At 70.6% G+C, this 97641-nt stretch carries 78 protein-coding genes, 1 tRNA gene and 1 riboswitch; of the genes, 38 read left to right on the top strand and 41 right to left on the bottom strand.

Annotation, left to right across the window (positions count from 1 at the left end; genetic code table 11):
* Positions 1–424 (top strand): tetratricopeptide repeat protein (locus ACZ6SD_RS06025; RefSeq protein ID WP_465315796.1); only part of this gene is annotated, 424 nt, incomplete at its 5' end.
* 301 nt (positions 425–725) lie between these two features.
* Here ACZ6SD_RS06025 and rlmB read toward each other — a convergent pair.
* The 6 genes from rlmB to ACZ6SD_RS05995 all read right to left on the bottom strand — a co-directional run bounded on the left by rlmB (position 726) and on the right by ACZ6SD_RS05995 (position 5689).
* Positions 726–1679, bottom strand: a complete 954-nt coding sequence (rlmB, locus tag ACZ6SD_RS06020) for a 23S rRNA (guanosine(2251)-2'-O)-methyltransferase RlmB (RefSeq protein ID WP_465315795.1) — start codon at positions 1677–1679, stop codon at positions 726–728.
* Position 1680: 1 nt separating this feature from the next.
* Positions 1681–3072 (bottom strand): cysteine--tRNA ligase, encoded by a 1392-nt coding sequence (gene cysS / locus ACZ6SD_RS06015; protein ID WP_465315794.1) that lies wholly within the window; start codon positions 3070–3072, stop codon positions 1681–1683.
* A gap of 109 nt (positions 3073–3181) precedes the next feature.
* The gene (locus ACZ6SD_RS06010; RefSeq protein WP_465315793.1) at positions 3182–3874 is read right to left on the bottom strand and encodes an HAD family hydrolase; all 693 of its coding nucleotides are present in this window, start codon (positions 3872–3874) and stop codon (positions 3182–3184) included.
* 65 nt (positions 3875–3939) lie between these two features.
* Positions 3940–4407 (bottom strand): 2-C-methyl-D-erythritol 2,4-cyclodiphosphate synthase, encoded by a 468-nt coding sequence (ispF, locus tag ACZ6SD_RS06005; RefSeq protein WP_465315792.1) that lies wholly within the window; start codon positions 4405–4407, stop codon positions 3940–3942.
* Positions 4404–5093: a 2-C-methyl-D-erythritol 4-phosphate cytidylyltransferase gene (gene ispD, locus ACZ6SD_RS06000; RefSeq protein ID WP_465315791.1), complete on the bottom strand. Its 690-nt coding sequence runs from the start codon at positions 5091–5093 to the stop codon at positions 4404–4406. Before ispD ends, ispF begins: the two co-directional genes overlap by 4 nt.
* A gap of 104 nt (positions 5094–5197) precedes the next feature.
* Complete coding sequence (locus ACZ6SD_RS05995; protein ID WP_018682461.1) at positions 5198–5689, bottom strand: CarD family transcriptional regulator; 492 nt, start codon at positions 5687–5689, stop codon at positions 5198–5200.
* A 319-nt stretch (positions 5690–6008) separates the two neighbouring features.
* Between ACZ6SD_RS05995 and ACZ6SD_RS05990 the strand changes: the two genes are divergently transcribed.
* On the top strand, positions 6009–6728 hold the full coding sequence (locus ACZ6SD_RS05990) for a hypothetical protein (RefSeq protein WP_465315790.1): 720 nt from the start codon (positions 6009–6011) through the stop codon (positions 6726–6728).
* Positions 6729–6789: 61 nt separating this feature from the next.
* Positions 6790–8163, top strand: a complete 1374-nt coding sequence (radA, locus tag ACZ6SD_RS05985) for a DNA repair protein RadA (RefSeq protein WP_465315789.1) — start codon at positions 6790–6792, stop codon at positions 8161–8163.
* Positions 8164–8497: 334 nt separating this feature from the next.
* Here the strand turns inward: radA and ACZ6SD_RS05980 are convergent, their stop codons facing one another.
* The 13 genes from ACZ6SD_RS05980 to ACZ6SD_RS05920 all read right to left on the bottom strand — a co-directional run bounded on the left by ACZ6SD_RS05980 (position 8498) and on the right by ACZ6SD_RS05920 (position 23141).
* On the bottom strand, positions 8498–8962 hold the full coding sequence (locus ACZ6SD_RS05980) for a hypothetical protein (RefSeq protein WP_465315788.1): 465 nt from the start codon (positions 8960–8962) through the stop codon (positions 8498–8500).
* A 112-nt stretch (positions 8963–9074) separates the two neighbouring features.
* Complete coding sequence (locus tag ACZ6SD_RS05975; RefSeq protein WP_465315787.1) at positions 9075–10688, bottom strand: VWA domain-containing protein; 1614 nt, start codon at positions 10686–10688, stop codon at positions 9075–9077.
* Positions 10685–11878 carry a toxic anion resistance protein gene (locus ACZ6SD_RS05970; protein WP_465315786.1) on the bottom strand — a complete coding sequence of 398 codons (1194 nt, stop codon included), beginning with the start codon at positions 11876–11878 and terminating at the stop codon, positions 10685–10687. The genes ACZ6SD_RS05975 and ACZ6SD_RS05970 overlap by 4 nt, the downstream gene beginning before the upstream one ends.
* A complete protein-coding gene (locus ACZ6SD_RS05965) occupies positions 11875–12963 on the bottom strand; it encodes a hypothetical protein (protein ID WP_465315785.1) in 1089 nt (362 codons plus the stop codon). The genes ACZ6SD_RS05970 and ACZ6SD_RS05965 overlap by 4 nt, the downstream gene beginning before the upstream one ends.
* Before the next feature lie 100 nt (positions 12964–13063).
* Positions 13064–14605, bottom strand: coding sequence for a polyamine aminopropyltransferase (locus ACZ6SD_RS05960; RefSeq protein ID WP_465315784.1), 1542 nt, complete (start codon positions 14603–14605; stop codon positions 13064–13066).
* A gap of 11 nt (positions 14606–14616) precedes the next feature.
* The gene (locus ACZ6SD_RS05955; RefSeq protein WP_091457499.1) at positions 14617–15039 is read right to left on the bottom strand and encodes a DUF350 domain-containing protein; all 423 of its coding nucleotides are present in this window, start codon (positions 15037–15039) and stop codon (positions 14617–14619) included.
* A 5-nt stretch (positions 15040–15044) separates the two neighbouring features.
* Positions 15045–15728 carry a hypothetical protein gene (locus ACZ6SD_RS05950; protein WP_465315783.1) on the bottom strand — a complete coding sequence of 228 codons (684 nt, stop codon included), beginning with the start codon at positions 15726–15728 and terminating at the stop codon, positions 15045–15047.
* On the bottom strand, positions 15725–16210 hold the full coding sequence (locus tag ACZ6SD_RS05945; RefSeq protein ID WP_465315782.1) for a DUF4247 domain-containing protein: 486 nt from the start codon (positions 16208–16210) through the stop codon (positions 15725–15727). The genes ACZ6SD_RS05950 and ACZ6SD_RS05945 overlap by 4 nt, the downstream gene beginning before the upstream one ends.
* Complete coding sequence (locus tag ACZ6SD_RS05940) at positions 16207–16812, bottom strand: DUF4178 domain-containing protein (protein WP_465315781.1); 606 nt, start codon at positions 16810–16812, stop codon at positions 16207–16209. The genes ACZ6SD_RS05945 and ACZ6SD_RS05940 overlap by 4 nt, the downstream gene beginning before the upstream one ends.
* A gap of 87 nt (positions 16813–16899) precedes the next feature.
* Positions 16900–17481 carry a DUF3558 domain-containing protein gene (locus tag ACZ6SD_RS05935; RefSeq protein ID WP_465315780.1) on the bottom strand — a complete coding sequence of 194 codons (582 nt, stop codon included), beginning with the start codon at positions 17479–17481 and terminating at the stop codon, positions 16900–16902.
* 142 nt (positions 17482–17623) lie between these two features.
* On the bottom strand, positions 17624–20152 hold the full coding sequence (gene otsB, locus ACZ6SD_RS05930) for a trehalose-phosphatase (RefSeq protein ID WP_465315779.1): 2529 nt from the start codon (positions 20150–20152) through the stop codon (positions 17624–17626).
* Positions 20153–20199: 47 nt separating this feature from the next.
* A complete protein-coding gene (locus tag ACZ6SD_RS05925; RefSeq protein WP_465315778.1) occupies positions 20200–21645 on the bottom strand; it encodes an alpha,alpha-trehalose-phosphate synthase (UDP-forming) in 1446 nt (481 codons plus the stop codon).
* Positions 21646–21767: 122 nt separating this feature from the next.
* Positions 21768–23141, bottom strand: coding sequence for a threonine/serine exporter family protein (locus ACZ6SD_RS05920; protein ID WP_465315890.1), 1374 nt, complete (start codon positions 23139–23141; stop codon positions 21768–21770).
* A 165-nt stretch (positions 23142–23306) separates the two neighbouring features.
* Between ACZ6SD_RS05920 and ACZ6SD_RS05915 the strand changes: the two genes are divergently transcribed.
* The 3 genes from ACZ6SD_RS05915 to ACZ6SD_RS05905 all read left to right on the top strand — a co-directional run bounded on the left by ACZ6SD_RS05915 (position 23307) and on the right by ACZ6SD_RS05905 (position 26162).
* Positions 23307–23382: transfer RNA gene (locus ACZ6SD_RS05915), tRNA-Thr, on the top strand.
* Positions 23383–23651: 269 nt separating this feature from the next.
* Positions 23652–24395 carry a PP2C family protein-serine/threonine phosphatase gene (locus tag ACZ6SD_RS05910; RefSeq protein WP_465315777.1) on the top strand — a complete coding sequence of 248 codons (744 nt, stop codon included), beginning with the start codon at positions 23652–23654 and terminating at the stop codon, positions 24393–24395.
* 426 nt (positions 24396–24821) lie between these two features.
* A complete protein-coding gene (locus ACZ6SD_RS05905; RefSeq protein WP_465315776.1) occupies positions 24822–26162 on the top strand; it encodes a salicylate synthase in 1341 nt (446 codons plus the stop codon).
* Here ACZ6SD_RS05905 and ACZ6SD_RS05900 read toward each other — a convergent pair.
* The 6 genes from ACZ6SD_RS05900 to ACZ6SD_RS05875 are packed head-to-tail and all read right to left on the bottom strand — an operon-like array spanning position 26150 to position 32236.
* Complete coding sequence (locus ACZ6SD_RS05900) at positions 26150–26746, bottom strand: DinB family protein (RefSeq protein ID WP_465315775.1); 597 nt, start codon at positions 26744–26746, stop codon at positions 26150–26152. The two genes, ACZ6SD_RS05905 and ACZ6SD_RS05900, sit on opposite strands and share 13 nt — an antisense overlap.
* 13 nt (positions 26747–26759) lie before the next feature.
* On the bottom strand, positions 26760–28319 hold the full coding sequence (locus tag ACZ6SD_RS05895; protein WP_465315774.1) for a (2,3-dihydroxybenzoyl)adenylate synthase: 1560 nt from the start codon (positions 28317–28319) through the stop codon (positions 26760–26762).
* Entirely contained in the window at positions 28306–29340 is a 1035-nt protein-coding gene (locus tag ACZ6SD_RS05890) for an ABC transporter substrate-binding protein (protein WP_465315773.1), read from the bottom strand. Before ACZ6SD_RS05890 ends, ACZ6SD_RS05895 begins: the two co-directional genes overlap by 14 nt.
* On the bottom strand, positions 29337–30194 hold the full coding sequence (locus ACZ6SD_RS05885) for an ABC transporter ATP-binding protein (protein ID WP_465315772.1): 858 nt from the start codon (positions 30192–30194) through the stop codon (positions 29337–29339). Before ACZ6SD_RS05885 ends, ACZ6SD_RS05890 begins: the two co-directional genes overlap by 4 nt.
* The gene (locus tag ACZ6SD_RS05880; RefSeq protein WP_465315771.1) at positions 30195–31217 is read right to left on the bottom strand and encodes a FecCD family ABC transporter permease; all 1023 of its coding nucleotides are present in this window, start codon (positions 31215–31217) and stop codon (positions 30195–30197) included.
* Complete coding sequence (locus tag ACZ6SD_RS05875; RefSeq protein ID WP_465315770.1) at positions 31217–32236, bottom strand: FecCD family ABC transporter permease; 1020 nt, start codon at positions 32234–32236, stop codon at positions 31217–31219. Before ACZ6SD_RS05875 ends, ACZ6SD_RS05880 begins: the two co-directional genes overlap by 1 nt.
* A 57-nt stretch (positions 32237–32293) precedes the next feature.
* On the opposite strand from ACZ6SD_RS05875, the gene ACZ6SD_RS05870 reads away from it, so the two are divergent.
* Positions 32294–33241 carry a methionyl-tRNA formyltransferase gene (locus tag ACZ6SD_RS05870; RefSeq protein WP_465315769.1) on the top strand — a complete coding sequence of 316 codons (948 nt, stop codon included), beginning with the start codon at positions 32294–32296 and terminating at the stop codon, positions 33239–33241.
* A gap of 72 nt (positions 33242–33313) precedes the next feature.
* Here the strand turns inward: ACZ6SD_RS05870 and ACZ6SD_RS05865 are convergent, their stop codons facing one another.
* Together ACZ6SD_RS05865 and ACZ6SD_RS05860 are read right to left on the bottom strand one after the other, a co-directional pair.
* The gene (locus ACZ6SD_RS05865; protein ID WP_465315768.1) at positions 33314–33631 is read right to left on the bottom strand and encodes a hypothetical protein; all 318 of its coding nucleotides are present in this window, start codon (positions 33629–33631) and stop codon (positions 33314–33316) included.
* Between the two features lie 194 nt (positions 33632–33825).
* Positions 33826–34035, bottom strand: a complete 210-nt coding sequence (locus tag ACZ6SD_RS05860; protein ID WP_465315767.1) for a hypothetical protein — start codon at positions 34033–34035, stop codon at positions 33826–33828.
* Positions 34036–34177: 142 nt separating this feature from the next.
* On the opposite strand from ACZ6SD_RS05860, the gene ACZ6SD_RS05855 reads away from it, so the two are divergent.
* The 3 genes from ACZ6SD_RS05855 to ACZ6SD_RS05845 are packed head-to-tail and all read left to right on the top strand — an operon-like array spanning position 34178 to position 35417.
* Complete coding sequence (locus ACZ6SD_RS05855; RefSeq protein ID WP_465315766.1) at positions 34178–35011, top strand: helix-turn-helix domain-containing protein; 834 nt, start codon at positions 34178–34180, stop codon at positions 35009–35011.
* Entirely contained in the window at positions 35011–35193 is a 183-nt protein-coding gene (locus ACZ6SD_RS05850) for a DUF397 domain-containing protein (protein ID WP_465315889.1), read from the top strand. Before ACZ6SD_RS05855 ends, ACZ6SD_RS05850 begins: the two co-directional genes overlap by 1 nt.
* A 41-nt stretch (positions 35194–35234) precedes the next feature.
* Positions 35235–35417, top strand: coding sequence for a DUF397 domain-containing protein (locus ACZ6SD_RS05845; RefSeq protein WP_465315888.1), 183 nt, complete (start codon positions 35235–35237; stop codon positions 35415–35417).
* A gap of 66 nt (positions 35418–35483) precedes the next feature.
* Here ACZ6SD_RS05845 and ACZ6SD_RS05840 read toward each other — a convergent pair whose 3' ends face one another.
* From ACZ6SD_RS05840 to entS, 3 genes are all read right to left on the bottom strand, one after another.
* Positions 35484–35810, bottom strand: a complete 327-nt coding sequence (locus ACZ6SD_RS05840; RefSeq protein ID WP_465315765.1) for a hypothetical protein — start codon at positions 35808–35810, stop codon at positions 35484–35486.
* A gap of 11 nt (positions 35811–35821) precedes the next feature.
* Positions 35822–37702, bottom strand: a complete 1881-nt coding sequence (locus ACZ6SD_RS05835) for a hypothetical protein (protein WP_465315764.1) — start codon at positions 37700–37702, stop codon at positions 35822–35824.
* A 225-nt stretch (positions 37703–37927) separates the two neighbouring features.
* On the bottom strand, positions 37928–39178 hold the full coding sequence (gene entS, locus ACZ6SD_RS05830) for an enterobactin transporter EntS (protein WP_465315763.1): 1251 nt from the start codon (positions 39176–39178) through the stop codon (positions 37928–37930).
* Between the two features lie 107 nt (positions 39179–39285).
* On the opposite strand from entS, the gene ACZ6SD_RS05825 reads away from it, so the two are divergent.
* The 16 genes from ACZ6SD_RS05825 (at position 39286) to ACZ6SD_RS05750 (ending at position 74269) form a co-directional block, all read left to right on the top strand.
* Complete coding sequence (locus ACZ6SD_RS05825) at positions 39286–49737, top strand: amino acid adenylation domain-containing protein (RefSeq protein ID WP_465315762.1); 10452 nt, start codon at positions 39286–39288, stop codon at positions 49735–49737.
* Entirely contained in the window at positions 49730–55846 is a 6117-nt protein-coding gene (locus ACZ6SD_RS05820; protein WP_465315761.1) for an amino acid adenylation domain-containing protein, read from the top strand. Before ACZ6SD_RS05825 ends, ACZ6SD_RS05820 begins: the two co-directional genes overlap by 8 nt.
* A gap of 11 nt (positions 55847–55857) precedes the next feature.
* Entirely contained in the window at positions 55858–56091 is a 234-nt protein-coding gene (locus tag ACZ6SD_RS05815) for an MbtH family protein (protein ID WP_465315760.1), read from the top strand.
* A gap of 8 nt (positions 56092–56099) precedes the next feature.
* Complete coding sequence (locus tag ACZ6SD_RS05810) at positions 56100–57410, top strand: lysine N(6)-hydroxylase/L-ornithine N(5)-oxygenase family protein (protein WP_465315759.1); 1311 nt, start codon at positions 56100–56102, stop codon at positions 57408–57410.
* Between the two features lie 67 nt (positions 57411–57477).
* On the top strand, positions 57478–58242 hold the full coding sequence (locus ACZ6SD_RS05805; RefSeq protein ID WP_465315758.1) for a siderophore-interacting protein: 765 nt from the start codon (positions 57478–57480) through the stop codon (positions 58240–58242).
* Complete coding sequence (locus tag ACZ6SD_RS05800) at positions 58239–61388, top strand: non-ribosomal peptide synthetase (protein WP_465315757.1); 3150 nt, start codon at positions 58239–58241, stop codon at positions 61386–61388. Before ACZ6SD_RS05805 ends, ACZ6SD_RS05800 begins: the two co-directional genes overlap by 4 nt.
* Positions 61385–62341, top strand: a complete 957-nt coding sequence (locus tag ACZ6SD_RS05795) for an alpha/beta fold hydrolase (protein ID WP_465315756.1) — start codon at positions 61385–61387, stop codon at positions 62339–62341. The genes ACZ6SD_RS05800 and ACZ6SD_RS05795 overlap by 4 nt, the downstream gene beginning before the upstream one ends.
* 31 nt (positions 62342–62372) lie before the next feature.
* Positions 62373–63155: a PIG-L family deacetylase gene (locus ACZ6SD_RS05790; RefSeq protein WP_465315755.1), complete on the top strand. Its 783-nt coding sequence runs from the start codon at positions 62373–62375 to the stop codon at positions 63153–63155.
* A 67-nt stretch (positions 63156–63222) separates the two neighbouring features.
* Complete coding sequence (locus tag ACZ6SD_RS05785) at positions 63223–63753, top strand: hypothetical protein (protein ID WP_465315754.1); 531 nt, start codon at positions 63223–63225, stop codon at positions 63751–63753.
* 175 nt (positions 63754–63928) lie between these two features.
* Positions 63929–64447 carry a diaminobutyrate acetyltransferase gene (gene ectA / locus ACZ6SD_RS05780; RefSeq protein WP_465315753.1) on the top strand — a complete coding sequence of 173 codons (519 nt, stop codon included), beginning with the start codon at positions 63929–63931 and terminating at the stop codon, positions 64445–64447.
* A gap of 55 nt (positions 64448–64502) precedes the next feature.
* Positions 64503–65762: a diaminobutyrate--2-oxoglutarate transaminase gene (gene ectB, locus ACZ6SD_RS05775; RefSeq protein ID WP_465315752.1), complete on the top strand. Its 1260-nt coding sequence runs from the start codon at positions 64503–64505 to the stop codon at positions 65760–65762.
* Positions 65759–66178: an ectoine synthase gene (locus ACZ6SD_RS05770; RefSeq protein WP_465315751.1), complete on the top strand. Its 420-nt coding sequence runs from the start codon at positions 65759–65761 to the stop codon at positions 66176–66178. The genes ectB and ACZ6SD_RS05770 overlap by 4 nt, the downstream gene beginning before the upstream one ends.
* Positions 66175–67068 carry an ectoine hydroxylase gene (gene thpD / locus ACZ6SD_RS05765; protein ID WP_465315750.1) on the top strand — a complete coding sequence of 298 codons (894 nt, stop codon included), beginning with the start codon at positions 66175–66177 and terminating at the stop codon, positions 67066–67068. Before ACZ6SD_RS05770 ends, thpD begins: the two co-directional genes overlap by 4 nt.
* Positions 67069–67543: 475 nt before the next feature.
* Complete coding sequence (locus tag ACZ6SD_RS05760) at positions 67544–69409, top strand: multicopper oxidase family protein (RefSeq protein ID WP_465315749.1); 1866 nt, start codon at positions 67544–67546, stop codon at positions 69407–69409.
* Positions 69410–69454: 45 nt separating this feature from the next.
* Complete coding sequence (locus ACZ6SD_RS05755) at positions 69455–71251, top strand: AAA family ATPase (RefSeq protein ID WP_465315748.1); 1797 nt, start codon at positions 69455–69457, stop codon at positions 71249–71251.
* Positions 71252–71605: 354 nt separating this feature from the next.
* Positions 71606–74269, top strand: coding sequence for an AfsR/SARP family transcriptional regulator (locus tag ACZ6SD_RS05750; RefSeq protein WP_465315747.1), 2664 nt, complete (start codon positions 71606–71608; stop codon positions 74267–74269).
* A 526-nt stretch (positions 74270–74795) separates the two neighbouring features.
* Here ACZ6SD_RS05750 and ACZ6SD_RS05745 read toward each other — a convergent pair.
* The gene (locus ACZ6SD_RS05745; protein ID WP_465315746.1) at positions 74796–75584 is read right to left on the bottom strand and encodes an SGNH/GDSL hydrolase family protein; all 789 of its coding nucleotides are present in this window, start codon (positions 75582–75584) and stop codon (positions 74796–74798) included.
* Positions 75585–75774: 190 nt separating this feature from the next.
* On the opposite strand from ACZ6SD_RS05745, the gene ACZ6SD_RS05740 reads away from it, so the two are divergent.
* Positions 75775–76419, top strand: coding sequence for a DUF3159 domain-containing protein (locus ACZ6SD_RS05740; protein ID WP_465315745.1), 645 nt, complete (start codon positions 75775–75777; stop codon positions 76417–76419).
* On the opposite strand, the gene ACZ6SD_RS05735 is transcribed toward ACZ6SD_RS05740, so the two are convergent.
* Entirely contained in the window at positions 76384–77295 is a 912-nt protein-coding gene (locus ACZ6SD_RS05735) for an N-acetylglucosamine kinase (protein WP_465315744.1), read from the bottom strand. The genes ACZ6SD_RS05740 and ACZ6SD_RS05735 overlap by 36 nt on opposite strands.
* A 206-nt stretch (positions 77296–77501) precedes the next feature.
* Complete coding sequence (locus ACZ6SD_RS05730) at positions 77502–78542, bottom strand: SIS domain-containing protein (RefSeq protein WP_465315743.1); 1041 nt, start codon at positions 78540–78542, stop codon at positions 77502–77504.
* A gap of 135 nt (positions 78543–78677) precedes the next feature.
* Here ACZ6SD_RS05730 and ACZ6SD_RS05725 point away from each other — a divergent pair, with 135 nt between their 5' ends.
* The 3 genes from ACZ6SD_RS05725 (at position 78678) to ACZ6SD_RS05715 (ending at position 82294) form a co-directional block, all read left to right on the top strand.
* Positions 78678–79430, top strand: a complete 753-nt coding sequence (locus tag ACZ6SD_RS05725) for a GntR family transcriptional regulator (protein WP_465315742.1) — start codon at positions 78678–78680, stop codon at positions 79428–79430.
* Positions 79427–80929, top strand: coding sequence for an MFS transporter (locus ACZ6SD_RS05720; protein WP_465315741.1), 1503 nt, complete (start codon positions 79427–79429; stop codon positions 80927–80929). The genes ACZ6SD_RS05725 and ACZ6SD_RS05720 overlap by 4 nt, the downstream gene beginning before the upstream one ends.
* Before the next feature lie 357 nt (positions 80930–81286).
* A complete protein-coding gene (locus ACZ6SD_RS05715; RefSeq protein ID WP_465315740.1) occupies positions 81287–82294 on the top strand; it encodes a hypothetical protein in 1008 nt (335 codons plus the stop codon).
* Positions 82295–82708: 414 nt separating this feature from the next.
* Here the strand turns inward: ACZ6SD_RS05715 and ACZ6SD_RS05710 are convergent, their stop codons facing one another.
* The gene (locus tag ACZ6SD_RS05710; RefSeq protein ID WP_465315739.1) at positions 82709–83659 is read right to left on the bottom strand and encodes a threonine ammonia-lyase; all 951 of its coding nucleotides are present in this window, start codon (positions 83657–83659) and stop codon (positions 82709–82711) included.
* A gap of 129 nt (positions 83660–83788) precedes the next feature.
* Here ACZ6SD_RS05710 and ACZ6SD_RS05705 point away from each other — a divergent pair, with 129 nt between their 5' ends.
* A complete protein-coding gene (locus ACZ6SD_RS05705; RefSeq protein WP_465315738.1) occupies positions 83789–84502 on the top strand; it encodes a hypothetical protein in 714 nt (237 codons plus the stop codon).
* Between the two features lie 11 nt (positions 84503–84513).
* On the opposite strand, the gene thiE is transcribed toward ACZ6SD_RS05705, so the two are convergent.
* On the bottom strand, positions 84514–85170 hold the full coding sequence (thiE, locus tag ACZ6SD_RS05700) for a thiamine phosphate synthase (protein WP_465315737.1): 657 nt from the start codon (positions 85168–85170) through the stop codon (positions 84514–84516).
* 32 nt (positions 85171–85202) lie between these two features.
* A riboswitch (TPP riboswitch) is annotated at positions 85203–85311 on the top strand.
* A 5-nt stretch (positions 85312–85316) separates the two neighbouring features.
* Between thiE and thiO the strand changes: the two genes are divergently transcribed.
* The 4 genes from thiO to ACZ6SD_RS05680 all read left to right on the top strand — a co-directional run bounded on the left by thiO (position 85317) and on the right by ACZ6SD_RS05680 (position 88368).
* Entirely contained in the window at positions 85317–86447 is a 1131-nt protein-coding gene (gene thiO / locus ACZ6SD_RS05695; protein WP_465315887.1) for a glycine oxidase ThiO, read from the top strand.
* Positions 86444–86644 carry a sulfur carrier protein ThiS gene (thiS, locus tag ACZ6SD_RS05690; RefSeq protein WP_465315736.1) on the top strand — a complete coding sequence of 67 codons (201 nt, stop codon included), beginning with the start codon at positions 86444–86446 and terminating at the stop codon, positions 86642–86644. The genes thiO and thiS overlap by 4 nt, the downstream gene beginning before the upstream one ends.
* 3 nt (positions 86645–86647) lie before the next feature.
* A complete protein-coding gene (thiG, locus tag ACZ6SD_RS05685; RefSeq protein WP_465315735.1) occupies positions 86648–87403 on the top strand; it encodes a thiazole synthase in 756 nt (251 codons plus the stop codon).
* 494 nt (positions 87404–87897) lie between these two features.
* Positions 87898–88368 (top strand): MarR family winged helix-turn-helix transcriptional regulator, encoded by a 471-nt coding sequence (locus tag ACZ6SD_RS05680; RefSeq protein WP_465315734.1) that lies wholly within the window; start codon positions 87898–87900, stop codon positions 88366–88368.
* A 64-nt stretch (positions 88369–88432) separates the two neighbouring features.
* Here the strand turns inward: ACZ6SD_RS05680 and ACZ6SD_RS05675 are convergent, their stop codons facing one another.
* The 3 genes from ACZ6SD_RS05675 to thiC form a co-directional block, all read right to left on the bottom strand.
* Positions 88433–89161, bottom strand: coding sequence for a hypothetical protein (locus ACZ6SD_RS05675; RefSeq protein ID WP_465315733.1), 729 nt, complete (start codon positions 89159–89161; stop codon positions 88433–88435).
* A gap of 1249 nt (positions 89162–90410) precedes the next feature.
* Positions 90411–91274 carry a bifunctional hydroxymethylpyrimidine kinase/phosphomethylpyrimidine kinase gene (gene thiD, locus ACZ6SD_RS05670; RefSeq protein WP_465315732.1) on the bottom strand — a complete coding sequence of 288 codons (864 nt, stop codon included), beginning with the start codon at positions 91272–91274 and terminating at the stop codon, positions 90411–90413.
* The gene (gene thiC / locus ACZ6SD_RS05665) at positions 91271–92923 is read right to left on the bottom strand and encodes a phosphomethylpyrimidine synthase ThiC (RefSeq protein WP_465315731.1); all 1653 of its coding nucleotides are present in this window, start codon (positions 92921–92923) and stop codon (positions 91271–91273) included. Before thiC ends, thiD begins: the two co-directional genes overlap by 4 nt.
* A 187-nt stretch (positions 92924–93110) precedes the next feature.
* On the opposite strand from thiC, the gene ACZ6SD_RS05660 reads away from it, so the two are divergent.
* Positions 93111–93755 carry a hypothetical protein gene (locus ACZ6SD_RS05660; RefSeq protein ID WP_465315730.1) on the top strand — a complete coding sequence of 215 codons (645 nt, stop codon included), beginning with the start codon at positions 93111–93113 and terminating at the stop codon, positions 93753–93755.
* Here ACZ6SD_RS05660 and ACZ6SD_RS05655 read toward each other — a convergent pair.
* Complete coding sequence (locus tag ACZ6SD_RS05655; RefSeq protein WP_465315729.1) at positions 93752–94351, bottom strand: LysE family translocator; 600 nt, start codon at positions 94349–94351, stop codon at positions 93752–93754. The two genes, ACZ6SD_RS05660 and ACZ6SD_RS05655, sit on opposite strands and share 4 nt — an antisense overlap.
* A 1004-nt stretch (positions 94352–95355) precedes the next feature.
* Positions 95356–95928 (bottom strand): peptide deformylase, encoded by a 573-nt coding sequence (locus ACZ6SD_RS05650; protein ID WP_465315728.1) that lies wholly within the window; start codon positions 95926–95928, stop codon positions 95356–95358.
* 147 nt (positions 95929–96075) lie between these two features.
* Between ACZ6SD_RS05650 and ACZ6SD_RS05645 the strand changes: the two genes are divergently transcribed.
* Positions 96076–96405 (top strand): DUF3263 domain-containing protein, encoded by a 330-nt coding sequence (locus ACZ6SD_RS05645; RefSeq protein WP_465315727.1) that lies wholly within the window; start codon positions 96076–96078, stop codon positions 96403–96405.
* Complete coding sequence (locus tag ACZ6SD_RS05640) at positions 96402–97100, top strand: LytR C-terminal domain-containing protein (protein WP_465315726.1); 699 nt, start codon at positions 96402–96404, stop codon at positions 97098–97100. Before ACZ6SD_RS05645 ends, ACZ6SD_RS05640 begins: the two co-directional genes overlap by 4 nt.
* Positions 97101–97404: 304 nt before the next feature.
* Here ACZ6SD_RS05640 and ACZ6SD_RS05635 read toward each other — a convergent pair.
* On the bottom strand, positions 97405–97641 hold a 237-nt coding region (locus ACZ6SD_RS05635), incomplete at its 5' end, for a hypothetical protein (protein WP_465315725.1).

Here is a 97641-nt window from a genome sequence, read left to right as displayed (position 1 = left end):
GGCCCGGTGGCGGGGTGCAGCGGGTGATCCTGCCGGGGCGGTGACTGCATTGGAGGCGTTGCTCGCCGACATGGTGCGGGTGTTGGGCCCCGATCACCCCCACACCCTCACCACCCGCCACAACCTGGCCCGGTGGTGGGGTGAGGCGGGTGATCCTGTCGCGGCGGTGTCCGCGTTGGAGGCGTTGCTCGCCGATCGGTTGCGGGTGTTGGGCCCCGACCACCCCCACACCCTCACCACCCGTGGCAACCTAGCCGATTGGCGGGGTGCAGCGGGTGATCCTGCCGGGGCGGTGACTGCGTTGGAGGCGTTGCTCGCCGACATGGTGCGGGTGTTGGGCCCCGACCACCCCCACACCCTCATCACCCGTAGCAACCTGGCCTATCGGGATGCGCGGGTCGAGGACCATGACACCGCTCCTTGACACCGGCACGACCGTCGGCGTGGACGAGTCCTCCCGGTCGCCTGCGCGGCGCGGCGTATACCGGGCTGGCACATAAGCCGTGCCGTGCGCCCGCGCGGCAGATCCGGCTTCCTGCCAACCGCACCCAACGCTGCCAGGTGCTCGATGGGGTGGAGTGGTTTCTTCGGGGGAGAAGGAAGATCGCTAAGCTGGCTGCGCGCGTGTGAGGCCGTAGGCTTCCCACCCGTCTTTCACACGGCGATCTTCCTTCGTAGGGGCCCCGAAGAAACCACTCCACCCCATCGAGCCAACCCGCGAAGACTCAGACGCGCCCAGCAGCCCGCCGCCGCCGAGCGACCTCGGCCAGCACAACCCCAGCCGCCACCGAAGCGTTCAGCGACTCCACCCCAGCCGCCATCGGAATCGACACCGTGGCATCGCAGGCTTCCTTCACCAGCCGGGACAGCCCGCGCCCCTCGGACCCGACCACGACCACCAACGGCGACGTCGCCAACTCCAACTCGTCCAGCTCCACCGTCCCGTCCGCGTCCAAGCCGACGATCATCAGCCCCTGCGACGCCAGCGCGCGCAGCTCCCGAGTCAGGTTCGTCGCCACCGCCACCGGCAGCTTCGCCGCTGTCCCCGCGCTGGTCCGCCAAGCGACGGCCGTGATCCCCGCGCTCCGCCGCTGCGGCAGCAGCACCCCGTTGGCCCCGAACGCCGCGGCCGACCGGATCACCGCCCCAAGGTTGCGCGGATCGGTCACCCCATCGAGCGCAACGATCAGCGGAGGCTCACCCGTGCCGACCGCCGCGTCAAGCAAGTCGTCCGGGTGGGCGTACTCATAGGGGGGAACCTGCAAGGCCAAGCCCTGGTGCATCGCGGCGTGAGTCAGCCGGTCCAGCTCCGGGCGGGACACCTCCAGCACGGAGATCCCCCGGTCGGCCGCAAGCTGCACCGCCTCGGCGACGCGGTCGTCCGCGTCGATGCCGATGGCCACGTAAAGCGCCGTCGATGGGACGCCAGCGCGGAGGCATTCCACGACCGGGTTGCGGCCAGCGACCAACTCGTTGACGGGCTTGTCCTTGCTGCCCTGGGTGCGCTTGGCGGCCGCGTTCGCTTTGCGGTAAGCCTTGTGGCCGGGGCGTTCCTCGGCTTTGGGGGTGGGGCCCTTGCCTTCCAGCGCCTTGCGTCGCTGCCCACCGGAGCCGACTACGGCGCCCTTCTTGGTGCCCGGCTTGCGCATCGCGCCCTGGCGCCTGGAGTTCCCTGCCACGTCAGCTGTCCTTCAGTGTCCACAATGGACCGCCGGGGGTGTCCTCGACGGTGACGCCCGCGGTCAGCAGGCGGTCTCGAATCGCGTCGGCCAACGCGAAGTTTCGGTCGGCTCTGGCCCGCTGGCGTTCCTCCAGCAGGTCTTCGACGAGCGCGTCCAGCGCCTGCCGCAGCCCGGTGTCGGCGGCGGAGGTGTCCGACCACTGGGGCGAAAGCGGGTCCAGGCCGAGCACACCGGTCATGCCGCGCACCGCCGCCGCCGCCGCGCGCGCCGTTTCCTCGTCGCCCGCGTCGAGGGCGGTGTTACCGAGGCGGACCGCGTTGTGCACTGCGGCGAGCGCGGCGGGGGTGGCCAGGTCGTCGTCCATGGCGGCGGCGAACTCGGGGCCGGGGGCGCCAGGGGCGACCACGCCGGTCCGCTGCGCGACCTTGCGCAGGAAGTACTCGATGCGCTGGTACGCGCGCACCGACTCGTCCAGGGCGGCCTCGGAGTACTCGATCATCGACCGGTAGTGCGGGCCGACGAGGTAGTACCGCAGCTCTTGCGCGCGGACCCGGTTCAGCATCTCCGGGATCGACACCACGTTGCCCAGCGACTTCGACATCTTCTCGCCGCTCATGGTGACCCACGCGTTGTGCATCCAGTACCGGGCGAACCCGTCGCCCGCGGCTCGGGACTGCGCCTGCTCGTTCTCGTGGTGCGGGAAAACGAGGTCGACGCCGCCGCCGTGGATGTCGAACTCGGGGCCAAGATAGGCGCGCGCCATCGCCGAGCACTCCAGGTGCCAGCCGGGCCGCCCCGGGCCCCAGGGCGTCGGCCACGACGGCTCGCCCGGTTTCGCCGCTTTCCACAGGGTGAAGTCGCGCGGGTCGCGCTTGCCCTCGGCGGACGCCTCGCCCTGCTGCACCTCGTCCAGCTTCATCCGCGACAGCTCGCCGTACGCGGGATAAGAGGCGACGGAGAAGTAGACGTCGCCACCGGAGGCGTAGGCGTGGCCAGCGTCGATCAGCCGCTGCATAAGTTCGACCATCTGGGTGATATGCCCGGTCGCCCTCGGTCCAACGGACGGCGGCAAGCAGCCCAGCGTGTCGTAGGCCGAGTCGAACGCGCGCTCGTGCGTCGCCGCCCACTCCCACCACGGCCTGCCCGCCTGGGCGGCCTTGAAGAGGATCTTGTCGTCGATGTCGGTGACGTTGCGGACGAGCCGGACATCGGCGCCGCCATGGGCCAGCCACCGGCGCACGACGTCGAAGTTGAGCCCGCTGCGCACGTGCCCGATGTGCGGAACGCCCTGCACAGTGGCGCCGCAGACGTAGATCGAGGCGACCCCGGGCGTGAGCGCGCTGAACTCACGCAGACTGCGGCTTGCGCTGTCGAAAATGTGCAGGGACACCTGGATCTCCTGGTGGGAGCATTGCAATTCTTGGGGGAAATGGTACGGGCAACGCGAGGGTCACTCGTGCCAGGTTTGACTTGACAGGCCAGACGGCCCGTTCTTGGCGCTAGTCCGCGATGCCGTGCGCGCGCAACGCGCCGAGCAGCGCGTCGGGGCGATTCGCGGTCGCCTGCGGCTCCACCCGCTCGAATCGACAGCCCGCCTCGACGGCCGCGCCGTCCGCCGCGGCGCTGTCGCCGATCATCAGCACCTCGGTCGGCGCGACGCCGATGCGCTCGCACGCCAGCCGGAAAATCTTCGGGTCCGGCTTCACCAGGCCCTCGGCGTAGGAGAGGACGAACTCGTCCACGAGCGCGTCGAAGCCGTGCCGGGCGAACGTCGGCCGCAGGTCCCAGGCGATGTTGCTGAGCACCGCGACCGGGATGCCCTTGGCCTTGAGCAGGCGCAGCGCGTCACCGGCGTCCGGGTAGGGGCGCCACGCCTCGGGAGTGAGCATGAGGTCGTAGAGGCGCACGGCCATGCCCTCGGCCAGCCCGAACTCCGGGTGCGCCAGCGACGCCTCGTAGGCGGCGCGGTGCACCTGCGGGTCGAGGTCGCGGCGGTGCCACGCCTCGTGCAGGTCGGCGGGCAGGTGCGCGGGCACGCCCACCGGCACGGTCAGCAGCGCCAGGATCTCCGCGTACCGGTCCGCGTCGAGCGGTGTGCCGTCGCGCTGGGCCAAGCCATCGACAAGTCGGGCACTCGGTTCCAGGCGGAACAGGGTGCCCGAGAAGTCCAGCAGGACGCCGCGGATGGCCACGCCCTCAACGGTAAAGGGAGACCCCATGCCGCCCGCCACCCGGTTGGCTGTGATCAACGCCACCCCTACCGGGTGGGGAGCAGCAGCGCGGTCGCGATCGCGGCGATGCCCTCGCCGCGGCCGGTGAGTCCCAACCCGTCCGTGGTGGTCCCCGATACCGACACCGGGCCGCCTACCGCCGCAGACAGCGCTGTCTGCGCCTCTTCGCGGCGCTTACCGATCTTCGGTTCGTTGCCGATCACCTGCACGGCGGCGTTGCCGACGCGGTAACCCTCGGCCTCGATCAACCGGCGGACTTCGGCGAGCAAGACCGCGCCGTGCGCGCCTGCCCAGCGCGGGTCGCCGGTGCCGAACACCGCGCCTAGGTCGCCGAGACCGGCGGCCGAGAGCAGCGCGTCGCACAGCGCGTGCGCGGCGACGTCGCCATCGGAGTGACCGGCGCAGCCGTCGACCCCGTCCCAGCGCAGGCCCGCGATCCAGCAGTCCCGCCCAGCCTCGATCGGGTGCACATCGGTGCCGATGCCGACTCTCACGGGTTCCTCTTCGCGCACAGGACGGCCTCGGCGATCGCGAGGTCGAACGGGGTTGTGATCTTCATCGCACAGGGGTGGCCCGGGACCGTCGCCACCGGCACGCCGAGCTTCTCGACCAGGCCAGCGTCGTCGGTCGCCGAGTCGCCCGCGGCGGCATAAGCCCTGGTCAGGACATCGACATCGAATCCCTGCGGGGTTTGCACCACCCGCAGCGCGGCCCGGTCGGGCGTCGCGGTCACCGTGCCCGCGCCGTCGACCTGTTTGACCGTGTCGGCCATCGGCAGCACCGGGATGACCGCTGGCGCGCCCGCCGCGACGGCGGCGACCACGGCCCGGATGACCTCCGGCGGCGTGAACGCGCGCGCCGCGTCGTGCACCAGCACGACCCGGGCGTCGGGCACGACGGTGAGCGCGTGCCGCAGGGCGCGGCGCACGGAGTCGGTGCGGTCAGCGCCGCCGGGGACGACCTCGGCGGCGAGACCGGCCTCGGCCAGCAGGTTCGAGGTGGCCGCGACCTCGGCGGGCGGGGCCGCGACCACGACATGCCGCACGCAGCCCGCGTCGAGCAGGCCGCGCACGGCATGGGTGAGCAACGGTGTGCCGTGGACCGGGACCAGAGCCTTGGGCGTGCCGAGGCCAAGGCGGACGCCTTGACCGGCGGCGGGCACGAGCGCGACCGCGGTCACGGGCGGCTCGCCTGCTCAGGGACCCTGTCCAGGTTCGTCCCACGGGGTGTCATGCAAGTCACAATCGGGCCAGGTTCCGGGGGAGGCCCGGTCGGGACGTGCGGTCAGACGGTTGCGGTTGCCAGGACCTCGTCGAGCAGGACCTCGGCCTTGTCCTCATCGGTGCCCTCGGCCAGCGCCAGCTCGCTGACCAGTATCTGCCGGGCCTTGGCCAGCATCCGCTTCTCGCCAGCGGACAGGCCGCGATCCTTCTCCCGCCGCCAGAGGTCTCGCACCACTTCGGCAACCTTGTTCACATCGCCAGAGGCGAGCTTCTCCAGGTTCGCCTTGTACCGACGCGACCAGTTGGTCGGCTCCTCGGTGTGCGGCGCCCGCAGGACATCGAACACGCGGTTGAGACCCTCTTGGCCCACGACATCCCGCACGCCGACGATCTCGGCGTTGTCTGCGGGGACGCGAACCGTGAGGTCACCCTGCGCGACCTTGAGGACGAGGTACTTCTTCTCCTCGCCCTTGATCACGCGGGTCTCGATCGCTTCGATGAGTGCGGCACCGTGGTGCGGGTAGACGACGGTCTCTCCGACCTTGAAAACCATGTGTCCTCTGCCCCTTTCGCTGGCTCCATCTTAACACGGGTCGCCTAGTCGAGGAGACTGACCTGCGAACCGTCTGCGCAGGTCAGCGGCCACATCAGGAGGCGGACGGGGGTTGACAAGAGCGCTTTTCGCGTACTCAGCCCCTATTGCCCCCAGGCCCGCGGCCACGGTTGGAGATCACCTCCGCATCCACAATGGACGTGATTCGGCCAAGCCCGCCCGAGGTGATATGCCCGACCACACGCGGGCCCGATGCATTGCGCGGGCTAGGCTTCCCAGCCGAGAAGGTGAAATGTCCGCAGCAGACGCAGGAGCGCTCGTGAGCCGTGCACAGCAGAACTCGACCGGTCGGCTGCGCCTCGCCCCGGCCGCGTTGGGACTCGGTCTTGCCGCAGTCCTCGGTGCCGTCGGGTGCTCGGCCGGTCAGATCACGCAGACCGACTCGCAGCTTCCGTCGGTGAACGGGTCGCTCGCGCAGGTCGGCCAGATCGCGGTCCGCGACGCCAAGCTCGCTTACCCGCACGGCGGCAGCTACCCGCAGGGCGCCGACGCGCCGGTCATCCTGACTCTGGTCAACGTCGGCGGCGAGGCCGACTCCCTGGTCGAGCTGAGCAGCCCCGCCGCGGCCGACGTCGAGGTCTCCGGCGACACCGCGCTGCCCGGCGGCGCCGTCCTGGTCGTCGGCACCCCCGGCGAAGAGGCCAAGGTCGCCGAGACGGCGCACGCCCAGTCGAGCCAGCCCGGGTCGTCGTCGCACGCTGAGCCTTCACACGGCGAGTCGTCCGAGTCCGCGCACGCGCCCACCTCGTCGGCGGTTCCCACCTCGTCCGCCGCGGCCACCACGACCGCTCCGGCGACCACGACCGGGACCCAGCTCGGCAAGCTGAAGATCGTGCTCAAGCGCCTCAACGCCAAGCTCGTGCCCGGCCAGACCATCCCGGTCACCCTGGTCTTCGCCAAGGCTGGCCCGGTCACCTTCGACCTGCCCATCGCCGCGCCCAACGGCCCCCGCGAGGAACAGCCCAAGACCGAGCACTGACACGCGCGGCGCGACCGACTGGATTGACTGGATTGTCGGTGCCCGCCCGTACGGTGATCGCGTGGCAACCAAGACTCCGAAGCCGGGCTACCGCTGCGCCGAGTGCGGCCACGGCGTCGCCAAGTGGTTCGGCCGCTGCCCCGAGTGCCAGGCGTGGGGCACGCTGGAGGAAGTCGGCGTCCCGCGCGCCGCGCTGACCAAGGTCGCGGCGGGCCTGCCGAGTTCCCCGGCGCGCCCCATCGCCGAGGTCGACATCGAGGCGGCCAAGGCCCGGCGCACCGGCGTCCCCGAGCTCGACCGCGTCCTCGGCGGCGGCTTGGTGCCCGGGGCGGTCGTGCTGCTGGCGGGCGAGCCCGGGGTGGGCAAGTCGACGCTGCTGCTGGAGGCCGCCTACCGCTGGGCGGCCCGGGACGGCGAGTACGGGCCGACGCTGTATGTGACCGGCGAGGAGTCGGCCGGGCAGGTCCGGCTGCGGGCCGAGCGCACCGGCAACGTGCACGGATCGATGTTCCTGGCCGCGGAGAGTGACGTGTCCGCGCTGATGGGGCATGTCGACGCGGTGCAGCCGGGGATGCTGGTTGTCGACTCGGTGCAGACCATGTCCTCGCCCGCGGTTGACGGCGCGCCCGGTGGGGTGACGCAGGTGCGGGCGGTGACCGCGGCGCTGGTGGCGCTGGCGAAGGAGCGGGCCCTGCCGGTGCTGCTCGTCGGGCACGTCACCAAGGACGGGTCCATCGCCGGTCCGCGCGTGCTGGAGCACCTGGTCGACGTCGTCCTGCACTTCGAGGGCGACCGGCACTCGTCGTTGCGGATGCTGCGCGGCGTGAAGAACCGCTTCGGGCCCGCCGACGAGGTGGGCTGCTTCGAGCTGGTCGAGAGCGGGATCGTCGGGGTGCCTGATCCGTCTGGGTTGTTCCTCAACAAGCGGGACGTGGGGGTGCCGGGGACAGCGGTCACTGTCGCGGTGGAGGGGAAACGGCCGCTGTTGGGCGAGGTGCAGGCGCTGGTGTCTAAGTCGCCGCTGGGGACGCCTCGGCGGGCTGTGTCTGGGCTTGATTCGGCTCGGGTGGCGATGGTGCTGGCTGTGTTGGAGCGGCGGGGTGGGGTTCGGCTGGGGGACGCGGATGTGTTCGCGGCGACTGTGGGCGGGATGAAGATTCCTGAGCCTGCCGCTGATTTGGCTATCGCGCTTTCGGTGGCTACGGCTGCGCGGGATGTGGCGTTGCCGCCGGATTTGGTGGTGTTGGGGGAGGTGGGGCTGGCGGGGGAGGTTCGGCGGGTTAGTGGGGTGAAGGCTCGGTTGGCTGAGGCTATGCGGTTGGGGTTCACCAAGGCGTTGATTCCGCCGGATTCGGGTGATGTGCCTGCGGGGTTGCAGGTTCGGGTGGTTCCTGATTTGGGTTCTGCTATGGGGAATCTGCAAGTTCTGCGGTGAGGGGTTGTGTGGGTTGCTCGATGGGGTGGAGTGGTTTCTTCGGGGCCCCTACGAAGGAAGATCGCCGTGTGAAAGACGGGTGGGAAGCCTTCGGCCTCACACGTGCGGAGCCAGCTTAGCGATCTTCCTTCTCCCCCGAAGAAACCACTCCACCCCATCGAGCACCTGGCAGCGTTGGTGCCGGTTGGCAGATGCTCGGGTTCGCTGTCTCCGGCCCCTTTAGGTGCCTGGCAGGGGTCGGGTGCGCTGTCTCCGCGCGCGTCGAGTGCCTAGCGGTGTTGGGGTGTGGTTGGTAGGAGGAGGGTGGGGTGTTGTTCCGCTGCCGAGGGTTGTTTTAGTCCTGGGTGCGGTCGCGGAGGTAGCGGGTGTGGTCGGTTTGTTTGCGGATGTCGTTGGCGAAGAAGTGGGTTGCTACTGACTCGGCGTCGGTGGTTAAGAGGTTTAGTTGGGTGGTTAGTTCTGTGTTCGCTTTTTTGGCTACGGCGAAACGCCAGGGGAGGTTTAGGTAGGTTTCTACGGCCAAAGGCACGTCTACGCGGACTAGGCGGGTGACGTTGTGGGTGGTGTCGGGGTCGGCCGCTAGGTCGGTGGGGCGGGTGAGGAGGCCGCCGAGAATGTCTGCTATGTGTTCTATTTGGGTTAGGGCGCCGTCGGGCATTCTGGGGGATTCCGCGCGGACTTTGGCTACTAGGGCGTCTAGGTCCGCGCGGAGGTGGGAGGCTTCGGCGTGGGGGTCGGTGGCCAGGTGGATTTTGTCTGGTGGGGTGGCTAACGCGCCGACCAGGTAGAGGCCCGCCACTACTAGGAGCCAGTAGTCGCCTGCTAGGCCGACTAGGTGTAAGAGGACGCCGGTTAGACCTAAGACGCAAGCGACTAGGTTCTTGGTTGAGCCTAGGTAGCGGATTACCCGTTTACTGGTAGCCACGGATCTCCCGGAAGACCGGGCCGAGGTCGCCGCCTCGGGCGTCGAAGACTTTGCCGCCGGTTGTGGTGGCCAGGCTGTCCATTTCGGACTGGTTGCCCTCGCCGAATAGGACGGTGAAGACCGGGACTCCCTTCAATTCCGGGGAGCGGGTGGCGTGGGTGCGCTGGAAGTCGTCGTAGTCGCTGCCGCTGGTGTTGTCGCCGTCGGTCATCAGGACGATGGAGGTGAAGCGGTCGTCCAAGGGGGAGCGGGCCAGCAGGTCGTAGGCGCGGGTGAGGCTGTCGTAGATCGCGGTGCCGCCGCTGGCTTCCAGGCTCTGCGCGGTATTTCTGATTCGGTCGAGTTCCGGCTGTTGACCGGTTTCCGGGACGGTGAACACCACCGGGGCCCTTGGGGCGGTGTCGAACGGGATCAGGGTGACCTCTTCGCGGCCGTGGAACTTGCGGTACTTGCCCACCAAGTCGCCGCCAGCGCCGGTGAGGCCGACCAAGGCGGCGCGCAGCGACTCGATTCGGTCGCCCGACATGGAGCCGGAGGTGTCGAGGACGTAGATGGTGCGCGACGGGCGGCGGATCTGGTCGAAGTAGGCCGACAGCAACGCGTCGAACGCCTCCTGCGTCGCCGGGAACGGCAACTCCACCAACGACTGCGCGCCGAACTCGGGGGCCAAGGCGACCCCGGGGACCGCGGGCCTGCGCTTGGTCGCCGCCATGATCTCGCGCTGCGCGTCGGGAGTCCGCAGATGCTCGCTGAGCCGCTGGTGGTCCTGGCGGGCGGCGTCACCCGCGCTGGTGAGCAGGGTGAGCGGGTAGTCAGCCGTCACCACCCCGTCCGTGGGGTAGATCAGGGTCAGCGGCTCGGGGAGCAGGCCGCCCGCGTTCAGCGACAGCAGCACCGACTCGTAGTTGATCAGACCGTCGATCTTCTGGCCGGGGTCCGCTCCGGTCGCGCGGCGCTGGTACGCCTCCGACAGCCAGCCGGACGAGCCAGCGCTCATCGCCTGCGCGGCGAAGAACTTCGTCAGCTCTGGGGTCGCCGCGGTGATCTGCTCCGCGGTGATCGCCGCGCCCGAGCTAGCCAGCGCCGACGCCACGCCGACCAGAGCGGAGAAGCCGGAATTGGACGCGGACGGGTCGGTCATGCCGTAGCTGAACGACTTTGCCCCCGCCGCGGCAGCGATGTCGGCCCAGGCGACCGGCTTGCCCGTCCAGCCCAGCGCGTCGGCCTTCGACTTGGCCAGGCCGAGCACCACCGGGGACTGCATGATCTTCGCCTGGTCGCCCAGCCTGCGGCTCGCCTCGGGCAACGCTTGCAGATAGCGGTTGGCGGAGAACCAGACCGCGTCGTAGGCGGCGTCCGCGGCGCCGGAGGCCAGGGTCTGCGCGCCCTCGATGGTCCCGGTGAAGGTGAACTCGACCCGCACGCCGGTGGCCGCGGCCGCGCGGTCGAGGACCGGCTGGAGGTCGGCCAACTCGCTGCCCGCGAGCACGCGCAGCTTGCCCGGCTCGGCCGGGCTCACCTTCGGCTCGTCGCTGGAGCAGCCAGCCAGCAGGCTCGCGCCCAGCGCCAGCGCCGTGACGCCCGCGATGAACCTGGTCATGCTTCCCCCGCTTCGGTGATGCGCACTGGTGTGGTTCCTGCCGTTTCCGCGGTGTGGGAGCGGCGCAGGTGGTCCTCCGCGCGACGCAGTTCCCCGCTCAGCGCGGCGACGGTGGTCGCCATGCTGTGCGTCGCGCTTACCCGGAACTGGTCTATAGCGTCCAGCGCTTGGTAAATCTGGTCGAACGACTCGCGGATAGTGGCGACGCCAACGGCCGGGTCGGTGCTCGCGCGCCGGATCTCTTGGCTTTGCAGCGCTAAGAGGTCGCTGTTAGTGCGCATCAGGCCCTCTGTGGTGCCGCGCAACGCGTCGACCTCGTCGAGCACGTCCCGTTGGTTGGCCAACGCGCCGCTCACCACCAGCGCTATCCGCAGCGCGGTAACAGTGGTCGACGCGGCTCGTTCGACACCGCGGATCAGCTCGTCGTTGTTGCGCCGCACCAAGTCCAGCGCGAGGTAGCCCTGCGCGCACACCGCGAGCTGGGTAAGCACGTCCTGGTGTCGCTGCCGGATCGGGTGCAGCACATCGGACCGCAGCGCGGTGGCGCGAGCCGGGTCGGCGTAGTCGAGGACGTCCGCCTGCCGTTCGACGGCGGTGTCCAGCGCCTCGGCGAACGCGGCCGACTCCGACAGCCGCGTCATGGTCTCCCACATCCGCGCCCGCTCGCCCTTGATCGCCGCGTTGTCCCGGCGGAGCTGGTCCTGGCGGGTGCGCAGGTCCACCACGAGCAGGTTCACCGGCGTCTGCGCGGCCTGGTAGCGGTCGAGCAGCCGCTTGGCCTGGTTGCCCATCGGGATCAGGCCGAGCAGCTTGCGTGGGGTCGTGGGCAGGCCGCGCGGGTCGAGGTCGGTGACCGTGCGCCGCAGGTCGGCCAGGCTCGTGGTGACCCCCTGCTCGGGGCCGGGCCGGGTGCCCTGGGCGCCCGCGAGGGCGGCGGCCGACCGGTCGAGCAGGCTCGCGGCGATCGTCGCGGCCACCCGCATGTCGGCCTCGCCGACGGCCAGCAGCTCGTCCACCTTCTCGGCGAAGCCGGGGGAGCGCGGGTCGAGCGCGGCGAGGTCGTCGGCGAACCGGTCCGCCCGCTCGGCGGCGGCCTGCCGGGCGGGCTCGTCCACCGGGATCAGGCCAGCCGCCCGCTCAACCGGAACCGGCTCGACGGGATCGGGAGGGGTTAACGCGAGATCGCTCACCGGTACTGCTTTCCGATGGCGTCGAGCATTCGCTCCAGCGTCTCGTAGCTCGGCGGCTCCACGACGTCGACCAGGTCGGCGGGGGCGGCCAGCTTGCGGTCGGCGACCAGCGTCTGGAACGGCCGGGGGTCGCTGGTGCGGAAGCCGAACTCGGCGGCCAGCCGGACCAGCTCCGGGTCGCTGGTCAGGAGCCTGCCGACCTGGTCGCCCTGGCCCTTGAGCGGGACCAGCGTGTGCTTGGACAGCACTGTCGGCGCCGGGTAAAGCAGGCGCATGTCCGGCCGGATGGAGCCGTCGCCGCGAAGCTGCCGGTCGAGGAACTGCGACTCGTAGATCATGACCAGCGGCGTCTTGCCCATACCGGCGGCCAGGTAGTCCTCGAACGGGCCCTCGCTGCTGTTCTGCGTGTAGCCTTGGTCCAGGAACAGCTTGCCGATCGACGGGAGAACCTGGGCTTCCGCGTCCCCGGTGCTCACTACCGAGTTCCCGTTGGCCACATAGGACACCGCGGCCAGGTACATCGCCGCCGAGTTGGAGTTACGCGGATCGGTAGTGGTAACCAGGACGTTCTTACGCGCGGGATAGGCGGTATTGCCGGGAAGCTGGTCCCACCGCGTGCCCTTGTTGGCGAGGTCGAGGTAAGCGGCGAGGTCGAGCACCTGGTAGTCGCCGGGGCCCTTCTTGACCGCCCCTCGCGCGGCCAAGAGGTCGGCGATAGGCGCGAACGTCGCGACAGCCATCGGCGAGAAGAACGGTGTGTAGACGGTGGTGATGTTCCGGTCGCGCTGGATGCGCTGCGCCGCGGGCGAGGACGACGGGAACGCGAAGTCGTACGGGGCGAGGTCGACCGAGGTCGCGATCTGCCGCGACCCGGCCGAATCGGCCTCGACGCGCAGCCCGTGCTTGCCGAACGCGGCGATCACCCGCGCGTCGGCGAAGAACGCCGCCTTCTCCGACCCGATCACCCCGCGCACCGTGGTCGCGCCCGCCGTGTCCGGCTCGTCGTCCCCCGACCCGACGACGATCGCCACCACCACGGCCGCCAACAGCACGACAGCCAGACCGATGCTGACCTGACGTTTCATCCAACCCCCTCCGAGCGCGGGCCGATCATGACCGCCGAACGCTGCCTTGGACGCGCTCGTCACCCGATCGTGAGGTGAACGCTGGGTGAATGCTTGGCAATCAGTAGTTGGTCCACTCTTCGCTGGCGAAGCCGAGGATCACCGGGTTCATCAGGGTCGACGCGGGCAGGTCGGCGGGCCTGCGGCGGTCCGGGGGGAACGTGGCCGCCACGGTCAGGCTCGCCTGGTCGAGTGAGCGCAGCGGCATCCCGGCTGGCAGCGTGAGCGCCGGGGCGCCGCCGCGCGCGCCGAGGTGGAACCCCCACTCGCCGAACGCGGGGACCGAGACCTGGTAAGCCACGCTGTGCACGCCCGCCGCGCGCAGAGTCGTCTCCACGCACCAGAACGCCTTCGGCGCGAAGAACGGCGAGCCCGCCTGCACGACCATCCGGCCGTGGTCGGCCATGGCCCGGTCGACCAGGCCGTAGAACTCCACCGAGTACAGCTTCGCGGTGGCCGTGGAGTCCGCGTCGGGCATGTCGACCAGCACCACGTCGTACCGGTCGGTGTTGGACCGCAGCCAGCCGAAGGCGTCCTCGGTCCGGACCGCCACCCGGGGGTCGTCGAACGCGTGCCGGTTCAGCTCGGACAGCCGGGGATCGGCGCGGGCCAGGGCGACCACGGCCGGGTCCAGCTCGACCAGGGTCACGCTCTTGACATCCGGATAGCGCAGCACCTCGCGCAGCGCCAGGCCGTCGCCGCCGCCGAGCACCAGGACGTTGTCCCGCTTCGGCCCGGCCATCGCCGGGTGGACCATGGCCTCGTGGTAGCGGTACTCGTCCACCGAGCTGAACTGGAGGTCGCCGTTGAGGAACAGCCGCACATCCCGGTTCCCGGTGAGCGACACCGCCTCGGTCACCACGATGTCCTGGTAAGGGGTGCGCTCGGCGTGCACTACCGGGTCCGCGTAGAGCGCCTGACGGGCCGTCACCTCGAAGTCCTCGGCCAACAGGTAAGCGCCGGTAAGAACCCCGCCCACCGCCACCGCCGCCAGGATCAGCGCCGCCTTCGTCCGGCGCCCCAGCTCCGCGCGGAACACGGTCAGCACCAATCCGAGCCCGGCCAGCGCGTTGACGATGCCGACCACCAGCGCGCCCTCGATCTGCCCGAACACCGGCAGCAGCACGAACGGGAACGCCAGCCCGCCCAGCAGCGCGCCCACGTAGTCCGCGGCGAACAGGTCGGCCACCGCCGACCCCGCGTCCTGGCGGCGGATGCGCTGCAACAGCACCATCAGCAGCGGGATCTCCGCGCCGATCAGCGCGCCCAGCACCAGCGCCATCACGATCAGCGCGGGCGTGTACAGGCTCAGCCACGCGAACGCCGCGTACAGCAGCAGCACGCTCAACCCACCCAGCAGCGCCAGCACCAGTTCGACGGCGGCGAACGACACCGCCGCCCGACGCTGCAACGGCTTCGCCGCGAGGGCGCCCATGCCCATCGCGAACACCATCAGCGACACCACGATCGACGCCTGCCCGACCGTGTCGCCGATCAGATAGCTGCCCAGCGCGACCAGGGCTAGCTCGTAGACCAGCCCGCAGGCGGCGCACACGAACACCGTGGCGAGCAGCGCGACGCGCGCCGCCCGCCTGCGCGGCACCTCGGTGACAGTCAGGAGATCGCCGCCGCGATGATCACGCTGACCACCACGTGCGCGGTCGCCGAGACCCACACCCCGGGGTGCCGCTCGGTGGTGGCCAGGACCTCGCCGAGCTTGCCGGGCGTGGCCGCGTCGATCACCACGAACGACAGGCTCATCAGCGCGAGCCCGAGGATGCCGTAGATGCCGGTGTTCACCAGGCCCACGGCGAGGTTGTCGTCGCTGATGACGATCGCCGTGGTCAGGATGACGCCGATGCCGAACAGCCCCGAGCACAGCAGCACCGCGGCGTTGCGGTTGTGCTCGACCCAGATCAGGTCGCGCAGCTTGCCGGGGGTGGCGACGTCGACCAGGACGAAGCCGAGAGCCATCAGGACCAAGCCGACCGCGCCGTAGGCGAGCGTGCCGATGAGTCCGTTGAGCAGGTCGGACACGGTGTCTACCTTTCTTGCCCGCGCTTGCGGCTGATGAGGAAACCGATGACGACGCCGATCAGGGCGATTGAGCCGAAGGCGGCGACGAAGGCGAGCGCGGTCTGCCGGTTGCTGGTGAAGTCCGACCCCGGCCGCCCGATCGGGGTCGCGGGCGCGGCGGCGGCGGTCGGCTCTGGCAGCGGGGCCACGACGCCCTTCTCGGCCAGCAGCAGCGGCAGCGCCAGCGCGCCGTACCCGGTGGTGGCCGCGGGCTCGTTGAGCATCGACGCCGTCGACACGCCCATCCGGTCCAGGTCGGCCGTGGTCGGCCGGTTGGACCGCAGATCGGTAGAACTGTCCACGTACAGGTAAGCGCTGTCTTCCGACACGCTGTCAGCGGAGGTGTAGTCGACCGAGCCGCGCAGGATCATGTACCGCTCGCAGGTCTCGGCGTTGACGCCCGCGCCCCGGCTCGACCCCTCGGTCAGCGGCTTCCCAGTCGTGCTGGTGCCCTTGTGCAACTCCCAGCCGTAGCAGATGCCGTGCGCCGCCTCGGCCGCCGCGAGCCGCTTCGCCAAGTCCGCGCTGTCCACCGCCGAGATCGACTCGACGGTGGTGTCGTTGTCCGAAGCGGTGAACCAGTCGTTGTCGATGCCGATGAGCACGACGAACACCGCGATCACCAGGGTCCAGATGACGCCCTTCTTCACTTGCCCGCCCCCGGTCCCCGGCCGCGGAACGACTCACCGTGCCCGGACGTCCAGCCCCAGTGGCCGCCCACCGACGAGTGGTGCGAACGGTAGGCGCGGTCGATGTCGTCCACCCGGATCACGCTGCCGGTCCCTTGTGGACGGATGAGGACCATGTCGTCGTTGTAGCGCAGGTAGATCCCGGACGCGTCGGCGTACTGCGACACCGGCTTCCACTGCCCCACGATGTTCGCCGACACCGCGCTCGGCGCGTTCTTGCTCGTGTAGGCGCGCTCCTCGCCGACGTCCATCGACGCGGCCCTGGTGTAGGTCCGCTCGACGTAGCCGCGCACGGACGTGCCCCGGGCGATCATGGCGATGGCCACGACAGCGGCGATCACGCCGAAGATCCCCGCCGTCCAGAACCAGAACCGGGGCTTCTTGTGCGCCGGGACGATCTCCGGCTTGGGTTCTTCCGGCTTGGGCTGTTCCGGGGTGCTCATTCGGTGCTCGCCGGGTAGATGCGGACGTCGTAAGTGGACAGCGAGACGCCGGTGGAGACCTCCCAGCCCGCGTCGCCGTAGGCCTCGAAGGACAGCAGCGTGCCGTCACCGGACTCGTAGTCGTGGTAGCGGACAGTGCCCTCGGCGGTCAGCCCGGTCGTCGCCTCACTGCGGTAGACAGCCCTACCGGACTCGTCCGACCGGTACTGCTTTCCCTGGTAAGACAGGGACTTCGGGCCTGGCTCCAAGTCTTCCGACTGCTCAGTCCAGGCGACCAGCACCAGATCGGGGTCCTCCTCGACCGACAGCCACACCCGCTCGCCGTCCGCCTTCTCCAGCAGGTGCTCCGACCACGTCCACCCGCCCTCGTCGAGCCGCAGACTTCCCCGCACGGCGTACGATTCCCCGCGCAGCTCAACCAGATCACCCGCTTTGAGAGCGCGCGGGTCTCCATAGACGGCGTGATGGTCGTTGTCGGCGAACGGGTCTACCGGCGCCTGCTTAGGTGAAACCTTGTTCTTGTTCCGCAACACCACGGCGGTCACCAGCGCCCCGACCGCGACGGCGACCACCACGATCAGGACGACGACGAGCCCATCCACTCCAGACCCCCTACGACACGGTGACTCAGCGGCTCACACGGTAGGGGATAGCGCAGCGTGTTCGAGGCTGAACCGGACATTCGGGCCTCAGCGCCCGTTCTTGATCGTTTCGATGGCGAGGGCGGCCAACTTCTTGGCGTCGTCACACGCCTTGGGGTCGCTTGCCGTGGCCTGTTGGACGGTGAAGCTGACAGTGTCGGAGACACCGACAGCGAGGGAGCAAATGCCATTGGCCTCGTAGCCCGGCTCGCCGTGGACCACCGCGGGATAGTCGCCGACCGTGGTCGGCTCGAAGATCTCCTGGTTGCCCTTGTCTCGGCTCTGGTAGTACCGGGACAGCCCGGACTTCCGGAAGGACAGTCGGAACGCGCCGTCGTCCTTGTGGTTCCACACGCACCCGATGGCGGGTTCCATCTCTCCGTTGCCCACACCCAGGCCGGCCTCTTGCTCGGCGGTGAGCACCGAGCACGGGGCATCGATAAACCGCCCGACGTCGAGCGGATCGGCGACCCGGGGTGCGCCGTGCATCCGGTCTTCGCTCGTCGTTGGCGAAGTGTTCGTCCGCGGACCGGAATCCGCGACGGGCGGAGAGACAGGTGGCTGGTTGGAGCACGCGGTGAGCGTCAGGGCGGCGAGGCAGAGCAGGGCGGCGCGGGCGCGAGTGGGCATGGCCGGATCATGGCGCGCGGCGGCGGGTGGCGTGGCCCGGTCGCGGAAAGTGTTGTCGGTATTACCGATCGCGGTAGAGGCAGTACGCATAAGAGCGTGCCGACCGCCCCGGCGGTCGGCACGCTCTTGAGTGGTTATCCGGTTACGCGGACAGCAGTTGGGCGCAGCGGATCAGGCCCAGGTGCGAGTACGCCTGCGGGTGGTTGCCCAGCGAGCGTTCCGCGATCGGGTCGTACTCCTCGGGCAGCAGGCCGGTGGGGCCCGCCGCGTCGACGATCTGGGCGAACAGGTCTTCCGCTTCGGTGCGCCTGCCGGTGAGCAGGTAGGCCTCGATCATCCAGGCCGCGCAGAGGTGGAAGCCGCCCTCGTCGCCGGGGAGGCCGTCGTCGCGGTGGTAGCGGTAGACCGTGGAGCCGCTGCGCAGTTCCGCCTCGGTCGCGGTGACCGTGCTCTGGAACCGCTCGTCGGTGGGGTCGATGAGGCCGACCATGCCGATCAGCAGGGTCGCCGCGTCCAGGTCGGTGCCGTCGTAGGCGGTGGTGAACGACTTGATCTCGTCGTTCCAGCCGTTGGTCAGCACGTCCTCGGCGATCTGGTCGCGCAGCGGGACCCAGCCGGGCTCGATCTCGCGGCCGTAGGTCTCCGCGAGCTTGATCGCCCGGTCGATCGTCAGCCAGCACATGACCTTGGAGTACACGTGGTGGCGCGGGCGGTGCCGCTCCTCCCAGATGCCGTGGTCGGGCTCGTGCCAGCGCCGGGTGACCGCCTCGGACATGGCGCACACCATCCGCCAGTCGTCGTCGGACAGGCCGCCCTTGGCCTCGGACAGGGCCGCGACGAGGTCGACGACCGGGCCGAACACGTCGAGTTGGACCTGCTGGTTGGCGAGGTTGCCGACCCGCACCGGGCGGGAGCCCGCGTAGCCGGGGAGGGTGTCGATGACCGCCTCCGGGCCGAGCGTGGTGCCCGCGATCGTGTACAGCGGGTGCAGCCGCTCCGGGCCGGGGACGGTCGCCAGCACCCCGTGCACCCAGCGCAGGAACGCCTCCGCCTCGGCCGTGGACCCCAGCGACACCAGCGCCTTCGCCGTCATCGACGCGTCGCGCAGCCAGCAGTACCGGTAGTCCCAGTTGCGGATGCCGCCGATCTCCTCCGGCAGCGACGTGGTGGCCGCGGCCATGATCGCGCCGGTCTCGCTGTGGCACAGCCCGCGCAGCACCAGCGCGGAGCGGGCGACCAGGTCCTTCTCCACCGGCGGCAGCACCAGCGTGTCCAGCCACTCCGACCAGTACGACCCGGCCCGTGCCTTGCGGTCGGCCTCGGGCTCGGCGGCCGGGTCGAGGTCGTTGGTGCCGCAGCGCAGCTCGAACACCACCGGCTCGTCGGCGGTCGGCTGGACCACGGCGCGGGCGGAGTCGAACATGCCGTCGGAGGTGATCTCCCACCGCACGCCGGGGGCGCGCAGCGCGATCGGGTCGGAGGTGCCCAGCACCCGCAGCCCGTCCTCGGTGGCCTCCAGCCGCACCTGCACCTGCCCGAACTCCGGGCGCGGGGCGAACTCCACGACCGCGGCCGAGGTGCCGGACACGATCCGGGTCAGGTCGGTGCGGTGCGCGGCGGCGCCGTGGTCGAGGAAGTCGGTGACCAGCAGGCCCGCCCAGCGGGTCTCCACGGTCATGGTGCCCGGCAGGTACCGCTGGCCCAGCGGCAGGCCGCCGCGCTCGGGCGAGATCGAGAAGTGGCCAGCGGTGGGGCCGCCGAGCAGGTCGGCGAACACCGCGGCCGAGTCCGGCTCCGGGTGGCACAGCCAGGTCAGCCGGGCATCCGGGGTGACCAGCGCCACCGAGCGCTCGTTGGCCAGCATCGACAGGCGCTCGATAGGCGGGGCCTGTTCGCCATAGAGCCAGTTGCGGCGCTCTTCGAGCAGGAACGCCAGCATCAACGCGACCGACACCGGGTCGGGGATGTGGTAGGCGGCCAGCGTCTCGCCGTCGCCCACCTTGACCCCCAGGTCGGGGCCGGACAGCCGGGCGAACGCCTTCTCGTCGGTCACGTCGTCGCCGACGAAGATCGCCGCGGTGGCGCCGACCTGGTGGCGCAGGACGTCGAGCGCGTGGCCCTTGTCGGTCTGCACGACGGCCAGTTCCACGACGGCCTTGCCCTCGGTGACCTGCACGCCTTCCCACGTGCACGGCCCGGAGCGCACCCGGACCAGCACTGCTTCGGCGACGTCGGTCTCGGCCCGCCGCACGTGCACGGCGATGCTCGCTGGCTTGACTTCGAGGTGCACCCCGGGGGCGCCCTCGATCAGCTTCTCCAGCTCGGCCTCGATCCGGCGGTGCAGCTCCCGAGCCTGCGCGTCGAGGGCGTGCACGAAGCCGACGTCGAACTCCGAACCGTGGCTGCCGACGAGATGCACCTCCGACGGCAGCCGCGACAGGGTGGCCAGGTCGCGCAGAGCCCGACCCGAGATCACCGCCGTCGTCGTCTCGTGCAAACCTGCCAGCGAGCGCAGAGCGCCCACCGACTCGGTGTGCGGGCGGGCGTTTTCTGGGTCTTCGACGATCGGGGCTAGCGTCCCGTCGTAGTCGCAAGCGACCAGCAACCGCGGTGTTCGCGCGATCTGCACGATGGCGCGGCGCAGGTCTGCGGGGAGGGCCTCGGCGGTCAACGCCTTCTCCTTGGGACTCTGGCGTGGGTGGGGCAGGGCTGACTGCTCTAGTGAGCGTGCTCAGGGTCCAGTGCGTCAAGGAATGAGCGAGCCCACCGGTCGACGTCGTGGGTCAGCACTTGTCGCCGCAGCGCGCGCATCCTACGGCGGCCTTCTGCTGGATCGATCGTGAGGGCCGCATGCATGGCGTTCTTGACTCCGTCAAGGTCATGCGGGTTCACCAGGAAAGCGCTTGTCAGCTCCGCGGCGGCCCCCGCGAACTCCGACAGCACCAGGGTGCCGCCGAGGTCGTGGCGGCAGGCCACGTATTCCTTGCAGACCAGGTTCATGCCGTCGCGGACCGCGGTCACCAGCATGACGTCGGCCGCGGAGAAGAACGCCGCCAGCTCCGCCCGGTTGACCGACTGGTGCAGGTAGTGCACGACCGGCCGCCCGACCCGGCCGAACTCGCCGTTGATGCGGCTCACGACCTGCTCGATCTCGCCGCGCATCCGCTGGTAGTGCTCGACCCGCTCCCGGCTGGGGGTGGCGAGCTGCACCATGGTGACCTCTTCCGGGTCCACCCGGCCCTCGCTGAGCAGCTCTTGCAGCGCGTAGAGCCGCACGTCGATGCCCTTGGTGTAGTCCAGCCGGTCCACGCCCAAGATGATTTTCTTGGGGTTGCCCAGGTCTTCCCGGATTTGCTGGGTACGCGCGATCGTCTCGCGTTTGCGGGCCAGCGCGTCCAGCCCGGCCGAGTCGATCGAGATGGGGAACGCGCCAACCCGCACCGCCCGGTCGCCGAGCTGGATGACGCCGGGCCGGGTGCGCACGCCGACCGCGCCCCGGGTGGGTTCCAGCCCGAGCAGCCTGCGCGCCAGCCAAAGGAAGTTCTGCGCGCCGCCGGGCCGGTGGAAGCCGACCAGGTCGGCGCCGAGCAGGCCGCGCACGATCTCCGCGCGCCAGGGAAGCTGCATGAACAGCTCGGTCGGCGGGAACGGGATGTGCAGGAAGAAGCCGATCCGCAGGTCGGGCCGCTGCTCACGCAGGATCGCCGGGGCCAGTTGGAGCTGGTAGTCCTGAATCCACACCGTCGCGCCGGGGGCGGCGACCTTCGCGCACGCGTCGGCGAAGCGGTGGTTCACCTTGACGTAGCTGTCCCACCAGCCTCGGTCGAACACCGGCGGGGCGACGACGTCGTGGTAGAGCGGCCAGAGGGTCGCGTTGGAGAAGCCCTCGTAGTAGTCGCGCACCTCGTCCTGGGTGAGGGACACCGGGTGCAGCCGCAGGCCGTCCTCGGTGAACTCGTCGAGGTCGACGTCGGGCACGCCGGGCCAGCCGACCCACGCGCCGCTGTGGCTGCGCAGGAACGGAGCCAACGCGCTGACCAGACCACCAGGGCTGTGCTTCCAGCGCTGGGTCCCGTCGGGCAGGCGTTCGAGGTCGACCGGTAGCCGGTTGGCGACGACGATGAACTCCGCACCGTGCTTACCGGGGGCGTTTTCGCTGCTCACGCCTGGTGTGCCTCCTGTCGGACCGAGGTCGGGTACCCCGTTCGAGGCTAGTCATTCGTCACTGGCGCCGCGTCCTGCGACCGGTGCACCCTGGCGTGGGAACTGTCACTCCCGCAAGGGGTTCACTCAAGTCTACGTTCGGTGGGTTGCAGCGGCCCCGACATGCGCGGCCCGGACAGCCGCCGCTCCAGCCTGCCCAGCCCGCTGCGCACCGGCTGCGCCAGGTACTCGCCCAGCACCACGCCCGCGGCGAGCGCCAGCGCGATGGCGGCGGCGAGCATCAGGGTCGGCACCCCGTTGGCGCTGCGCTGCACGGCCAGCTCGTACAGCGCGCGGTAAGTGGGGAGCCCGGGCAGCAGGGGGACCATCCCCGACACCGCCACCACCAGCGGCGGCATCCGCAGCCGCCGCGAGATCACGCCACCGGCGAACCCGATCAGCACCGCGGCCCCCGCCGACGCCGCGATCGCCCCCAGCCCGGCCAGCACCAGCGCCCCGTACGCCGCAGCGCCGACCCCGCCTGCCACCGACGCCACCACCAGCGCCCGCGGCGTGGCGTAGCTGCCCAGCGCGAACAGCCCAGCGGCCGCGGCTCCAGCGCAGGTCTGGACCGGGAGCCGCAGCGCGCTGGGCGGCAGCGGGTCGGCCAGCGGCGTGTACGGCATGCCCAGGGAGACGTAGATGTGCAGCGCGAGCACGACCCCGGCGATGAGACCCGCGGTCATCAGCGAGACTTCCATGGTGCGGCCCGCGGCGGTCACGTTGTACCCGGTGATGGCGTCCTGCACCGTCGACACCACCGACAACCCGGAAAGCAGAACCGTCAACGCCGCCGCGACCAAGACAGTCGGCCGCGCGGGCAAGAGGCCACTGACCACCAGCCCTAACGCGCCGCCGGTAGCCAGCGCCCCACCCACCACCTGCTGGTAGAAGAACGGCAACGCCCGCTTGTTCAGCAACCGGCCCACGCGGTCCACCAGGGCGGTGATGCCGCCCGCGGCCACCGCCATCATCGGCTCGCCGCCGATCAGGACCGTGATCGCCGCAGCCATCCCCGCCCACGCGGCCGTCGCCACCCACCGCGGATACGGGTGCGGCGCCGAGGTGATCCGCTCCAACTCGGCCTGCGCGTCGGCCACCCCCACCCGCCCGTGGGTGATCCGCCGAACCAGGCTCTCGACCCCGGCCAGCCGCGTGTAGTCCAGACTCCGCGACCGCACCACCCGCACCGACGTGATCGGCGGCTCGTCGGTCCCCCGACTACAGGCGACGGTGATCGAGGTGAAGATGACGTCCACCTCGCAGTGCGGCAGCCCGTACGCCCCCGCCACCGCGATGATCGTCGCGGTCACATCCGCCGCCCCCGCCCCCGACGACATCTGCACTTCCCCGATCCGCAACGCCAGATCGAGCACGAAGTGCACCGTCCGCTCCTCCGGGAGCGCGGGCCCCTGCACAGCCTCCGGCTGCCCAGCCGCCACCGTCGCGGGCCCTATCGCCCCGGACGACCGCCACCCCCCACGCCCGCGCCGGGCGAACCACAAGCCCACCACCTCCACCACGTACGGCCAGGTTCCCTACCGACCGTCGCGGATCAAGGCCCACCCCGCAACCGCGCCCCCGCCGCGTCCTAGGATTGGTCCGGGGCCCCCGGGCGCCGTGCCGGTGTAGCTCAATTGGCAGAGCACTCGCCTTGTAAGCGAAAGGTTAGGGGTTCAAGTCCCCTCACCGGCTCCAGTACCAGTTCAGCGCTGTCTCGCCCGAGAAGTGATCTCGTTGGCCGCCCGGCTGCCCTTGGTCGCCGTCACTGGCCTGAGTGTTCTCCCACAGGACAAGCCGAGTTCGCGCACTCGCCGACTGTGTGTCGGAGAAGGAAACGACGCGTCGGGCCGTCCGCGACGACTGTTGCGCCGGGGTTGCGGGTGGGCAAGATCGGGTAAGCGTGTGACGATGGTGGTTGATCGCCGCGGTGCGGCTCTGCTGGTGGAGGGGACGGGCGCGTGGTGATGGGGGAGCCGGTCGTGCGGGTGGGGGCGGCTACCGATGTGGGGTTGGTGCGCGCGGTCAACGAGGACAACTACCTGGTGACCGGGACGGTCTTCGCCGTGGCCGACGGGATGGGCGGGCACGCGGCCGGGGATGTGGCCAGTGGGCTCGCGGTGGCGGGGCTGGCTTCGCTGGGGGCGCGAGGGCCGGTGCGGCCGGATGACGTGCGGCGGCATGTCATGGGGCTCAACCGGGACATCCTCGACGCGGCGGCGCGGAATCCGGCGCAGGCGGGGATGGGGACGACGCTCACCGGGTTGTGCCTGGCCGACTTCGCGGGGTCGGCGCACTGGGTGGTGTTCAACGTGGGCGACTCGCGGGTTTACCGGTTCGCGGGCGGGGAGTTGGCGCAGCTCACCGTCGACCACTCCGAGGTGGCCGAGTTGGTCGCGTCGGGGGAGTTGAGCGAGGCCGAGGCCGCCGACGACGTGCGGCGCAATGTGGTGACCCGGGCGTTGGGGGCGGGGGTGACGCCGGAGCCGGACCTGCTGGTGTTCCCGCCCGCCGAGGGGGACCGGTTCCTGCTGTGCTCGGACGGGTTGACCGGCGAGCTGGACTCGGCGGCCATCGCGGCGGTCCTCGCGGCGGTGGACGACCCGCAGGCCGCCGCCGAGCACCTGGTCCGGGCCGCTGTCGACGCGGGCGGGCGGGACAACGTGACCGTCGTCATCGTCGACCATGTGCGGCAGGAGACCGCGCCGTAGGCCGGGGCGCTCGATCGGACCGCGGCCGTTCGGCCGAATCCCCTGCGGCCTAACGGTCTTCGGGTGTGCGGTGTGCGGCCGAAGGGCTTCGCCTGTGCCGCATGCGGCTGAACGCCTTCAGGTGAGCACTAGGCCGACCAAGCCCGCGCCACGTGACGTCGGAGGCGTTGGGCGGCAAGGGAACGGCCCCGGAGCTGGGGGTCCACCGGGGCCGTTCACCCACTGCATCGCCGTGGTCGGCGCTTCGTTTCACCGACTGGCGAGTAGATCGAGTTCTCCCCAGCCTGGGGACAGCGCTGTGCATAGATCGACTTCGGATGGCGGATTGACGCGCGTGTCCACAGTCGCAGTAAAGCCGGGCTTCCGGTCCCGCGCCGATACCGCTAGATTAGGCGAGCCTTACCTAAACTGAGTGGGAGAGCGCGCGTGCACCGGTATCACGAACTGAGAGTCCCTGGTCGGTTCGAGCCGTTGGCGTTGGCGGGGCGCCTGGCGGAGGCGGACGTGTTCGACGGGCACGTCGTCTACGAGCGGGCGGGCGAGTGGTGGTTCGCCGGGGACCGGCTGGTCGAGGTGATCCTCAACCGGGACGCCATCCACACCGTCAGTGATGGCGGAGCCGTCGCGGAGGCGTGGACCGACACGCCGTTGCGGCAGGTGCGCGACGCGCTCGCGGGGGCCGGGGTCGAGGGGTGGCACGCCTTCGGGTGGGCCGGGTTCGAGTTGGCGTACGCGCTCGCGGGGCGGCCGGATCTGGTCGGTGGCGAGCAGCCGTTGCTGCATATGGCCATTCCGCGCACGGAGATCCGGCTCGGCGAGGCTGAGGTGATCGTCCGCAGCGTCGATGAGCACCGGCTCGCCGAGGTCCGTGATCTGCTGCGCTGCCCGCTGGACGTGTCCGCGCGGGAGGCGACGCCGGTCGACGTCCTCGATGACAGCAGTCGGATCGCATACCAGGACAGCGTTGCCAAAGCGGTCTCCGACATCGGCAAGGGCAAGCTGCAGAAGGTGATCCTCTCCCGCGCGGTCGACGTGCCGTTCGAGGTCGACCTCGTCTCCACCTACGTTCTCGGCAGGCGCCGCAACACCCCGGCCCGCTCGTTCCTGCTCGATCTCGGCGGCTGGCAGGCGGCCGGGTTCAGCCCGGAGACCGTCACCGAGGTCAGCGCGGACGGCGAGGTCTCCACCCAGCCGCTGGCGGGCACCCGCGCCTATGTGGACGGCAGCGAGTCCGATGTGGACCGTCGGCTGGACCTGGTGTCGGACCCCAAGGAGGTCTTCGAGCACGCCGCGTCGGTCAAGCTGGCCTACGAGGAGCTTGAGGCGCTGTGCGAGCCGGGTTCGGTGACGGTCAAGGAGTTCATGGCCGTCAAGGAGCGCGGCAGCGTCCAGCACCTCGGCTCCCGGGTCAACGGCACGCTTTCCGGCGGCCGCAACGCCTTCGACGCGCTGGCCGCCCTGTTCCCCGCCGTCACCGCGTCCGGCATCCCCAAACTTCCCGCCTACGACCGCATCGCCGCCCTGGAGGACCGCCCGCGCGACCTCTACGCGGGCGCGGTCCTCATGGTCGCCCAGGACGGTTCCCTCGACGCCGCGCTGGTGCTGCGCGCCATCTACCGCAAGGACGGCCGCACGTGGCTGCGCGCGGGCGCGGGCATCGTCGCGGACTCCACTCCCGAGCGGGAGTACGAGGAGACCTGCGAGAAGCTCGGCAGCGTCGCCCCGCACGTGGTCCGCGCCGCGCGCGAACTCGCCTACCGGGGCTGAGTCCGGGAAGCGGCTTCCCGGGCCACGGCTTCCAAGCGGTCGCGGTAAGCCGCCCACCAGGTCTGGTCGCCGGGCGCGAGGTTGTCGACTTCCGGCCGCAGCCCGGCGGCCCCGTCGATCTGTTCCCGCACGATGTCGGCGTGCCCGGCGTGCCGGTGCGTTTCGGCGATCATGTGCACGAGCACGCGGTGCAGGGTCGTCGTGGCGCGGTCGTCGGGCCAGTGCGGCACGCGGCCGGGCGCGTCGAGGGGCAGCGCGGTGATCGTGGCGTCGGAATGAGCCTGGACTCGTTGGTAGAGCCCGACTATGTCCTCGCGGGACTCGTCCGCGGCGGCCCACATGTCGATGTTGGGCTCGGCGTCGTCGGCGAGCCAGGGCAGCCGCTCCGGGAACGGCCGCCCGAAGGTGTCGCCGAAGTAGCCCACCTCGCAGCCCGCCAAATGCTTGACCAGCCCCAGAAGATTGGTGCCGGTGGGCGTGAGCGGGCGGCGGACGTCGTACTCCGAAAGCCCGTCGAGCTTCCAGAGCACGGCGTCGCTGCCTTGCCGCAGATACCTGTGGAGACTGGTTTTCGGATCGTTCATGCCGCCCAGCCTGTCAGAGGCGGGCGGCCAGCGCCTTCTTGCTCACCTTGCCGACCGCCGTGTAGGGGAACTCGTTCAGCACTTCGAGGCGGTCGGGCAGCTTGTAGTCGGCCAGGCCGCGCGAGCGCAGGAACGCGGTCAGCTCGGCCAGGGTGGGCGGCTCGCCGTGCGGCAGGACGCAGGCGCAGGTCCGCTCGCCCAGCATCGCGTCCGGCACGGCGACCACGGCGGCGTCGTGCACCGCGGGGTGGGCCAGCAGGTGGCTTTCGACCTCCTCGGCCGACACCTTCTCCCCGCCCCGGTTGATGGTGTCCTTGACCCGGCCGTCGACCACCAGGTGCCCGGAAGGCAACTGCCGCACCAGGTCCCCGGTGAGGTAGAAGCCGTCCGGGGTGAAGGCTTTGGCGTTGTGCTCGTCGGCCCGGTAGTAGCCGCGCAGCGTGTACGGGCCGCGGGTCAGCAGTTGGCCGAGTTCGCCGGGCGCCACGTCCGCGCCGTCCTCGTCCACGATCCGGATCTCGTCGTCTGGACACAGTGGACGGCCCTGGGTGGTGTGGACCAGCTCGTCCGGGTCGTCCAGGCGGGTGTAGCAGAGCAGGCCCTCGGCCATGCCGAACACCTGCTGCAGGTCGCAGCCCAGCGTCGGGCGGACCCGCAGCGCGGTCTCCTCTTTCAGCTTGGCTCCGCCGACCTGCAACAGCCGCAGGCTCGACAGGTCGCGGCCCGCCCACTTCGCCGCCTCCAGCCACAGCAGCGTCAGCGACGGCACCAGCGCGGTCACCGTCACCCGTTCCCGCTCGATCAGCGGGAAGGCGTCCGGCGGGCTCGGGCTCGGCGCCAGCACCACCGTGCCGCCCGCGTGCAGCGTGCCCAGGATGCCGGGGCAGGCCAGGGCGAAGTTGTGCGCGATCGGGAGCGCCGCCAGGTACACGGTGTCCTGGTCGAGGCCGGTGACTTCCGCGCTGGCGCGCAGGTTGTAGGCGTAGTCGTCGTGCGTGCGCGGGATCAGCTTCGGCAGGCCGGTCGTCCCGCCGGACAGCAGGAACAGCGCCACCGACGACGGATCGGGCGCGGGCAGCGGAATCGGCTCAGCGTCCACATCGGACAGTGCGGTGAACGGGCCGGGGTCGCCCGCGACGAGCACGCGCGGCCCGGGGACCTCCGCGAGCACTTCCGTTGCCAGGTCACGGTAATCGAACCCGGCGTGGGTGTCCGGAATGACGTACGCGACGGCGTCGCTGTGCGCGCACAGATAGGTGATTTCGCTGCGCCGGTGCGCCGGAAGCGCGTACACCGGGCGCGCGCCGAGGCGGAACAACGCCAGCGACAGCACCACGAACTCGACCGTGTTCGGCAGGTGCACCACCACGTTGTCGCCCGGGGCGACGCCGAACGCGCGCAGACCGGCGGCCATCCGGTCGGCCCGCGCGCGCAGTTCGGCGTAGGTCAGCCGCGTGGTCCCCTGGACCAGGGCGGTCCGGTCGGGGCCGCCCCCCGGCGTGTCGCCGAGGAGCGTTCCCGTCCAGTAGCCGCGGTCGCGGTACTTCGTGGCGAAGTCGTCAGGAAACGACATCCGTGCGCGCCTTCTCGACCACGCTCGTCAGCTCGCGGATGATCGGGGTGAGCTTCTGGTACGACATCGGCGTCTCCGGGTGCCACAGGCCGAGCTGACCGGCCTTGACCGCGGGCAGCTGCGCCCAGGTCGGGATCTTGGCCATCTCCGCCTGCGGCAGGGTGAAGTCGCGCGAGTCGTTGAGGATCAGGTCGGCCGGGTAGCGCGAGACCTGCTCCCAGCTCAGCTCCTCCCAGCTCGGGGCCTCGCCGCCGGTCGGGGTCACCATGTCCAGGCCCTGCTTGCCGAAGTAGTTCAGGTCGCTGAAGAAGTTCGGCTTCGCCACCAGCAGCGCGTCCTTGGAACCCTGCACCACCATGGTCTTGAGGCCCGGCTTGGCCGCGGTCGCCGCCTTGAGCGCCTCGCCCGCGCTCTCGAACTCCTGCTTCGCCTTGGCCAGGTCGGCCGAGTTCAGGTCGGCGCCAAGGGATTCGGCGAGCTTCGCGAACTTCGCGATGCCCTCGGCCGCGGACACGCCGCCGAGCTGGATGGCGACCATCGGCGCCTTCTCCTCGATCGCCGTCGCGGACTCCTCCGGGATGTACCAGAGGGCCTCGCCGTACATGATCGTGATCAGCAGCTCCGGCTTGAGCGCGGTGTACTTCTCGATGTTGAACTCGCCGAACTCGCTGCCCACCGACGGGGTGTTCGGATCGAGGTCGCCTGCCTGCGGGGCGGGCTTGCCGTCGGTGGTCTTCTGCGGGCCGAACACGCCGATCGGCTTGACGCCGAAGTCCACCAGCGTCGCCGCCGCGTTGACCTGCATGACGATCTTGGTCGGGCGCTGCGGCAGCGAGACCTTCTTGCCGCGGTCGTCGGTGAACTCCCACGGGCCAGACGGCGCGGCGGCCGTGCTCGAACCGCCGGTCGAGGAACCGGGGGCCGCGTCGCCGCACGCGACGAGGACGCTGGCCAGCGCGACGCCGGTGGCGACGGCCAGGAACTTTCGGCGGCGGGTTTGCCTGGTGGGGAAGGTGTTCATCGGTCTGCTCTCTGTTTCTCGGGGAGATGCGTGGTGGTTTCCGAGTCAGCGGGAACGGTCGGCGGGCATTTGTGGCGCCCGAACGGGACGACCAGCGGGGTGCCGCTGAGCGGGTCTGTGATCACCTCGCAGCGCAGACCGAACACGTCGTGGACGAGTTCGGCGGTGACCACCTCGGCCGGGTCGCCCTCGGCGACGACTCGGCCGGACTTCATCGCCACCACGTGGTCGGCGTAGCGGCTGGCCTGGTTGAGGTCGTGCAACACCATCACCACGGTTCGGGCCGCGGTGAGATTGAGGTCGGCGATCAGGTCGAGGACGTCGATCTGGTGCGCCAAATCCAAATAGGTCGTCGGCTCGTCCAGCAGCAGGAACGGGGTTTCCTGGGCCAGCGCCATCGCGATCCACGCGCGCTGCCGCTGCCCGCCGGACAGCTCGTCCACCGGCCGGTCGGCGAGGTCGGTCATCGCGGTCGAGGCGAGCGCGTGGCCGATCGCGTCGCCGTCGTCCGGGGACCACTGCCGCCACCAGGTCTGGTGTGGACTGCGCCCGCGCCCGACCAGCTCCCGCACGGTCATGCCCTCCGGCGCGACCGGCGACTGCGGCAGGATTCCCAGCTGCCGGGCCAGATCCCGGGCTCGCATCCGGTGGATCGACTGCCCGTCAAGGTAAACCGCGCCCTCGTCCGGGCTGAGCAGCCGCGACATGCCGCGCAGCAGGGTCGACTTGCCGCACGCGTTCGCGCCGACGATCACGGTGACCTTGCCGGACGGGATGGTCAGGTCGACCCCGTCGATCACGACGCGCTTGTCGTAGGCCAGCCGCAGGTTCTCGGCGCGCAGTCCGGATGTCATTCAGGCTCCAACTCGGTTGGCACGGGCAAGCAGCCACAGCAGGAAGGGCGCGCCGACCGCGCCGGTCACGACGCCGACCGGCAGGCCGAACGGGCGGGCGATCAGGTCGCCGACGAGCACGATCACCGCGCCCATCAGCGCCGAGGCCAGCGGCGGCGGTGTCGGCCGCCTGGTCAGCCGCAGCGCGGTCTGCGGAGCCACCAGGGACACGAACGCCACGGGACCAGCGGCAGCGGTCGCGAACGCGACCAGCCCGACGCCGCCGAGCATCAGCGCCAGCCGCGCCTTCTGCACCGGGACGCCGAGCCCGCGCGCGGTGTCGTCGCCCAGCGTCAGCGCGGCGAGCCAGCGGGACATGAGCAGCGCCAACGGGATCAGCACCAGCACCGCCACCGCGACCGGGGTCACGTGCCGCCACTCGCGCAGGTTCAGGCTGCCGGTCAGCCAGATCACCGCGCGCTGCGCCTGAAACAGGTCGGCGCGTTGCAGCAGGTAGCTGGTCGTGCTGGTGAACAGCGCGGCGACCCCGATGCCGACGAGCACGATCCGGTAGCCGGTGGTGCCCTGCCGCCAGGCCAGCAGGTAGATCGCGGTCGCGCTGACCAGCCCGCCGAGCAGCGCCAGTGACGACGAGCCCAGCGTCCCCCCGAACCCGAGCACGATCCCGGCGACCGCCGCGGTGCTCGCGCCTTCGGTGACCCCGATGATTTCCGGGCTGGCCAACGGGTTGCGCGCCACGGTCTGGAACAGCGCGCCCGCCATGCCGAACGCGAGCCCGGCGAGCAGCCCGACCAGCGCGCGCGGCAGCCGCAGGTCGTAGACGATCTCCACCGCGGTCGGGTCGCCGTACCAGAACAGCGCCCGCGCGGCCTCGAACGCGTCGATCGGATAGTCGCCGACGGTCAGTTCCACGCAGAACGCGGCGAACGCGACCACGGCCAGCGCGGCGCACACGGCCAGCACCCGAGGGCGAATCTCCCCGGACGGCCCGCGCGCGCCGATCCGGTAGGTGAGCACGGCCATCACAACTCCGGCAGTTTCCGTCGGCGGACCAGGGCGATGAAGAACGGCGCGCCCAGGAAGGCCACGACGATCCCGACGTGCACTTCGGACCGGTCGGCGATGACCCGGCCGAGCACGTCGGCGGCAAGCAGCAGGGCGGGCGCGAGGACCGCGGAGTAGGCCAGCACCCAGCGCTGGTCGGGGCCGGTGAGCAGCCGGGCGATGTGCGGCACCACCAGGCCCAGGAACGCGATCGGCCCGCACACCGCGGTCGCCCCGCCCGCGAGCAGCGTGATCGCCACCGCGCCCAGCAGGCGCATCGCCACCACGTTCTGCCCGAGCGAGCGGGCGACGTCGTCGCCGAGCGCCAGGATGTTCAACCCGGGCGCGGAGACCGCGGCCAGGAGCACGCCCAGCGCCAGGAACGGCAGAACCTGAAGCAACGTCGAGGTATCCGGCACGTTGAGCGACCCGACCGCCCAGAACCGGTAGTCGTCCAGGGTCGCGGAGTCGAGCAGCAGGATCATGCTGATCACCGACTGCAACAGCGCGCTCACCGCGGCTCCGGCCAGCGCGAGTTTCGCCGGATTGGCCCCGCCCCGCCCCAGGCTGCCCAGCACGTAGACGACGACTGTCGCGGCCAGCGCGCCCGCGAAGGCGAACCAGATGTAGCCGAACAGCGCCGTCACCCCGAACACGCTGGTGGTCAACACGACGCCGAGGGCGGCGCCCGCGCCGACGCCGAGCAGGCCGGGGTCGGCGAGCGGGTTGCGGGTCAGCCCCTGCATCAACGCGCCCGCGAGCCCCAGCGACACACCCACGGCGAGCCCGAACAGCGTCCGGGACAGTCGCATCCCGTTGACGATCGCGGCGTCCTCCCCGGACTCCGCGCTGCCGAGCAGCCGCAGCACTTCCCATAGCGGGATGTGCTTGTTGCCCACCATGATCGACAACAGCGTGACCAGCACAAGCACCCCCATGGCGGCGATCAGCCACAGGAGGCGGGGACGGGCCTGCACGGGCCGGGTCGGGGCGAGCACGGGGTGAGGATAGCCTAAGAAAGGCAAGCCTTAGTTTAGAAGTTTCCGGGAGGGTTCATGCGGGTCGTCATGTTCGGCTTTCAGACCTGGGGGCACCGCACCCTGCGGGCGCTGCTGGACTCCGAGCACGAGGTGGTCACCGTCGTCACCCACCCCCCGGGCGAAGGCGCGTACGAGAAGGTGTGGAGCGACTCCGTCGCCGACCTGGCCGCCGAACACGGGGTCCCGGTCATCATCCGGGAGCGGCCCGACGACGAGGAACTGGTGACCGTCCTCAAGGAGCTGTCCCCGGACGTCATCGTGGCGACCAACTGGCGCACGTGGATTCCGCCCCGCATCTTCACCCTGCCCCGCTACGGGACCCTCAACGTGCACGACTCCCTGCTGCCCGCCTACGCGGGCTTCTCGCCGCTGATCTGGGCATTGATCAACGACGAGAAGGAGGTCGGCGTCACCGCGCACATGATGGACGAGACGTTGGACGCGGGCGACATCGTCCTGCAACGGGCTGTCCCGGTGGGACCCCGGGACACGACCGCCGACCTGTTCGCCAAGACGCTGGAACTGTTCGGACCGATCACGGTCGACGGCCTCGCCGAGATCGCGTCCGGCCGCACGGACTTCGTGAAGCAGGACCGGTCCAAGGCGAGCTTCTTTCACAAGCGGGCCGAAGAGGACCTGCGGATCGACTGGAACTGGTCGGCCGAGGAACTGGACCGGTTGGTGCGGGCCCAGTGCGCGCCGTACCCGAGCGCTTTCACCTTCCATCGGGGGCGGCGCCTGGAAATCATCGAGGCGCGGGTGTCGGAGGCTCGGTACGGGGGGACGCCCGGGCGGATCTTCTACCGGGAAGGCGATGGGGTGGCGATCGTGGCCGGGGCGGACGCTCGGCGGGGGCGCAATCACGGTCTGCTGGTGGTGAAGGTGCGGACGGAGGACGGGGTTGAGCTGTCCGCTGGGGAGTACTTCACCCATATGGGCGGATATCTGACTGCTCAGCCCTGATTTCGCCTGCTCGATGGTGTGCGGCACTGGGCGGGTCGGCTGTTCCGCCCAGTGCGCGGGATGGGCCTGGCTTCAGGGCTGGTGGGCGGGTTCCCCGCAGTGGGCGCTGTGTGCCGCGGGCTGACCGATGGTCGCCTCGTAGTCGACGCGGGGCGGGAGGTCGTTGAGCTTGCCCTGGTTGACCAGGATGACGTTGTCGAGCAGTGGGGGAATCATCTCCCGCAGCACCGTCGACAGGGTGATGGCGGCTTCGGCGGACAGCCTGAGGTTCAGGGACGCGCATTTGCCGAACTGCCCGAGTTCGAGTTCGAGGGTTTCCTCATCGACGCTGTAGCCGATCACTCCGTGCGTGACCTCGAATGTGCCCGCGAACGCGGCTGGGAAGGGCATTGCCGGGGGTCCAATCTGTGCGGTGGTTTTCGGTGGGGTGGAGCAGCATCACCGCGCGGACGATCCGCTCCAGTCGCCGCCGCTGCCGATACCGTCCAATGTGGAGGGCCAGACTGCCGAGGAGCAGTCCGACGCTCGCGCCGATGAGCGCGTCCATGAGGGTGGTCATCACGCGTGTCTGTCCGTGCTGTCGTTCACGGCTGTCGCTCCGGTGGCGGAGTCCGCTGGGTCAGGGCGAAGCCGAGTTTGCGGCGCAGGTCTTGGACTTTCGTCTCGTCCCTGGTCCGCCAGGCCACCCCGGGTGGCTCCTGGGTGACCAGCACTTCCGTTCCCGCGACCTCGATGGCGAGCACGCGACCGTGGTCGTCGGTAGCGGTCCACTGTGGAGTACCTTGGGCGCGCATGGCGGCCTCTCCCTGATCGGTCGGAGCGCACGGCCCCTCCGCCATGTGCTTACATAACCATCATCGGCTTACGTGAGCGGAGCCGCAATGCCCCGATCGGGCGATGGCGTGGAGAGCGCGGGTAGGGTCTAAGCTTGCTTACGTGAATGAAAGCATGAACATGGCCGGAAGGGAGCTGGGTGCGGAGGTTCGACGCGCACGTGAGCGAGCGGGTTTGACGCTACGGCAGCTCGCGCAAAGAACCGGATTCTCGGACACCAAGCTCAGTTTCTGGGAAACCAGCACGCGGCTGCCGTCCCAGGCCGACCTGGCCCACGCGCTTGACATCCTGGGTGTCGAAGACGCCGATCGTGAACACCTTCTCGGCTTGCGCAGGCAGGCCGAGGCTCCAGGCGAACTGGTCGCCGGAAAGCCCAACCTCGGGCGGTTCATCGAGATGGAGCGTGCCGCCTGTCGGATCACCCAGGTCAGTCTCGCGCTGATTCCTGGTCTGCTCCAATCCGAGGGCTACGCCCGCGCCATTTTCGCCAGGACTCCGGACAACGACACAAAGGTCGAGGTCCGGGTCGAGCGTCAACGCATTCTCACCCGCGATGACCCGCCGCCTGCCGAGTTGCACGCCCTGATGGATGATGAGATGTTGGCGCGGCCGATCGGCTCGCCGAAGGTGATGCGGGAGCAGTTCCGCCATCTGCTGGAAATGGCCGAGTTGCCCAACGTCACGATTCAGCTCATTCCGTCGACCGCGCGTGGCTACTCACCTCATTTGGTTGGTGGGTTCATCCTGTTCGAGTTCGACAAGGCAGATCCGATCGTGCATTTGGAACACTCCAATGCCACGGTGAACCTGTGGGCACCCAAAGACGTCACCGCCTATCGGGCGGCGATCGAAGTAGTAGCGCAGCGGGCGATGACTCCGGCCCGGAGTGTCGAGGTCATCGCGGAAATCGTCGAGGGAATGGAGAAAAAGACGTGATGACGACAGTCGCTTATGACCTGCGGTGGAGGAAGTCCTCGTACTCAAGCGGGCAGGAGACTTGCGTTGAGTTGGCCCACACCCTTGCGGTGGTGAGGGACAGCAAGAACCCGGCTGGGCCTGTCCTCGGAGTCGACGCCCGCCGCCTGGTGCGTGCTGTGCGGGACGGATTGCTGGGCTGAGCGCGGTGACTCCGATTCGACGGAATGAGGAGAACGACGTGATGACGACGGCTGCTTATGACCTGCGGTGGAGGAAGTCCTCGTACTCCGATGGGCAGGAGACTTGTGTTGAGTTGGCTCACACTCTTGCTGTGGTGAGGGACAGCAAGAATCCGGCTGGGCCGACGCTCGGAGTCGACGCTCGCGGCCTGGTGCGTGCTGTGAAGGGCGGGCTGCTGGGCTGAACGCCTCCGGGACCAAGCCGAAGCAGGGGGCTCGACGCCGTTCGGAGCCCCCTGCTCCCGGCGCGGTCAGGAGGTGATGGCGGCGACGGCGGTGGAGAGGTCGCTGACGGCGGTGGCTACGGGTTCCACTGGGGCGACCAGTTTGGTGAGGGTGTCCAAGAGGCGCTGGAGTTTGCCCCTGTCGGGGGTTGGTTGTTCTAGTTCGCCTGCTACTTCGTCGGTGAGTTCCGTTGCCCGCGCTGGGACCTCGTGGGTTGCCAGGAGGTTTCGGAGGGTGGCCAGCAGGGCGGTCGGATCACCTTGTCCTATGTGGACTGAGGCGTTGTCGCCGATGGCGGTGGGGCCCAGGTTGACGGTGCCGCCGAATACCTGGAAGCCCTTGTTGACCTCCATGGGTCCTCCTGTCACGAAGTGCTCGCCTGTGCCTTCTGGCCTACTGCCAGGGCGCCGACATTACTGGTTCCGCCGGTCTGGATGACGCCTTCGTTGAGGATGGTGGTCTGGCGGTTGCGGAGTTCGGTGGTGTCGACGTCGTGGAGTTCCAGGAACTCGATGATGGCTTCCAGGGTGTGGCGTTCCACCAATTTGAGGTGCTTGGCGGCGTCGTCGTGTTGGAACTGGGTGGTGAAACTGGGGGCGGTGGCGGCTTCGCGGATGGAGAACGCGGTGCCGTAGTCGAAGGCGGGGTCCTTGGCCGCCAGGGCGCGTTCGCGGTGTCGGGCGCGGGCGTAGCGGGTGGGGGCCAGCAGGTCCGCGATCAGGTGCAGCGGCGCCCTCAGCAGGGCCGGGATCGCTTGCCGTAGCGCGGGAGTGAGTTCCTTCGCCAGGTCGAAGTCGCGTTCGTCCAGTCGCACGTTGATCGGTTTGGCCACGGTGCGGTCGCATTCGGCGTAGAGCATGTGGCCATCGGTGGTGAATCTGAGGAAGGTGCTGGCCACGACCTGGCCGCCCCAGGACGGGATGTGCGCGCAGAGGTAGCGGCGGGCGGCGTCGGTGGGGGGCGCGCTGTCGGGCAGGGTGAAGGCGGGGGGTTCGGTGCGGTCGGTCACCAGGAGGCCGCGCAGGGCGCTGCCGTCGGCGAAGTAGCGGTTTTCCAGGTGCACGGCGGGGAGGGGAGCGCCTACGCCGTCCGGGGCAGTGGTTTCCGCCAGCCGGTGGCGCACGTGGGCGGTGAGAGCTTCCTCGGTAAATGGCTTGGGGGCGGCCGCTTCCGTGCCGGTGACCGGGTCTTTCCTGGGGAGGACGGGGAGAGCGAAGGACCAGCCGGGCTCGGCGGCGCCATAGCCGACGTAGGGGCGGAAGCCGCTGAAAATGGTGACGTTGCCCTGTTCCGCCTGCTCGATCGTGGTGAGGCGGTCAACAGCCCAGGCGGGTGGGGAGTCGGGATTGCCGTGGTCGACCGCGAAACGGTCGCGGCGCAGGCGGTCCACGGTGCGCACACGCAGGCTGTGGCGGTGGTGCAGCAGCAAAGCCGCGGCCGCGGCGATGGTCGGCAGGACCATCCAGACACTGGCGAACATCAGCAGCACACCCGCCACCAGAGTCCCGGTGAGCCGCAGCCGCAGCATGGTGCGTAATCGCAGCGCGGTCAGACAATGCAGCACCACCAGCCGCAGATCGACCCCGGGCGACGGCGCAACGGCCCGGACGCGTTTCGACAGCAGAGTCCGCACGACCTGCTCGGCGTACGCGCCCTCCAGGTAGGCCGCGCCGCTGAGCAGCCGGGTCGTCTCGGTGTCCTCGGCCGGGTTGGGCCAGTTCGCGACGTCCATGACCGGGCCCGCTCCCCTTCTTGTGGACTGGACAGGGGCCGTGCGCGGGCGACGGCCCCGATTGCCCAGCAGCGACAGGTAAGTCGCGACGATCGCCCCGAAGAGCACGCCGAATTGCAGTGCCTGGGCAAGGTAATCCTGGCCCATCAACCAGATCAGGCGCGGCTTGTCACTGGTCTCGATGAGCAGCCACACGATCCGACTGACCAGGCTCGCCCCCGTGACCAGCACAGTCACCAACGCGAACCGGGAAACCCCGGCAGAGCCCCGGATTCGGGGGCTGGCCCACCACAACCCCACCCCACAGGCGAGAAGCAGCAGCGCCGATCCGCCGATCCGCACCTCAGGTTCCACCAGGTAAGGCGGCGGTGCGAGCACACCGACCAGATACCTGCTCAGCGGGTCTTCCGCCGCGTCCAGCAGATCGTGGGCGACCTCGTCATACCCCAGGACCAGCACATAGCCCAACACGAACACGAACCCGGGCGCTCCCCGGGCGGGCCGTCTCGGCATGATCCGAAGCTAGCGGCTGCCCTGACCTTGGTCAACGAGCGCACACCCCGGCAACCGGCGCGATCAAAGGCGCGGGGTCCGCGCGACAGTCTTCGAGGTTGAACACCGGCTTAGTGGGGTCCAAGTCTCGGCTTGAGGGCGTTATGGACATCTTCCCCATGCCGGGGTTCGGCGATCGGCAGGCCCGCGTGGCTTCGCAGGGCCCCGGGGCGGCGAATTCCGAAGCTAGCGGCTGACCTGACCTTGGTCAACGAGGGCGCCCACGCGGCGTAGTTCTGGGTACAGCGCGGCGACTAGGAGAACGCTGAACACGCAGATGCCGCCGCCGATCGCGATCGCTGGGCCGGGGCCGACCAGGCTGGCGCCGAAACTGGTCAGGATGCCGCCGAGGGACGGGCCGGTGACCGCTTGCGCCAGCCAGAGGCTGCCTACCCGGCCCTGCAACCGGTCCGGTGTGTTGCCCTGCAACAGCGCGCGCCGCAGGATCTCGGAGAACACGTCCGCGAGGCCGCCGACGCCGAGGAGGAACAGGACCATGCCCAGGTTGGTGCTCAGGCCGACGCCGGTCGCCGCGATGCCCCAGAGGGCGGCCACGCCGACCAGGGTGAGTCCGGAGCGTTTCACCGTGGAGGTCCAGCCGGACAGGACTGAGCCGACGAACGCGCCGACCGCGGGGGCGGTGTAGAGCAGGCCGACGAGTTCCGGGCCGCCGCCGAGGCGTTCTTCCGCGAGTTGCGGGTAGAGGGCCCCGGGCATGGCGAACAGCATCGCGCCCATGTCGATGAGCAGCAGTGAGGCGATGAGCCGGTTGCCGCGCAGGAATCGCAGCGCCTCGCGCAGGCTGCCTTCGGCGGTGTCCGGCTCGGGCTCGGCCGGTGGCAGGGGACGCAGTAGGGCGAGCAAGGCGGTGGTGCCCAGGGCCATCGCTGCGGCGGCGCAGTAGCAGGCGACCAGGCCGGGGCCCGCGATGACCAGCCCGGACAGGGTGGGGCCGACGATCGCGCCGAGTTGGGTGGTGACCGCGAGCAGCGCGCTGGCCGAGCCGAGTTGGTCGCCGGGGACCATGGCGGGGACGACGGCGGTGAGCGCGCACTCGCCGATGCCGTCGATCACGCCGTGGGTGCCCGCGCAGACGAACACGATCCACAGTTGCGGCTCCGGCAGCGCCGCGTTGGCGGCGAGCCCGGCGAAGCCGATCGCGGCTCCGAAGCTGGACAGCACCACCAGCCGTTTCCGGTCGGTGCGGTCGGCGAGGACGCCGCCGATGAGGAAGCCGACGAGCAGTCCGGCGCCCAGGGTGAGGCTCACCAGGGCGACCGGCGCGGAAGTTCCCGTGATCTGGAACACCTGCACGGCCACCGCGACGGAGGTGAGCCCGATGCCGAGCAACCACACGGTCCTGCTGGTCAGCACCAACCGGAAGTCCCGATTGGCGCGGACCGCGCCGAGATCGAGCACGAGCTGTCCGAGTCGCACGGGGTCTCCGATTTCTCCTAGGTAAGGCTAGCCTCTTGAGAGGTAAGGCTTGCCTAAATTAGCATCCGGAGCCGGTGCTGTCCGTCAACGAGGAGGCTTGATCAGCTGTGACCGACGACGGCCACGCGCGATCCCGCAAGCGCGAACTGCTGCGCCGCAGGCTCGCCGAATCCGGGCTCGCCGACCAAGCCGGCCCGGTCGCCGCTGGTCCCACCGGCGCGCTTTCGGCCGCGCAGCGCCGGATGTGGCTGCTCCAGCAGTTGGACCCGGGCAGTGTCGCCTACACACTGTGCGCCGCGGTTGGACTGTCCGGTCGACTCGACACTGCTGCGTTTGCCACCGCGTTCGAGACAGCGTGCGCGCGGCACGCGATCCTCCAAACGGTCTATCCGGACGCGGACACACAGATTGTCCGTCCCGAGTTGAGCCCCACGCTGCCGGTGCTGGACGCGGACTTGGACAGTGTGGTCGCCGAGTTGGGCGGCACGCCGTTCGACCTGGCCGCCGAGTCCCCGCTGCGCGCCCGGCTGCTGCGGGTGGCTCAGGACGAGCACGTGCTGCTGCTGGTCGCGCATCACATCGCCTGGGACGACGCGTGCTGGGAGATCCTGCTCGCCGACGTCGCCGCCGCCTACACCGGCCAGGACCTGGCCCCGCCGGTCGCCTACGCCGTGGACGACCGCGAGCGCCCCGCCGACCTCGCCTACTGGCGCGAGCGGCTCACGCCGGTCCCGGAAAGCCTTGCCCTGCCGACGGATCGCCCGCACCAGACCAAGCCGGGGGAGGCGTGCGAGCGGCTCACCCGGACGCTGCCGCCCGCCGTCGCCGAGCGAGTGCGGGAGGTCGCGCGCCAGGAAGGCGTGACCCCGTTCATGCTGCTCTCGGCCGCGGTGACGGCCGTGCTGCACCGCTACACCGGGGCGACGGACATCACGCTCGGCACGCCGGTGGTCAACCGGGGCCGCGAGGACCGGTCGCTGGGCAACTTCGGCAACACGGTGGTGCTGCGCTCCACTGTGGACGGCGAGCGAAGCTTCCGCGAACTCTTGGCGCAGGCGCGGGAGGTCTGCGCTGGCGCGTACGCGCACGCCGGGCTGTCCTTCGACCGGCTGGTCGCCGAGCTGGCCCCGGAGCGGGTCGCCGGGCGGTCGGTGCTGTTCGACGTGCTGTTCTCGCTGCGGACCGAGGTGCTGCGCGGCTTCGCCCTTCCCGGGATCGCCGTGCGGGACGTGCCGGTGTTCAACGGCGCCGCCCAGTTCGACCTGGCGCTGGCCGCGGTGCTCACCGACAACCTGATGCTGGAAGCGACCTACCGCACCGAGTTGTTCGACGCCGAGACCGTCGACACCCTGCTGCGGCACGCCGACCGGCTGCTGCGCGCGGTGCTCGACGACCTGGACGCACCGCTGTCGCGCATCGATCTGCTCGGCGCCGAGAGCGACCGCATCCTGCGCGGCTTCAACGCCACCGCCGCCGACGTCCCGGCGACAACCCTGCCGGATCTGCTGGCCGCCCAGGTGAAGTCCACCCCGGACGCCACGGCGCTGGTGTTCGAGCGGGAACGGCTCAGCTACGCGGAGTTCGACGCGGCAACCGACCGGCTCGCCGCCATGCTGCGCGCGGCCGGTGTCGGGCCGGAGCGGGTCGTGGCGCTGATGCTGCCGCGCTCGGTGGAGCTGGTCGTCTCGATCTGGGCGGTGCTCAAGGCAGGCGGCGCGTACCTGCCCGTCGACCCGGACTACCCGGCCGACCGGATCGCGTACATGCTCGGCGACGCCGCGCCCGCGACCGTCTTGACCACCGCCGAGCTGTCCGATCGCCTGCCGGAGAACGTTTCCCGGCTGCTGGTCGACGGCCCCCTGCCGGAGGGGGTGGCGCCCAGCGAAGACGCTGTGGCGCGGCACCCCCTCCACCCCGCCTACGTCATCTACACCTCCGGGTCCACCGGCCGCCCCAAGGGCGTCGTGATCCCGCACGCGGGCATCGTCAACCGGCTGCTGTGGATGCAGGACGAGTACGGGCTGCGGGTCGGCGAGCCGGTGCTGCAGAAGACGCCGTCGAGCTTCGACGTGTCGGTGTGGGAGTTCTGCTGGCCGCTGCTGGTCGGCGCGACCCTGGTCGTGGCGCGCCCGGAAGGGCACCGCGACCCGGCCTACCTCGCCGAGCTGATCCGCGCCGAGGGCGTCACGACTGTCCACTTTGTCCCGTCTATGCTGCGCGCCTTCCTCGCCGATCCGGCCGCGCGGACCTGCGCTGGGCTGCGCCGCGTGCTGTGCAGCGGCGAGGCGCTGCCCGCCGACCTGGCGGCCTCGTTCCGCGCGCTGCTGCCGACCGTGGAGCTGCACAACCTCTACGGGCCAACGGAAGCGTCGGTCGACGTCACCGCCCAGCTCGCCGCTCCCGGCCCGCTGCCGACGATCCCCATCGGCCGCCCGGTCTGGAACACCGCCTGCTACGTGCTGGACCGCAACCTGCGGCCGGTGCCCAACGGCGTCGCCGGTGAGCTGTATCTCGCGGGCGTCCAGCTCGCCCGCGCCTACCTGGGCAGGCCGGACCTCACCGCCACCCGGTTCGTCGCCGACCCGTTCGGGACGCCAGGCGCGCGGATGTACCGGACCGGCGACCTCGCGCGGTTCGACCGCGACGGGGTGCTGGAGTACCTGGGCCGCGCCGACGACCAGGTGAAGCTGCGCGGCCTGCGGATCGAACTCGGCGAGATCGAGGCCGTGCTCGGCGCCCACCCGGACGTGCGCGGCGCGGCAGTGGTCGTACGTGGCGGGCGGCTGGCCGCGTATCTCGTCGGGTCGGCCGAGCATGACGCGGTGCGGGAGCACGCGGCGGCCGCGTTGCCCGAGTACATGGTTCCGGACGTGTTCCTGACCGTGCCCGCCCTCCCGCTCAGCCCGAGCGGCAAGCTCGACCGCAAAACCCTTGCCACGGCGGCGGAATACGCGCCGAACACCCCGGCGGCGGCCCGCCGGGAGCCGCGCACCGAGGTCGAGCGGGTGCTGTGCGCGCTCGTCGCGGAGGTGCTGCGGCTGCCCGAGGTCGGCCCGGACGACCGGTTCTTCGCCATCGGCGGCGACAGCATCCAGGCTATCTCGCTGGTCGGCCGCGCGCGGGCAGCCGGGCTGGAGTTCACCCCGCGCGACGTGTTCGAGCAGCAGACCCCGGCGGGCTTGGCCACCGTCGCCCGCCAGTCCACTGTGGACGTCCACGCGACCGACGGTGTGGGCATCGCCCCGGCGACCCCGATCATGGAGTGGCTGCGCGGCCGGGGCGGCGTGGTCGGCCGGTTCAGCCAGACCGTGGTCGTGCGGGCGCCAGCCGGGCTGGACCAAGACACCCTGACCGCCGCGCTGCAAACCGTCCTCGACCACCATGACGTGCTGCGCGCCCGCCTCGCCCGCTGGTCGGACGGCCCGTGGCAGCTCGACATCGCCGCCCCCGGCCACCTCGACGCCGCCGCCCTGCTGCGCCGCGTCCCCGCACCGCACGACCTCGACGCCGAAGTGGCCGCCGCGCAAGGAAAACTCGACCCCGACGCGGGCGTCATGGTCCGGGTGACCTGGCTCGACGCGGGCGCGGGCGAACCCGGCAGGCTGCTGTGGACCGCGCACCACCTGGTGGTCGACGGCGTCTCCTGGCGCGTCCTGCTCGCCGACCTCGCCGAGGCGTACGCGGCGCTCGCGGCCGGGACCGTGCCCGCGCTGCCCGCCGTGCGCACCTCCTTCCGGGGCTACGCGCGGAGTCTGGCGTCCCGGGCGCCGGATTCGGTGGCGCGGTGGACGGCCGTGCTCGACCACCCCGAGGAGTTCCCGGTGTCGCGTCCGCTCGATCCCGCCAGAGACACCGCCGCGACGACCCAGCGGCTGCGCCGCACCCTCGACGCCACCCGCACCGCGCCGCTGCTGGCCGCCGTCCCGGCCGCCTACCGCACCGGCGTCGCCGACGTTCTGTTGTCCGCCTTGGTGATCGCGGTCGCCGACTGGCGCACACGGCACGGCGGCAACGGAACCGCGCTGACCGTCGACCTCGAAGGCCACGGCCGCGACACCGGCGGTGATCTCTCCCGCACGGTCGGTTGGTTCACGTCCCTGTACCCGGTCCGGCTCGACCCCGGCCCCATCGACGTCGACGACGCCATGGCGGGCGGCTCGTCGGCCGGGGAAGCGTTGCGCCGCGCCAAGGAACAGCTCGCCGCCGTTCGCGACGACGCGGCCGACTACGGCCTGCTGCGCTACCTCACCGCCACGACCGAGTTCGCCGACCGGCCCGCGCCCAAGATCGGCTTCAACTACCTCGGCCGCTTCGACGCCGCGACCGGCGACTGGGCGCTGGCCGCGGAAGACGGGGCGCTGCGCGCGGGCGCGGACCCGGAGCTGGCCGCGGCGCACTGCCTGGAGATCGACGCCGACGTCCGCGACCACCCGGACGGCCCGCGCCTGTCGGTCACCTGGTCGTGGCCGTTGGGCGTGCTGTCGGAGAACGCCGTCAACGACCTGGCGCACTCCTGGTTCCGCGCGCTCGACGGCCTCGCCGCGCACGCCGAGCGCGCCGTCGCCCGGCTTACCCCAAGCGACGTCCCGCTGACCGGCCTCGACCAGGCCGCGATCGACGCGCTGGCGCCGGGCGCGGTGGACATCCTGCCGCTCACCCCGCTCGCCGAGGGCCTGCTGTTCCACGCGCAGGGGCCGGGAACCGACCTCTACACCGTGCAGCTCTCGGTGGACCTCGACGGCGAGGTCGACCCGACCGTGCTGCGCCGCGCCGCGGATTCCCTGCTGCGCAGGCACCCGAACCTGCGCTCGTCGTTCCGCACCGCCCCGGACGGCCGCGCGTTCGCGGTGATCGAGCCGGAGACCGCGGCGCCGTTCCGGCTGGCCGAGCCGGAGAACCTGGAGCGGATCGAACGGGAGACCCCGTTCGACCAGGCCCCGCTGATCCGGTTCGCGTTGGCGCGCACCGGTTCCACGACGCACCGCTTGGTGCTCACCTGCCATCACCTGCTGCTCGACGGCTGGTCGCTGGCGCTGGTGCTGCGCGAGCTGTTCACCCTGTACGCCGCGGGCGGCGACCACGCCCCGCTGGCCCCGGTCCGCCCCTACCGTGATTACCTGACCTGGCTTAATGCGCAGGACACCGACGCCGCCAAGGCCGCGTGGGCCGCAGCGTTGTCCGATGTGGACTCCTCCCGGCTGGTCGCGGCGGACGCCCAGCTCGACGCCCCCGAGCAGGTCACCGCCACGCTGCCCGGTGAGCTGGCCGCCCGGTGCGCCGAACGCGGCTGGACGCTGAACACCCTCGTGCAGGGCGCGTGGGCGCTGCTGCTGAGCGCGCTGACCGGCCGATCGGACGTGGTGTTCGGCGCGGTCGCCGCCGGTCGCCCCGCCGAGCTGGCCGGGGTGGAGAACATGGTCGGACTGTTCGCCAACACCGTGCCAGTCCGGGTCCGGCTCCGTCCTGATGAGACAGTCGCCGACCTGCTCGACCGCGTGCAGCGCGAGCAGGCGGACCTGATGGCCCACCAGCACCTCGGTCTCGCCGAGATCCAGCGCGCCGCGGGCCGCGACCGGCTGTTCGACACCCTGGTCGTGTTCGAGAACTACCCGATGAGCCCGGCCGACCTGCCCGACCCCGGCCCCGCGCTGCGAATCGCCGACGTGCGCGGCCACGACGCCACGCACTACCCGCTCAACCTCACGGTCATGCCCACGGGCGACGGGTTCGTGCTCGCGCTCGACCACCGCGCCCCGGCCATCGACCGCGCCGCCGCCGAGAGCATCCTCGACCGCCTGGTGACCCTGCTCACGGTCGACGTGGACCGGGTAGTGTCCACTGTGGACGTGCGGCGGGACGGGGAGCACATTGACCTCGTCGGCACGGTGCGTCCGGAGACGCGCACCCTGCCCGAAATCTTCCGCGCCCAGGCCGCGCTCACCCCGGACGCTCCGGCGCTGACCGGGGTCGCGCTCGACCAGACGTTCGCCGAGCTGGACGCCCACACCGACCGCATCGCCCGCGTCCTCGCCGCGCACGGCGTCGGTCCTGAACGCGCGGTCGCGCTGGCTCTGCCGCGCGGCCAGATGGTGACCGGGCTGCTGGCCGTGCTCAAGGCGGGCGGCGTCGCCGTGCCGCTCGACCCGCGCTACCCCGCCGACCGGCTCGCGTTCATGCTCGCCGACGCCGCCCCGGCGCTGGTGCTCACCGCGGGCGCGGGAATCCCGTTCGACGGCCCGGTTCTCAACGTGCTCGACCTGCCCGCCGTCGAAGCAGAGCCGACCGCGCCGACCCTGGCCGACGCCGCCTATGTGATCTACACGTCCGGTTCCACCGGCACGCCGAAGGGCGTCGTGGTCGACCACGGCAACCTGACCACCTTGTTCCGCGGGCACTGCGACACCCTGATTCCCGATGTGGCGCACGGCCAGCGCCGCGCCGCGCACACCGCGTCGTTCTCGTTCGACTCGGCGTGGGAGCTGCTGCTCTGGCTATTCGCGGGGCACCTGCTCGACGTCGTGGCCGACGACATCGTGCGCGACGCCGCCGCCCTGGCCGACTACCTCGCCGACCGCGGTGTCGACGGAATCGACCTCACCCCGACGCACCTGGCCGCCGTCGCGGACGAGGGCCTGCTTGACAACGGCAGGCATACGCCGGAGTTCCTGCTCGTCGGCGGCGAGGCCACACCGCCCGCGCTGTGGCAGCGGCTGCTCGACGTCCCGGGCAGCACGCCGTTCAACCTGTACGGCCCCACAGAGGCCACTGTGGACGCTTACGGCTGGACCCGGGACGGCGGCTATCCCGTCGCGGGTGCCCGCCTGCACGTGCTGGACGCCTTCCTGCGCCCGGTCCTGCCCGGCGTCCCCGGTGAGTTGTACATCGGCGGACCCGGTGTGGCGCGCGGATATCTGCGCAGGCCGGGCCTGACCGCGCTGCGGTTTGTCGCCGACCCGTTCGGCCCGCCGGGAAGCAGGCTCTACCGTACCGGCGACCTGGTGAGCATCGGCGACAACGGTGTGCTCATTTACCTGGGGCGCGCGGACAACCAGGTGAAGGTCCGCGGTTTCCGGGTGGAGCCGGGTGAGATCGAAGCCGCCCTCACCGGGCACCCGTCGGTGAGCGCCGCCGCGGTCGTCGCCCGGGACAACCGCTTGATCGCCTATGTGGTCGGCGGCGACCCGGCCGAGCTGCGCGACTACCTCACCGATGTGCTGCCCGCGCATCTGGTTCCGGGCGCGTTCGTCGTCCTCGACGCCCTGCCGCGCACCCCGAACGGCAAGCTCGACCGCGCCGCCCTGCCCGAGCCCGCCGCCGAGTATCGGGCGCCGCGCGACCCGCGCGAGCAGATCGTGTGCGAGCTGTTCGCCGACGTGCTCGGCGTCGCGACCGTGGGCGTGGACGACGACTTCTTCGCCCTGGGCGGCCATTCGCTGACCGCGACCCGGCTGGTGAGCCGGGTTCGGTCGGTGCTGGACGTGGAACTGTCCATCGCCACGCTGTTCGCCGCGCCGACCCCGGCCGGGGTCGCCGCCGCGCTCGCCACCGGAGCCGCGGCCCGCCCGAAGCTGGTCGCCGGAACCCATCCGGATGTGCTGCCGCTGTCGTTCGCCCAGCAGCGCCTGTGGTTCCTGCACCAGCTCGAAGGCCCCAGCCCCACCTACAACATCGCCACCGGGCTGCGGCTGTCCGGTCCGCTCGACGTGCCCGCGCTGTCGGCGGCGCTGGACGACGTGATCGGCAGGCACGACGCGCTGCGCACGGTGTTCCCGTCCGTAGACGGCGTGGCCCGGCAGGTCGTCCGCGACCACGCCGACACGGGCCTGACCGTGGTGCCCAGCACCGAGGACACGCTGAGCGCGGACCTGCGCGCGGCGTCGCGGCACTGCTTCGCGCTGGCCGTGGAGACGCCGCTGCGGGTGACGCTGTTCCGGCTCGCCGAGACCGAGCACGTGCTGCTGCTGACCCTGCACCACATCGCGGGCGACGGCTGGTCGTTCATCCCGCTCACCCGCGACCTCGGCCGCGCCTACGCCGCCCGCCTGCGCGGCGAAAGTCCTGAGTGGACGGACCTGCCGGTCCAGTACGTCGACTACGCGCTCTGGCAGCGGGAACTGGACGACACGAGCCAGGTCGAGTACTGGCGGGCCGCGCTCGCGGGCATCCCGGACGAGCTGGACCTGCCGGTCGACCGCCCGCGCCCCGCCGAGACCGAGTACGCGGGCCGCCTGCTGGACTTCCCGCTGGACGGGGATATCGCCGCGGGCGTGCGGTCGCTGGCCGGGTCGCTCGGGGTCACCCCGTTCATGGTGTTCCAGGCCGCGTTCGCCGCGCTGCTGACCCGGGTCGGCGCGGGCGCCGACATTCCGATCGGCACCCCGATCGCGGGCCGCACCGACAGCGCGCTGGACGACATCGTCGGCTCGTTCGTGAACACGCTGGTGCTGCGCACCGACACCTCCGGCGACCCGACCATCCGGGAGCTGCTGAGCCGGGTGCGCCAGGTGTCCCTTGCCGCCTATGAGAACCAGGACGTGCCGTTCGAGCGCCTGGTCGAAGTCCTGAACCCGCGCCGGTCCAGCAGCAGGCACCCGCTGTTCCAGGTCATGCTGGCCTACCAGAACAACGCGCCGGTCCGCCCCGAGCTGCCGGACGTGAGCGTGCGCGACGAGATCGTGGACACCGGGGTCTCGGCGTTCGACCTGACGCTGACGATCGTGGACGACCCGGATCTGGGCATGGCCGGATTCGCCCAGTACAGCACCGACCTGTTCGACCGCGAGACCGTGGCGTGGCTGGCGGACGGCTTCACCAAGGTGCTTCGGCACTTGATGTCCAATGTGGACGCACGGTTGTCCGCGCTTCCGGTGGCGGGCAGGGAGCGCCGCGTGCTGGCCGCCGAGCCGGAGCGGGTTGAGGTCGCACCCCAGCACAGCGCGACCGAGGACATTCTCCGGGCGGTGTTCGCCGACGTCCTCAAGCTGCCCGAAGTCGGACCGGCGCAAGGGTTCTTCGAGCTGGGCGGCGACAGCATCCTCGCGATTCAGCTGGTGAGCCGCGCCCGCGCGGCCGGGCTGCTGATCACCGCCAAGGACGTCTTCCGACACCAGACGCCCGCGGCGATGGCGACCGTGGCCGTCGCGGTCGGCGACCACACAGTGGTCGAGCCCGCGGGAGCCGCGCTCGGCGTGGTCCCGGAAACGCCGATCATGGCGTGGCTGCGGGAAAGCGGGGTCCCGGTGGAGCGGTTCAGCCAGGCCATGGTGATCCAGGTCCCGGCTGGCGCGCAGCGGCTTGAGCAGGCGCTGCGGACCGTGCTTGAGCGACACGACGCCCTGCGCGCCCGATTGGTGCGCGGCGACCGGTGGGCGCTGGAGATCGGCCCCGGCGTCGACTTCGCCCTGCGGCGGGTTCCCGTCGAGGCCGACCGGCGCGCGCAGGTCGCCGCCGAGGCGGACCGGGCACGCGACAGCCTCGACCCGGACGCGGGCCGCATGGTCGCGGCCGTCCTGCTTGACGCGGGCGACGACCCCGGCCTGCTGGTGCTGGTGATCCACCACCTCGTTGTCGATGGCGTGTCCTGGCGCGTTCTGCTGGACGACCTGCGCGCCGCCTGGGAAACCGGCGCGGCGGCGTCCCGGCCTGCCACGTCCGCGCGTGGCTGGGCACGGCTGCTGCACGAGCAGGCGAACCGGCCGACGGTGCTGGCCGAAGTGCCGTTCTGGCAGGCGATCGGGGCCGACCTTGACCCGCTTCCGTTGCTGCGCGAGCCCAAACCGGACGACCCGGTGCGCGAGATGCGCCTGACCCTGCCCGCCGAGCACACCGAGCCGCTGCTCACCGACGCCCCGGCCCGCTTCCACGGCGGGGTGGACGACATCCTGCTCGCCGGGCTCGCGCTGGCGGTGCGCGAGTGGAGCGGGGCCCGCGCCGTCCTGGTCGACCGGGAGGGCCACGGCCGGGAAACCGAACTGGCCGAGGAAGCGGGCCTGCGGGCCGACCTGTCCACCACGGTCGGCTGGTTCACCAGCATCCACCCGGTGTGTCTCGACCCGGGGCCGGTCGATCTCGCCGACGCCCGCGCGGGCGGCCGGTCGGCGGGCGACGCGGTGAAGGCGGTCAAGGAGCAGTTGCGCGCGGTGCCGCGTGGCGGCATCGGCTATGGGCTGCTGCGCTATCTCAACCCGGCGGTCGAGCCGGTGAAACCGGCCCTGTGCTTCAACTACTTCGGCCGCTTCGCGTCCACTGGCGCACTGTGGACGGTCGCGGACGAGTCGGACGCCGCGTCAGCGGGCGCGGACCGGCTCACGCACGCGCTCGACATCACCGCTGTCACCCGCGACCTGCCCGACGGCCCGGAGCTGACCGTCACGTGGTCGTGGCCGGACGGGGTTTTCGCCGAGGACGCCATCCGCGCGCTCGCTGAGTCGTGGTTCGCCTACCTGCGCGCGATCGCCGCGCGGGACACGGGCGGGTTCACCCCGTCCGACCTCGACCTTGTCGCACTGAGCCAGGACGAGATCGACGAGTTCGAAGCCGAATGGAGCACCAGTGAGTAGGCCCAAGGGACTCGCCGACGTCCTGCCCCTGTCGCCGCTGGCCGAGGGGCTGCTGTTTCAGTCCGAATTAGACGGTTTAGGGTCCTATGACCAGGACCCGTACATCGTGCAGCGGGTGTTGTCCGTCGACGGCCCGCTGGACGCGGACCGGCTGCGGGAGGCCGCCGGGGCGCTGCTGCGGCGGCACCCGAACCTGCGAGCCGCCTTCCGCCGCAGGCGCGGCGGCGACCCGGTGGCGCTGGTGCCCGCCGAAGTCGAAGCGCCGTTCTCCTACCACGATTCGCCGACCGACCCGGAAGCGGTCGCGGCCGAGGAACGGGACCGCCGGTTCGACCTGGCGAAGCCCCCGCTGATCCGCTTCGCCCTGCTGCGGCTCGGCCCGGACCGGCACCACCTAGTGATCACCCATCACCACATCCTGCTCGACGGGTGGTCCGCGCCGCTGCTCGTCGCCGACCTGTTCGCCCTCTACGCGGGCCGCGACCTGCCGCCCGCCCCGCCCTACCGGGGCTATCTCGCCTGGCTGGCCCGCCAGGACCACGCCGCCGCCGAATCCGCGTGGGCGCGGGCGCTCGCCGGGCTGGACGAGCCCACGGTGATCGCGGCCGACGCGGGCACCGGCGCGCCCGAGCGGGTCGCGCTGACCCTGCCGGTCGAGCTGACCGAGGCGCTGAACGCGCTGGCCCGCAAGAACAACGTGACACTGGCGACGATCGTCGCGTTCGTCTGGGGCATGCTGCTGGCCCGGGTGCTCGGCCGCGCGGACGTGGTCTTCGGCACCACCGTGTCCGGCCGCCCGGCCGAGCTGCCCGGGGTCGAGTCGATGGTGGGTCTGTTCATCAACACCGTTCCGATCCGCGTTCAGATCAGTCCACAAGAGACGGTTGTGAACGCGTTGGCGCGGCTGCGCGACGAGCAGGCCGCGCTGCTGCCGCACCAGCACCTCGGCCTCGCGCACATCCAGCGGACCGGCGAGCTGTTCGACACCCTGGCCGTGGTGGAGAACTACCCGTTCGACCCCGGCGCGGTCGAGGAACCCGCCCCGGGCGTCAAGCTCTCCCCGGTCACCGACAGCGACGCCACGCACTACCCCCTCACGTTGACCGCGCTGCCGGGCTGGGAACTGGCGCTGCACCTGGACTTCCGCCCGGACGTCGTCAGCCGCGCGCACGTCGAACGCCTCGCCGACGCGGTCCGGCACCTGTTCGCCCAGATCGCCGCCGACCCCCGCCGCCCGGTCGGCACACTCGGCCTGCTCGGCGGGCGGGCGCGGGAAACCGTGCTGCGCGACTGGAACGCCACCGGCGACTACCCGCTGACGACCCTGCCCGCCGAGTTCGCCGCGCGGGTCGCCGAGAAGCCCGACGCCGAAGCCCTGGTCTGCGAGGACGTCTCGCTCACCTACGCCGAACTCGACGCCCGCACCGACCGGCTCGCCGGGGCGCTGCAACAGCTCGGCGTCGGCCCGGAGAAGGTCGTCGCGGTGGCCCTGCCGCGCGGCATCGACCTGATCGTCGGCCTGCTCGCCGTGCTCAAGGCGGGCGGCGCGTACCTCGCGCTCGACCCCGACTATCCGGCCGACCGGCTCGCGCTCATGGTCGAGGACGCCAGGCCGATGTGCGCTATCGGCGACGTGCCAGGCATTCCGTCGATCGCGGCGGACGCCGCGGCCGAGTTCACCCCGGTCGACCTTCGCCCGCACCACCCGGCGTACGTGATCTACACCTCCGGCTCCACCGGCCGCCCCAAGGGCGTCGTGGTGCCGCACGCGGGCATCGGCAAGCTCATCGGCACGCACACCGAACGCCTGCTGGTCGACGGAAACAGCCGGGTCAGCCAGTTCGCCTCGCCCGGGTTCGACGTGGCCTGGTGGGAACTGGTCCAGGTGATGTGCACCGGCGGCACGCTCGTCGTCGTCCCCGCGCACCGCCGCGTCGCCGGGACCGTGCTCACCGACTACCTGCGCGACCAGCGGGTGACGCACGCGATCCTGCCGCCCGCGCTGCTCGCCGCGCTGCCCGCCGAAGCCCAGTTGCCCGAAGGCATCTGCCTGCTCGCGGGCACCGAGGAGGTCACGCCCGCGCTGGTCGACCGGTACTCCCCGAACCGGCGCATGTTCAACGCCTACGGCCCCACTGAGGTCAGCGTGAACTCGACCCTGGGCGCCTGCCGCCCGGGGATGTCCGCGCCGGTCCCGATCGGCCCGCCGGACCCGGGCACCCGCGCCTACGTGCTCGACGCGGGCCTTTCCCCGGTCCCCGTGGGAATTGTCGGCGAGCTGTACCTCGCGGGCGACGGCTTGGCGCGCGGCTACCTCAACCGGCCCGACCTGACCGCGCAGCGGTTCGTCGCCGATCCCTTCGGGCCAGCGGGAACCCGCATGTACCGCACGGGCGACCTGGTGCGGTGGAACGCCGATGGCGCGCTGGAGTTCGTGGGCCGCGCCGACGACCAGGTCAAGATCCGCGGCGTCCGGGTCGAACCCGGCGAGGTCGCCGCCGCGCTGCTGCGGCGGCCGGAGGTGTCCTCGGCGATCGTCGTGGTGCGCCAGGACGGCGAGCGGTCGCTCGCCGCCTACGTGGTGCCCACCCCGGGCGACGTTGTCGACCCGGCCGAGTTGCGGCGCGCGCTCGCCGCCGAGCTGCCCGCCGCGTTCGTCCCGGCCGCTTTCGTGGTACTGGACCGGATTCCCGTGCTCCCCAGCGGCAAGGTCGACCGCAATGCCCTGCCCGCGCCCGACTTCGCCGCGCAGGCCGGGGGCCGCAGGCCGCGCGACCCGCGCGAGGAACTGCTGTGCGAGCTGTTCGCCGAGGTGCTGGGCGTGCCGACGGTGGGCATCGATGACGACTTCTTCGGCCTGGGCGGGCATTCGCTGCTCATGCCCCGGCTCGTCAGCCGAATCCGCGCGGTGCTCGGCGTCGACCTGTCGCTGCGCGTGGTGTTCGAGGCGCCCACGGTCGCCGCCCTGTCCGCCCGGCTCGACGGCGCGCGCCGCCAGGTGCCGCTGCGCAAGGCCGACCGACCGGCCGTGCTGCCGCTGTCGTTCGCGCAGCAGCGCATGTGGTTCCTGCACCGGCTCGACGGTCCCTCCTCGACCTACAACGTCCCGTTCGCCATCCGCCTCGCGGGCGCGCTCGACGTGGCGGCGCTGCGGTCGGCGTTGTCGGATGTGGTCGCCTGGCACGAGAGCCTGCGCACGGTCTTCCCGGACGACGACGGCACGCCACGCCAGGAGATCCTTCCCTCGGCCGACGTCTCGTTCACCGTCGAGCCGTTCAGCGTCGAGGCCCTGGCTGACGCGGCCAGGTACCCGTTCCGCCTCGACACCGAGATTCCCCTCCGCGCCACCCTGTTCCCCGACGGCGACGAGCACGTGCTGCTGATCCTGCTGCACCACATCGCGGCGGACGGCGCGTCCGCGCTGCCGCTGCTGCGGGACCTGGGCCACGCCTACGCCGCCAGGCGCGTCGGCGCCGTCCCGGCTTGGCGGGAACTGCTGGTCCAGTACGCCGATTACGCCCTCTGGCAGCGTGAACTGCTCACCGAAGGCCAGGACGGGCTGCTCGCCGAGCAGGTCGCGTTCTGGTCCGACGCGCTCGCCGGGCTCCCGGAGGAACTGCCGCTGCCCACCGACCGGCCGCGCCCGGCCGTCGCGGGCAAGGTCGCCGCGGAAGTCCCGATCCACCTGCCCGCCGAAACCCACCGGGCGCTGCGGAAACTGGCCAAGGCCACCGACACCAGCCTGTTCATGGTGTTGCAGGCCGGACTCGCCGCGCTGCTGACCAGGCTCGGCGCGGGCACCGACATCCCCATCGGCTCGCCCGTCGCAGGCCGCACCGACGACGCGCTGGACGGCCTGATCGGCTTCTTCGTCAACACCCTCGTCCTGCGCACCGACACCTCCGGCGACCCGAACTTCCGCGACCTGCTGGGCCGGGTCCGGGAGTACGACCTGGCCGCCTACGCCCACCAGGACATCCCGTTCGAGCGCCTGGTGGAGACGCTGAACCCGGCGCGGTCGCTGGCCCGGCACCCGCTGTTCCAGGTCATGCTCGCCTACCAGACCATGCCCGCCGACGCGCTCACGCTGGCGGACCTGACCGTCCGTCCACAGGAGACCGGCGCGGGCGGCGCGAAGTTCGACCTGGCGTTCGACCTGCTGGAGGTCGAGGGCGCGGACGGCATCGACGGCGTGCTGGAATACCGGGTCGACCTGTTCGACCCGGCCACCGCGGCCAACATCGCCGAGCGGCTGGTCCGGCTGCTGGCCGTGGTCGCCGCCGACCCCGACCGGCCGCTCGGCCGCCTCGACCTGCTCACCGAGTCCGAAGTGGACCGGGTGCTGGTGGAGTGGAACGACACCGCCCTGCCCTACGCGGGCCCGCGTACACTGCCCGAGCTGTTCGCCGCCCAGGTGGCGAAGACCCCGGACGCGACCGCCCTGGTCTGCGGCGACACCCGCTACACCTTCGCCGAGGCCGACGCCGCCGCGAACCGCCTCGCGCACGAACTCATCGCGCGCGGCGCTGGCCCGGACCGCAGGATCGCGCTGCTGCTGCCGCGCACGGCCGAGACCGTGATCGCCATCCTCGCGGTGCTCAAGTCCGGCGCGGCCTACGTGCCGATCGACCCGGCCTACCCGGCCGACCGGCTGGAGTTCCTGCTCGCCGACGCGGACCCGGTTCTCGTCGTCACCACCAGCGCGTTCACCCTCGACCGACCGGTCCTCCTGCTCGACCAGACCGACGTGAGCGGCCACCCAGTGTCCACTCCGGACACCGCGCTGACCGAGCGCCACCCGGCGTACGTGATCTACACGTCCGGCTCCACCGGCACGCCCAAGGGCGTCGTGGTCGAGCACCGCAGCGTGGTGAACCTGTTCGCCTCGCACCGGGAGACGCTGTACCGGCCCACGGTGGACCGCGCGGGCGGGCGGCGGCTGCGGGTCGCGCACAGCTGGTCGTTCGCCTTCGACGCGTCCTGGCAGCCGCAGCTCTGGTTGTTCGACGGCCACGCCCTGCATGTGGTCACCGAGGACGTGCAGCGCGACCCGGACCTGCTGGTCGAGCTGATCGAGCGCGACCGGATCGACTTCATCGAGGTCACCCCGTCGCACGCGGTGCAGCTCGCCGCGGCAGGCCTGATCCGCGACGGCCGCTGCCCGCTGCTGGTGCTCGGCGTCGGCGGCGAGGCCGTGCCGTCCACCCTGTGGCAGGACATCCGCGAACTCGACAGCACCGAGGGGTTCAACCTCTACGGCCCCACTGAGTCCACTGTGGACGCTCTGGCCGCCCGGGTCGGCGCGAGCGAGCGCCCGATCGTCGGCAGGCCGACGGCCAACACCCGCGCCTACGTCCTCGACCGCGGCCTGCGCCCGGTGCCGCCCGGGGTCGTCGGCGAGCTGTACGTCGCGGGCGACGGCCTGGCCCGCGGCTACCTCGACCGGCCCGCGCTGACCGCGCAGCGGTTCGTCGCCGACCCGTTCGGCCCCAGCGGCTCCCGCATGTACCGCACCGGCGACCTGGTGCGCTACCTGCCGGACGGCAACCTCGACTACGTGGGCCGCGCCGACGACCAGGTCAAGGTGCGCGGCTTCCGGATCGAACTCGGCGAGATCGCCGCCGCCCTGTCCCGGCACGAGTCGGTGGCCCAGGCCGCCGTCGACGTCCGCGAGGACACCCCGGGCGACAAGCGGATCGTCGGCTATGTCGTGCCGCGCGGCGACCTCGACCTGCCCGCCCTGCGCGCGCACCTGGCCGCCGCCCTGCCGGATTACATGGTGCCCTCGGCGTTCGTGCGGCTCGACGCGCTGCCGCTCACCGCGCACGGCAAGCTCGACCGCCGCGCGCTGCCCGCGCCGGAGCAGGCCCCGACCGGAGCCCGCGCACCGCGAACCCCGCTGGAAGCCGCGCTGTGCGCGGTGTTCGCCGACGCCCTCGGCCGCGCCGAAGTCGGGGCCGACGACAACTTCTTCGACAGCGGCGGCCACTCGCTGCTGCTGGTCCGGCTGCGCTCGCGGATCGCGGACGCCACCGGCAAACACGTCCCGATCGCCGACCTGTTCACCCACCCGAGCCCCGCCGCCCTCGCCGAACTGCTGCAGGACTGAGAGGATCTACCGTGTCTAACCCCAGCACGACGAACCCCTTCGAGGACAACGACGGCACATATCTGGTGCTGGTGAACGCGGAGAACCAGCACTCGCTGTGGCCCGCGTTCGCCGACATCCCGGCGGGGTGGACCGTCGCGCACGACAAGGACACCAGAGACGGCTGCCTGGCCTACGTCGAGCAGCACTGGACGGACCTGCGGCCCGCGAGCCTGGTGCGCGAGACCGAGACGAGCGCCCGATGAGCACACCGATGAGCGTTCCCACCGAGGTGCACGACATCGTCGGCATCGGCTTCGGCCCGTCCAACCTGGCCCTGGCGATCGCGGTGGACGAGCACAACCGCCGCTTCCCGGAAGCGGCGCTGCGCACGGTGTTCCTGGAGAAGCAGGCCAGTTTCGGCTGGCACCGGGGAATGCTTATCGACGACGCGACGATGCAGGTCTCCTTCCTCAAGGACCTGGTCACCATGCGCGACCCAGCCAGCGACTTCAGCTTCCTGTGCTACCTGCGCGACCGGGACCGACTGGTGGACTTCATCAACCACAAGACGATGTTCCCGCTGCGCGCGGAGTTCCACGACTACTTCGAGTGGGCCGCGGCGCGGGTGGCCGACCAAGTGCGCTACGGCTGCGAGGTCGTGTCTGTGCGGCCGGTGGAGGTCGACGGCCAGGTCGAGTACTTCGACGTGATCGGCAAAGACGCCGACGATGCCGTGGTGACGTGCCGCGCCCGCAACGTGGTGCTGGCGACCGGTTTGCGGCCGAAGCTGCCCGAGGACGCGGTCACCTCCGACCGGGTGTGGCACAACATCGACCTGATGCACCGCATCGACGCCCTCGCCGCGAGCGACCCGCGCCGGGTGCTGGTGGTCGGCGCGGGCCAGAGCGGCGCGGAAACCGTGGCGCAGCTGCACACCGTGCTGCCCGACGCGCAGGTGTGCGCGGTCTTCGCCCGCTACGGCTACGCCCCCGCCGACGACAGCCCGTTCGCCAACCGCATCTTCGACCCGCAGGCCGTGGACCACTTCTACGCGGCCCCGGGCGAGGTCAAGCAGATGCTGCTCGACTACCACCGCAACACCAACTACTCCGTGGTGGACATGGACCTCATCGAGGACCTGTACCGCCGCGAGTACCGGGAACGGGTCACGGGCCGCAGGCGGCTCGACATCCGCAACGCCTCCCGGATCACCTACGCCCGCGAGACCGACGACGCGGTGTACGTGACCGTGGAGTTCCTGCCGACCGGCGAGACCGAGACGCTGGAATGCGACGCCGTGGTCTACGCCACCGGCTACCACCCCGGCGACGTGTTCGAGCTGTTGGGGCGCGCGGCTTCGGTGTGCGAGCGCGGCCCGGAGGGCAGGCCGGTGCTGGGCCGCGACTACCGGCTGCGCACGGCCCCGCACGTCCGCGCGGGCCTGTACCTCCAGGGCGGCACCGAGCACGCGCACGGCATCACCGCGACCCTGCTGTCCAACACCGCTGTGCGGGTCGGCGAGATCCTCCAGTCCGTCCTCTATGGAGCGACCGAGCCCGCCTACGCCACCGTGTCGCCATGAGGGAGCTTGCGAGCGAATCATCGACACAGTGCGCAGGCGCGCGCCACCGAACGAGTGAGGTGGCCCGGTGACCAAGCCCGCCTTGACTCTGACGACCGCGCACGTGGTGTCCGCAGCCGACGTGACTCCCCGGATGCGCCGGATCACCCTGGGCGGCAAGGGTTTGCGCGGGTTCAGCGGCGACCGCCCGGCGGACGCGCTGAAGCTGATCCTGCCCGCCGACGGCGTCGGGGCGCCGCCGGAGGCGAGCTGGGGGCCGGACGGGCTGAGCTTCGCCGACCCGGACGCCGACGCCGCCCTGCGCGCCTACACGGTGCGCCGCTTCGACCGCGCCTCGGCGCGGCTGGAAATCGACGCCGTGGTCCACGGCCACGGCCCCGGCGCGACCTGGGCGGCCACCGCCAGCCCCGGCGACCCGGTGTCGTTCCTCGGCCCCCGCCGCGACTACCCCACCGCCGATCGGCCCGACCTGCTGGTGATCGCGGGCGACGAGACCGCGATCCCGGCCGCGGCCGGAATCGCGGAAGACCTCGAACCCGGGCAGCGCGCGCAGGTTTTCCTGGAGGTCGCCGACGCGCACGACGAGGTGCCGTTCACCTCGGCTGGCGATGTGACCGTGAGCTGGCTGCACCGCAGGGCCGGGACGAGCGTGCTGGCCGCGGCGCTGCGCGCGTTCCGCCCGCCGCCCGGGTCGGTGCGCGCGTGGGTCGCCGCGGAGTCCGCCGTCGCGGTGTCGCTGCGCAAGCTGCTGCGCGGCGAGTTCGGCCTGCCCCGGCACGCGGTGTCCGCGTTCGGCTACTGGCAGCGTGAGAATCCCAAGGAGCACAGTTGATCTCGCCCTACCCGCCCGCCGTGCCCGACCCGGACAACCGGTTCGAGCCGTTCCCGCTCAACGACCAGCAGCAGGCGTACCTGCTCGGCCGGACCGGCGTCTTCGAGCTGGGCAACGTGTCCACGCACGCGTACTACGAGTACGAGGGCGAGGTGGACCTCGACCGGTTCACCTCGGCGTGGCGGCGGGTGATCGACCGGCACGACGTGCTGCGCACGGTGATGCTCCCGGACACCAACCAGCAGCAGGTGTTGCGCGAGGTCGGCGAGTTCACCCCGGTGGTGCACGACCTGCGCGGCACCGACCCCGAGCCGACGCTGCGCGCGATCCGCGACCGGCTCTCGCACGAGGTGCGGCCCGCGGGGGAGTGGCCGCTGTTCGCCGTCGAGGTGAGCCTGCTCGACGAGCGCCGCTCCCGGGTGCACATCAGCTTCGACGCGCTGATCCTGGACTACCTGAGCTGGCAGCTGCTCATCGCCGACCTCACCCGCTTCTACGCCGACCCCGAGATTTCCCTGCCACCGCTGGAAATCGGGTTCCGCGACTACGTGCTAGCCGAGGCCGGCATCGCGGCGACGGACCGGGGCCGCAAGGCCGAGGCGTACTGGCGGGAGCGCCTGCCGTCGCTGCCGCCCGCGCCGCGCCTGCCCACCGCGGCCGACCCGGCGTCGATCCGTCATCCACAGTGGACTTCCCGGCTGGCGACCCTGCCCGCCGACGAGTGGGCGCAGGTCAAGAAGGCCGCCGCGAAGGCCGGTCTGACCCCGACCGTGGTGTGCCTGGCGGTGTTCGCCGAGGTGCTGGCCACGTGGAGCGAGTCCGCGCACTTCGCGCTCAACGTGCCGAGGATGAACCGGTTCCCGCTGCACCCGCGGGCCGCCGAACTGCTCGGCGAGTTCGCGTCGTTCTCCCTGCTGGAGGTCGACAACCGCGAGCCGGGCACGTTCCTCGACCGCGCCAAGCGGTTGCAGCGCACCTTCTGGAACGACCTGGGGCACCAGGAGTTCTCCGGGGTGCGGGTGCTGCGCGAGCTGATCCGGGCCGCGGGCGGCACCCGGGGCGCGCTCATGCCGGTCGTGCTGACCAGCACCATCGGCTTCACCGCCGGGGAGCGCCCGCTGCTGGGAACGGTGCTGCCTCGGGTGTTCGCGATCTCGCAGACCCCGCAGGTCTACCTCGACGTCCAGATCGAGGAGACCCCGGCCGGGCTGGTCTACAACTTCGACGCCGTGGAGCAGGTGTTCCCCGCCGGGCTCGTCGCCGAGCTGTTCGCCGCGTTCGGCCGCGTCCTGGCCACCCTCACCGGCCCCGGGTGGTCCACAGAGGACTTCCGGCTCGCCCCGTCCAGCCGGATCGACGGGCCCGCCGCCGAGATCCCCGACGAGCTGGTGCAGGACGCCTTCCTGCGCCAGGCCGAGGCGAACCCGAACAAGGTCGCGCTGATCACCCCCACCGCCACGCTCACCTACGGCGAGCTGCGCCACCGCGCCGTTCGGGTCGCGAACTGGCTGCGCCGCAAGGGAACCAGGGCTGACCAGCCAGTCGCCATCGTGCTGGAGAAGGGCTGGGAGCAGGCCGTCGCCGCCTACGGCGTGCTGCTCGCGGGCGCCCCCTACCTGCCGATCGACGCCGACGCCCCGCCCGCGCGGGTCCGCGCCGTGTGCGAGCAGGCGGGCGTGTCGATCGTGCTCGACAAGTTCACTGTGGACGAAGCCATCGCCGACGGCTCCGACGAGCGGCCCCCGGTGTCCCAGACCCCGGGCGACCTGGCCTACGTGCTGTTCACTTCCGGCTCCACCGGCCGCCCCAAGGGGGTGATGATCGAGCACCGGGGCATGGTCAACGCGCTGACCGCCACCATCGCCGAGTTCGGCGTCGGCCCCGACGACGTGGCCTTGGCCGTCACCGCGCTGCACCACGACATGTCGACCTTCGACCTGTTCGGCGTCCTCGGCGCGGGCGGCGCCCTGGTCGTCCCGGCCCGCGCCCGCGACGCCGCGCACTGGGCGAGCCTTGTCGTCGGACACGGTGTGACGCTGTGGAACTCGGTGCCCGCGATGATGGAGATGCTGCTGGAGACGAACGTCGTCCCCAGTGGACTCCGCACCGTGTTCCTCGGCGGCGACTGGATTCCGCCCCGGGTGGTCGCCGCGCTGCGCGAGCGGGCGCCCGGCGTGACGGTGGTCAGCGTCGGCGGCCCGACCGAGACGACGCTGTGGAACATCTGGCACCGCGTCACGGAAGAAGACCTCGACCGCGTCTCGATCCCCTACGGCAAGCCGATCGCCAACACCGCCTACTACGTGCTGGACGAGCGCGGCGCCGACCGCCCCGCGGGCGTGACCGGCGAACTGCACTGCGCCGGACCGGGCGTGGCCCGCGGCTACTGGGGCGACCCGGCTAACAAGTCCTTTGTGGAGCGAGACGGCGAACGCCGCTACCGCACCGGCGATCTCGGCCGGGTCCGGCCGGACGGCTCGATCGAGTTCATGGGCCGCGCCGACACCCAGGTCAAGGTGCGCGGAATGCGCGTCGAGCCCGGCGAGATCGAGGCCGTCCTCGCCGCCCAGCCCGGGGTCCGGGCCGCGGTCGTCGTCGGCGTGCCCAACGAGGGCAGGCCCGGATACCGCGCCATCGCCGCCTACCTGACCGGCGACGCCGACCCCGACGCCGTTCTCGCTGCCGCCCGCCAGGTCTTGCCGGAGCACCTGGTCCCGGCCACCGCGACCGTGCTGGCCGAGATGCCGTTGACCGCCAACGGAAAAGTCGACCGCGCCGCCCTCGCAGGCGCCGCCCCCGCCGCGGCCACCGAGTTCACCGCGCCCCGCGACGCGCTGGAATGGGCCATCGCGTCGAGCTGGGAAGAGGTGCTCGACCGCGACCGGATCGGTGTGCACGACGACTTCTTCGCCCTCGGCGGCGACTCCGTGCTCGCCACCCGCATCCTCGCCGACCTGCGCGACGCCCTCGACACCGCCGACCTGCCGCTGCTGGCGCTGTTCGGCGCGCGGACCGTCGCGGGCATGGCCGAGGCGCTGCGCGCCGACGAGGCGACCCCGGGCAGGCTCGACCGGATCGCCGAGCTCTACCGTCGCGTCATGGAGCTTTCCGACGACGAGGTAGCCGCGGAGCTGACCACCCGGTGAGCGTCCCGACCCCCTGGGTGCGCTGCTACCAGCGCCGCCCGGCCGCGAGCACGATCCTGCTGTGCTTCCCGCACGCGGGCGGCGCGGCCAGCTCCTTTCGCGACTGGCCAGCGCACCTGCCCGCCGACGTCGAGCTGTGGGCGGTGCAGTACCCCGGCCGCGAGGACCGCATCGCCGAGCCGTTGATCGACACCATGGCCGAGCTGGTCGACGGGGTCGTCAAGGCCGTCGAACCGGCGCTCGACCGGCCGGTGGTGGTGTTCGGGCACAGCATGGGCGCCTCCGTGGCGCACGAGTTCACCCTGCGGCTGCGCTCCGGCGCGGCCCGGCGGCTGGTCGTCTCCGCCCGCCCCGGCCCGGCCGACCAGCGGCCCCGCGCCGACCTGGTGCACCTGCGCGACGAGGCGGGCGTGCGCGCCGAGCTGGCTCTGCTCGGCGGCGGGGGAGCCGCGGCCCTGGCCGAGCCGCAGCTGCGCGATCTGCTGCTGCCCATGATCCGCAACGATTTCGCGCTGATCGAGCGCTACCGCCCCGGCCCGGCGGTGCTCGGCCTCGACGTGATCGCGCACGTCGGCGCGGACGACCCGTCGATGCCCCCGGAGTCGGCCGACTCCTGGGCTGCGGCGACCACCGGGTCGTTCACCCGCCACACCCACCCCGGCGGGCACTTCTACCTCGCCGACCGACTCGCCGAGGTGATCGCCACGCTCGGTGGCCAGGAAGGAGTTCACATGAGTGACGCGTTCACCGTCGAAGGACTGCGCGAGGCCGTCGCGGAGGTCCTGGGGGTGTCCCCGGACCCGGACGCGAACCTGTTCGAGCTGGGCCTGGACTCGATGCGGATGATGATGCTGTCGGTCCGCTGGCAGGCGCACGGCGTCGAGGTCCCGTTCGCCGACCTCGCCGAGCAGCCGACCCTGGCCGCGTGGTCACGGCTTCTGACGGCGGGCTGAAACTGTCGGTGTGATTGAGTAGCTTGGCGGCATGGCCACCCTTGTCACGTTCCACGCCCACCCCGACGACGAGTGCATCACCTGCGGCGGGGTGATGCGCAAGGCCGCCGACGAGGGCCACCGGGTGGTGCTGGTGGTGGCCACCCGCGGCGAGATGGGTGAGGTCCCCGACGGCTTCCTTGCCGACGGCGAGGAGTTGGCGACCAGACGGGTCGCCGAGACCAAGGCCGCCGCGGAGATCCTCGGCGCCGCCCGCGTCGAGTTCCTCGGCTACACCGACTCCGGGATGATGGGCACGCCAGCCAACGACGCGGCTGGCTCGTTCTGGTCCGCCCCGATCGACGAGGCCGCCAAGCGGCTGGCCGCCATCCTCATCGAGGAGAACGCCGACGTCCTCACCGTCTACGACGACTTCGGCAACTACGGCCACCCCGACCACATCCAGGTCCACCGCGTCGGCCTGCGCGCCGCGGAACTGGCCAACACCCCGCGCGTCTACCAGGCCACCGCCAACCGCGACCAGGTGCGCGCGGGCATGGCCGCCGCCCGCGCCGCCGGAGGCGAGAGCTTCGGCCCGCCGGAGGACTTCGAGGTCGGCAAGCCCGAGGCCGAACTCACCGCCAAGGTCGACGTGACCCCGTACCTGGCGGTGAAGCGGGCGGCCATGCGCGCTCACGCCAGCCAGATCAGCGAGGAGTCGTTCTTCCTGTCCATGCCCGACGAGGCGTTCGCGTTCGCCTTCGGCACGGAGTGGTTCATCCGGGACGGCCAGGGCCCCGGTATCACGGAAACGGACCTCCTGGCCGGGTTGTAGTCACTCTGGGTGAAAACTCGGTCACAGTCCCCGGGTCAGTGCTGGTCAGCGCGCTACGTTGGCAGGTATGCCTTCCTACGACGACACGCTTGTGCCCGCCGAGCCCGCCTACGAGCCCACGGCCGTCCCTGTGGACCCGGCGTCGTTGGCCGACCGGATCGCGCACCTGACCTCGTGGAACGCCGACCGTCTCGCCGCGGCGGGCTGCCTGGTCGACCCGCCGCCGGTGGGCGGTCCGATGATCGGCCCTCAGCACCGCTCACGACTGGGCGACGACCTGCTCCGCGAGGCCAAGGACCTGCTCTACACGCTGCTGTTCGGCACCCGCGAGCATGGCGTCGCCCTCAACCGCGTCCAGCGTGATCTGCTGCTCCTCGCCGTGCCCCGTGCCAAGGCCCCGGTGTTCGCCTTCGCCAGCGCCGCCCCGACCGAGACCGGCTCCGGGGACGTCCTGCTGCGGATCGAGTACGGCGAGACCGCGGACGACCTGGTTGGCGCGGCGGTCGTCGCGGCGCTGCGGATGATCAACCTGCTGGAGGTCAACGAGGAAGTCTTGTCCGCCCGTAAGGAAAACGCGCGGCGAGACACGCTTATCTGACGGCGTTTTCTGTCCTCTTTGGAGTAGTCCGGTATGGCCGGTTAACACGGGCCCCGGGAGAAGTACAACCGTACTGTTGTCCTCCTCACCCGTGTTCTCTGGAGTCGCAGGTAGGCGGGGGGACGCCGACGGTGTTACCTGATAACCGGAAAACTTCCTGTTACGTTTCCTGGGTATGTCCGGGAAACCGCAAGACATCGTGATCAGCCAGCCGTCCACTGTGGACGGCTCGGAGCTGTGGCGAGTCGCCCGTGACTCGCGCACGCTCGACCTCAACTCCTCTTACGCGTACCTGCTCTGGTGCCGTGACTTCGCGGCCACGTCGGCCGTCGCCCGGGTCGAGGGCAGGGTGGTCGGGTTCGTCATCGGCTTCGTGCGACCGGCAGACCCGGAGACCGCCGTGGTCTGGCAGATCGCCGTCGACGGCGACCAGCGCGGCAGAGGGATCGCGGGCAGACTGCTCGACCACCTGGTGAGCCGCCTCGCCGACACCGGCGTCCGGCACCTGGAGACCACCATCACCCCGGGCAACACCGCGTCCATCGGACTGTTCCAGGCGCTGGCCAGACGCTGGGGAACGAGCCTGCGGCAGGCCAAGCTGTTCGACGCGGCGCACTTCCCCGACGACCACGAGTCCGAGGACCTGTACCGCATCGGCCCGTTCGAGCGGGCAGGCGCGAGAGTCCCCGCCTGAGTTTCCCCGGCGTTCCCCTGCTTCTCTTCCCCGCCGTGAGCTTTGGAGTCCCCCTGTGAGCGTGTTCGAAACCCTTGAGTCCGAAGTCCGCACCTATTGCCGCAGTTGGCCGGTCGTGTTCGACCGCGCCACCGGAAGCGTGCTCTACGATGAGAACGGCAAGCCCTACCTCGATTTCTTCGCCGGTGCGGGCGCGCTGAACTACGGCCACAACAACCCCGTCCTCAAAGAAGCCGTCATCGACTACCTGCTGCGCGACGGCGTCACGCACTCGCTGGACATGCACACCGTGGCCAAACGCGAGTTCCTGGAAACCTTCCGGGACGTCGTGCTCACCCCGCGCGAACTCGACTACAAGGTCGTGTTCCCCGGTCCGGCGGGCGCGAATGCCGTCGAGGCCGCGCTGAAACTGGCCCGCAAGGTCACCGGCCGCGAGTCGGTCGTCAACTTCACCAACGCCTTCCACGGCATGACCCTGGGCGCGCTGTCGGTCACCGGCAACTCGATGAAACGCGGCGCCGCGGGCATCCCGCTGGTGCACGCCACCCCGATGCCCTATGACAACTACCTCGACGGCCGCACCCCGGACTTCCTGTGGTTCGAGCGCCTGCTCGCCGACAGCGGCAGCGGCCTCAACGAGCCAGCCGCGGTGATCGTGGAGACCGTGCAGGGCGAGGGCGGCATCAACGCGGCCCGGATCGAGTGGCTGCGCGCGCTCGCCGACCTGTGCGACCGGCACAAGATGCTGCTCATCGTCGACGACGTGCAGATGGGCTGCGGGCGCACCGGCCCGTTCTTCAGCTTCGAGGCAGCGGGCATCACCCCGGACATCGTGTGCCTGTCCAAGTCCATCGGCGCCTTCGGCCTGCCGCTGGCGCTGACCCTGATCCGCCCGGACCTCGACGTCTGGGAGCCCGGCGAGCACAACGGCACCTTCCGCGGCATCAACCCCGCGTTCGTCGCCGCCACCGCCGCCCTGCGCGAGTACTGGACCGACGACACGCTGGAGAAGAGCACCCTCGCCAAGGGCGAGCACGTGCACCGGGTCATGGCCGAACTCGCCGACACCCACACCGGCCTGACCGCCAAGGGCCGCGGCCTGGCCCGCGGGCTGCGCTTCCCCGACGGCGCCACCGCCGACGCGGTCTGCCGCGCCGCGTTCGAGCGCGGCCTGCTCATGGAGACCTCCGGCCCGGACGGCGAGGTCGCCAAGGTGATGCCGCCGCTGACGATCACCGACGACGAGCTGGAGCGGGGCCTGGTGATCCTCGCCGAGTCGGTGGCCGCCGTCACGGCCGGGCGGGTGGCGGCATGATCGTCCGCACGGTTGACGAGATCACCGACACCGACCGCGACGTCCGCACCCCGAACTGGCGCAGCAAGCGGATCGTGCTCGCCAAGGAGGGCGTCGGCTTCTCCGTCCACGAGACCACGCTCTACCCCGGCACGGTCAACGACTTCTGGTACGCCAACCACATCGAGGCCGTGTTCGTGGTCGAGGGCGAAGGCGAACTCCTGGACAAGGAGACCGGCCAGACCCACCACCTCGCCCCCGGCTCCCTCTACCTGCTCGACGGCAACGAGCGCCACCAGCTTCGGCCGACGACCCAGATGCGCACGGTGTGCGTGTTCAACCCGCCGGTGACCGGCCGCGAGGTCCACGACGAGCACGGCGTGTACCCCGTGCTCACCGAGCCGATCGCCGAGCCCGTCCCCGAGGAGGCGCGATGACCCTCACCGACACCCGGACCGAGGACCGCTACCGCACCCGCACCCCGCACCCGCTGGACCCGGTCGAGCGCGCCGACCCCGCCGTCTGGGGCCGCGTCGATGGCCCACTCGACCCGGCGGCTCTCGCCGCGCACGACGCCCGCGGCTACTCGGTCTTCGACGCCCTGCTCAGCCCCGGCGAAGTCCGCACCTACCGCGACGAGCTGTCCCGCCTGGCCGAGCACCTGCGCGGCGACGAGCGCACCATCGTGGAGAAGTCCTCCGCTGAGGTCCGATCCCTGTTCGAGGTGCACAAGATCAGCGACCTGGTCGCCGAACTCGTGCGCGACCCGAGGGTCCTCGACCGCGCCCGCCAGGTGCTCGGCTCGGAGGTCTACGTCCACCAGAGCCGGGTCAACTTCATGCCCGGCTTCAAGGGCAAGGGCTTCTACTGGCACTCCGACTTCGAGACCTGGCACGCCGAGGACGGCATGCCCGCGCCCCGCGCGGTCAGCATGTCGATCGCCCTGACCGACAACCACCCGTTCAACGGCGGCCTGATGGTCATGCCCGGCTCCCACCGCACCTTCGTCCCCTGCGTCGGCGAGACCCCGGCGGACCACTACCGGGCGTCCCTGACCGAACAGGAGATCGGCGTCCCCAGCCGCGAGCACATCACCGCCCTCGCCGCCAGGCACGGCATCGACCAGTTCACCGGCCCAGCCGGGTCGGCCCTGCTGTTCGACTCGAACCTCATGCACGGCTCGGGCAACAACATCACCCCGTTCCCCCGCTCGAACATCTTCGTGGTGTTCAACAGCGTCGAGAATCCCCTGGTCGAGCCGTTCGCCGCCCCCGCCCCCCGCCCGGGTTTCATCGCCGCCCGGCAGTTCGCCCCGCTAACCAGGTGACCCGTCTGTAATCGCTCGTACGCCGCCTGTTATGTTCGTGCCCGGCGCTCCGGCGCCTGCACGCTCCGCAAGCTCCTGACCGTCGACCACCGGGACTCCCGCTCGGGGTGGGGCCCGCCCCGGTCGCCGGTCAACCTCGTGGAGTCCGGCCCCGCGCCCACCGATTCGGGATCGGTCGGGCCGGGGCCGCCCGCGTCGGCGGGTGTCTTCCCCCGGCGGCCCCGCTGCTGTGTGTACTGGCTCTTTCGCTCTCCGTCATGCCGCTTTGATCGACTTCGTCCGCACCGGCCGTTGGCCCATTCGGGGAGTCCATCCACGTTCGTTTGAATCCTCCGGTGTTTTTCCCCATCTCCTTGAAATCGGCCAGCGGCGCGCGCACTCTGGTCGTACGGCGACTTCTCCGAGTGGGGTCGGAGACTCGCTGTCGAAGAGGGGGAAAGCGGCGCTATGACGCGCCTTCGGATCAGGGGGATCCATGACTGAACTGATCAGTCCGCTCGCGGCCGAAACCGAGTCGACCTTCGGCCTCACCAAGTTTCTCGACCCGCTGCGGGTGCCGCCGCGCATCCGTTCGCGCTGGCACCAGGACGCGCTGACGATCACCGCGGTGCGCACCACCGTGCAGCTGCACTCGCAGCTGCCGCGCACGGCGGTGTGGGCGTACGAGGGCAGTTTTCCCGGGCCCACCATCGAAGTCACCAGCGGCAAACAGATCCGCGTCTCGTGGACCAATGAGATCGAGGGAACCATTCCGCTGATCGCGGTCCACGCGCCTATCCAGACGGCCCCGTTCAACACCCCGGGCTACCGCAACTCCGACGGTTCGCTGCCTGCGGGAGTGGGGATCATCGAAGGGGTCGCCGACCTGCCGTCGTGGACGGTCGTGCACCTGCACGGAGCCCGCACGGGCGGCGGAAACGACGGCTGGGCGCACAACGCGGTCCTCAAAGGAGGGTCGCAGCTCGCGGAATACCCGAACGAGCAGCCGTCGACCACGCTCTGGTACCACGACCACGCCATGGCGATCACCCGCTACAACGTCTACGCGGGCCTCGCCGGGATGTACCTGATCCGCGACGAGGAAGAGGACGACCTCGACCTGCCGCGCGGTGAGCACGAGGTCCCGCTGATCATCACCGACCGCAACCTCGACACCGAACTCGACGGCAGCCTCAGCGGCAGGCTGCTGTACAAGGTCCCGTCCGCCGTCACTCCGGCGGGCGGCGTCGGGCACCTCCCGTTCAGCGGCCCGTTCACCCTGGTCAACGGCAAAATCTGGCCGCACATGGACACCGAGGCCCGCTGGTACCGCTTCCGGGTGCTCAACGCGTCCAACGCCCGGTTCTACACCCTCAACCTCATTGATGAGGCGGGCAACCTCACCGACGCCGCGGACGTGCCCTACAACGACGCCATCCGCCAGATCGGCACCGACGGCGGCCTGCTGCCCAAGCCCGCCGCGCTGCCGCTCGGCGGCCTCACCCTCGCGCCCGCCGAGCGGGCCGACCTGCTGATCGACTTCAGCCGGTTCCCCGGCAGGCGGCTGCGCCTCACCAACACCCACGTGACCGCCGCGCCCGAGCGCGACATCATGGAGTTCCGGGTCGAGGACCGGCAGCGGCACGACACTTTCGAGCTGCCCGAACGGATCTCGGAGTCCTTCGTCCGCATCGAACACGGCACGACCCTGCCCGAGGACCACGACCACGTCTATGTGGCGATGGTGCCACCGGGTTCCGCGGGCGAGGTCCACCCGCAGATGTGGGAACTGCGCGAGCTGACCGACCCGGCGGAAATCCCGACCACCTTTCCCACCCCGGGCGTCATCCAGCTCACCGACCCGCACAGCGGCAAGGTCCGCACCTTTGAACGCGTCGCCACTCTTTTCGACGACACCACGACCCTGTTCTTCAACCACGGTCGCTGGGTGGTGTGGAACCTGATCAACCTGGGTGGCCCCAACCACCCGCTGCACATCCACCTGGCCGAGTTCCAGGCCCTCAGCCGCAAGCAGTACGCGACGGTGAACACGCCGGTGGGCGCCGTCGTCACCGGCTTCGACGTGGCGGCGGGCGGCACGACGGCCCCGTTGCCCGTCCCGCCGGACGGCAGGCCGCTGGACGAGCAGGAGCAGGGCTGGAAAGACACCTACCAGATCGCCGCGGGCGAGATGCTCACCGTGGCGGGCCACTTCGACGGCGGCACCGGCAGTTTCATGTACCACTGCCACATCCTCGACCACGAGGACGAAGGCATGATGCGCCCCTTCGTCGTCATGCCAGCCGAAGCGGCCCGCTTCCACATCCACCGCTTCAGCGGCGGCCACGGCCACGGAGCCTGATCGAGTTCCCACCGTTTCACCCCCAACGGGTGTAAACGTCACCTGGTGAGACGACGCACTTGGGCGGTCCCGACCGGGGCAGTGCTACTGGCTGCCCCGATCGGGATCCTCACCAACTACGCCACGGCCTCAGTCCCCGGCTGGTTCGCCGACCCTTGGCGCGTGTGGCTGGCACTAGCGCTCCTAGTGCTGCTCGCCGTGATCACCGACCTCGTCATCCGATCGACGCGCGAGGACGCACTCACCTGGGAACTCAAGGCGCCCGCACCCGCCTCCCTCCGCCGCCCCACCGTGGACATGCCGGTCCTACGCGGCCGAGACAGCGAACTGACAACCCTGCTCAAGACCCCGAAAAACCACTTCGCCGTGGTCTGCGGCGCGGGCGGCATGGGCAAAACCACCCTGGCCTGCGTCGCAGCGGAACAAGCGGAACGCCGCGGCCGCACCGTCTTCTGGGTCCGCTGGCAGAACCTGGAGTCCCTGAGCGCCCAGCTGATCGAGGTCGCCTGCGCTTTGGGCCTGCCCAAAAGCGAAGTAGCCGCAGCCCAACAAGCAGGCGCCAGCGTCCCCGACCTGATCTGGCGACACCTGACCAAAACCCGCCGCTGGCTCCTGGTCCTGGACAACGTTGACGACCCCGCCGCACTCAGCCCCAACGACCCGGTCTCCGCATATCGCGGCTGGATCCGCCCCGGCGGCAAAGGTCTCCTGCTGATCACCAGCCGAGACCGTTCCCCCGAAACCTGGGGCCGCGCCGCCACCATGATCGACTTGGCCCCCTTAACCCCACACGCTGGCGGACGCCTACTCCTAGACGTGGCTCCCCACGCAGGCTCCCCCGAGGAAGCCGAGTCCCTAGCCACCCGACTAGGCGGCCTACCGTTGGCCCTCCACGCGGCCGGGTCCGCGCTGGCCAAACCCACCGCCCGCCTCCGCACCATCGCCGCCTACCAGCAAGCCCTCCAGGACGCCTCCGCCCAGGTCCTCCCCGACCACCCAGACATCACCGACCGCGACACGGCGCGCACCCTGGTCGGCCACACCTGGGAACTCTCCCTCACCCAGTTGGAAGAAGAAGGCCACCCCCTAGCCCGCTCCCTCCTACGCGCCCTCTCCCTGTTGGCCGAGGCCCCCATCCCCCTGGCACTCATCACCCCAGACCTGATCCCCAACGCCACCCCCACCCAAGCGGCCATCGACGCAGCCCTGGCCGGACTCCACCGCTACGGCCTCCTGGACACCCCCGACCCCACCCGCACGGCATCACTGCCCACCGTGGTCCTACACCCCCTAGTGCGGGAAACCACCACCCTGCTCCTAACCCGCGACCAGGACCCCACCCCCTGGCAAGACAGCGCCGAGGCGGCAGTCCTCATCCTCGCCGAGACCTCCGAGCCTCAAGGCCGCCCAATTTGGCCCCTCCTGCGCCTGTTAGTCCCCCACCTGCTCACCCTCCCCACCCTCAACCGACCCGATGACATCGGAGCTGCCACCCGAAGTGCTCTGCGCGTAGTGGCTCTCAAATTTTGCTGGGGTTTTGATGAGGCGTCGGCATACACGCTTATGAGACGAGTTCTTCACATCGAAACCGAAACCCTTGGGTCGGGTCATCCCGATACCCGCATTAGTCAAAATATTCTCGACGGCGTCTTAGAGCGTCTTCGCTATCATAGTGAGGTAGTCGATCGGTTTGGGCGAACGCTAGAGATTTATCTTCGGAGGTTCGGGCCGGATCACCCTAATACTCTCACAATTCAGAAATTCGTCGCCAACGCTTCGAATGCTCTTCGGAATTATGAGAAGGTGCGAAATTCTGATCAAGACGATCTGCTCGCCGAGTAATGTCGCTAAGGCTGTGATAGAGCAAGCTTGTCCCGGTCTGGAGTCGCTGTGAGGCGGATTCCCGCTGGGGAAACGGTCGGTGTCACCCGCATGGCCGCCTGGTTAGGCCATCCGGTTGACCTGGGCGGCTTCCGCGGCCCACACCGCTGGAATCGGCCTAGGTTGTTGCGTAGTGCAGTACCTGGCCGGGGGAGGCCGGTTGACACACCGGGGGGTGGGTGCGGGGTGGCGCACGTCGATGGCGTTCGTCTTGAGTTGGGTGGGGTTCGGTTCTGTGTGTTGGGGCCGGTGTGCGCGGTGGTGGGGGACCGCGTGTTGGTGCCGGGTGGGCCGGGGTTGCGTGGCCTGTTGGCGATGCTGCTGTTGGAGCCCAACCAGGTCGTGTCGGTCGAGAAGATCATGGATGTGCTCTGGGACCACGAGCCGCCCGCGACCGCGCGGACGATCGTGCAGGGGTACGTTTCCCGGTTGCGGCGCTGGTTGTCCACAGTGGACCAGTCGGCGGCGATCACGACTTATGGGGCCGGTTATCGGCTCGACGTGGACGAGGCGCGGATCGATGTGGCGTTGGCGCGGGAGTTGCTCGCCCAGTCGCGGGGGCGGCCAGCGGGGGAGCGGGCGGAGTTGTTGGCGCGGGCGCAGGGGTTGTGGCGGGGGCCGGAGCTGTCCGACATCGGGGGCCGGGTGCGGGCGCCGGAGTTGGGGGAGTTGCGGCTGGCCGTCATCGAGGCGCGGATCGACGCTGATCTCGAACTCGGCAAGCACGACGAGGTCATCGGCGAGTTGGCCGCGTTGGTGGACACGCACCCGTTCCGTGAGCACCTCGTCGGCCAGTTGGTGCTCGCCCTTTACCGGCTGGGGCGGCGCGCGGCGGCGTTGGAGATTTACCAGCGGTTCGCCCACCGGGCCGCGCGGGAACTCGGCCTCGACCCGGGGCCGGGCCTGCGCGAGTTGCACAGCCGCATCCTGCGCGACGATTCGACGCTGCTCGTCCCCACTCCCACCGACGTCATCACGCCACGCGTCGGCGTGGTCACCCCGGCCGAGTTGCCCGCGGCGCCGTCCGGGTTCGCCGGTCGCGCGGCCGACCTGGCCTGGTTGGACGGGGTGCGCGCGGGCGCAGACGGCACCGCCCCCGCGGTCGCCGTGCTGGTCGGCCCGGCCGGGGTCGGCAAGAGCGCGCTCGCGACCGTTTGGGGCACCCGCGCGGCCGACCACTTCCCCGACGGCAGGCTGTACGCGCCCCTGCGCGGTTTCGACCCCCAGCACGAGCCGGTCGACCCAGCCGATGTCCTCGCCCGTTTCCTGCTCGCCCTGGGGGTCGCCGCCGAGCACGTCCCCGACGACACCACCGACCGCGCCGCCCTCTACCGCTCCCTGTTGGCCGACCGCCGCCTCCTGGTCCTCCTGGACGACGCGGGCGACTCCGACCAGGTGCGTCCCCTCCTGCCCGGCGGCCCCGGCTCGATGGTGCTGGTCACTAGCAGACGCAGACTCGACGGCCTAGTCACCCACGGCGCGCATCTGCGCGTCCTGGGCACCCTGTCCCAGACCGAGGCCGAAGCCGTCATCACCCACACCGCTGGCCCACCCGCACCCGACGAGCACCCGCTCCGCGCCCGCCTGGCCGAACTCTGCGGCCACCTCCCACTGGCCCTGCGCATCGCGGGCGCGCGACTGGCCGTCAGTCCACAATGGTCACTCCAGGCCCTGGTGGCCGAACTCTCCGACGAACGCACCCGCCTGGGCGCACTCCACGTCCCCGACGCCGAAACCGGTATCCGCGCAGCCCTAGACCTCACCTACCGACGCCTCACCCCACCACACGCGCAAACCCTCCGCCTCTTAGGCGCATTCCCCGGCCAACGAATATCCCCCCATCTGGTCGCCGCGATAGCCGACCTCCCTGTCTCCGATGCCCGCGACCGCCTCCGAGCCTTAGCCGCGTCTTTCTTGGTCACGGAATCCGACCCCGACCTATTCGACATGCACGACCTAGTCCGCCTTTACGCCCGAGACCTAGCCCAAGACGGCTTACTCCCCAAAATCCTGCACTACTACTTGGTCACCGCGGACGAAAGCCGCAGACACCTACACACCCCCACCGACAATCTGGAAATAGCGGCCACCACCCCCGCCCTCCCGCGCCCCCACATCAAAACCCGCTCCACCGCCCTAGCATGGTTTGAACGCGAATGGCCCAACCTCATCGCGGTGATCTCCGCGGCCGCCACCGCCGGTCACCACCCCCAGGTCTGGCGACTGGCCCGCCTGGTCAACGATTTCCGCGCCACCCGCCCCCGCCGAGACGACTGGGAACACATCCTGCGCACCGGCTTGGCTTCCGCCCAGGCAGCGGCAGACCCCCAGGGCCAACTCTGGATGCACCTGAGCCGCTGCACCCTGCTAACCCGCTTCGACCAACAACAAGAAACACTCCCCCACGCCGAACAGGCCCTGACCATAGCCACAGAATCACAAGACCCAAAGCTGATGGCCATAAGCCTCAACGCGGTAGCCAACGCCCTCACCGCCCAAAAACGCCACCCAGAAGCACTAACCACCTATTCCAAGGCCCTAGACCTGGCCACCCACGCGAACCACCCCATAGGCGAAGCAACTCTCCTCAACGACCTCGCCCAACTACACCGCACCCTAGGCGCCCCCACAGAAGCCCTAACCCCCCAATCCAAGGCAGTAACCCTCTACCGAGAAATCGGCGACCTGACCTCCCTAAGCACGACCCTGGCCAACCTGGCAGACCTGGAACACCACCTAGGCCACCTGGACCAGGCAGAACACCACGCCCGCGAAGCCATCACCCTCGCCGAAGCAAACGCTCAAGACTTCACCGAAGCCTTCGCCCGCCAAGTCCTCGCCCAAGTCCTCCACACCCAGGGCAACACCCCAGCCGCCCGCCAACAACTAACCCTCGCCCTAGAGCTATACCGCCTAGCACAATCCCCCACAGCCGACGCGGTAGAAGCAGTCCTCTCCACCCTCCCCAGCGACCCGTGACAGGACACCAGCCCTCCCACCAACCGGACCCAAAGCTGCCAGGTGGCCGATAGGTGGAGCGGCAGACCCGCCCTCCTGTCAAGCAGTAGCAACCCCCTGCCAGGTGCCCAGTGGGAACGGGACAGCGAACCCGCCCCTCGACCAGGCCGCACCGAGGCTCGCCAGGTGCTCGATGGGGTGGAGTGGTTTCTTTGGGGGAGAAGGAAGATCCCTAAACTCGCCGTGGTCGTGGGGCCGAAGGCTCCCCACCCGTCTTTCCCACGACGGGATCTTCCTTCGTAGGGGCCCCAAAGAAACCACTCCACCCCATCGAGCAACCCCCACCAGCACCCCAGCAACAGCCAGACAGAGCGCCCCAGCCCAGCCCACGTTTAGCGAGCAGTTAGCCGACCATCCACCCCAGCCGGCAGTCTTCCCCCCGGCGCCGAACGGCGCCCACGGGCCGTGCTGGAGAACTTGGGGGTGCGCGGCCCGGCGTACCGGCCGGCGCTTCTGGGGGAGTGTGCCGGCCGGTCGTCTGTCCGGGTCAGACGTTCGCCGTCCGGTCGTCCTCAGCTCGGTAAGGCTGCAACTCCGGCCGCTTGGGCTGGAGTCCGTCGCCCAGCGATTCCCCCATGAGCTGCCGCCGCACCCACGGGATCAGGTGCGTGGTCGTCCAGTTCAGATCGTCCTGCCGCAGCCGCAGCCATGGCTTGCGTTCCTCGCTCGGAAGCGGCTCGCGCCAGTCTTCGTCCACTGGCACGCCCAGCACTTCGGCCGCGCGCAGCGCGATCCGCCGGTGACCCTCCGTGGAGAAATGCAGCCGGTCGTCGCACCAGGACCGCCGGTCGTGCAGGAAGGTCATGGACCACAGGTCGACCACTCGCGCCGAGTGCCGTTCGGCGATGGCGCGCAGGTGCCCGTTGTAGATCGCCACCTTTCCGCGCACGCGCCGCAGCAGGGGCTGCACCTTCGGGTCGGGCCCGGTGAACACCAGGACCTCGGACCCGGCCGCGCGCAGGGCGACCACGGCGCTCTCGAACAGGGCGGCCACGTCGTCCACGTCGGTGCCCGGTGTGATGATGTCGTTGCCGCCGCCGCACAGGGTCACCAGGTCGGGTCGGGCCGCGATCGCGATCGGCACCTGCTCGTCGATGATCTCTTGCAGCATCTTGCCCCTGAGGGCCAGGTTGGCGTACTGGAGGCCGGGCCGTTGCCGGGCCATGATCTCGGCCAGCCGGTCGGCCCAGCCGATGTAGTGGCCGTCGCCCCCCATGTCGCTCATGCCCTCGGTGAAGCTGTCCCCGATCGCGATCCAGCTGTTCCACCCATGCACAGCAGATCTCCCCTCAACCAGTTCCGTTGCCCACCACAACCAAACGCCCAGGATGCCGTGCCATTCCCCGCTGGCGTCAGCGGGGGTCGTAGCAGCGTAGGGGGGAGAGGGGGGTCCAGACCAGTCGTTAACGTAAAGGCCGTGTGAGTAAGGGCTACCTAACTCGCGCTGGTTGGGGCAGGCTGTCAGAGTGACCGCCCAGCCCGACTCCCTCTCCGCTCTCCTCGGCGGCAGAAGGGGCGCCTTGGACGCCACGGTGCCCCCGTTGGCCTTCGCCGCGGGGTGGCTGGCAGGCGACCGTATCGCCTGGGGCGCCGCCGCTGCCGTGTTCGCCGCCGTTGTCTTAGGCTCGGTGCGCCTGGCTAAGGGGCACAAGGTGACCGCCGTTGTCGGCAGTCTCACAGCGGTCGTCGCGGGCGCTCTTATCGCTCTGTACACCGGCCGTGCGGAGGACTTCTTCCTCATCCAACTGCTGTCCAACGGCGCCAGCGCGCTCGCCTGGGCGGTCAGCATCCTCATCCGCTGGCCGCTGCTCGGCGTCGTGGTCGGCCTGGTCCTGGGGCAGAAGACCAGGTGGCGGCAAGACCCCGACCTCTTACGCGCGTATGGCCGCGCGAGCTGGGTCTGGGTGTTCGCGCAGTACGTTCTCCGGACGGCGGTGTTCGCCGCCCTGTGGTGGTCGGGCAACGTGGTGGCTCTCACAGTCGCCCGGGTGGCCCTTTCCTGGCCGCTGGTAGCCGCGGTGGTCGCGGTGAGCGCCGTGGTCCTGCGCAAGTCGCTTCCCGCCGACCACCCGGGCCTACGCCATCCCCGCGTCCCCGCTCCCGTCGCCTGACGGCCGCGTCGCCGCGTCGCCGAACGCGTCGACGGCGGCCAGCCACGCGGCCCCCACCGCCCCGTCGCGCGCTGTCAGCACGTCGTAGCCGCTAAGAAGTTCGCGCACACGGTCGCCGATAACCGTCCCTAAGACCGCCCCGGTCAGCACTACCGGCCCGTCCGTGTGGGCGGCCACCGCGAGGTCCGCCAACGTTTGCGCGGCCCGCTCCCGGATGTCCACGGCCACCGGGTCGTCAATCGCGGTCACCAGCGGCGCGAACCGGGCCAGCCGCACCGGCGGCTCCCCGTTCACGGCCGTGATGAGCCGCGCGAACGCGTTGTCCGGCCCCTCGAACGCCGCCGCGACGACCGCCGACGCCAGCGGCCCCAGCGGCCCGCCCGCCTGCAACTCCCGCAGCGTCGCCCGCACGGCCTCCCGCCCGATCCAGAACGCCGACCCCTCGTCCCCCAGCAGCCACCCGAACCCGCCCACCGTCGTCGCCCGCCGCCGCCCGACGATGCGCATGGCGATGGACCCGGTCCCGGCGATCAGGACCGTGCCGTCCGCCGCCGCGGTCCCCGACGCGAACGCCACCTCCGCGTCGGTCACCACCCGCGGCCGCAGCCGCCCCAGCTTGGCGTCGAACACCGCCGCGACCACCGGGTCGGTCAACTTGGACGACCCGGCCATCCCCAGCACGCAGCCGACCGCCGTGTGCGCGCCCAGCGCGGCGGCCACCGCCGCCGCGATCCGCTCGGCCGCCACGTCCGGCGGGTGCGAGTTCGGGTTCCCGCCGCCGGACTCCCCACGCCCCAGCACGCGCCCACCTGCGTCGATCACCAGCGCCCGCGTCGACGTCCCGCCGACGTCGATTCCCACCACAACCTCGGTCATCGACGCCACCGGGCGGTCACTACTCCATTTGGAGTAACATGGGTGTGCCCGCTCCGTTCAACCCCCTCGACGGAGCGGGCACCTTCATTCCGGCTCATGGTCCGCCACGCTCCCACCGTGCGCCTCCTCGCCGCCGAAGCCACCGCGCACTACCCCGTGCTTCACGGATATCCCCAGCGTAACGCCGGAATAGGCGGCCCGGCCGGTCACCGCGTCCTGGTGACCTTGCTCAGTCCTCTGGGCCGGTCCGGGTCCGTGCCCCTGGCCAACGCCAGCCCTAGCGCCAGCCGCTGCACCGGCAGCACCTCCAGGATCGGCGCCACCTCCTCGGCCGTGCGCGGCACACCGATCCGCAGCCACGCGGGAGCCGATCCGCGCCCAGCCGACCCCGCCGCCGACCCCACGACCACGACGTCGGCCCCGCGACCGGACACCACGTCCAGCACCTCGCCCATAGCCGCACCGCCGCGCCCCTCGCTTACCAGTGCCAAGACAGCCGTGTCCGAGTCCACAGCGGCCACCGGCCCGTGCAGCAGGTCCGCCCCGCTGAACGCGCGCGCCGACAGGTAACTGGTCTCGGCCAGCTTCAGCGCCGCCTCCGCCGCCGTCGCCGACGAGTACCCCCGGCCCGTGGTGACCATCCGCCGCGCGAACCGCAGCCGGGCGACCGCGGCGTCCACCGGCTCGGCCAGCGCCCGCGCGGCCAAGTCCCCGATTCCCGCGACGTCGGCGCCCGTGCCGCCGCGGATCGCGTCCACCAGCAGGTACAGCGCCAGCAGGCTCGCGGTGTAGGTCTTGGTCGCGGCCACCGCCCGCTCCTGGCCCGCGCCGATGTCGATCGCGAACTCGGCGGTCGCGGCCAGCGCCGAGTCCGGGGTGTTGGTCACCGCGACCGTCACCGCCCCGCGCGCCCGCGCGGCCCTGGTCGCCTCGACCAGGTCGGGCGACCCGCCGCTCTGGCTGACCGTCACATACAGAACGTCGGTGAGATCCGGTGTGGCGCCGTAGAGCGTCGTGGTCGACGGCGAAGCCAATCCGGCGGGCAGGTGCAGCAGCACTTCGGTGAGGTACTTGGCGTAGAGCGCGGCATGATCGCTCGACCCGCGCGCGGCGAACAGCGCGAACCGCGGCCCGCGCCGCACGATCCGCGCGGCGACATCGGCGATATCGGCACGCCGGGTGACGATCGCGGCCAGGAGCGCTGGCTGTTCGGCGATCTCGGCCCGCATCAGTTCACCGTTGGTCATCGCCGCTCCTTGAGGTCTAGACCAATCTTACCAGCGTGGCCGTCGCGGCGAGGGTGAACCAACCGGGGTGTGATCGCGAGAACCACCCGGGGCAAGGCATTCTGTAGCTGTCGGGCAAGACTTCAGGAGGACGCCATGCTGGAGATGTCCACGGCCGACGGGCCGGACACGGTGGCGCGCGCACAGCGGGAGCCCAAGTACTGGGGACTCAAGCGGCACCTGCTCGACCTGCTCGGGTCGCTGCCGCCCGGGTCGCCCATCCCCACCGAGCGCTCGCTGGCCACCGAGTTCGACGTGTCCAGGACCACGGTGCGGCAAGCGCTCGCGGAGCTGACCGTCGAAGGCAGACTGCTGCGCGTCCAGGGCAAGGGCACGTTCGCCGCCGAACCCAAGGTCGCCCAGCGGCTGCAACTGTCCTCCTACACCGAGGACATGCGCGCCCAGGGCCGCGAGCCGTCGTCGAAGCTGCTGGAGGTCTCCGAGATCCCCGCCGAGGCCGACCTCGCGCGCCTGCTCGCCGTCCGCGCTGGCGCGAAAATCCTGCGCCTGCACCGCCTGCGCCTCGCCGACGGGGAGCCGATGGCTATCGAGACCACCCACTTGCCGCTGGGCCGTTTCCGCGGCCTGCGCCGCCTGGTCACCGGCGGCGGCTCCCTCTACCAGGTCCTGCGCGAACGGTTCGACGTCGACATGGGCCACGCGGAGGAGACCATCGAGACCGCGCTCGCCGGTCCACATGAGGCGGAACTGCTCGGCGCGGACGTGGGGATGCCGATGCTGCTGCTTTCCCGGCATTCGTTCGACACCGAGGAACGCCCGGTGGAGTGGGTGCGGTCGGTGTACCGGGGCGACCGGTACAAGTTCGTCGCGACGTTGAACCGCCCGTGACCACGGCGGCGGCGGACATCCGCTGGGGCAGCGCGCCCGCCCGGGGCGTCCTGGCCACCACGATCCTGGGCTCCGGCATGGCGATGCTCGACGGCAGCGTGGTGAACGTGGCGTTGCCCCGCATCGGCGCGGAGCTGAACGCCTCGGTCTCCGGTCTGCAATGGATACTCGACGGCTACCTGCTGGCGCTGGCCTCGCTGATCCTCATCGCGGGCTCCCTCGGCGACCGCTACGGCCGCCGCCGCGTCTTCCTCGTCGGCGTCGTCTGGTTCGGCGCCGCGTCAGTCCTGTGCGGACTGGCGCAGACCACCGAGATGCTCGTCGCGGCCCGCGTCCTGCAGGGCATCGGCGGCGCGCTGCTCACCCCCGGCTCGCTGGCCATCCTCCAGGCGGTCTTCCACCGCGAGGACCGCGCCCGCGCCATCGGCGCCTGGTCCGGCCTCGGCGGCCTCGCCGCCGCCGCGGGCCCCTTGGTCGGCGGCCTGCTGGTGCAGGCGTGGTCGTGGCGGCTGGCGTTCCTGGTCAACATCCCGGTCGCCGTCGTCTGTGTGTGGCTGGCCCTGCGCTTCGTCCCGGAAACCCGCGACGACCAGGTCACCGGCCACCCGGACATCCTGGGCTCGGCGCTGGGCGCACTCGGCCTCGCGGGCCTCACCGCGGCCCTGGTCGAGGCCCCCGTGCGCGGCCCCGACTGGCTGGTCCTTGGCGCGGGCCTGGCGGGCGCGGCGGCGCTCACCGCGTTCGTCATGCTCCAACGCCGCCAAACAGAGCCCTTGGTGCCACCCGCGCTGTTCGCCAACCACACCTTCGTCGTGTCCAACGCGCTCACGTTCGTCGTCTACGCGGCCCTGGGCGGCGTGATGATGCTCATGGTCCTCCAGTTGCAGACCTCGCTCGGCTACTCACCCACCGCCGCCGGGGTCGCGGGCCTGCCCATCACCCTGATCATGCTGCTGCTCTCAGCCAGATCCGGCCGCCTAGCCGTCCGCTATGGCCCCCGCTGGTTCCTGGTGGCAGGCCCACTGATCGTGGCAGCCGGAATGCTCCTACTCCTCCGCGTCGAACCAGGCGCCTCCTACCTGGGCGCAGTGCTCCCCGCTGTCATCGTGTTCGGCCTGGGCCTGGCAGTAGTCGTGGCCCCCGTCACCGCCACCGTCCTAGCCGCCGCCCCCGACCGCTACGCAGGCGTAGCCTCCGGCGTCAACAACGCCATCGCCCGCACCGGCAACCTCCTAGCCGTAGCCGTCCTACCAGCGGTAGCAGGCCTAACCGGCGCCGCCTACGCCGACCCGGTAGCCCTCACCGCAAGCTGGCAAACAGCCCTCTGGGTCTGCGCAGCCCTAGCCGCCCTAGGCGGCCTACTAGCCCTCAGCATCCGCGACAACGTCCTAGCCCCCACCACCCCCGAACCCACCCCCGCCCCCGCTCCCCACCCCGGCGACTGCCTCCACTGCGGCGTAGAAGGCCCACCCACCCACATAGTCCCCACCCGCGCCTAACCCCCACCCCGAACCCGCCCTCCTGCCAGGAACCCACGTTTCTGCCAGGCAGCACCAACGCTGCCAGGTGCTCGATGGGGTGGAGTGGTTTCTTCGGGGGAGAAGGAAGATCGCTAAGCTGGCTGCGCGTGTGAGGCCGTAGGCTTCCCACCCGTCTTTCACGCGGCGATCTTCCTTCGTAGGGGCCCCGAAGAAACCACTCCACCCCATCGAGCAACCCCACGAAACCAGGAACCACACCCCATCGAACAACCCCCAGAACCCACCTACTCCGTTGCAGTGAAGCACCAACCAAACCGTTGATTCCCCAGTGAAATCGCGACAAGACTGACCCCGCCACCACGGGAGAGGTCGCACATGAAACTCCGAATTCTCGCCACCACCGCCGCGATCATGCTCGGACTGGCCCACCCCGCGGCAGCCACCACATCGGCGACTTTCACACCGCGAACAATCACCTCCCCACCAGGCGGCACCCAGTACGTCGGCGCCCTGGGCACAGCCCAGCTAGCCATGTCCTCCACCCAAACCGCGTACGTCTACTCCACGCTCCGCGTGAACAGCGCCACCATCACCACGCTCATCGACAACGAGGTCCGCTGTGCGAGCACCAGCGGCTGGACCAAGAACGTGGTCCTAGGCCAGAACGTCCTCCCGGCCACGTCTTCCGCTCCGGCGTCCTTGCGCGACATCAGCGTGACCACGCGGTTCCTCGTGCATCCCGGCGCGGCGGGCACGGTCACCTGCACCACGTACCTGCGCAGCGCCAGCCTCGGCACCACCAGTTCCACCGCGAAGCTGGTAAGCGGAGAACTGCGGTTCGCCGACACCAGCGTCGCCAACACCACCACGGGCGCCCCAATCCAGGCCGACGACGGCGACGCGGTGACCAGCGGCCGAGTGATCGCGCTGAACTCCGGAGCCACCCCCGTCCGCGAACCAGCCATGCCCGTGTTCGACACCACCCCGGCGACGGGCCTCAGCGTGTTCGGCGACCTGGAGCTGATGGCCTGCTACCCAGAGCCCGCGGGCTACGACTGTCCGGTCAACTCGTTCACCGCGCAGGTCACCTTGTTCGTGAACCAGTGGAAAGCGGACGGCACCCTGTGCAAAACCGACGCCACCTCCAGCGTCGCGGTCACCGTCCGCCGCGACGTCCACCACATGGTCGTCCCGCTGAACACCCATTTCACCGCACTCACCGGCAACGGCTGTATCCCGAGGTTCAACTTCTACGTCAAGACCGACTGGCTATCCGGCTCCACCGCCGCGATCCAGATGGCCGCCAGCGGCCTCACCGACTCCACCGGCTCGACCACCAAGCACGCCGCCGTGATGAGCCACGCCTTCGCCGTGGCCTACTGATCCAGCCCACCAAACCATCCCGCTGAGCCAACCCCACCAAGCCAACCCGCCGAGCCGGGCTGAGCCAGGCACCGGGTCGGGTTCCTGAGCCTGTCCCGCCGAGCCAGGTTGAGCCAGCCCGCTGAGCCAGGCGCTGAGCCGGGCCCGCTGAGCCAGGTTTGACCTGTCCCGCCGAGCCAAGTTGCGCCAGCTCGGCTGAGTCAGGCCGCCGAGCCAGCCGGGCCGCCGACTCAGGCCGCTGAGGCAGCTCACCGAGGCAGGCCGCTGAGCCAGGCGCAGAGCCCGACCTACCGAGCCAGGCTCACAAGCTAGGCCACCGGGCCCGCCCATCGAATCGGGCCGCTGAGGCAGGCCCATCCAGTCTGCCCCCAGCAAGACCTACCGAGCCTGCCCCACAAGCCAGCCCCACCCGAGTCAGGCCAACAGCGCCGCGAGGGCCGCCGGGTCGATATTGCCGCCGGAGACCACCGCGACCGTCCGCCCCCGGGGCAGTTCGTCGGCGTGGTGCAGGTACGCGGCCGTCGCGACCGCGCCGCTGGGTTCGGCGACCAGGTTCGCGCGGTGCGCGAGCACGGCGACGGCGTGTCGGATCTCGTCCTCGGCGACGGTCACGATCCCGTCCACGAGTGCCCGCTGGTGCGCGAACGTCAGCTCCGACGGCTGGCTGCGCAGCCCGTCGGCGATCGTGCGGTCGCGGTCCTCGACCGGCCACGACACCAGGTGACCGGCCCGCAGGCTCGCCGCCGTGTCCGCGGCCAACTCCGGCTCGACCGCCCACACCTGGGCCGCAGGCCGCAGTCCCTTGACCGCCGCCGCGATCCCCGAGATCAACCCGCCGCCGCTGACCGGCACGAGAACCAGGTCCACCTCAGCGAGGTCGGCCACGATCTCCAGCCCGACGGTCCCCTGTCCGGCGATCACGTCGGGGTGGTCGAACGGCGGTATCAGCACCGCCCCCCGCTCCGCCACGATCTCGTAGGCCCGCGCCTCCCGCTGACCGGCGGCGACGAGCACGACCTCCGCCCCCAGCGCGCGGGTAGCATCGATTTTGACCCGCGGCGTGCCTTCCGGAACCACGATCCACGACCGAATCCCGAACTCCCGCGCCGCGTAGGCCACCGCTTGCGCGTGGTTGCCACTGGAGTAGGCCACCACCCCGCGGGCGCGCTGCTGTTCGGTGAGCCTGGCCACCGCGTTGTACGCGCCCCGGATCTTGAACGCCCCCACCGGCTGCAAGTTCTCCGGTTTGAGCCACAGTGGACGGTCCGGGTCGCCCCACAGGCACGGCACCAGCGGCGTGCGCACGGCCACACCGTGGAGTCGAGCGGCGGCGGCTTCGATGTCGTCGACGGTAACGAGGTTCACATCTCCAGTGTGCACCAGATTTCCGAGTCCACAGTGGACAGAGAATGTGTAGCGGTGCTCACTTCTGGTCAACCCTAGGCGGGTGTCACCCGTCAGTCGGAACGAGACCAGCAACAACAGAACGGAATCATGAGCGAGGAGAAGAAGACCGAACGCCTGCGGTTCAGCCAGGTCGTCGCAGGAGCGCTCGCGGCCGCGACAGCTGCCGTCCTCGGGTCCACCCTGGGCGTGGCGGGCACCGTGATCGGCGCCGCCGTCGCCAGCGTGATCAGCACCGTCGGCGGCGCGCTGTACCTCAAGTCGCTGGACCGCACCCGCGAAACCCTGATTTCCCGTGTCGTGTCCCACCACGGCACGGTGGTGTCGGTGCGCGAACCTCCCAGCGACCCGCCGGAGGCGTCTACCGAACCCCCGGCCGACGACGCCGAGCCTGCCGCCTCTGAACCAGCCAAGCGCAGGCGGATCATCGCGCTGGCCGCGGCCGGGGTGCTCGCGTTCGTCCTGGGCATGGCGGTCGTCACCGGCCTCGAATGGGTCCGCGGCGAGCCGCTGTCCGGCGGCGGCCAAGGCGGCACCACAGTCGGCGGCCTGGTCAACCGCCCCGCCCCACGGCCCACCCCGGCCCCGACCAGCACGGTCACGGTCACCCAGAGCGCCCAGCCCCCGGCCTCCCCGCCGCCCGCGGGCTCACCGCCCCCGACGACGACCACCACGCCCACCGACTCGGCGTCCCCGACGACGACCACCACCACTACGACCACGACCAGCGCCCCACCCTCGGCCACGGTCAGCGCCACACCGCAGCCCTCGGTCACCCCCACCGCCCCCACGCCCACTGGGTGAACGGCGCGAACTCAGCCGCGCAGCGCGGCCGACAGGGTCTCCGCCGCCGCCCTGGGGTCCTCAGCCTCGGTGATGGCGCGCACGACGACCACCCGGCTCGCCCCAGCCCCGAGCACCCTCGGCAGCCGCTCGGCGTCGATGCCACCGATGGCGAACCACGGCCGCGCGGGCGCGCTGTCCGCGGTGGCCCGCACCAGGTCCAGCCCCGGCGCGGCGCGGCCCGGCTTGGTAGGTGTCGGCCAGCACGGGCCAGTGCAGAAGTAGTCCACGCCCGGCTCGTCGGCCGCCGCCGCGGCTTGGGCGCGGTCATGGGTCGAGCGGCCGATGACCACGTCGTCGCCGACGATGCGGCGGGCCAGCGGCACCGGCAGGTCGTCCTGGCCCAGGTGCAGCACGTCCGCGCCCGCGGCCAGGGCCACGTCCGCGCGGTCGTTCACCGACAGCAGCGCGCCGTGCGCGGCGCACACCTCGGCAAGCGCCGCCAGCGCCCGCAGCTCCGGCCCCGCTTCCAGCCGCTTGTCCCGCAGCTGCACGATGTCCACCCCGCCCGCGAGCGCGGCGTCGGCGAACTCGGCCAAGTCGCCCCGGTCGGCGCGCGCGTCGGTGCACAGGTAGAGCCGCGCGTCGGCGAGCCTGCGCCTGATCTGGTCCCCGTCGAGTCCTGGCATGGAGGTGACGCTAGCGCCTGCGCTACGGTGGAAGCCGGTCGCACGGGAGTCCGGGCCACGGGCTGAGAGGGAGCTGGAAGCGCTCCGACCGTCGAACCTGATCCGGGTCATGCCGGCGCAGGGAGCGTGATGATGTGGTGACAGAAGTGGCAGACGGGCGCGTCGCCGTCGTGGGCGGCGGCGTCATCGGCCTGTCCGTGGCGTGGTCGCTCGCCGAGGCGGGCCACGATGTGGTCTTGGTCGACCCGGCCCCGGCGAGCGGCGCGTCGTGGGTGGCGGGCGGCATGTTGGCCCCGGTCACCGAGTCCTGGCCGGGGGAGGACGATGTGCTGGCCCTGGGGCGGGCCTCGCTCGCGCTGTGGCCCGCGTTCGCCGCCCGGCTGGCCGAGATCGGCGGTGACCCCCGACTCCGCCACGACGGGACCCTGGCCGTCGCGGTGGATTCCGCCGACGCGGGCGCGCTGGACGTCCTCGCCGCCTACCTGCGCGAGCACGGCCAAGACGTGGCCCGTCTCACCGGCCGTGAGCTGCGCGCGCTGGAACCCGGCCTCGGCCCTGGTGTCCGAAGTGGACTGTCAGTACCCGGCGATCTGGCTGTGGACACCCGGGACCTGCTTCGCGCGCTGATCACCGCGGCGGAGAAGTCCGGCGTGCGGTTCGTCACAGCCAAAGCCGTGGCCGTGCGCACCGGGGCCGTGGACCTAGAGGGGTCCACTGTGGACTGCGCGGTCGCGGTCATCGCCGCGGGCGCGTGGAGCGCCGCCCTGCACCCCGCCCTGGCCGGGTTGGTCCGCCCGGTGAAGGGCGAGATCCTGCGCCTGCGCGCCCGCCCGTCCGCGCTTCCGCCGCCCACCAGGACAATCCGCGCCCTGGTCGAGTCCCGCCCGGTCTACCTGGTCCCCCGCGAAGGCGGCGAACTGGTTCTCGGCGCCACACAGCACGATGTCGGCTTCGACACCGAGGTCACCGCTGGCGGCGTGCGCGACCTGCTGGCCGACGCCACCCGCGTCCTGCCCGGCATCGCCGAGTACGCCCTCACCGAGACAGCGGCGGGCCTGCGCGCGGGCAGCCTCGACAACCTGCCACTGATCGGCCCCGTAGCCCCCGGGGTTGTCGCCGCGACCGCCCACCATCGCAACGGCCTGCTGCTGGCCCCCGTCACCGCCGCCGCCGTCCGGTCCCTGCTGCGCGGCGAACCGCTGCCCGCGCACGTCCGCGCCGCCGACCCCGCCCGCTTCCACCGCCATTCCCCGACGAGCCAGGAGGTGCCGCGATGAGAATCGAGGTCAACGGCGAGCAGCACGAGGTCGCCGAGGGAGCCACCGTCGCCGACGTGCTCGCCGCGCTCACCCTGCCCGCGTCCGGGATCGCCGTGGCCCTCGACGGCGAAGTGGTGCCCCGCGCCGAACACGCCGAGACACCGGTGCCCGCCGGGGCGGCGCTGGAAGTGCTCACCGCGGTCCAGGGAGGCTGACACATGGACGACCCACTGGTCATCGCCGACCGGGAGTACTCCTCCCGGCTCATCACCGGCACCGGCGGCGCGGCGAACCTCGCCGTCCTCGAACGCGCCCTGGTGGCCTCTGGCACCGAGCTGACCACCGTGTCCCTGCGCCGCGTCGACACCCAAGGCGGCTCCGGCATCCTCGATGTCCTGCGGCGCCTGGGAATCGACCCACTGCCCAACACCGCGGGCTGCCGCACCGCCGCCGAGGCCGTCCTCACCGCGCGCCTAGCCCGCGAGGCCCTGGGCACCAACTGGATCAAACTGGAGGTCATCGCCGACGACCGCACCCTGCTCCCGGACCCGGTAGAACTCCTCGACGCCGCCACCACCCTCGTCGCGGATGGTTTCGTGGTGCTGCCCTACACCAACGACGACCCCGTCCTGGCCCTGCGCCTGGAGGAAGCGGGCTGCGCCGCCGTCATGCCGCTCGGCTCCCCCATCGGCACCGGCCTGGGCATCCGCAACCCGCACAACATCGAACTAATCGTCGCCCGCGCAGGCGTCCCAGTAATCCTCGACGCAGGCATCGGCACCGCGTCCGACGCGGCCCTGGCCATGGAACTGGGCTGCGCCGCGGTCCTCCTGGCCACCGCCGTCACCCGCGCGACCGATCCAGAGAAAATGGCCACCGCCATGCGCTCCGCGGTAGTCGCAGGCCGCCTAGCCCGCTCCGCGGGCCGGATCCCCCAGCGCTTCTGGGCCCAAGCCTCCAGCCCACCCCGCTGACCCAGCCGCCCCACCCACCGATTCCGCCACACCGCGCCGCGACCCGCCGATTTTGTGGGCTGCCGAACGTTGGTGGGGGGCTGCTGTACGGGTTCTGTCGGTCGGATCTCGGGTGTTTTGGGCCCAAGCGTCCCAGCGGACCCGCTGGCCTCGGCTACCTCTGTCGCTCTTTCCTCCGGTTCGGGCACGCGCATCGCGGCGGTCGTGGTTCGCGGCCCGCCGAGTTCGCGAGCTGCTGGGGCGTTGGTAGGCGGGCTGCCGCATGGGTCCTACCGTCGGATCTCGCGGTGTTCTGCGCTGACCCCGGCCGCCCTGCCCACCGATGCTGGCACACCACGTCCCGGTGGTCGTGGGCCACTTGGCAAGCCGCAGCCCTGGAGCCCTCCCGTCGAATCGCCCCGACCGTGGGCTGCCTCGCCCGTTCCGCAGGCCGTATCCCGCTGAGCGCGGAGCCCTCCCCGTCGCTGCGCTCGGCTATCCCGGCACAATGAGGTATGACGACCTCGGCCACCGAGCCCGCCGTCGGCGACATCCCCGCGCGCCTGTACCTCGCGATCGGGCGCCTGTCCCGCTCGCTGCGCCGTTCCGGAAGCCCCGGCCTCGGCCACGGTTCCATCTCCGCCCTGTCCACCCTGGTGGGCTGCGGCGAACTGCGCCTGGGCGACCTCGCCGCCAAGGAGGGCGTGGCCGCCCCCACCATGTCCCGCATCGTCGCCAGCCTCGTCGAATCCGGCTATGTCCGCCGCCAACCTGACCCGGCGGACCGCAGGGCCTGGCTGGTCATGGCCACCGACGACGGCACCCGCATGGTCTCCGGCGTCCGCTCCACCCGCGTCCAGGAACTAGGCCGCCGCCTCGACAGCCTCCCCCCAGCCGACCGAGCCCTCCTGGTCGAGGCCATCCCGGTCCTCGAAGCTCTCCTCGCCGAGGAACCAAAACCCAGGGAATCTGTTCCTCGTCTCTAGTCCTACCTCAACGCCAATGACGGGCCGGTGGCGTCAGCCCGCCACCGTGACTGTTCAGCTGAAGTCAATCCAGGTCGGTCCCAGCCTCGGCATCGTAGAGTCGTTGCACTATCGGGACCAAGGCTGAGGGGAGTTGGTTGCTTAGTTCCTGTTCCATGGCGAACTGTCTGAGGATTTCCAAGGACGAGACCAACTGGACGGGCATGTCCGCCGTGGCTTCGACGCGGTCGAGAGTCGTGGTGATCACGATCAGATGTTGGAAGATCGCGTTCAGTGAGCTGTCGTTGACGTCGTCCGCTAGTTGCCGCAGGGCGCGCAGCCTGGCGTTGATGCTCAGAGACAGCGGGTTTTGCGCGGCACTGACGGGTTCTCGGCCTGCCGCGTAGTTGAGCAACTCCTCAGCGAGTCCACGCAACAGCTCTTCGCGACTGCGGAGCAGGGCGGTCCACTGCTTCTTTTGTTGGTGGGCGTGACGTACCGCGTCAGGATCGCGGGGCATGGGACTGCCCGCGTCTTCAGCGCGTTGGCTGGCTGCCTGCAAGCGCAGAAATCGCTGTTCAGCTGCCTGACGGCTGCGCAGTCCCAGGACATTGGCGATCTCAGCCCAGGACAGGCCCGCCGATCGAGCATCTTGGATCAGTCCCATCTCCAAGCGGTCGATCTCAGAACGCACCGGGGAGACCAAGCGCAGTGCCAACAGTAGTTCGAGACGTGATGGGCGTAACTGATTGCTGGACGACCTGAAACGCGCGTGCACACGTTCGAGTAGGGAGAACGTGTTCTCGCGGTCCACCCGCTTAACCCTGAGAGCCCGAGCCAGCAGTGTCCGTAACGATCGGATGGGCAAGTCCTGGTCCGGTTGGGGCTTCGACAACGACGGGCGCATGAGAACCGTTCCCTCTGGCTCAGCAACTTCAGCGGGATCGCGTCAATGGTTCATTGACACCGTATGTCAACTATACATTGACACAGTAGCTCCAGTTTGGACATAAGCCGATGCGGTTAGCCCGAGGGTTGAGGGCAGATTGGACCACATCCGGAGAGTTGGGCCGGTGTCGGGATGAACCCCCTCGGCTGTACTGCTAGGTGCCGCCTACTGAACCGATATAGTGACGCAGCTCACATTCACCCGACCGGGTGCTACCGGTAAATCTAGGCATCGATGCAGAGGGTGTAAGAGCAAACTTTGCGTTGCGCCTCCTTGGCTCATCGGGACCATGGGGAAGCGTTTGGGCCGCAGGTGGCGATGCAACCCGAAGAGGTCGGTGACCCAAGCTGGCTTGCATGGATCACCGACCTCTGCGAGTTACCGCGTGTGGCGCTTCCGGTCAAGGTAACGCGCCACACCGGCGAGTGATACCGACACGGCCCTGGCAAGCCACGCCAGGGCTGTGTCGTCCACTGCTCTGGCTGCCAACTCGGCCGCGGTAGCGACGCCGCTGGCGGCTCGGAGCGCCTGTACCAGGCGCTCGCGCCTCACGGTATTACTCTGCTCCGGGGGATCGGAGCCATCGAGCCCGTCCTCTTTCATGATCACCTCCTTGTTCCTACGGCTACGTAGCCCGTACGAAGAAGGTGATGCGGTGATCCTCTCAGAGGAAGTTGATCGACGCGGAAAGCCTAGCTCGACTCACAACTGAAGGGGGGTTTTGGCCCGGCGACACTCGGGGGGCCGGGAAATTCGCGGGAGCGGATGACTGAGGGTCCGCCCGTGCGACGGATCGTGCAGGAGGCTGTGACGTCGCTGACCTCGTCCGCGTTCACAGGAGTGCGGCGGCGAGTATGGCGATGTGGCCTGCCACACGTCGCCTCGTCAAGTCGGCGTCAGATCCACAACCCTGCGTGACCAGGCCTCGTGGTTCCGCTGGTTCGGGCCTCGGCTTCCGGCTCCGTGGACTCGTCGGGTGGCGGGAAACCGTCGCGAACAGGTTGCGTGCTTACCTTGTTGCTGTCGCTGATCCCACTGGTGAGGTATGGCCGGTAGAGGGGTTCCGGTGGACAAAATTTGGGAACGGATCGTTTCCCGGTTCGCTCAGAACCTGTCAATTCTCGGACAGCGGGGATGTGGGGTTAGTGGGGGTGAGGAACGTGGCCGCGTCGGGCAGGCGCCACAGGGGGGATACCGGGCCGACGCCTTGGCCGAGTGGGTAGGCGGCGCGGACTGACTCGATGATGAAGGTCTTGCCCGCGCGCACGGCGCTCACCATGTCGTTGCCCTTGGCCAGGGCCGCGGTGATCGAGGACGCCAGGGTGTCGCCGCTGCCGTGGGTGTGTCGCACGTCGAATCGGGGGCCGATGAACTCGGTGAACTCGTGGCCGTCGTAGAGCAGGTCCAGGCATTGCGGGTCGTCCCACAGGTGGCCGCCCTTGACCAGCACCCACCGCGGTCCGTATTCGGCGAGGGCCTTCGCCGCGTCGCGTTGGTCGGAGTGTGAGCGCACCTCGATTCCGGTCAGCAGGCGCACTTCGTCCAGGTTCGGGGTGATGAGGGTCGCGCGCGGGAACAGTTCGCCGCGCAGGGCGTCCAGGGCGTCCTCGCGCAGCAGCGGGTCCCCGTGCATCGACGCCGACACGGGATCGACCACCAGCGGAACACCAGATTGTCCTATTTGGACCCTATCGCAGGCGCCAGCGACCGCGGAGATGATCTCCGCGGTCGCCAGCATCCCGGTTTTCGCCGCCTGCACGCCGATATCGGTCGCCACCGCCTCGATCTGGGCGGCCACGATCTCCGGAGGAATGGTGTGCACCCCGGTGACGCCCACCGAGTTCTGCACCGTCACCGCCGTGATCGCGGTCATTCCGTGCACCCCGCAGGCGAAGAACGCCCGCAGATCGGCTTGGATTCCCGCGCCGCCGCCGGAATCCGACCCGGCGATGGTCAGCGTGCGAGGCGGCGTGCTCACCGTTCGACCACCGGGAGGTAGACCTGGTTTCCGTTGCCCGCGAACTCTTCCGACATCTCGGCCATGCCCGCCTCGATAGCCTCCACTGAGGACAGTCCGCGTTCCTCCGCGTACTTGCGCACGTCCTGGGTGATCTTCATCGAGCAGAACTTCGGCCCGCACATCGAGCAGAAGTGCGCCGTCTTCGCCGGTTCCGCGGGCAGTGTCTCGTCGTGGTACGACCGGGCGGTGTCCGGGTCGAGGGCGAGGTTGAACTGGTCTGTCCACCGGAACTCGAAGCGCGCCTGGGAAAGCGCGTCGTCGCGTTCCTGGGCGCGTGGGTGGCCCTTGGCGAGGTCGGCGGAGTGCGCGGCGATCTTGTAGGTGATCACGCCCACCTTGACGTCGTCGCGGTTGGGCAGCCCCAGGTGCTCCTTGGGGGTGACGTAGCAGAGCATCGCGGTGCCCAACCAGCCGATCTGCGCGGCCCCGATCGCCGAGGTGATGTGGTCGTAACCGGGCGCGATGTCCGTCGCGAGTGGACCGAGCGTATAGAACGGGGCCTCACCGCAGAGTTCTTCTTCGAGCCGGACGTTCTCGGCGATCTTGTGCATCGGCACGTGCCCTGGTCCCTCGATCATCACCTGCACGTCGTGCGCGCGGGCGATGTGCGTCAGCTCGCCCAGCGTCCGAAGCTCGGCGAACTGCGCCTCGTCGTTGGCGTCGGCGATGGAGCCGGGGCGCAGGCCGTCGCCGAGGGAGAAGGTGACGTCGTAGGTGCGCAGAATCTCGCACAGCTCGGCGAAGTTGGTGTAGAGGAAGCTTTCCTTGTGGTGCGCCAGGCACCACGCCGCCATGATCGACCCGCCGCGTGAGACGATGCCGGTCACCCGCTTCGCCGTCAGCGGCACGTAGCGCAGCAGCACGCCCGCGTGCACGGTCATGTAGTCGACGCCCTGCTCGCACTGCTCGATCACGGTGTCCCGGTAGACCTCCCAGGACAGCTTGGCGGGGTCCCCGTCGACCTTCTCCAGGGCCTGGTAGATCGGCACCGTGCCGACCGGGACGGGCGAGTTGCGCATGATCCACTCGCGGGTCTCGTGGATGCGCTTGCCGGTCGAGAGGTCCATGATGGTGTCCGCGCCCCACCGGGTCGCCCACACCATCTTGTCCACTTCGTCCTCAATGGACGATGACACCGCCGAGTTGCCGATGTTCGCGTTGATCTTGACGTGGAACTTCTTGCCGATGATCGCGGGCTCGACCTCGGGGTGACACCGGTTGACCGGGATCACCGCCCGCCCGATCGCGACCTCCGAGCGCACGAACTCCGGGTCGACGCCCTCCCGCGCGGCGCAGAACCGCATCTCCTTGGTGATGATCCCGGCCTTGGCGTAGGCCAACTGGGTCACCGCGCCGTTGACTGGCTCGCGCTCGGTGATCCAGCTCTCGCGGAGCCGGGGAAGTCCGGAATGGACATCGATCACCGCGTTGTCGTCGGTGTACGGCCCCGACGTGTCGTAGAGGTCCAGGTGCTCCCCATTGGTCAGCTCGACCCGTCGGACAGGGATGCGCAGACCGTCGCCCACGTCCTGGTATTCCTTGCGGGAACCGGAAATCGGCCCCGTGGTCACCGTAGGCCGCACGGAACGGTCGTCAAGAGCGGTCACGAAAAATCCTCCCTACGCCGGCATTACCCGGTCAGGTTCATCCGGTCGGCGGCGCCGGGTCCGGAAAATGGACACCAGCCGCCCTCTCAGCCCGCCATGGCGCGAGCTCCCGCGATCGGTTTTCAGTTGTCCAGCCGACCATAGCCGGCGGCGGCGAGACTGCCAAGTGAGCACTATGGTTCCCACCATGGCGCAGCCATACCCGCCGGGAGGCAGGCTCCCGGCCAGACCCGACGCGGCCAAGCCGTGCCCCGCGTGCGGCGACCTGGTCGGCCGCGGCTATCCGACGTGTGTGACCTGCGCCGATCGTGTCGATACCTACTGGCGGGCCGACTGGACCGCGCTACTGGACGGCGAGGGCGTCACAGCGGGCGCCCCAGAGGAACGCGAACTGGCCGCCCTCGTCCTCGCCGATGATCTGGGCGCCCACCCCTGGACCTGCCTGGACTGGGCGATGCGCCTGGTGCCGTGCCCCGTCTGCCGCGCGGAACTGGGCACCGGCAACCCCGGCTGCATGAGCTGCGCCAACGCCGACCAGAACCGCTGGGCCTGGGACCACGCCGCCGTCCCCAAAACCATGACCCGCAACGAACACGCCCTCCGCCTGGCCGTGGCCACCCTGCGCGCCGCCCGCCACCGCCGGAAAAGCGTCGTGGCCTTCTGGCGCCTGTCGTTACCGTTCGTCCTGGCCGGAGCCACCCCCACCGCCCGCCAGTCCAGACGGATCCGCACCCACCTGCTGGCCAACCGCCACGAGGACCTAGCCGAGGCGGACAGCCTCACGGCCATGGCCACCCTCCCCGACCTCCCTTGGCGCACCCCCACGCCCTAACTCTCCACCGCGAGCCGGACCCCCAACGCGATCAACACCACACCCGACACCCGCTCCATCCGCGCCCGCACAGCCGACCGCCCCAACCATCCCATGATCCGCCCAAGCAAGGCGACGATCAGCAAGTACCAGAGCGTGTCAACGACCACCCACAGCCCAGCGAGCACGACCAACACCCACCGCCCCGCCCCAGGAGCCACAAACTGCGGCAGGAAAGAGATCGCGAACACGGCCAACTTGGGATTCGCCACATTGACCAGAAGCCCCGCCCGAAACCCGGACCCACCCACCGCAGGCGCCGCACCCGGATCATGCCGCCCAACCAGCGCCTTGACCCCAAACCACAGCAACACCACCACCCCGACGATCCGAAGCCCCTGGTAAGCCACCTCGGAGGCCACCAGCAACACGGACAGCCCAAAGGCGGCCGCCACCGCCCACACCGCCACTCCCATCTCCATCCCGGCCACAGTCGCCAACGCCCGCCGCCGCCCACCCTTGAGCGCCTGCCGTATCAACATGGCGGTGCCAACCCCCGGCACCATGGCCAGCACAAGGGATGAGAGGAGAAAGGCAAGGAAACCGGACCAGGTCATCGCCAGATGGTCCGCCGCCCACCCCCGCGCTCGCCAACCAATTTCCCCGGTCCGGGCCACCTGCCCACGGCGGCCTGAGGGACCGGAGTCGCCTAGAAAGCCAGGCAGGACACAGCAACCCGCCATCCCCAGCCCGCCCACCAAGCCAGCCCCGCGCTCACCCGCCCCGCAGCCCACCAACCAGACCCACCTCAAGCTCACCCGGTGCTTAACGGAGTGGAGTAGGGGCCGCACTTGCGGCTCCTACCGGCCAAGCCTCGCTTTGCGAGGTGCTGGAGGAAGTGCGTGCCCGCCCTCCTGCCAGCCAAGCCCGACTTGGCCAGGCGTCGGAGGTGGAGCACAGCGCCCCCGCCCAGCTTTCCTGCCAACCTGAGCTTGGCTTTGCCAGGGGTGGAGGGGTGGAGTAGAGCCGCGCTCGGCCTTTGTCGACCGGGCCTGGCTTTGCCAGGGGGAGGGGCGGGAGCAGGGCAGCGCTCGGCTTCTGTCGACCGGGCCTGGCCTCGCCAGGGGTGGAGGAGTGGAGCAGGGCGCGCGCTCGCCCCCTGTCAACCCGAGCCTGGCTTCGCCAGGGGGAGATAGAGCAGGGCCGCGCTCGGCCTCTGTCAACCTGGCCTGGCTCTGCCAGGAGTTGGTGGGGACGAAGGGGTGCGCTCGTTCTCCTGGCAGCCGAGCCCTGCCCTGCCAACTGCCGGATGGGCGGAGCAGGGAGCACGACAACCCCACACCCACAAAGCCGCACCCGTCCCGAACCGTCCCCCTGCCAGGCCGAACCCGAGCCTGCCAGGTGCTCGATGGGGTGGAGTGGTTTCTTTGGGGGTGAAGGAAGATCCCTAAACTGGCCGTGGTCGTGGGGCCGAAGGCTCCCCACCCGTCTTTCCCACGACGGGATCTTCCTTCGTAGGGGCCCCAAAGAAACCACTCCACCCCATCGAGCAACCCCTCGAAACCCGGGAACCACGGAACCCACCGAGCAACCCCCACACCCAGCGAGCCACCGCCCGGACTCACTCAGCGAACGGATCCCCCACCTCAGCAGGATTCCAGGACAACCCAGGAACGCCCCACTTGTTCGCCTTCAACATCCGCTTGGCATCCCGCTGGTTCCGCCCCACCAGCCGGTTCAGGTAAAGGAAGCCATCCAGGTGGTCCGTCTCATGCTGCAGGCAGCGCGCGAAGAACCCGGTCCCCTCGACCTCGATCGCCGCCCCCTCCAGGTCCTGGCCGGTCACCTTCGCCCAGCTGGCGCGACCGGTGGGGAAGCTCTCGCCGGGGACCGACAAGCAGCCTTCATAGTCGTCGTCCGGGTCCGGCATGCCTTCAGGGATCTCCGAGGTGGTCAGCACCGGGTTCACCACCACCCCGCGATGCCGGACGCCCTCGTCGTCCGGGCAGTCGTAGACGAAGACCCGCTGGTCGACACCGATCTGGTTGGCCGCGAGGCCGACGCCGTTCGCGGCCGCCATGGTCTCGAACATGTCCGTGACCAGGGTGCGCAGTTCGTCATCGAAGCGCTCGATCGGTTTCGTCGGGTGGTGCAGGACGGGGTCGCCGACGATGCGGATCGGGTGAACTGTCATAGGGGCAGGGTAGAGATTGTGTACGCCGGACGCGCCGTGGCCATGACGATCACCAGAAGCGGTGACGTGGTGTAATGGCGCGGGAGAAGCACACCTGTGTGATTCTGTCGTAGGAGCACGGATCCAACCCGTGAGGCGAGGAGCCAGATGGACGCCGCTGAGTTGCCCTCTCGGCCTGCCAAGCCGACCTCCCGTGGCCCGGCGCACGCCGCGCGGCCAGGTAGTGGGCTCAGCGAGCGGGAGCACGCCATGCTCGCCTTCGAGCGGCAGTGGTGGAAGTACGCGGGGTCCAAGGAGCAGGCCATCCGCGAGCTGTTCGAGATGTCCAGCACCCGCTACTACCAGGTGCTCAACGAACTCATCGAGAAAACCGAGGCCTTGGAGGTTGACCCGATGCTGGTCAAGCGGCTGCGCCGATTGCGCGCCACCAGGCAGCGCGCCCGCTCGGCCCGGCGGCTGGGAATGGACCCGCGATGACCACTGATCCCTCGGGCCCCGCCCGCCCCGGCCGGGTCATCGGCTTGGCGCTGCTCGGCGTGGCCGCGGCCGCGACCATCGCCGGAGTGGTGACCCTGATCAGCGACGACGGCGACGTCGTGGGACTTCCCACGGACGCACCCTCCGTCACCGCGACGGCCGCGCCACCGCCCAGCGGCGACCTTACAAGCATGCCCGCGCCGCCCCCGGAGACCAGTTCGCCGCAGGCGAGCACCGAGTCGCCCGCGCCGCCGCCGTCGCAACCCACCACGACAGCGCCCCCGGCGACGAGTTCCGCGCCCGCCCAATCGTCGGCCCCGGCTCAGCCGGGCGCGGGCGAACCCGGTCCGGGTCAGTCCAACCCAGGTGACTCGGGCGGCGGACCGACGACCAAGGACCAGCCGGTCCGCGTCTACAACAACAGCACCATCAAGGGCCTCGCCGCGACCGCGGGCCAGGACATGGCCGCCCGGGGTTGGCAGATCGCCGAGACCGGCAACTACTCCGGCGGCACGATCCCCACCACGACGGTCTACTACGAGCCGGGCGCCCCCGGGCAGGAAGCCGCCGCCCGGCAACTGGCCACCGAGTTCGGCATGCGGGTCGAGGAGCGCTTCCAGGGCATCAAGCACTCCAGCCCCGGCCTGATCGTCATCGTCACCAACGACTACAAGGGGCCCGCGGGCAAGCAATAGCGGCAGCATCGCCCCCGGCCACGCCGGGTGGCGATCGTGCCTGGCGGCACCGGCAGCGGGGCATGACAGCCGCGCCGACCAGTTTCGGGATCGCGTCGCCAGCTTGGTCAGGGGCGTCGCGGGCTGCTTCATGTGCCCGCGCTGATGGCACGGCTTGCCCCGGTCGCGCGCTCCAGCACCAGTGACAGCGTCATCTGGTGCCGCCAGTCGCTTCGCGCTGTCCCCGCCGGTCTCGACCGTCTACGGACTGTCGCAGCTCGACCGAGAACCGAGCGGCCCAGTCCCACCTGCTCGGAGACGCTGCCTACTCGGACACCGCAGCCAGCGCACGCGGCACCCGCGCCGGTCGGGTGAGCGAGAGCCGCCCGGCGGCGAGACATGACAGCACGGCTTCGATGCCCTGCGCGCCTTGACTGCCCGACACCCCAAGTGGTCGCCTGCCCGGTGCCCGGTGCCCGGTGCCCGGTGCCCGGTGCCCGGTGCCCGGTGCCCGGTGCCCGGTGCCCGGTGCCCGGTGCCCGGTGCCCGGTGCCCGGTGCCC

The sequence above is a fragment of the Actinokineospora sp. NPDC051303 genome (assembly GCF_055586285.1).
This window is presented reverse-complemented; position numbering and strand designations above follow the sequence as displayed.

Excerpts from the sequence above, each read along its gene's own strand:
- ACZ6SD_RS05995 (WP_018682461.1), bottom strand. The coding sequence starts at position 5,689 with ATGGTTTTCAAGGTCGGAGAGACCGTCGTCTACCCGCACCACGGTGCC.
- ACZ6SD_RS05975 (WP_465315787.1), bottom strand. The coding sequence starts at position 10,688 with ATGACCAGGTTCATCGCGGGCGTCACGGCGCTGGCGCTGGGCGCGAGC.
- ACZ6SD_RS05965 (WP_465315785.1), bottom strand. The coding sequence starts at position 12,963 with ATGAAACGTCAGGTCAGCATCGGTCTGGCTGTCGTGCTGTTGGCGGCC.
- ACZ6SD_RS05945 (WP_465315782.1), bottom strand. The coding sequence starts at position 16,210 with ATGAGCACCCCGGAACAGCCCAAGCCGGAAGAACCCAAGCCGGAGATC.
- ACZ6SD_RS05935 (WP_465315780.1), bottom strand. The coding sequence starts at position 17,481 with ATGCCCACTCGCGCCCGCGCCGCCCTGCTCTGCCTCGCCGCCCTGACG.
- ACZ6SD_RS05910 (WP_465315777.1), top strand. The coding sequence starts at position 23,652 with ATGGGGGAGCCGGTCGTGCGGGTGGGGGCGGCTACCGATGTGGGGTTG.
- ACZ6SD_RS05900 (WP_465315775.1), bottom strand. The coding sequence starts at position 26,746 with ATGAACGATCCGAAAACCAGTCTCCACAGGTATCTGCGGCAAGGCAGC.
- ACZ6SD_RS05895 (WP_465315774.1), bottom strand. The coding sequence starts at position 28,319 with ATGTCGTTTCCTGACGACTTCGCCACGAAGTACCGCGACCGCGGCTAC.
- ACZ6SD_RS05890 (WP_465315773.1), bottom strand. The coding sequence starts at position 29,340 with ATGAACACCTTCCCCACCAGGCAAACCCGCCGCCGAAAGTTCCTGGCC.
- ACZ6SD_RS05885 (WP_465315772.1), bottom strand. The coding sequence starts at position 30,194 with ATGACATCCGGACTGCGCGCCGAGAACCTGCGGCTGGCCTACGACAAG.
- ACZ6SD_RS05880 (WP_465315771.1), bottom strand. The coding sequence starts at position 31,217 with ATGGCCGTGCTCACCTACCGGATCGGCGCGCGCGGGCCGTCCGGGGAG.
- ACZ6SD_RS05870 (WP_465315769.1), top strand. The coding sequence starts at position 32,294 with ATGCGGGTCGTCATGTTCGGCTTTCAGACCTGGGGGCACCGCACCCTG.
- ACZ6SD_RS05865 (WP_465315768.1), bottom strand. The coding sequence starts at position 33,631 with ATGCCCTTCCCAGCCGCGTTCGCGGGCACATTCGAGGTCACGCACGGA.
- ACZ6SD_RS05860 (WP_465315767.1), bottom strand. The coding sequence starts at position 34,035 with ATGCGCGCCCAAGGTACTCCACAGTGGACCGCTACCGACGACCACGGT.
- ACZ6SD_RS05850 (WP_465315889.1), top strand. The coding sequence starts at position 35,011 with ATGACGACAGTCGCTTATGACCTGCGGTGGAGGAAGTCCTCGTACTCA.
- ACZ6SD_RS05845 (WP_465315888.1), top strand. The coding sequence starts at position 35,235 with ATGACGACGGCTGCTTATGACCTGCGGTGGAGGAAGTCCTCGTACTCC.
- ACZ6SD_RS05840 (WP_465315765.1), bottom strand. The coding sequence starts at position 35,810 with ATGGAGGTCAACAAGGGCTTCCAGGTATTCGGCGGCACCGTCAACCTG.
- ACZ6SD_RS05835 (WP_465315764.1), bottom strand. The coding sequence starts at position 37,702 with ATGCCGAGACGGCCCGCCCGGGGAGCGCCCGGGTTCGTGTTCGTGTTG.
- ACZ6SD_RS05810 (WP_465315759.1), top strand. The coding sequence starts at position 56,100 with ATGAGCGTTCCCACCGAGGTGCACGACATCGTCGGCATCGGCTTCGGC.
- ACZ6SD_RS05790 (WP_465315755.1), top strand. The coding sequence starts at position 62,373 with ATGGCCACCCTTGTCACGTTCCACGCCCACCCCGACGACGAGTGCATC.
- ACZ6SD_RS05785 (WP_465315754.1), top strand. The coding sequence starts at position 63,223 with ATGCCTTCCTACGACGACACGCTTGTGCCCGCCGAGCCCGCCTACGAG.
- ectA (WP_465315753.1), top strand. The coding sequence starts at position 63,929 with ATGTCCGGGAAACCGCAAGACATCGTGATCAGCCAGCCGTCCACTGTG.
- ACZ6SD_RS05770 (WP_465315751.1), top strand. The coding sequence starts at position 65,759 with ATGATCGTCCGCACGGTTGACGAGATCACCGACACCGACCGCGACGTC.
- thpD (WP_465315750.1), top strand. The coding sequence starts at position 66,175 with ATGACCCTCACCGACACCCGGACCGAGGACCGCTACCGCACCCGCACC.
- ACZ6SD_RS05760 (WP_465315749.1), top strand. The coding sequence starts at position 67,544 with ATGACTGAACTGATCAGTCCGCTCGCGGCCGAAACCGAGTCGACCTTC.
- ACZ6SD_RS05750 (WP_465315747.1), top strand. The coding sequence starts at position 71,606 with ATGCTGCTGTTGGAGCCCAACCAGGTCGTGTCGGTCGAGAAGATCATG.
- ACZ6SD_RS05735 (WP_465315744.1), bottom strand. The coding sequence starts at position 77,295 with ATGACCGAGGTTGTGGTGGGAATCGACGTCGGCGGGACGTCGACGCGG.
- ACZ6SD_RS05730 (WP_465315743.1), bottom strand. The coding sequence starts at position 78,542 with ATGACCAACGGTGAACTGATGCGGGCCGAGATCGCCGAACAGCCAGCG.
- ACZ6SD_RS05725 (WP_465315742.1), top strand. The coding sequence starts at position 78,678 with ATGCTGGAGATGTCCACGGCCGACGGGCCGGACACGGTGGCGCGCGCA.
- ACZ6SD_RS05715 (WP_465315740.1), top strand. The coding sequence starts at position 81,287 with ATGAAACTCCGAATTCTCGCCACCACCGCCGCGATCATGCTCGGACTG.
- ACZ6SD_RS05705 (WP_465315738.1), top strand. The coding sequence starts at position 83,789 with ATGAGCGAGGAGAAGAAGACCGAACGCCTGCGGTTCAGCCAGGTCGTC.
- thiE (WP_465315737.1), bottom strand. The coding sequence starts at position 85,170 with ATGCCAGGACTCGACGGGGACCAGATCAGGCGCAGGCTCGCCGACGCG.
- thiS (WP_465315736.1), top strand. The coding sequence starts at position 86,444 with ATGAGAATCGAGGTCAACGGCGAGCAGCACGAGGTCGCCGAGGGAGCC.
- thiG (WP_465315735.1), top strand. The coding sequence starts at position 86,648 with ATGGACGACCCACTGGTCATCGCCGACCGGGAGTACTCCTCCCGGCTC.
- ACZ6SD_RS05680 (WP_465315734.1), top strand. The coding sequence starts at position 87,898 with ATGACGACCTCGGCCACCGAGCCCGCCGTCGGCGACATCCCCGCGCGC.
- ACZ6SD_RS05660 (WP_465315730.1), top strand. The coding sequence starts at position 93,111 with ATGGCGCAGCCATACCCGCCGGGAGGCAGGCTCCCGGCCAGACCCGAC.
- ACZ6SD_RS05655 (WP_465315729.1), bottom strand. The coding sequence starts at position 94,351 with ATGACCTGGTCCGGTTTCCTTGCCTTTCTCCTCTCATCCCTTGTGCTG.
- ACZ6SD_RS05650 (WP_465315728.1), bottom strand. The coding sequence starts at position 95,928 with ATGACAGTTCACCCGATCCGCATCGTCGGCGACCCCGTCCTGCACCAC.
- ACZ6SD_RS05645 (WP_465315727.1), top strand. The coding sequence starts at position 96,076 with ATGGACGCCGCTGAGTTGCCCTCTCGGCCTGCCAAGCCGACCTCCCGT.
- ACZ6SD_RS05640 (WP_465315726.1), top strand. The coding sequence starts at position 96,402 with ATGACCACTGATCCCTCGGGCCCCGCCCGCCCCGGCCGGGTCATCGGC.